General features: G+C 55.1%; 80 protein-coding genes, 2 rRNA genes and 1 riboswitch (1 of these 83 running past the window's edge). Of the genes, 56 read left to right on the top strand and 26 right to left on the bottom strand.

Annotation, left to right across the window (positions count from 1 at the left end; all coding sequences use genetic code 11):
- The 6 genes from ACO0U8_RS09460 to aceK all read left to right on the top strand — a co-directional run.
- Positions 1 to 77 (top strand): 23S ribosomal RNA (locus ACO0U8_RS09460); the annotation flags it as partial.
- 116 nt (positions 78 to 193) lie between these two features.
- A 5S ribosomal RNA gene (rrf, locus tag ACO0U8_RS09455) occupies positions 194 to 309 on the top strand.
- 292 nt (positions 310 to 601) lie between these two features.
- Positions 602 to 1,531, top strand: a complete 930-nt coding sequence (gene metA, locus ACO0U8_RS09450) for a homoserine O-acetyltransferase MetA (protein ID WP_056775984.1) — start codon at positions 602 to 604, stop codon at positions 1,529 to 1,531.
- Positions 1,532 to 1,903: 372 nt separating this feature from the next.
- Positions 1,904 to 3,502 (top strand): malate synthase A, encoded by a 1,599-nt coding sequence (aceB, locus tag ACO0U8_RS09445; protein WP_390973962.1) that lies wholly within the window; start codon positions 1,904 to 1,906, stop codon positions 3,500 to 3,502.
- A gap of 40 nt (positions 3,503 to 3,542) precedes the next feature.
- Entirely contained in the window at positions 3,543 to 4,865 is a 1,323-nt protein-coding gene (aceA, locus tag ACO0U8_RS09440) for an isocitrate lyase (protein ID WP_421670656.1), read from the top strand.
- A 52-nt stretch (positions 4,866 to 4,917) separates the two neighbouring features.
- Entirely contained in the window at positions 4,918 to 6,639 is a 1,722-nt protein-coding gene (gene aceK / locus ACO0U8_RS09435) for a bifunctional isocitrate dehydrogenase kinase/phosphatase (protein WP_421670655.1), read from the top strand.
- 35 nt (positions 6,640 to 6,674) lie between these two features.
- On the opposite strand, the gene ACO0U8_RS09430 is transcribed toward aceK, so the two are convergent.
- Entirely contained in the window at positions 6,675 to 7,424 is a 750-nt protein-coding gene (locus ACO0U8_RS09430; protein ID WP_156361983.1) for a hypothetical protein, read from the bottom strand.
- 117 nt (positions 7,425 to 7,541) lie between these two features.
- On the bottom strand, positions 7,542 to 8,384 hold the full coding sequence (gene iclR, locus ACO0U8_RS09425) for a glyoxylate bypass operon transcriptional repressor IclR (protein ID WP_056775992.1): 843 nt from the start codon (positions 8,382 to 8,384) through the stop codon (positions 7,542 to 7,544).
- A gap of 248 nt (positions 8,385 to 8,632) precedes the next feature.
- On the opposite strand from iclR, the gene metH reads away from it, so the two are divergent.
- On the top strand, positions 8,633 to 12,334 hold the full coding sequence (metH, locus tag ACO0U8_RS09420; protein ID WP_421670654.1) for a methionine synthase: 3,702 nt from the start codon (positions 8,633 to 8,635) through the stop codon (positions 12,332 to 12,334).
- Between the two features lie 148 nt (positions 12,335 to 12,482).
- Here the strand turns inward: metH and ACO0U8_RS09415 are convergent, their stop codons facing one another.
- Complete coding sequence (locus ACO0U8_RS09415) at positions 12,483 to 13,193, bottom strand: UTRA domain-containing protein (protein ID WP_421670653.1); 711 nt, start codon at positions 13,191 to 13,193, stop codon at positions 12,483 to 12,485.
- A 202-nt stretch (positions 13,194 to 13,395) separates the two neighbouring features.
- On the opposite strand from ACO0U8_RS09415, the gene ACO0U8_RS09410 reads away from it, so the two are divergent.
- The 7 genes from ACO0U8_RS09410 (at position 13,396) to ACO0U8_RS09380 (ending at position 20,322) form a co-directional block, all read left to right on the top strand.
- Positions 13,396 to 14,454: an ABC transporter substrate-binding protein gene (locus ACO0U8_RS09410; protein ID WP_421670652.1), complete on the top strand. Its 1,059-nt coding sequence runs from the start codon at positions 13,396 to 13,398 to the stop codon at positions 14,452 to 14,454.
- 78 nt (positions 14,455 to 14,532) lie between these two features.
- Positions 14,533 to 15,330, top strand: a complete 798-nt coding sequence (locus ACO0U8_RS09405) for an alkaline phosphatase family protein (protein WP_136375663.1) — start codon at positions 14,533 to 14,535, stop codon at positions 15,328 to 15,330.
- Between the two features lie 26 nt (positions 15,331 to 15,356).
- Entirely contained in the window at positions 15,357 to 16,199 is an 843-nt protein-coding gene (locus tag ACO0U8_RS09400; RefSeq protein WP_421670651.1) for an ABC transporter permease, read from the top strand.
- A 22-nt stretch (positions 16,200 to 16,221) separates the two neighbouring features.
- Positions 16,222 to 17,007: an ABC transporter permease gene (locus tag ACO0U8_RS09395; protein ID WP_421670650.1), complete on the top strand. Its 786-nt coding sequence runs from the start codon at positions 16,222 to 16,224 to the stop codon at positions 17,005 to 17,007.
- A 1-nt stretch (position 17,008) separates the two neighbouring features.
- Positions 17,009 to 18,001: an ABC transporter ATP-binding protein gene (locus ACO0U8_RS09390; protein ID WP_056776008.1), complete on the top strand. Its 993-nt coding sequence runs from the start codon at positions 17,009 to 17,011 to the stop codon at positions 17,999 to 18,001.
- A complete protein-coding gene (locus tag ACO0U8_RS09385) occupies positions 17,998 to 18,654 on the top strand; it encodes an HAD family hydrolase (protein WP_183848300.1) in 657 nt (218 codons plus the stop codon). The genes ACO0U8_RS09390 and ACO0U8_RS09385 overlap by 4 nt, the downstream gene beginning before the upstream one ends.
- 15 nt (positions 18,655 to 18,669) lie before the next feature.
- Positions 18,670 to 20,322, top strand: coding sequence for a Na/Pi cotransporter family protein (locus tag ACO0U8_RS09380; protein WP_414071780.1), 1,653 nt, complete (start codon positions 18,670 to 18,672; stop codon positions 20,320 to 20,322).
- 76 nt (positions 20,323 to 20,398) lie between these two features.
- Here ACO0U8_RS09380 and panS read toward each other — a convergent pair whose 3' ends face one another.
- Positions 20,399 to 21,316, bottom strand: a complete 918-nt coding sequence (gene panS / locus ACO0U8_RS09375) for a ketopantoate/pantoate/pantothenate transporter PanS (protein ID WP_056776016.1) — start codon at positions 21,314 to 21,316, stop codon at positions 20,399 to 20,401.
- A 90-nt stretch (positions 21,317 to 21,406) separates the two neighbouring features.
- Complete coding sequence (lysC, locus tag ACO0U8_RS09370; protein ID WP_056776018.1) at positions 21,407 to 22,798, bottom strand: lysine-sensitive aspartokinase 3; 1,392 nt, start codon at positions 22,796 to 22,798, stop codon at positions 21,407 to 21,409.
- 106 nt (positions 22,799 to 22,904) lie between these two features.
- A riboswitch (Lysine riboswitch) is annotated at positions 22,905 to 23,096 on the bottom strand.
- Between the two features lie 260 nt (positions 23,097 to 23,356).
- Between lysC and pgi the strand changes: the two genes are divergently transcribed.
- The 4 genes from pgi (at position 23,357) to ubiA (ending at position 27,097) form a co-directional block, all read left to right on the top strand.
- Entirely contained in the window at positions 23,357 to 25,006 is a 1,650-nt protein-coding gene (pgi, locus tag ACO0U8_RS09365; protein WP_056776020.1) for a glucose-6-phosphate isomerase, read from the top strand.
- Positions 25,007 to 25,151: 145 nt separating this feature from the next.
- Positions 25,152 to 25,559: a phosphate-starvation-inducible protein PsiE gene (psiE, locus tag ACO0U8_RS09360; protein WP_056776022.1), complete on the top strand. Its 408-nt coding sequence runs from the start codon at positions 25,152 to 25,154 to the stop codon at positions 25,557 to 25,559.
- Positions 25,560 to 25,649: 90 nt separating this feature from the next.
- Positions 25,650 to 26,189, top strand: coding sequence for a chorismate lyase (gene ubiC / locus ACO0U8_RS09355; protein ID WP_056776024.1), 540 nt, complete (start codon positions 25,650 to 25,652; stop codon positions 26,187 to 26,189).
- Between the two features lie 41 nt (positions 26,190 to 26,230).
- Positions 26,231 to 27,097 (top strand): 4-hydroxybenzoate octaprenyltransferase, encoded by an 867-nt coding sequence (gene ubiA, locus ACO0U8_RS09350; protein ID WP_421670696.1) that lies wholly within the window; start codon positions 26,231 to 26,233, stop codon positions 27,095 to 27,097.
- Between the two features lie 94 nt (positions 27,098 to 27,191).
- On the opposite strand, the gene plsB is transcribed toward ubiA, so the two are convergent.
- Entirely contained in the window at positions 27,192 to 29,672 is a 2,481-nt protein-coding gene (gene plsB / locus ACO0U8_RS09345; RefSeq protein WP_056776028.1) for a glycerol-3-phosphate 1-O-acyltransferase PlsB, read from the bottom strand.
- Positions 29,673 to 29,812: 140 nt separating this feature from the next.
- Here plsB and ACO0U8_RS09340 point away from each other — a divergent pair, with 140 nt between their 5' ends.
- The 4 genes from ACO0U8_RS09340 (at position 29,813) to ACO0U8_RS09325 (ending at position 32,940) form a co-directional block, all read left to right on the top strand.
- Positions 29,813 to 30,181, top strand: coding sequence for a diacylglycerol kinase (locus ACO0U8_RS09340; RefSeq protein ID WP_056776031.1), 369 nt, complete (start codon positions 29,813 to 29,815; stop codon positions 30,179 to 30,181).
- A gap of 119 nt (positions 30,182 to 30,300) precedes the next feature.
- Positions 30,301 to 30,909, top strand: a complete 609-nt coding sequence (gene lexA, locus ACO0U8_RS09335; RefSeq protein WP_056776034.1) for a transcriptional repressor LexA — start codon at positions 30,301 to 30,303, stop codon at positions 30,907 to 30,909.
- A 265-nt stretch (positions 30,910 to 31,174) separates the two neighbouring features.
- Positions 31,175 to 32,539 (top strand): MATE family efflux transporter DinF, encoded by a 1,365-nt coding sequence (gene dinF / locus ACO0U8_RS09330; protein WP_414071778.1) that lies wholly within the window; start codon positions 31,175 to 31,177, stop codon positions 32,537 to 32,539.
- A gap of 191 nt (positions 32,540 to 32,730) precedes the next feature.
- Positions 32,731 to 32,940, top strand: coding sequence for a CsbD family protein (locus ACO0U8_RS09325; RefSeq protein WP_056776037.1), 210 nt, complete (start codon positions 32,731 to 32,733; stop codon positions 32,938 to 32,940).
- Between the two features lie 190 nt (positions 32,941 to 33,130).
- On the opposite strand, the gene zur is transcribed toward ACO0U8_RS09325, so the two are convergent.
- Together zur and ACO0U8_RS09315 are read right to left on the bottom strand one after the other, a co-directional pair.
- The gene (zur, locus tag ACO0U8_RS09320; RefSeq protein ID WP_056776039.1) at positions 33,131 to 33,640 is read right to left on the bottom strand and encodes a zinc uptake transcriptional repressor Zur; all 510 of its coding nucleotides are present in this window, start codon (positions 33,638 to 33,640) and stop codon (positions 33,131 to 33,133) included.
- A gap of 99 nt (positions 33,641 to 33,739) precedes the next feature.
- Positions 33,740 to 34,927 (bottom strand): ROK family transcriptional regulator, encoded by a 1,188-nt coding sequence (locus ACO0U8_RS09315; protein WP_421670649.1) that lies wholly within the window; start codon positions 34,925 to 34,927, stop codon positions 33,740 to 33,742.
- A 109-nt stretch (positions 34,928 to 35,036) separates the two neighbouring features.
- On the opposite strand from ACO0U8_RS09315, the gene ACO0U8_RS09310 reads away from it, so the two are divergent.
- The 5 genes from ACO0U8_RS09310 to pspG all read left to right on the top strand — a co-directional run bounded on the left by ACO0U8_RS09310 (position 35,037) and on the right by pspG (position 41,816).
- Positions 35,037 to 38,291 (top strand): DUF5107 domain-containing protein, encoded by a 3,255-nt coding sequence (locus ACO0U8_RS09310; protein WP_421670648.1) that lies wholly within the window; start codon positions 35,037 to 35,039, stop codon positions 38,289 to 38,291.
- An 18-nt stretch (positions 38,292 to 38,309) separates the two neighbouring features.
- On the top strand, positions 38,310 to 39,209 hold the full coding sequence (locus ACO0U8_RS09305) for an aldose 1-epimerase (RefSeq protein ID WP_390973986.1): 900 nt from the start codon (positions 38,310 to 38,312) through the stop codon (positions 39,207 to 39,209).
- Positions 39,210 to 39,218: 9 nt separating this feature from the next.
- Entirely contained in the window at positions 39,219 to 40,247 is a 1,029-nt protein-coding gene (locus ACO0U8_RS09300; RefSeq protein ID WP_421670647.1) for an MFS transporter, read from the top strand.
- 130 nt (positions 40,248 to 40,377) lie between these two features.
- Positions 40,378 to 41,388 carry a tRNA dihydrouridine(20/20a) synthase DusA gene (dusA, locus tag ACO0U8_RS09295; RefSeq protein WP_056776049.1) on the top strand — a complete coding sequence of 337 codons (1,011 nt, stop codon included), beginning with the start codon at positions 40,378 to 40,380 and terminating at the stop codon, positions 41,386 to 41,388.
- 191 nt (positions 41,389 to 41,579) lie between these two features.
- The gene (gene pspG, locus ACO0U8_RS09290; RefSeq protein WP_056776051.1) at positions 41,580 to 41,816 is read left to right on the top strand and encodes an envelope stress response protein PspG; all 237 of its coding nucleotides are present in this window, start codon (positions 41,580 to 41,582) and stop codon (positions 41,814 to 41,816) included.
- Between the two features lie 379 nt (positions 41,817 to 42,195).
- Here pspG and ACO0U8_RS09285 read toward each other — a convergent pair whose 3' ends face one another.
- Positions 42,196 to 43,179, bottom strand: coding sequence for a quinone oxidoreductase (locus tag ACO0U8_RS09285; RefSeq protein ID WP_056776054.1), 984 nt, complete (start codon positions 43,177 to 43,179; stop codon positions 42,196 to 42,198).
- A 193-nt stretch (positions 43,180 to 43,372) separates the two neighbouring features.
- Between ACO0U8_RS09285 and dnaB the strand changes: the two genes are divergently transcribed.
- The gene (dnaB, locus tag ACO0U8_RS09280; RefSeq protein ID WP_056776056.1) at positions 43,373 to 44,779 is read left to right on the top strand and encodes a replicative DNA helicase; all 1,407 of its coding nucleotides are present in this window, start codon (positions 43,373 to 43,375) and stop codon (positions 44,777 to 44,779) included.
- Between the two features lie 107 nt (positions 44,780 to 44,886).
- Positions 44,887 to 45,966, top strand: coding sequence for an alanine racemase (alr, locus tag ACO0U8_RS09275; RefSeq protein ID WP_421670646.1), 1,080 nt, complete (start codon positions 44,887 to 44,889; stop codon positions 45,964 to 45,966).
- A gap of 3 nt (positions 45,967 to 45,969) precedes the next feature.
- Here the strand turns inward: alr and ACO0U8_RS09270 are convergent, their stop codons facing one another.
- Entirely contained in the window at positions 45,970 to 46,749 is a 780-nt protein-coding gene (locus tag ACO0U8_RS09270) for a transporter substrate-binding domain-containing protein (protein WP_056776060.1), read from the bottom strand.
- A gap of 144 nt (positions 46,750 to 46,893) precedes the next feature.
- Between ACO0U8_RS09270 and ACO0U8_RS09265 the strand changes: the two genes are divergently transcribed.
- From ACO0U8_RS09265 to ACO0U8_RS09255, 3 genes are all read left to right on the top strand, one after another.
- Positions 46,894 to 47,358 carry an Lrp/AsnC family transcriptional regulator gene (locus ACO0U8_RS09265; RefSeq protein WP_421670645.1) on the top strand — a complete coding sequence of 155 codons (465 nt, stop codon included), beginning with the start codon at positions 46,894 to 46,896 and terminating at the stop codon, positions 47,356 to 47,358.
- Between the two features lie 245 nt (positions 47,359 to 47,603).
- The gene (locus ACO0U8_RS09260; RefSeq protein WP_056776065.1) at positions 47,604 to 48,236 is read left to right on the top strand and encodes a YitT family protein; all 633 of its coding nucleotides are present in this window, start codon (positions 47,604 to 47,606) and stop codon (positions 48,234 to 48,236) included.
- A gap of 268 nt (positions 48,237 to 48,504) precedes the next feature.
- On the top strand, positions 48,505 to 49,698 hold the full coding sequence (locus ACO0U8_RS09255) for an aromatic amino acid transaminase (RefSeq protein WP_056776067.1): 1,194 nt from the start codon (positions 48,505 to 48,507) through the stop codon (positions 49,696 to 49,698).
- A 45-nt stretch (positions 49,699 to 49,743) separates the two neighbouring features.
- Here ACO0U8_RS09255 and ACO0U8_RS09250 read toward each other — a convergent pair whose 3' ends face one another.
- Positions 49,744 to 50,529 (bottom strand): DeoR/GlpR family DNA-binding transcription regulator, encoded by a 786-nt coding sequence (locus ACO0U8_RS09250; RefSeq protein WP_056776069.1) that lies wholly within the window; start codon positions 50,527 to 50,529, stop codon positions 49,744 to 49,746.
- A 35-nt stretch (positions 50,530 to 50,564) separates the two neighbouring features.
- Positions 50,565 to 51,461, bottom strand: coding sequence for a sugar kinase (locus ACO0U8_RS09245; RefSeq protein WP_421670644.1), 897 nt, complete (start codon positions 51,459 to 51,461; stop codon positions 50,565 to 50,567).
- Positions 51,462 to 51,632: 171 nt separating this feature from the next.
- Here ACO0U8_RS09245 and yihU point away from each other — a divergent pair, with 171 nt between their 5' ends.
- The 7 genes from yihU to ACO0U8_RS09210 all read left to right on the top strand — a co-directional run bounded on the left by yihU (position 51,633) and on the right by ACO0U8_RS09210 (position 60,120).
- Entirely contained in the window at positions 51,633 to 52,529 is an 897-nt protein-coding gene (gene yihU / locus ACO0U8_RS09240; RefSeq protein ID WP_414071771.1) for a sulfolactaldehyde 3-reductase, read from the top strand.
- A 22-nt stretch (positions 52,530 to 52,551) separates the two neighbouring features.
- Positions 52,552 to 53,427, top strand: a complete 876-nt coding sequence (gene yihT, locus ACO0U8_RS09235; RefSeq protein WP_421670643.1) for a sulfofructosephosphate aldolase — start codon at positions 52,552 to 52,554, stop codon at positions 53,425 to 53,427.
- Positions 53,428 to 53,442: 15 nt separating this feature from the next.
- Complete coding sequence (yihS, locus tag ACO0U8_RS09230) at positions 53,443 to 54,684, top strand: sulfoquinovose isomerase (protein WP_421670695.1); 1,242 nt, start codon at positions 53,443 to 53,445, stop codon at positions 54,682 to 54,684.
- Between the two features lie 63 nt (positions 54,685 to 54,747).
- Entirely contained in the window at positions 54,748 to 56,784 is a 2,037-nt protein-coding gene (locus ACO0U8_RS09225) for an alpha-glucosidase (protein WP_421670642.1), read from the top strand.
- 57 nt (positions 56,785 to 56,841) lie between these two features.
- Complete coding sequence (locus tag ACO0U8_RS09220) at positions 56,842 to 58,227, top strand: MFS transporter (RefSeq protein ID WP_390974006.1); 1,386 nt, start codon at positions 56,842 to 56,844, stop codon at positions 58,225 to 58,227.
- Positions 58,228 to 58,273: 46 nt separating this feature from the next.
- A complete protein-coding gene (locus ACO0U8_RS09215) occupies positions 58,274 to 59,689 on the top strand; it encodes an MFS transporter (protein ID WP_056776083.1) in 1,416 nt (471 codons plus the stop codon).
- Positions 59,690 to 59,766: 77 nt separating this feature from the next.
- Positions 59,767 to 60,120 (top strand): MmcQ/YjbR family DNA-binding protein, encoded by a 354-nt coding sequence (locus tag ACO0U8_RS09210; protein WP_056776086.1) that lies wholly within the window; start codon positions 59,767 to 59,769, stop codon positions 60,118 to 60,120.
- 2 nt (positions 60,121 to 60,122) lie between these two features.
- On the opposite strand, the gene ACO0U8_RS09205 is transcribed toward ACO0U8_RS09210, so the two are convergent.
- On the bottom strand, positions 60,123 to 61,034 hold the full coding sequence (locus ACO0U8_RS09205; RefSeq protein WP_421670641.1) for a pyridoxamine 5'-phosphate oxidase family protein: 912 nt from the start codon (positions 61,032 to 61,034) through the stop codon (positions 60,123 to 60,125).
- A gap of 5 nt (positions 61,035 to 61,039) precedes the next feature.
- Positions 61,040 to 61,660 (bottom strand): glutathione S-transferase, encoded by a 621-nt coding sequence (locus tag ACO0U8_RS09200; protein WP_421670640.1) that lies wholly within the window; start codon positions 61,658 to 61,660, stop codon positions 61,040 to 61,042.
- Between the two features lie 99 nt (positions 61,661 to 61,759).
- Here ACO0U8_RS09200 and ACO0U8_RS09195 point away from each other — a divergent pair, with 99 nt between their 5' ends.
- Both ACO0U8_RS09195 and ACO0U8_RS09190 read left to right on the top strand, forming a co-directional pair.
- Positions 61,760 to 62,677 carry a LysR family transcriptional regulator gene (locus ACO0U8_RS09195; RefSeq protein ID WP_056776092.1) on the top strand — a complete coding sequence of 306 codons (918 nt, stop codon included), beginning with the start codon at positions 61,760 to 61,762 and terminating at the stop codon, positions 62,675 to 62,677.
- Between the two features lie 115 nt (positions 62,678 to 62,792).
- On the top strand, positions 62,793 to 63,974 hold the full coding sequence (locus tag ACO0U8_RS09190; protein WP_421670694.1) for an alpha/beta hydrolase-fold protein: 1,182 nt from the start codon (positions 62,793 to 62,795) through the stop codon (positions 63,972 to 63,974).
- A 47-nt stretch (positions 63,975 to 64,021) separates the two neighbouring features.
- Here ACO0U8_RS09190 and uvrA read toward each other — a convergent pair whose 3' ends face one another.
- Entirely contained in the window at positions 64,022 to 66,877 is a 2,856-nt protein-coding gene (gene uvrA / locus ACO0U8_RS09185; RefSeq protein ID WP_183848333.1) for an excinuclease ABC subunit UvrA, read from the bottom strand.
- 326 nt (positions 66,878 to 67,203) lie between these two features.
- Here uvrA and ACO0U8_RS09180 point away from each other — a divergent pair, with 326 nt between their 5' ends.
- Positions 67,204 to 67,755, top strand: a complete 552-nt coding sequence (locus ACO0U8_RS09180) for a single-stranded DNA-binding protein (protein ID WP_056776099.1) — start codon at positions 67,204 to 67,206, stop codon at positions 67,753 to 67,755.
- 86 nt (positions 67,756 to 67,841) lie between these two features.
- On the opposite strand, the gene ACO0U8_RS09175 is transcribed toward ACO0U8_RS09180, so the two are convergent.
- Both ACO0U8_RS09175 and ACO0U8_RS09170 read right to left on the bottom strand, forming a co-directional pair.
- Entirely contained in the window at positions 67,842 to 69,272 is a 1,431-nt protein-coding gene (locus ACO0U8_RS09175; RefSeq protein WP_421670639.1) for an amidohydrolase family protein, read from the bottom strand.
- A gap of 94 nt (positions 69,273 to 69,366) precedes the next feature.
- Positions 69,367 to 70,221 (bottom strand): LysR family transcriptional regulator, encoded by an 855-nt coding sequence (locus ACO0U8_RS09170; RefSeq protein ID WP_056776103.1) that lies wholly within the window; start codon positions 70,219 to 70,221, stop codon positions 69,367 to 69,369.
- A 257-nt stretch (positions 70,222 to 70,478) separates the two neighbouring features.
- Between ACO0U8_RS09170 and hpxO the strand changes: the two genes are divergently transcribed.
- Both hpxO and ACO0U8_RS09160 read left to right on the top strand, forming a co-directional pair.
- Entirely contained in the window at positions 70,479 to 71,636 is a 1,158-nt protein-coding gene (gene hpxO, locus ACO0U8_RS09165; protein ID WP_421670638.1) for an FAD-dependent urate hydroxylase HpxO, read from the top strand.
- A 126-nt stretch (positions 71,637 to 71,762) separates the two neighbouring features.
- Positions 71,763 to 73,337, top strand: coding sequence for a hypothetical protein (locus ACO0U8_RS09160; RefSeq protein ID WP_421670637.1), 1,575 nt, complete (start codon positions 71,763 to 71,765; stop codon positions 73,335 to 73,337).
- 51 nt (positions 73,338 to 73,388) lie between these two features.
- Here the strand turns inward: ACO0U8_RS09160 and ACO0U8_RS09155 are convergent, their stop codons facing one another.
- Both ACO0U8_RS09155 and ACO0U8_RS09150 read right to left on the bottom strand, forming a co-directional pair.
- Positions 73,389 to 73,877, bottom strand: a complete 489-nt coding sequence (locus tag ACO0U8_RS09155) for a hypothetical protein (protein ID WP_183848340.1) — start codon at positions 73,875 to 73,877, stop codon at positions 73,389 to 73,391.
- 55 nt (positions 73,878 to 73,932) lie between these two features.
- Positions 73,933 to 74,835, bottom strand: a complete 903-nt coding sequence (locus ACO0U8_RS09150; protein WP_421670636.1) for a LysR family transcriptional regulator — start codon at positions 74,833 to 74,835, stop codon at positions 73,933 to 73,935.
- Between the two features lie 120 nt (positions 74,836 to 74,955).
- Here ACO0U8_RS09150 and ACO0U8_RS09145 point away from each other — a divergent pair, with 120 nt between their 5' ends.
- Positions 74,956 to 75,696, top strand: a complete 741-nt coding sequence (locus tag ACO0U8_RS09145) for an SDR family oxidoreductase (RefSeq protein WP_056776112.1) — start codon at positions 74,956 to 74,958, stop codon at positions 75,694 to 75,696.
- 137 nt (positions 75,697 to 75,833) lie between these two features.
- Here the strand turns inward: ACO0U8_RS09145 and ACO0U8_RS09140 are convergent, their stop codons facing one another.
- Positions 75,834 to 76,742, bottom strand: coding sequence for a DMT family transporter (locus ACO0U8_RS09140; protein ID WP_421670635.1), 909 nt, complete (start codon positions 76,740 to 76,742; stop codon positions 75,834 to 75,836).
- Between the two features lie 189 nt (positions 76,743 to 76,931).
- Between ACO0U8_RS09140 and ACO0U8_RS09135 the strand changes: the two genes are divergently transcribed.
- The 3 genes from ACO0U8_RS09135 (at position 76,932) to ACO0U8_RS09125 (ending at position 79,084) form a co-directional block, all read left to right on the top strand.
- Positions 76,932 to 77,804, top strand: coding sequence for a helix-turn-helix domain-containing protein (locus ACO0U8_RS09135; RefSeq protein WP_136374989.1), 873 nt, complete (start codon positions 76,932 to 76,934; stop codon positions 77,802 to 77,804).
- Positions 77,805 to 77,883: 79 nt separating this feature from the next.
- Positions 77,884 to 78,423 carry a GNAT family N-acetyltransferase gene (locus ACO0U8_RS09130; protein ID WP_122094516.1) on the top strand — a complete coding sequence of 180 codons (540 nt, stop codon included), beginning with the start codon at positions 77,884 to 77,886 and terminating at the stop codon, positions 78,421 to 78,423.
- A gap of 37 nt (positions 78,424 to 78,460) precedes the next feature.
- A complete protein-coding gene (locus tag ACO0U8_RS09125) occupies positions 78,461 to 79,084 on the top strand; it encodes a glutathione S-transferase family protein (RefSeq protein ID WP_056776120.1) in 624 nt (207 codons plus the stop codon).
- Positions 79,085 to 79,181: 97 nt separating this feature from the next.
- Here the strand turns inward: ACO0U8_RS09125 and ACO0U8_RS09120 are convergent, their stop codons facing one another.
- Positions 79,182 to 80,297: an SDR family oxidoreductase gene (locus ACO0U8_RS09120; protein WP_122094514.1), complete on the bottom strand. Its 1,116-nt coding sequence runs from the start codon at positions 80,295 to 80,297 to the stop codon at positions 79,182 to 79,184.
- A gap of 472 nt (positions 80,298 to 80,769) precedes the next feature.
- Between ACO0U8_RS09120 and ACO0U8_RS09115 the strand changes: the two genes are divergently transcribed.
- Positions 80,770 to 81,627 (top strand): PA4780 family RIO1-like protein kinase, encoded by an 858-nt coding sequence (locus ACO0U8_RS09115; RefSeq protein WP_122094513.1) that lies wholly within the window; start codon positions 80,770 to 80,772, stop codon positions 81,625 to 81,627.
- A gap of 7 nt (positions 81,628 to 81,634) precedes the next feature.
- Here the strand turns inward: ACO0U8_RS09115 and ACO0U8_RS09110 are convergent, their stop codons facing one another.
- Entirely contained in the window at positions 81,635 to 82,375 is a 741-nt protein-coding gene (locus ACO0U8_RS09110) for a molybdate ABC transporter substrate-binding protein (RefSeq protein WP_183848351.1), read from the bottom strand.
- A gap of 80 nt (positions 82,376 to 82,455) precedes the next feature.
- Complete coding sequence (locus tag ACO0U8_RS09105; protein ID WP_421670634.1) at positions 82,456 to 83,529, bottom strand: ABC transporter substrate-binding protein; 1,074 nt, start codon at positions 83,527 to 83,529, stop codon at positions 82,456 to 82,458.
- A 211-nt stretch (positions 83,530 to 83,740) separates the two neighbouring features.
- Here ACO0U8_RS09105 and ugpB point away from each other — a divergent pair, with 211 nt between their 5' ends.
- The 4 genes from ugpB (at position 83,741) to ACO0U8_RS09085 (ending at position 88,523) form a co-directional block, all read left to right on the top strand.
- On the top strand, positions 83,741 to 85,066 hold the full coding sequence (ugpB, locus tag ACO0U8_RS09100; protein ID WP_421670633.1) for a sn-glycerol-3-phosphate ABC transporter substrate-binding protein UgpB: 1,326 nt from the start codon (positions 83,741 to 83,743) through the stop codon (positions 85,064 to 85,066).
- 32 nt (positions 85,067 to 85,098) lie between these two features.
- Complete coding sequence (locus ACO0U8_RS09095) at positions 85,099 to 85,932, top strand: glycerophosphodiester phosphodiesterase family protein (RefSeq protein WP_217204489.1); 834 nt, start codon at positions 85,099 to 85,101, stop codon at positions 85,930 to 85,932.
- Positions 85,929 to 86,726 (top strand): inositol monophosphatase family protein, encoded by a 798-nt coding sequence (locus tag ACO0U8_RS09090; protein WP_056776133.1) that lies wholly within the window; start codon positions 85,929 to 85,931, stop codon positions 86,724 to 86,726. The genes ACO0U8_RS09095 and ACO0U8_RS09090 overlap by 4 nt, the downstream gene beginning before the upstream one ends.
- A gap of 234 nt (positions 86,727 to 86,960) precedes the next feature.
- A complete protein-coding gene (locus tag ACO0U8_RS09085; protein WP_136374998.1) occupies positions 86,961 to 88,523 on the top strand; it encodes a methyl-accepting chemotaxis protein in 1,563 nt (520 codons plus the stop codon).
- A gap of 12 nt (positions 88,524 to 88,535) precedes the next feature.
- Here ACO0U8_RS09085 and ACO0U8_RS09080 read toward each other — a convergent pair whose 3' ends face one another.
- Positions 88,536 to 90,629, bottom strand: a complete 2,094-nt coding sequence (locus ACO0U8_RS09080; RefSeq protein WP_056776135.1) for a putative bifunctional diguanylate cyclase/phosphodiesterase — start codon at positions 90,627 to 90,629, stop codon at positions 88,536 to 88,538.
- 269 nt (positions 90,630 to 90,898) lie between these two features.
- Here ACO0U8_RS09080 and ACO0U8_RS09075 point away from each other — a divergent pair, with 269 nt between their 5' ends.
- Complete coding sequence (locus tag ACO0U8_RS09075; protein WP_421670632.1) at positions 90,899 to 91,567, top strand: glutathione S-transferase; 669 nt, start codon at positions 90,899 to 90,901, stop codon at positions 91,565 to 91,567.
- A gap of 381 nt (positions 91,568 to 91,948) precedes the next feature.
- On the opposite strand, the gene ACO0U8_RS09070 is transcribed toward ACO0U8_RS09075, so the two are convergent.
- The gene (locus ACO0U8_RS09070) at positions 91,949 to 92,098 is read right to left on the bottom strand and encodes a hypothetical protein (RefSeq protein WP_162997802.1); all 150 of its coding nucleotides are present in this window, start codon (positions 92,096 to 92,098) and stop codon (positions 91,949 to 91,951) included.
- 14 nt (positions 92,099 to 92,112) lie between these two features.
- Between ACO0U8_RS09070 and ACO0U8_RS09065 the strand changes: the two genes are divergently transcribed.
- Both ACO0U8_RS09065 and ACO0U8_RS09060 read left to right on the top strand, forming a co-directional pair.
- Positions 92,113 to 93,480 carry an NCS2 family permease gene (locus ACO0U8_RS09065; RefSeq protein ID WP_056776138.1) on the top strand — a complete coding sequence of 456 codons (1,368 nt, stop codon included), beginning with the start codon at positions 92,113 to 92,115 and terminating at the stop codon, positions 93,478 to 93,480.
- 314 nt (positions 93,481 to 93,794) lie between these two features.
- Positions 93,795 to 95,444: a Na+/H+ antiporter gene (locus ACO0U8_RS09060; RefSeq protein ID WP_056776139.1), complete on the top strand. Its 1,650-nt coding sequence runs from the start codon at positions 93,795 to 93,797 to the stop codon at positions 95,442 to 95,444.
- A 71-nt stretch (positions 95,445 to 95,515) separates the two neighbouring features.
- Here the strand turns inward: ACO0U8_RS09060 and ACO0U8_RS09055 are convergent, their stop codons facing one another.
- A protein-coding gene (locus tag ACO0U8_RS09055) for a LysR substrate-binding domain-containing protein (protein ID WP_421670693.1) crosses the window boundary here: on the bottom strand, positions 95,516 to 95,823 show its 3' portion. Its footprint extends 571 nt past the window's final position; 308 of the gene's 879 nt are visible here — the last part of the coding sequence; its start codon lies beyond the right edge, outside the window; the stop codon is at positions 95,516 to 95,518.

Genomic DNA, 95,823 nt, shown 5'->3' with positions numbered 1-95,823 from the left:
GACGTTGATAGGCTGGGTGTGTAAGTGCAGCGATGCATTGAGCTAACCAGTACTAATGACCCGAGAGGCTTAACCTTACAACACCAAAGGTGTTTTAGAGTGGCTCTGAAGTAGATTTTCAGCTGAATGTTCCGAGATTGGTTCGTAGTGCAAGCCTGACTTAAGGTGCGCGTTATGGATGAAACAGAATTTGCCTGGCGGCACTAGCGCGGTGGTCCCACCTGACCCCATGCCGAACTCAGAAGTGAAACGCCGTAGCGCCGATGGTAGTGTGGGGTCTCCCCATGCGAGAGTAGGGAACTGCCAGGCATCAAACAAGTGGAAAGCCCTGTACTGACGTACAGGGCTTTTTGCTGTGTGGAATTTGAGTAATCGTGTTCATTAATTGTTCAATTACCCGCATAAATTGACATCCTGAAGCATTCTTTTTATCTCTCTCCGCCCCTTATTTTCCTTTCTTTATAACCAGATCCTCTAAATTAATAACCTAAGCTGAAACATTTTCACTTACCGGATGCAGGCTCGACATTGATTCAAAAAACCGTTATCTTCGGCTGTCTAGAAGTCTAAACGTATAAATGGATGCAGTGAGGAAGTTGTTATGCCGATCCGGGTTCCAGATGATTTACCAGCCGTTAATTTCCTGCGCAATGAGAATGTCTTTGTCATGACCTCTTCACGTGCGAAAACCCAGGAAATCCGTCCTCTTAAGGTGCTGGTTCTCAACCTGATGCCGAAAAAAATTGAGACTGAAAATCAGTTTTTGCGGCTGCTTTCCAACTCTCCATTGCAGATAGATGTGCAGCTGCTGCGTATCGACAGCCGCGAGTCAAAAAATACACCCGCCGAGCATTTGAATAATTTCTACTGTGATTTCGAAGATATCCAGCATGACAATTATGATGGTCTGATCGTCACGGGCGCACCTCTTGGTCTGGTCGATTTTTGTGATGTAGCTTACTGGCCTGAGATTGAACGGGTTATTCATTGGGCAAAAGAACATGTCACGTCAACGCTGTTTGTCTGCTGGGCCGTTCAGGCTGCTTTAAATGTGTTGTACGACATACCCAAGATGACCCGTGAAACCAAGCTCTCGGGCGTATATCCGCACCAGACGTTGCAATCTGTCGCACTGCTCACCCGCGGGTTTGATGAAACCTTCCTGGCTCCACATTCACGCTATGCTGATTTTCCGGCAGATGTGCTGCGTCAGTACACAGATCTCGACATACTGGCGGAGTCAGAGGAAGCGGGTGCTTACCTTTTCGCGACGAAAGATAAGCGTATGGCGTTCGTTACAGGCCATCCTGAATATGATGCAGGCACGCTGGCCGGTGAATATCTGCGAGATGTCGCGGCCGGTCTTTCTCCCGATATGCCCTATAACTATTTCCCGCAGGATAATGTAGAGCTCTCTCCTAAAGCGACCTGGCGTAGCCACGGGCATTTGCTCTTCACTAACTGGTTGAATTACTACGTTTATCAAATCACACCGTTTGATCTTCGCCAGATGAACCCTACCCTCGAGTAATACTTTGCACGTTCTGACAGACGATCCCCGCGATCGTCTGTTCCATTTCAACGTCTGCCAGATTTATCCCTTCTAAGAAATCCCCCTTCGTCATATTCCATATGCAATTACGAAATTCATTATCATTTTTTGAAAATTAATTTTCTTCATATCTTATTGATCATAAATACAAATTATTTTTATTTAAAATAAAATGGAAATCGTTTTTGATTTTGTGGAAATCCTGATTACGCTTAAATCTATCGGGCAATAAATAACCAGAGCCAAATCGTCAAACGTTGCATCTGACGACGCTGGATTGTTTTCTACCCTAAAAGTATCTGCTAAGTGAGGCGGTCTGGCAGATTAAGCAGATAAATCAGGAGAATAGCGATGTCAGAGCAAATTATCCGCAGTCAGCTTGGCTTCACACGCCGTTTTGGTGAGCACGAAACACATATTCTGACAGAGGAAGCCGTCGATTTTCTTGCGGAACTGGTCATGCGTTTCACGCCACAGCGTAATCGCCTGCTGGCCGAACGCATCGCTGTACAGCAGAGAATTGATCAGGGAGAGCTGCCTGATTTTATTTCGGAAACTGATTCCATTAAAAAATCCGAATGGAAAATCCGTAGTATCCCTGCTGATTTACAGGACCGGCGTGTTGAAATCACTGGCCCTGTTGAACGCAAAATGGTCATTAACGCGCTCAATGCCAATGTAAAAGTATTCATGGCGGATTTCGAAGATTCACTGGCTCCGGACTGGCAGAAAGTCATCGAGGGGCAGATTAACTTGCGTGACGCCGTTAATGGCACGATCAGCTACACCAATGAGTCGGGCAAGATTTATCAGCTCAGGCCAGACCCTGCCGTGCTGATTTGCCGCGTTCGGGGTCTGCATCTGCCGGAAAAGCATGTCACCTGGCAGGGCGAAGCCATTCCCGGTTCGCTGTTTGATTTTGCTTTGTACTTTTTCCACAACCATCGCGCCTTGTTATCAAAAGGCAGCGGTCCTTATTTTTATCTGCCGAAAATGCAGTCTTATCAGGAAGCTGACTGGTGGAGCAAGGTCTTCAGCTTTGCCGAAGATTATGCGGGATTGTCACGCGGCACGATCAAAGCGACGGTGCTGATTGAAACCCTGCCCGCCGTTTTTCAGATGGACGAAATTCTTTACCACCTGCGTGATCACATCGTTGGCCTGAATTGTGGCCGCTGGGATTACATCTTCAGCTATATCAAGACGCTGAAAAATCACGGCGATCGCGTTCTTCCCGATCGCCAGTCAGTCACCATGACGCAGCCCTTCCTCAACGCTTACTCACGATTACTGATCAAAACCTGCCATCGACGCGGCGCCTTCGCGATGGGGGGAATGGCGGCATTTATTCCCAGCAAAGATGCCGGGCGTAACGAATGGGTATTGAACAAAGTCAGAACGGACAAAGAGCTGGAGGCAAAAAACGGGCATGACGGTACCTGGATAGCGCATCCGGGGCTGGCTGACACCGTGCTTGAAGTGTTCGATAAAGTGCTGGGTAATCGCTCAAACCAGCTTGAGGTATTACGTGAAGAAGATGCTGGTATCACCGCAGAGCAGTTGCTGGAGCCTTGTTCCGGCGAGCGGACTGAAGAGGGAATGCGCGCCAATATCCGCGTGGCCGTGCAGTACATCGAAGCCTGGATTTCCGGCAACGGCTGCGTGCCGATTTACGGGCTGATGGAAGATGCGGCGACCGCAGAAATTTCCCGCACCTCCATCTGGCAGTGGATCCACCACGGTAAAACGCTCAGCGATGGCCAGCTTGTTACCAAGCCGATGTTCCGGCGCATGCTGAATGAGGAAATGCTGGTGATCCAACAGGAGCTGGGGGAACAGCGTTTCAGCGCCGGTCGCTTCACACAGGCCGCTGCATTGATGGAAAAAATCACCACACAGGACGAACTCATCGATTTCCTGACTCTGCCGGGCTATCAGCTGCTGGCCTGATCTTTCTTACCCTACTTATAAAAAGACCGGAGCACTCGCCATGAAAACAACACGTAATCAGCAAATTCAGCAGCTTGAAGAAACATGGAAACAACCCCGCTGGGCAGGGATCACCCGCCCCTACACTGCAGCACAAGTGATCAGTCTGCGCGGTTCTGTCAATCCGGAATGTACACTGGCTCAGCATGGAGCCTCCCGTCTGTGGAATTTATTGCACGGCTCGTCACGCAAAGGTTATGTGAACTGCCTCGGCGCGTTGACTGGCGGTCAGGCTTTACAGCAGGCAAAAGCCGGTATTGAAGCCATCTATCTCTCCGGCTGGCAGGTTGCCGCCGACGCCAATACGGCTTCGAGCATGTATCCGGATCAGTCGTTATATCCGGTGAATTCAGTGCCTGAAGTGGTGGCGCGGATCAATAACACCTTCCGCCGTGCAGATCAGATCCAATGGTCGAATAACATTGAACCGGGTCAGCCGGGATATACCGACTATTTCCTGCCGATTGTGGCCGATGCTGAAGCCGGTTTTGGCGGCGTACTCAATGCCTTTGAGCTGATGAAATCCATGATTGAAGCGGGTGCGGCGGCGGTCCATTTTGAAGACCAGCTTGCTGCGGTGAAAAAGTGCGGTCATATGGGCGGCAAGGTGTTAGTGCCGACTCAGGAAGCGGTGCAGAAGCTGGTGTCTGCGCGTCTGGCTGCGGATGTGCTCGGCGTGCCGACGCTACTGGTTGCCCGAACCGACGCCGACGCTGCGGATCTGCTGACGTCTGACTGCGACCCGTATGACAGTCAGTTTATTACCGGTGAGAGAACACACGAAGGCTTTTACCGCACGAATGCCGGTATCGGGCAGGCGATTAGCCGCGGACTGGCGTATGCGCCTTATGCGGACATCGTCTGGTGCGAAACCTCTACGCCAGATCTGGCGCTGGCCCGGCGTTTTGCGGACGCCATTCACGCCAAATTCCCCGGAAAATTACTGGCTTATAACTGTTCGCCATCCTTTAACTGGAAGAAAAATCTCGACGACAAGACCATTGCCAGCTTCCAGGATCAGCTTGCTGCGATGGGCTATCAGTACCAGTTCATCACGCTGGCGGGCATCCATAGCATGTGGTTCAACATGTTTGATCTGGCACATGCCTACGCGCAGGGTGAGGGCATGAAGCATTATGTCGAAAAAGTTCAGGAACCGGAGTTTGCGGCGATAGGGCGCGGCTATACCTTTGCCTCGCATCAGCAGGAAGTGGGGACCGGTTACTTTGATAAAGTCACCAACATCATTCAGGGGGGACATTCTTCAGTCACTGCGTTAACCGGTTCGACGGAGGAACAGCAGTTTTCCCCGACGCCTCACTGATTTCTCTTCAGCCCGGTGTCAGCCGGGCATTTCGCCTTCAGGAACCCAGACTATGCGCATAGAGTTGTTGATTGCTCAGACGATTTTGCAGGGATTCGATGCACAGTATGGCCGTTTTCTGGAAGTGACAGCGGGGGCTCAGCAGCGTTTCGAGCAGGCAGACTGGTCAGCCGTGCAGGCGGCGATGAAACAGCGGATCCATCTTTATGATCATCATGTCGGGCTGGTGGTCGCGCAGCTGAAATGCATTACCGGTCCGCATTTTTATGATGCGGCATTCCTTATCCGCGTTAAGCGCTGTTATTCCGGGTTACTGCCAGACTATCCGCGGGCAGAAATTGCCGAAAGTTTCTTTAATTCCGTCTACTGCCGGATCTTTAAACATCGGGATCTGACCGCAGACAAACTCTTTATTTTCAGTGAACAGCCGGTTCACCGTCCGCAACATTGCGCGCGTCCGTTAGCCAGACAGTATCCGGTACAGGGTCAACTCGCCGATTGCCTCGGGAAAGTGCTTGATGATTTGCCGATACGTTTACCCTGGGAAGACGCCCGGCGTGACGTCGGATTAATCATCACCGTGCTGAAGCAGCGTTTTGACGTGGCAGACCTGTCAGATGCGGTTCTTGAAATGGCGACTGAAATTTTCTACCGCAACAAAGCGGCGTGGGTCATTGGAAAAATCCGCGTTAATCAGCAGACTTTTCCGCTGTTGCTGCCGGTACATCTGAGCCATAAAAACGAATTATTTGTCGATGCCTGCCTGACGGGCAGTGATGACGCCAGCATCGTGTTTGGTTTTGCCCGTTCCTATTTTATGGTGTATGCCCCGCAGCCGGGCACGCTGGTGGAATGGTTGCGCGAGATTTTACCCGCTAAAACCACCGCTGAACTTTACAGCGCGATCGGCTGCCAGAAGCACGCCAAAACCGAATGCTACCGTGAGCATTTACGCTTTATGGCGCAGACAAATGAATCGTTCATTATTGCACCGGGCGTAAAAGGAATGGTGATGCTGGTGTTTACCCTGCCAGGCAGTGACCGGGTGTTTAAAGTGATAAAAGACCGTTTTTCACCTCAAAAAGAGGTCACCGAAGCGCAGGTTATGGCGTGCTACCAGCTGGTGAAAGAACACGACCGCGTGGGGCGAATGGCGGATACCCAGGAGTTCGAGCATTTTATTCTGGAGAAGAAAAATATCAGCCCTGAACTCATGGCAGAATTACTACGCGAAGTGCCGGCCAAAATAGAAGATCTGGGAAACAGCATTGCGCTTCGACATCTCTACATTGAAAGACGCATGACACCGCTGAATATCTATCTGGAACAGGCGAGGGATCAGCAACTGTATGATGTGATTGAAGAATATGGCAACGCGATAAAACAACTGGCAGCGGCTAATGTTTTTCCGGGTGACATGTTGTTTAAAAATTTCGGTGTCACCCGCCACGGACGGGTAGTGTTCTATGATTACGACGAAATTTGTTATATGACAGAAGTGAATTTCCGCAATATCCCTGCACCGCGTTATCCCGAAGATGAACTCGCCAGCGAACCCTGGTACAGCATCGCGCCACAAGATGTTTTCCCGGAAGAGTTTCGGTATTTCCTGTGTACTGATCCGCGCATTCGGCATGTGCTGGAAAATCTACACGGCGATATCTTTAAAACAGATTACTGGCAAAGACTCCAGCAAAGGATCCTGAGCGGTCATGTGGAAGATGTTTATGCCTACAGACAAAAGCAGCGTCTGAAAAATATATCAGGGCATTGAATACCCTGATATATAATTAAAAATTCTGAGATTATTTAGCTGTTATATCCGTCACTCACATTGGATGCCCTGCTGCAATGAGAGCCAAAGGAGGAAAAACTTGAAATATCGGACATGCCCCGCGAACTTGCAGAACCTGCCGAGCTAAATTGTCTGTCAGCGCCCGTACTCAGGCATTCGAAGTCATACGCACTAAAAAGGCTTTCCGGAAGGATTTTCTTAATATTAGGATAGAGATTCGTATGACGGCGGTCCGGTGCAGGTTGATAATGCCCGCTCGCGTTACTCCATGATACTAAAGTACGATGATTGAAAAGCATGTCTCCGGCAAAAAGCACGTCCTGGCATTGTGTCAGTGAAGTATGCCCTTCAACTTCGCACCGGGTGGTCGAATTAAATACGTTACCCATTGCATCAGCGCCTCTGTCAGATTTATTACTGCCAGAACTTTCGAAGGCTAAAAACTGATTAATGGAGTCGTAAGCTAATCCGCAATAAATTTGTGCAGGGTTGCTGGAAAGAATAACAAACAAGAAACGACCATTTAAAGGCGGATTAAATATAGAGGATCCTTCAATAGGCGTAATGGAATAACCCTCGGCCAGGCTATGTTGCAAAGTAAAAATCTTATCTCTTCTTGCCGGAGTTTGCGGGGTGTTCAACACAACCTCCATTGGCATTAAAGGATACTTTAGCGAATTGGCTTTTTTTATCCTTTCTAAATGTTTTTCCTTAAGTCCGAAAGAAAAATAGGTTTCCAGCAACTTTAATTCTCTGTGATTCAATGTGAAATATCCTTATAAAACACGGGTGCTATTTTTCAAAAACAGAGGTTATCCTGACTGTCCTTGAAAATCCGTAGCCTGCCTTTCGGCCCATTTGCTACCGCGCTATTTTCTCTTTTAATGCTTACCACCGCCATAGGCTTGCGTAATTTCTTTCGCTGCATGGATAACTAATGCACCTAACTCGGTCACACGATCGTCGGTGATGCGCGAGATCGGGCCTGAAATCGAAATAGCGGCATACGCATCATTATGCTCATCGTAAATGCAGGTCGCCACGCAGCGCAGGCCAAGTGCATGTTCCTCATCATCAAAGGCATACCCACGTTTACGGGTGTCGGCCAGCTCCTGTTTCAGGTTTACCGGTGACGTTTTGGTCAGCGGCGTGTAGCTGTGCAATCCGATTTTATGCAGCAACTTCACCAGCCGCTCTTCCGGCAGCGTGGAAAGAAAAGCTTTCCCCGCGCCCGAAGCATGCATCGGTAATTTTCCGCCGATGGGGGCGGACATGCGCATCAGCGCATTGCATTGCACCTGATCGATGATGATCGCCTGATAATCACTGTGATCCAGTACCGCCAGATTCACCGTTTCTCCAGATTCCTCCATCAGACGGCGCAGCATCGGGTGCACCATCGCCAGTAAATTACGACTTTGCAGGAAGCTGCTACCCACCACAAAGGCATGTGAACCGATGGTCCACAAACCCAAATCGCCGACCTGACGAACAAACCCCTGCTGTTGCATGGTGGTCAGCAAACGGTGGGTGGTGGAATTCGGTAAACCGGCCTGCTGTGCCAGATCGGTCAGCGCCACGCTGCCCTGAGCTTCGGCAATGTATTCCAGCAATTTCAGTCCACGTGTCAGGGATTGCACCTGCCCGGTGGCGGCGCTGCCTGTCGCGGCAGCGGCTTTAGGTTTTTTAACACGTTTGGCCGGAGTGGATGCGGAAGTTGCCATGAGTCTGTTCCTTATAAGATGCGCCAAAGACTGGCAAAGAAAAAATCGTTTTTGGAATTGGTTTTCGTTTTTACAGTATGGATCGCAACCTGCCTTTGCGCTCATCCGATGTGTTGCACGCTATTTGCGGGATGTCTTCCCGAATTGAAAAAGTCTCACGTCGGCGCGGCCTTTTGGCCGGGGAAGGTATGCTAGGATGTTGACCATAATTTCCGGCGCAGAAATGAACAATTTGCCGGGTGTGCGTGATGGGTGATGAGGTGAAAGTGACTAATCGAGTAGAGGCGCTACATAAGCAGCTGGCACAGCGCATTTTGGTTCTGGACGGTGGTATGGGCACCATGATCCAAAGCTATCGTCTGGAAGAAGAGGACTACCGTGGCGAACGTTTTGCTGACTGGGAAAGCGATCTTAAAGGCAATAATGATCTTCTGGTGCTCTCCAAACCTGAAGTGATCGTCGAGATCCACAATGGCTACCTGGCTGCTGGTGCCGATATCCTCGAAACCAACACCTTTAACTCGACCACCATCGCGATGGCTGACTACCATATGGAATCGCTGTCAGCTGAAATTAACTACGAAGCGGCCCGGCTGGCGCGCCAGTGCGCCGATGAGTGGACCGCCCGCACGCCGGACAAACCGCGTTATGTGGCCGGTGTGTTAGGGCCGACTAACCGTACCGCCTCGATTTCCCCGGATGTGAACGATCCGGCGTATCGCAACGTTTCTTTTGATCAACTGGTCGAAGCCTACCGGGAATCTACCCGCGCGCTGGTTAAAGGTGGCGCGGATTTGATCATGATCGAAACCGTTTTCGACACGCTTAACGCCAAAGCCGCCACCTTTGCGGTAGAAACTGAATTTGAAGCACTGGGCATCGTGCTGCCGGTGATGGTTTCCGGTACCATCACCGACGCCTCCGGACGAACCTTATCAGGCCAGACCACCGAGGCCTTTTACAACTCACTGCGTCACATTAAGCCGCTGACCTTTGGTCTTAACTGCGCACTCGGGCCGGATGAATTGCGCGAATATGTCGCCGAACTATCACGTATCGCGGAATGCTACGTCACCGCCCACCCGAATGCCGGTCTGCCGAACGCCTTTGGTGAGTACGATCTGGAAGCCAAAGAAATGGCGGAGCACATCGGTGAGTGGGCCCGTTCTGGCTTTCTGAACATCGTCGGTGGCTGTTGTGGCACCACGCCCGCGCATATCGCGGCGATGGTGAAAGCCGTAGAAGGCGTGCCGCCGCGCGTTCTGCCTGACATTCCGGTTGCCTGTCGTCTGGCGGGGCTTGAACCGCTGACCATCGATGCGAAAACGCTGTTTGTGAACGTCGGCGAACGAACTAACGTGACCGGTTCCGCCCGTTTTAAGCGGCTGATCAAAGAAGAAAAATACGCAGAAGCGCTCGCCGTCGCCCGCCAGCAGGTGGAAAGCGGCGCGCAAATCATTGATATTAATATGGATGAGGGAATGCTCGACGCGGAAGCGGCGATGGTGCGCTTCCTCAATCTGATTGCCGGTGAACCGGATATTGCCCGTGTGCCGATCATGATCGATTCCTCCAAATGGAACGTCATAGAACAGGGCCTGAAATGCATTCAGGGAAAAGGCATTGTTAACTCGATCTCCATGAAAGAGGGCGAGGAAGCTTTCCTGCATCATGCACGCATGGTTCGCCGCTACGGTGCCGCCGTGGTGGTAATGGCCTTCGATGAAACCGGGCAGGCTGATACCCGCAAACGCAAAATAGAAATCTGCCGTCGTGCCTATAAATTGCTGACAGAGAAAGTCGGCTTTCCGCCGGAAGACATCATTTTCGACCCGAACATTTTTGCGGTCGCCACCGGCATCGAAGAGCACAACAACTATGCTGTCGATTTCATTGAGGCCTGCGCAGATATCAAAGCACAGCTGCCGCACGCGCTGATTTCCGGCGGTGTTTCCAACGTCTCATTCTCGTTTCGCGGTAATGACCACGTTCGCGAAGCCATTCACGCCGTTTTCCTCTATCACGCCATCCAGAACGGTATGGATATGGGGATTGTTAACGCCGGTCAGTTAGCCATTTATGATGATCTCCCGGCTGAACTGCGCGATGCCGTTGAAGACGTGATCCTTAACCGGCGCGACGACGGTACTGAGCGCCTGCTCGATCTGGCGGAGAAATATCGCGGCAATAAAGATGATGGGGAAGCTAATAAGCAGCAGGCCGAATGGCGCGGATGGGATGTAAAAAAACGTCTCGAATACTCGCTGATTAAAGGCATTACCGAGTTTATCGAACTGGATACGGAAGAGTGCCGCCAGCAGGCTGCGCGCCCGATTGAAGTGATCGAAGGGCCGCTGATGGACGGCATGAACGTGGTGGGCGATTTATTCGGCGCCGGTAAAATGTTTCTGCCGCAGGTGGTGAAATCTGCCCGCGTGATGAAGCAGGCCGTGGCTTACCTCGAGCCGTACATTGAAGCCAGCAAAGAGAAAGGCAAAACCAACGGCAAAATCCTGCTGGCTACGGTGAAAGGCGATGTGCATGACATCGGCAAAAATATCGTCGGTGTGGTGTTGCAGTGTAATAACTACGAGATTATTGATCTTGGCGTGATGGTCGCGACTGACAAAATTCTGAAAACGGCCATCGAAGAAAAGGTCGATATCATCGGGCTTTCCGGCCTGATCACACCTTCGCTGGATGAAATGGTGAACGTGGCCAAAGAGATGGAGCGACGTGGCTTCACAATGCCGCTGCTGATTGGCGGCGCAACGACCTCCAAAGCGCACACCGCCGTTAAAATCGAACAAAACTACAGCGGCCCGACGGTCTATGTACAAAACGCCTCGCGTTCAGTGGGCGTGGTGTCTGCGCTGCTGTCCGATGAACAGCGCGACCCTTTCATCGAGCGCACGCGCAAAGAGTACGACACCGTGCGTATTCAGCATGGACGTAAAAAGCCACGCACGCCGCCGGTCAGTCTGGAGGTCGCGCGTGATAACGCCACCACCATTGACTGGGAAAGCTACACGCCGCCGGTGGCGCACCGTCTGGGCGTACAGAAAGTGGAAGCCAGCATTGAAACGCTGCGCAATTACATCGACTGGACGCCGTTCTTTATGACCTGGTCGCTGGCCGGAAAATATCCGCGCATTCTTGAAGACGAAGTGGTCGGCGAAGAGGCGAAGCGCCTGTTTAAAGATGCCAACGACCTGCTCGATAAACTCTCCGCAGAGAAATTACTCAACCCGCGTGGCGTTGTCGGCCTGTTCCCGGCAAACCGCAAGGGCGATGATATTGAGATCTACAGCGATGAGCGTCGTCAGGATGTGCTGGTTGTCAGCCATCATCTGCGCCAGCAAACGGAAAAAACCGATTTTGCCAACTACTGCCTGGCTGACTTTGTCGCCCCGAAATCCAGCGGTAAGAAAGATTACATGGGCGCATTCGCCGTGACCGGCGGGCTGGAGGAAGACGCGCTGGCCGAGGCCTATGACAGGCAGCACGACGACTACAATAAAATCATGATCAAAGCGCTGGCTGACCGCCTGGCGGAGGCCTTTGCGGAATATTTGCATGAGAAAGTGCGTAAGGTGTACTGGGGCTTTGCGGCCAACGAGAACCTGAGCAATGAAGAGCTGATCCGCGAGAATTACCAGGGGATACGCCCGGCGCCGGGTTATCCGGCCTGTCCGGAACATACGGAAAAAGGTCAGATCTGGACGTTGCTGGATGTGGAAGCCAACACCGGCATGCAACTGACCGAATCTTTTGCGATGTGGCCGGGAGCGGCTGTTTCTGGCTGGTACTTCAGCCACCCGGACAGCAAATATTTCGCCGTGGCGCAGATTCAGCGCGATCAGGTCGAAGACTACGCCGCGCGTAAGAATATGCCGGTCGCCGAAGTTGAACGCTGGCTGGCGCCAAACCTGGGTTACGACGCCGACTAACACCCGTCATCCTTCAGGCTGACTTTGCGTTGGCTGCCATCACGAACCCCAGTCACTTTCTAAAGTAAGTGACTGGGTTCCTTCAGTTGCCGCCTTGATTCATCCCGAATGATTCAGGGTATCCCGGCAGTGTTTTTGCCCACTGAAATCAATTCACTTCTACATCAATGTGCAGCGCGTCATAGCGCCAGTATTCCAGATCGCAGTCGATGACCCGATCGTGCTGGTCGCGGTTGGTGCGCGTAATAAACAGCGCCGGACTGCCGGAGGCGACTCTCAGCGCACGTGAAGCTTGCTCGGACAGCAGCGTGGGCACCATATCAAAACGAACCCGTCCGTAATGAATATCATAGCGGGCAGCGTATAAATCTGTCAGAGATGTCGTGAGATCAGCGTCGAGAATACCCTGAAAATACAGCGGATTAAGGTAGTGCTCGACATACAAAACGGGGCGCTTGTCGATATAACGTAACCGGCGGATACAAATCACCTCACTCCCTGATGGCAACAGGAGCTTCTGGCAGACCGTCTCACTGGCAACGCAATATTTCGCATCAATGACTTCGGTTTGCGCATCGCGCCCCTGATCTTTCGCCATCGCGTGAAAATGACTTCTTTGCAACGGGTTATAAACAATGCGCGGCGGTGACACAAACCAGCCGCGCCGGACTTCGCGATAAATCAGCCCCTGCGCTTCGAGCTGGCCCAATGCTTCCCGCAGCGTGATGCGGGTTGTGGAAAAGTGGTCACTCAGCGCACGCTCAGAAGGCAGCCTTCCCTCGGCTGAAAATGCCCCCGTTGCGATACTTTCACTTAACGCCTTACTAATCACGGCAACGGTCGTCTGCGATTCACTCATCGGTCAGCAAGCCTCATTTCAGTGCGTTTTTGCACCAATCCGACCCTTTACTGTGTAAATAATGTGCGCCCGTTAACAGCTGCAAGCTTAAAACTGCTGCTTTTTCACGCTGACATATAATTATCACAATTGATCGTTAGATTGGCTTGGTTCTTGCTGGACTAGACCAGCACTTCACACACTACCATCTGGAGCATCCGTTATGAAACAGTTGTTCGCTTCTGTGTTAACCAGCGCGCTCGTATTGTCCACCTCTGCCGCTTTTGCCGCTGAGCCTCCTGCTGAACTCGTGAAAGCGGCGCAAGCTGAAGGAACTGTAAACAGCGTCGGTATGCCTGATGACTGGGCGAACTGGAAGGGAACCTGGAGTGATTTGAGCACCAAATATGGCCTCAAACACAGCGATACTGACATGAGCTCGGCGCAGGAAATCGCCAAATTCCTCGCGGAAAAAGACAACGCCAGCGCAGATATTGGCGACGTAGGAGCCGCGTTCGGGCCGGTAGCCGTGCAGAAGGGCGTCACCCAGCCTTACAAACCGACCACCTGGGATCAGGTGCCGGACTGGGCGAAAGATAAAGAAGGTATGTGGGCACTCGCTTACACCGGCACCATTGCTTTCATCATTGATAAATCTCAGGTGAAAGATGAGCCGCACAGCTGGGCCGATCTGCTGAACAGTAAATACAAAGTCACTATCGGCGATGTGAGCACCGCAGCGCAGGCCGCCAACGGCGTGCTGGCGGCCACTTACGCCATGGGCGGTAACGAAACTAACCTGAAACCGGGACTGGAATACTTTGGCAAGCTGGCGAAAGCAGGGCGTCTGAGCCTGACTAACCCGGTGATCGCCTCTCTGGAAAAAGGTGAAGTGCAGGTCGGTGTGGTCTGGGACTTCAACGGTCTGAGCTATCGCGACAAAATCGAAAAAACCCGCTTCGACGTGGTGATCCCATCCGATGGTTCCATCACTTCCGGCTATACCACCATCATCAACAAATTCGCCAAACACCCGAACGCCGCCAAACTGGCGCGCGAATACATCTTCTCTGATGCAGGCCAGATCAACTTAGCGCAGGGTTATGCCCGTCCGATCCGTGCCGACCACATCACCCTGCCTGATGATGTGAAAGCCAAACTGCTGCCATCGAGCGAGTACAAAAATGCGCATCCGATTGCGGATACGGCTGCCTGGGATAAGAGCGCTAAAACCTTGCCTCGCCTGTGGCAGGAAAACGTCATGATCAATATGCAGCAGTAAGCGTGGGATCAATAAAATAAAAGCGAACAGCGAAAGCATTGTTTTCATTACAACACCTGCACCAAAGGCAAACGTGTCATGAAGAGCATTCTGGTAGTACTGGACGGCCTGAATTATCAGGTCGGCCACGACGCAATGGGGTATTTACAGGCGCAGTGTGCCGCAGGACGCGGCCGCTTGTATCCGCTGGAATGTGCACTGCCTTCGCTGTCCCGGCCACTGTATGAGTGCATCCTCACCGGCATCACGCCGGTGATGAGCGGTATTGTGAATAATCAGGTTGACCGGTTATCCACACAGCGCAGTATTTTTCATTATGCCCGCGACGCCGGTCTGACGACGGCGGCTGCGGCCTATCACTGGGTCAGTGAGTTGTATAACCGCACGCCGTTCGACCCGCCGAGGGACCGTCATACCAGCGATGACACGCTGGCTATTCAGCACGGTCATTTTTATTACGACGACGTCTACCCGGATTCGCATTTGTTCGACGATGCCGAGAGTCTGCGCCGCCGCCACGATCCTGATTTCCTGCTGATCCACCCGATGAACATTGACGACGCCGGGCATAAATTTGGTCTGTCGACGCCTCAGTACCGCAACAAAGCGCGGACGGCAGACGGCATCCTGTCACGCTATCTGGGCGACTGGCTCGATGCGGGTTATCAGGTCATTGTCACCGCCGACCACGGCATGAACGACGATCGCAGCCACGGCGGGATTTTGCCGGAAGAGCGCCAGGTGCCGTTATTTGTTTTCGGCAGTGCGTTCAGCTTAAAAGACGCCGCGCCTCTGCAAACCGAGCTGTGCGGAACCCTCTGTCAGATCCTCAATATTGCCCACGATAAGCCACACTGCGCGGCATTACTGGCCTGAATCCCGTCACTTTTAAAGGATACCCGATGAAAGCTAAGTGGATTGCAGCGCTGTTTATGCTGCCATTTCTGGTGTTCTTCATTGCCTTTCAGCTGGCGCCGCTGACCTGGATTGCGGTCAGCAGCTTTTACAGTGAAACCTATGAAGCCTGGGGGCTGGGAAATTACACCGACATCCTGACCTCGCCGTTCTATCTGCAGGCCATGCGTTTTTCACTGGATATTTCGATCTGGTCAAGCGTCTACGGTTTGCTGATTGCGTTAGTGGGCAGTTACTCACTTCGCCAGCTCGGCCCGACAAAGCTGCATGACTTCGTGATGTCGTTTACCAACATGACCAGTAACTTTGCGGGCGTCCCGCTGGCCTTTGCCTTTGTGATACTGCTCGGTCTTAACGGCTGCCTGACCCTGCTGCTGCAAAAATACGGGCTGATGGAAAACTTCAATCTGTATTCAAAAAGCGGACTGATCGTTCTCTATACCTATTTTCAGATCCCGCTCGGTGTATTGCTGATGTACCCGGCATTTGATGCGCTGCGCGAAGACTGGCGGGAGTCTGCCGCTTTGCTGGGGGCAGGCCGCTGGAGTTACTGGCGCTACATCGGCATGCCGGTACTGTTTCCGGCGCTGATGGGGACGTTCGTGATTTTGCTCGCCAACGCACTCGGCGCCTACGCCACGGTGTATGCCCTGACCACCGGCAATTTCAACGTTGTGCCGGTGCGAATTGCTGCGCTGGTGTCCGGTGATATTTCCCTCGACCCCAATATGGGCAGTGCGCTGGCGATGTTACTGGTGGTGCTGATGGCCTTTATCACGCTGATCCATCAGTGGTTATTGCGTAAAAGTTATCTCAGTCAGCGCAGCTGATTGCCGGAAAAAGGAACGTAACATGTCGCGGTCTGAAGCAATTTACCACCGTGTGGTGATCTGGATTTTACTGATTTTACTGATGTTGCCGCTGCTGGCGACGCTGGTGTATGCGCTGGTGCAGGAGTGGGGCGCGACGATTTTGCCAAGCGGTTTTACGCTGAAATGGCTGGTGGCGTTATGGAGTGATCCGCGATTTCTTATCGCGCTCTGGCACTCGTTGCTGGTGTGTTTCGGCACGCTTTTCCTCTCGCTGGTGCTGATCCTGCCACTGATGTTTGTGATCGCTTACTATTTCCCTAAGCTCGATGCGCTGATGAATATCCTGATCCTGCTGCCGTTTGCGGTGCCGCCGGTGGTGTCTTCCGTCGGTCTGATGCAGCTCTACTCCGGCGACCCTTTTCCCCTCACCGGGACGCCGTGGATCCTGATTGGCTGTTACTTTACTATCGCGCTGCCGTTTATCTATCGCGCCATCTCCAACAACATGCAGGCCATCAACCTGCGTGACCTGATGGACGCCGCGCATTTGCTGGGAGCCAGCACCTGGAGAGCGGCGCTGCTGGTGGTTTTACCGAACTTACGCAAAGGCGGGATGATCGCAGTCCTGCTTTCTTTCTCCTTCCTGATTGGTGAATTCGTGTTCGCCAACCTGCTGGCAGGCAGCCGTTATGAAACGGTGCAGGTCTATCTTTACAACATGCGTAATGGCAGCGGCCATTTCACCAGCGCGCTGGTCATCTCCTATTTTATGGTCGTCCTGATGTTTACCTGGGTGGCGAACATACTGAACAAAGGAAAGAGCTGATATGTCATATTTGCAGGTCACTCAACTCAACAAATCGTATGGCCCGACGCAGATTTTTCACAACATTGATTTCTCTGCCGAAGAGGGTGAATTTGTGACCCTCCTCGGGCCGAGCGGTTGCGGAAAATCAACGCTGCTGCGCTGTCTGGCCGGCCTGACCTCCGTCGACAGCGGAAAAATTCTGATCCAGGGGCAGGATATTGTGCCATTGCCGCCACAACAGCGCGGCATCGGCATGGTCTTCCAGAGCTATGCGTTGTTTCCCAATATGAGTGTCGAGGCTAACGTGTCTTTTGGCCTGAAAATGCAGAAACTGCCCGCTGCTGAAGTGCATCGCCGCGTCGGCGAGGTGCTGGAACTGGTGGAAATGAGCGATTATGCCAAACGTTATCCGCATCAGCTTTCCGGCGGGCAGTGTCAGCGTGTGGCGCTGGCGCGATCGCTGGTGACGCAGCCGCGTCTGTTGCTGCTCGATGAGCCGCTGTCGGCGCTCGATGCCCGTATCCGTAAGCATTTGCGTGAACAAATCCGCCGTATACAGCGTGAAATGAACCTTACCGCGATCTTTGTCACCCACGATCAGGAAGAAGCGCTGACCATGTCAGACCGGATTGTGCTCATGAACAAAGGACAAATCGTCCAAAATGCCGATGCCGAAACCTTGTATACTGAACCTGTCGATGCGTTCGCCGCAGGCTTTATCGGCAGCTACAATCTGCTGAGCCCTGAACAGGCGATGGCGCTGACCGGCATGACCTACACTGGCCGCGTCGCCATTCGTCCTGAATCGGTCACAATGTGCGAACTGATTGAAGGGATACCGGCAAAAATCCTCAGCCACAGCCTGCTCGGTAACGTTGTGCGCTATCGCGTTTTAGCGCACGGCGTGGAGCTTTCTGTGGATGTTTTAAACCGTTCTGTGGCCTCACTTCGCGCCGACGGCAGCGATATTGGTCTACAGTTAGATCTTGTTACGTTACGGGAAGTTGCATGAAACTGGCGCTGTTTGATCTCGATGAAACCCTGATTAGCGGCGACTGTTCCAGCCTGTGGTCAGCGTATATGGTGGCACAGGGCTGGGTGGCCGATAAACAGGCTTTCCTGCAACAGGACGCCGCCCTGATGCAACAATATGCGGTGGGAAAGATGGATATGCAGGAGTACATGCGATGTACCCTGATGCCACTGACCGGTCGCAGTGAACATGACGTGGCGGCGATGGTTGGCCGGTACGTAGAAGAAATTATCGCACCGCGCATTTATGCGCAGGCGCGTGAGTGTCTGGCCACTCACCGCGCACAGGGGGACCGGACGGTGATTATCTCCGCGTCCGGTGAGCATCTGGTGCGACCGATCGCCCGTTTCCTCGGTGTTGAGGAAACGCTGGCGATCGGCGTAGACATTCAGCATGGCCGCTTTACCGGGGCCACGCAGGGAACGATGACCTATCGCGAGGGCAAGGTTTCGCGATTGTTGGAACTCATCAATCAGGACGCATCCCTGCTGCAACAAGCCAGTTTTTATTCGGATTCTCATAACGATCTGCCGTTACTGACCAAAGTGGGTCAGCCGCATGCAGTGAATCCGGACGCCATCCTGCTCCAGCACGCCCGGCAGGCAGGATGGCCGGTCTATGCCTGGCGTTAATGGAGCTGTTTTTTCGTGTTAACCCTTCTTCATCTGTTATCTGCTGTCTCCCTGCTGGTGTGGGGGACGCACATCGTCCGTACCGGCATCATGCGTGTTTTCGGCGCCAATTTGCGCCGTGTGCTGAGCAGTAGCGTAGAAAAAAAACCGCTGGCCTTTGTGGCCGGTATTGGTGTGACCGCGCTGGTGCAAAGCAGTAATGCCACCGCGCTGCTGGTGACGTCCTTCGTTTCTCAGGGGCTGGTTGCGCTGGCACCAGCGCTGGTGATCATTCTCGGTGCGGATGTCGGTACCGCCGTGATGGCGCGTATCCTGACGTTCGATCTCTCCTGGCTTTCTCCGCTGTTTATCTTCGTCGGCGTGGCGTTTTTCCTCAGCCGTAAACAAACCCGTGCCGGCCAGATGGGGCGCGTCGGTATTGGTCTTGGGCTGATTTTACTGGCGCTTGAACTGATTGTTTCCGCGGCGACGCCGATCATGCAGGCGTCGGGCGTCAAAGTGCTGTTCTCCTCGCTGACCGGTGATGTGCTGCTCGATGCCCTGACCGGCGCGGTTTTTGCCATCATCAGTTACTCCAGTCTGGCAGCCGTTCTTCTGACCGCCACGCTGACGGCGACCGGGGTGATTTCCCTGAAAGTGTCATTGTGCCTGGTGATCGGTGCCAACCTTGGCAGCGGTTTACTGGCGATGATCAACGCCAGCAAAATGAATGCGGCGGGCCGCCGCGTGGCGCTCGGCAGCACCCTGTTTAAACTGATTGGTCTGGTGATTGTGCTGCCGTTTGTCGGGCCGCTCTCGACGCAACTGGCGCGGCTGGGCATTCCGGACGAAGAGCTGGTGATCTATTTCCACATGTTCTACAACCTGATCCGCTGCCTGGCGATGGTGCCACTGACCGCGCCGATGGCCAGAGTGTGCGAGATGATGATTGCTGATGTGCCGGAAGACGATCCGCGCCTGCGCCCGCGCCATCTTGACGTCAGTGCGATTGATACCCCCACGCTGGCGCTGGCCAATGCCGCCCGCGAAACCCTGCGCATGGGCGACGTGGTGGAACACATGCTGATCCTCAACCGGGAAGTTATGCACGGCAAACTGGCACAGGATCGCGAAGTGCGCCGTCTCGATGACGATGTGGACGTGCTGTACACCGCCATCAAACTTTATCTGGCGCAAATCAACAAAGAAGGGCTGGGCGAAGAGGATTCACGCCGCTGGGCTGAAATCATCGAAATGGCGCTCAACCTGGAGCAGGCGGGCGATATTATCGAACGCATGACCGGCGATATTACGGCGAAATCTCATGCCACACGCCGCGCATTTTCCCCTGAAGGGCTGGTGGAACTGGACGCGCTGCACGAAAAACTGCTGGATAACCTGCGCCTGAGCCTCGGGGTGTTCCTGTCGAATGACCTGACCAGCGCCCGTCGTCTGCGCCGTTCTAAACATCGTTTCCGTATTCTCGACCGCCGTTATGCGCACGCGCACGTTGACCGCCTGCATCAGCATAACGTGCAGAGTATCGAAACCAGTTCGCTGCACCTTGGCCTGCTGGGCGACATGAAGCGTCTGAATTCGTTGTTCTGTGCGGTCGCGTATAACGTGCTGGATCAGGACGAGCAGGAAGATGAACAGCGTGAACCGAATGATGAGATGAAACGGGTTTAATATCCGCTTTCATGAGTAAAAAAAACGGGCGCTGAGGAAGGCGCCCGTTTTTTATTGCTCTTTTAAGCGTCTGAAATCAGTCTTTTTTGACCGGTTTACCCGACCAGTAACCGGCCAGCAACGAACCTGACAGGTTATGCCAGACCGAGAACAGGGCGCCTGGCAACGCGGCCAGCGGGGAGAAGTACATTTTCCCGAGCGTCGCGGCCAAACCCGAGTTCTGCATACCGACTTCCATCGCCAGCGTGCGGCAGGTGGTTTCGTCAAAGCCAAACAGCTTCCCGCCCCAGTACCCGCTCAGCAGACCGATACCGTTGTGCAGAATCACCGCCACAATCACCACTAAACCTACGGAACCGATAAAGCCCTGACTTCCGGCCACTACGGCGCTGATGATGGCGATGATGCACACCATGGAAAACAGCGGCAGCAGCGGTTCGATGCGTTTCACGATTTTCGTGAACAGATGATGAATGATAAGGCCGGCCAAAATCGGGATAACCACGATCTGCAAAATGCTCAGCAACATGCCTTCCACATCCACTTTGATGTGCGTATCCACATATAAGCGCGTCAGCAGTGGCGTGGCGAAAACGCCGACCAGCGTGGAAACCGCAGAAATGGTCACGGAAAGCGCGACGTCACCTTTCGCCAGATAAATCATCACGTTGGATGCCGTACCGCTGGCAACGCTGCCTACCAGAATCATGCCGGCAGATAAATCCGCGGGCATGTGGAACAGTTTTGCCAGTACCCAGGCCGCCAGCGGCATGATCAGATAATGCAGGAAGGTGGCGGCGGCTACCGGGCCGGGGCGGGAAAGGACGCGTTTGAAATCCCCGAATTCAAGGGTGACGCCCATCGCGAACATAATCAGCATCAGCAGGGTAGACACATGGGGGCCGATAGGCGTGAAGGTGGTCGGCGAAAAATAGGCCGCGACGGATAACAGCACGGCCCACAGCGGAAACAGGCGGGTGATTATGGCTAACATTGAGGATGATCCTTGTCTTTGTTGTTTTGCAAAAGTACCGACAAAAAAAAGACCGGGCACAAGGCCCGGTCTTCTCAGATACCGCGCCCGTTATTGTTCGAATAGGTTGCGGTGCAGAGTTTTAACGACCTGATCGGCATCGCTGCCCGGCACCAGGAAGCACAGGTTATAGCTGCTCGCGCCGTAACAAATCATGCGGATATTGAACGGATCCAATACACCGAACACTTCTTTGCCCACGCCGCAGGCCTGCGACAGTTTGTTGCCGATAATGGCGATCAGCGCCAGATTCTCTTCCACTTCAACACGACACAGTGACGACAGTTCAGTCAGCAACGACGTGGTCAGCAGGCTGGCATCAGAAGACGTCGAGCCGGTGGTGTCGAGGGTCAGCGCCACGCTGACCTCAGAGGTGGTGATCAAATCAACGGAAATATTGTGGCGCGCCAGAATACCAAACACGTCGGCGAGGAAACCGCGTGAATGCAACATGCTCAGGCTGTGCAGTGTCACCAGCGTCTGCCGGCGACGCAGGGCAATGGCACGGAACAGCGGCGGGTTATCGGAGGTATCACACACCAGAGTGCCGCCGCCCGAAGGATCTTTGCTGGAGCCGACAAACACCGGAATGCCGCGACGTACCGCAGGCAGCAAGGTGGCCGGGTGCAGAACTTTGGCGCCGAAGGTCGCCATTTCCGCCGCTTCTTCAAACGCAATACGATCTATACGTTTTGCCGCCGGAACCAGACGCGGGTCAGTGGTGTAAATACCCGGTACGTCAGTCCAGATATCGACGCGCACAGCCCCCAGCGCTTCGCCCAGCAATGCGGCGGTGTAATCGCTGCCGCCACGGCCCAGCGTGGTGGTGCGGCCTTTGCCTTCCGAGCCGATAAAGCCCTGGGTGATCACCAGCGCATTCTGTAAACGTGGCTGCAATTGCTGAAGGGTCAGGTCGGTGAGCGCCTGCGTGTCCGGCTCTGCGCGGCCGAAATGGTCGCTGGTGCGCATGACTTTACGCACATCAAACCATTCCACGGGCACGTTGCGCTGGCGTACGATTTCAACAAACAGCAGGGTGGACATCAGTTCGCCGTGGCTGACCAGTTCGTCGGTCAGCGCGGTGGACGTCGCGAGGCTCGCCGCTTCTGACAGCATCGCAATATTTTCCAGCATGCGGCCAATTTCTTCACGAATAACCGTGGGGTTATCGAGACGATCAATAATGGCATTCTGGATACGGCGGATTTCATCAAGCAGGAACACGCGGCGCTCGGTTTCTTTACCGACGGCCAGCTCGACTAATAAATTGGTGACGCCCGCAGAGGCGGAGAGAACGACCAGACGAACTTCAGGGCGCGCAAGAACGATGTCTGCGCTGCGGTTCATCGCGTCGAAATCCGCCACGCTGGTACCGCCGAATTTGGCGACGATGACGCTGCCAAAAGGCTGTGGGTTGGCGTTGCGGGATGCTGCGTAATTCATGTAAAACCTCATGTCCGGGCCATCAACATCGTGACAGCCAGCTAATCCATAAGAATTGGCACAAGGGGAGAGCGGGAAACGGGGGCAGACGTAGAGATACTACGATACACCCAGAAGCGCCCCACCATGCCAATACCCTTTTTCGGGTATGTCGGTGACAACCCAGAGGATTCAGCCCCTGTGGTCGATCGTCTGCCTGCCGTCAGCATCTGACCTCGGCGCCGCTCCCCCTGATGCACCTTCGCAGGATTTCGGCTCCTCCGGTACACTGCCTGGGCGACGCGCCTCTTCTGGCTCACGCATACCCCGGCGACGTGAATGATTTCGGGGATAAGCTATGCGTAAGTTAGGTGCTTAGGAATAACGGGTTATGGCGCGTCTGTCAACGGTCTGACGGCTTAGCGCGCCACATTTTGAGCGATTGTCATCTAATATTGTTCTCAGTCATTGTGAATCCACAGATCTGGCCTATCGCAAGAAAAGGCATCTCATCTCGGGAAGTTCAGGATACAATCGGGACAGTTACCTCATATTTATTCTCAGCCTAAGAGCATTGCTATGAAAAATATCAATCCAACTCAGACCGCTGCCTGGCAAGCCCTGCAGCAGCATTTCGACACGATGAAAGATGTGCAGATTAGCCATCTGTTTGCTGAAGATGGTGATCGTTTCTCGAAGTTCTCTGCCACTTTTGAAGACCAGATGTTGGTCGATTTCTCTAAAAACCGCATCACTTCAGAAACTCTGGATAAGCTGCAAGCCCTGGCCAAAGAGACTGATCTTCAGGGTGCAATCAAATCGATGTTCTCTGGCGAGAAGATCAACCGCACCGAAGACCGCGCTGTTCTGCACGTTGCCCTGCGTAACCGCAGCAACACGCCGATTGTGGTCGATGGCAAAGATGTCATGCCGGAAGTGAACGCCGTGCTGGCGAAGATCAAAGGCTTCACCGAGCGCGTAATCGGTGGCGACTGGAAAGGCTATACCGGTAAAGCGATCACTGACATCGTGAACATCGGTATCGGCGGTTCTGACCTCGGCCCGTTCATGGTGACCGAAGCGCTGCGCCCTTACAAAAACCATCTGAATATGCATTTCGTCTCCAACGTTGACGGCACGCACATCGCCGAAACGCTGAAAGACCTGTCGCCGGAAACCACGCTGTTCCTGGTGGCGTCAAAAACCTTCACCACGCAAGAAACCATGACCAACGCCCACAGCGCGCGTGACTGGTTCCTGAAAACGGCGGGCGATGATAAACACGTGGCGAAACACTTCGCGGCGCTGTCTACCAACGGCAAAGCTGTGGGTGAGTTTGGTATCGACACCGACAACATGTTCGAATTCTGGGACTGGGTCGGCGGCCGTTACTCTCTGTGGTCTGCAATCGGCCTGTCTATCGCATTGTCCGTAGGTTTCGAAAACTTCGAACAACTGCTGAGCGGTGCTCACGCGATGGATAACCACTTCGCCAATACCCCTGCAGAGAAAAACCTGCCGGTTCTGCTGGCGCTGATCGGTATCTGGTACAACGATTTCTACGGCACTGAAACCGAAGCCATCCTGCCATACGATCAGTACATGCACCGTTTTGCGGCGTACTTCCAGCAAGGCAACATGGAATCTAACGGTAAATTCGTTGACCGTAACGGCAACCCGGTGGATTACCAGACAGGCCCGATCATCTGGGGTGAGCCGGGTACCAATGGTCAGCACGCGTTCTATCAGCTGATCCACCAGGGTACCAAAATCATTCCTTGTGACTTCATCGCGCCGGCTGTCAGCCACAACGCGCTGAGCGATCATCACGCGAAACTGCTGTCTAACTTCTTTGCTCAGACAGAAGCGCTGGCATTTGGTAAATCTCTGGACGTGGTTGAGAAAGAATTCGCCGACCAGGGTAAAAAACCGGAAGACGTTAAACACGTCGCGCCGTTTAAAGTGTTCGAAGGTAACCGTCCGACCAACTCCATCCTGCTGCGTGAAATCACGCCATACAGCCTGGGTGCGTTGATCGCGATGTACGAGCACAAAATCTTTACTCAGGGCGCTATCCTGAACATCTACACCTTCGACCAATGGGGCGTAGAACTGGGCAAACAGCTGGCAAACCGTATTCTGCCAGAGCTGGAAGGCGACAAAGACGTGACCGGCCATGACAGTTCAACCAATGGTCTGATCAACCGCTTCAAAAACTGGCGTGCATAAGTCTTTAGCAAAGTCGTAAATCGCTAAAGTCCGCCAAAATAAAAGGGTTAGCCGTAACAGGCTGACCCTTTTTTAATGCCGCTTTTACTGTGCGGACTCTGTGGTATTCTGCGGGTATTAATAACAAAAGTGGGATGTAGATCACATGGCAGGATCAAAACGTGCAACGATGATATCGGTCATCATGCAGCGAATTTTGAACGTTTTTTTATTAGGGCTGGCGGCGATCCTGATGATTTTTATCGGGCGCGAAACCTATCATCTGGCAATGGTACTGTTCGTGAATAACGATCAGTCATCGTCATATCTTCTGATAGAGGGGATTGTCATTTACTTCCTCTATTTCGAGTTTATCGCGCTGATTATCAAGTATTTTTCATCGGGCTATCACTTCCCGTTGCGCTATTTTATTTATATCGGCATCACGGCAATTATCCGCCTGATTATTGTTGACCACAAAAGTCCTTATGACACGCTGGTTTACGCCTGCGCGATTTTGGTTCTGGTTGTGACGCTGTTCCTGGCCAACAGTGAGCGTCTGCGCCGCGAGTAAAATGATGCGATTACTGCCTCGCATTCATGCGTTAGAATACGAGGCAGATAATTCATTGGAGGTATGAATACCTCCATTACGGAGCCGTTGATGTCTGATTCCCATTCCCCTGCACAACCCCCGATTCACTGGTTTAACGACCCGACAGATGTCCCTGCGGATGTTGCTGACTGGCTGATGGAAATGGGATCCATGACCCGTCGCTTTGAAAAACAGGGTGTTACTGTCACCGTTAAACCTCAAAATGAGTGTTTTGTGACCCGCGCAGAGCTTGGCGAAAGTGAAGCGCAGCAACTCCCGGAAAGCGCCCGTTACTGGGTTCGGGAAATTGTGCTGTTCGGTGATGCCGAGCCGTGGTTGCTCGGACGCACCGTGATCCCCGAAGAGACACTGACCGGGCCGGATTTGGCGCTGGTTGATCTCGGCACCGTGCCGCTTGGACGCTACCTGTTTAGCGGCAATAATCTGACCCGCGATTACATTCATCTCGGGCAGTTACAGAGTGAGCGGGGCGATCTGTGGGCGCGCCGCTCGCGTCTGCGCCTTTCTGATAAACCGCTGCTGCTGACGGAAATCTTCCTGCCAGATTCACCGGTTCACCGCCCAGAGGGCAAAGTGAGCGGGACATGACCCAAACTAATCAACAAGGAGAACAGAGAGTGTCCGCAAGTATGCCGCAGGGTACCTGGCGTGATTATTGCCGTCTGATGCGTATTGATAAGCCCATCGGTTCGCTGTTGCTGCTGTGGCCGACGTTGTGGGCGCTGTGGCTGGCCGGTGGCGGCATGCCTTCGGCTAAAATTCTCGTGGTGTTTGTGCTTGGGGTCTTCTTCATGCGCGCCGCCGGCTGTGTGGTGAATGATTACGCCGATCGCAAAATCGACGGCCACGTCAAACGCACTGCCAACCGCCCGCTGCCGAGCGGGACTATCAGCAGTATGCAGGCCAAAATGTTGTTTGTCGGGCTGGTGCTGGTGTCTTTCCTGCTGGTTCTGCTGCTCAACCGCATGACGATATTGTTATCTCTGGCCGGGCTGGCGCTGGCGTGGGTGTATCCGTTCATGAAGCGTGTCAGCCATTTACCGCAGTTTGTATTGGGTGCGGCTTTTGGCTGGGCGATCCCGATGGGGTACGCCGCCGTCAGTGAGACGCTACCGCTGAGCTGCTGGTTATTATTCCTTGCGAATATCTGCTGGACGGTGGCCTACGACACGCAATATGCGATGGTTGATCGCGATGATGATGTGAAAATCGGTGTGAAATCCACGGCAATTCTGTTTGGTCGTTTTGACACGCTGATTATCGGATTGCTGCAACTGGCGACGCTGGTTCTGATGGCCGTTGTCGGGCATCTTTCACAGCTTGGCGCGCCATTCTACTGGTCGCTGCTGCTGGCCGCTGCGCTGTTTGTCCATCAGCAAAAGTTGATTGCCAAACGTGAGCGTGACGCCTGTTTTCTGGCCTTCCGCCAGAATAACTACGTGGGCCTGGTGCTGTTCCTCGGTATTCTGATGAGCCTGCAGGCGTTCACTTTCTAAGTTTTCAGCCAGAAGAGCGCGCATAAAAAACGCCCGGACTTTTACAGAGTCCGGGCGTTTTGTTTTCTGCCATTCATCGCGTTACTGCGGGCGATCAGTGGTCAGTGTCGCGCACATCCATCTTAGGCTCAGCCGGAGGTTCCGTTGGCTGTGGCAGCTCTGAAGGCATACCGGCGCTCTCGATAGTGAGTTTGATATCCGGCGTCATCAGGTCACTCAGCATGATGTAAATCTCACGCGTTTGTTCCTGAATCGCATCCCCGCTGTCGCTGATATAGCCTTCTGCGCGCAGAGTGCCGACCAGCGTCGAGAAGACGGCTTTATCGAAGAACTCAGGGGCATTGATGCCGTGCAGCACCGACAGGCGCTGAGCCATAATCCGGCTCTCTTTTTCCAGCGCACCACGGTTGATGCTTGGATTCGTGGTGAGCAGGGAGAAGGTGATCGCATAACGTTGCAGCGTTTCACGCACACCCGCAGCCAGCAGTTGCAGCGTGCGGATACGCGCCGGGTTCAGCGATAACTCATCATCTTCCAGATGAATAATCTGCTGACGTGCCAGCTCAAGCGTCAGCACATCCAGCACCTGCGGCAGCTCGGCTTTGTCGAAATGCATAAACAGTTCAGCTTTCAGCATCGGATAAATCAGCTCAACCTGACGCAGTAATTCCGCGCGGCTAACCTGACGATGGTGCATCACAATGCTCGAAATCAGCGACGGCAACACCAGCATATGATGGATGTTGTTGCGGTAATACGTCATCAGCACGGCCTGTTCACGCGGCAGAACGATGATGTCGCCAATGTTATCTTTTTCGACCTGGAACTTGTTCATGTTCAGCGCGTGATCGAGCAACTGATTAGCGGTCAGATCAGGCACGGTCGAATCCGCGTTATACGGCACATTGCGCAGCAATTGCAGATAACAGTCGATCTGTTCGGTCAGCTGTTCGCGGGTCAGTGAGCGCTGACGCGATGCCAGCAGCGCGGTGCAACACAGGTTCATGGCGTTAGCCGCCGCTGAGTTGTTGATACGCACCATAATCTGCTCAGCCAGATCCTGCACCGTTGGCGTCAGCCAGCTCGGACGTTGCGCTTCAATAGGGTCGATCGCTTCACGCCAGGTTGGTACGTTCTGGTTCAGATAAGTGGTCAGATGCAGCGGCTCGCCGAAGTTCACATAACCCTGGCCGAGGTTGCGCAGTTTACGCAGGCCATTGAGCATCTGGGTCAGGCTCTCTTTTTCTTTGGTCGCGCCGCGCAACTCTTTGGCGTAAGTGCCCACTTCCATCACGTGCTCGTAACCGATGTAAATCGGCACCAGCGTAATCGGACGTGAACCGCCGCGCAGCATGGCCTGAATGGTCATTGCCAGCGTACCTGTTTTTGGCTCCAGCAGGCGTCCGGTGCGTGAACGGCCCCCTTCCACAAAATATTCGACTGAATAACCGCGGCTGAACAGTTCGCCCAGATATTCGCGGAAAACGGTCGAATACAGTTTGTTGCCTTTAAAGGTACGGCGAATGAAGAACGCGCCCAGACGGCGGAAAATCGGGCCGGCTGGCCAGAAATTCAGGTTGATACCGGCAGCAATGTGCGGTGGCACCAGCCCCTGGTGATAAAGCACGTAAGACAACAGCAGGTAATCCATGTGGCTGCGGTGGCAGGGCACATACACGATTTCCTGTCCGTCTTGCGCTAACTGGCGTACGCGCTCGGCATTGTTGACGTTGATGCCCTTATACAGGCGGTTCCACGTCCAGCTCAGCACGCGGTCAGAAAGGCGCACGGCTTCATAAGAGAAGTTTGCGGCAATTTCCTCCATCAGTGCGATAGCGTTTTGCTGGGCTTTTTCATGAGAAATTTTCTTGCTGCGCGCTTCGTCTTCAATCGCTTTTTCGATGGCTTTAGAGGCCAGCAGCTTATTGAACAAATCCTGACGGGCAGGAAGACGAGGACCGACGGCCGCCAGACGCAGACGGGAGAAGTGCATACGCGCTACGCGGGCCAGTTTCTGCGCGATGGTTTTATCCGTCCCGTGCTCGGTCGCCATGTAGCGCAACGAAACGGTATTGGAGAAACGGACAAAACTGTCGCGGCCCAGCCACAATACGGCGAAGAATTTCTGGATCCCGTTCAGCACGCGCAGATGCGGCGTGTCCTGACCTTCACGGCCTGGTGCCCGACCGAACATCACCGACACCGGCAACATCTGAATGTCTAATTCCGGGTTATTGCGGTGCAGGTCCAGATAGTCATGGAACAGCTTTACGGATTCCTGCTTCGGCGTGTAATACGAGAACACGCGCGGGCCTTCCGCGATAAACACGTGGCTTGGCAGCAGCGTTCCGTCGATATCCAGCGGGATCAGGGGATCGGGCAAATTCTGGGCGAGACACTGCGCACGCAGGGTCAGCAAATCTGCTTTGGAGTTATAAGGTAATACGTACAGGATCGGGCGCGTCGGGTCTAAGTGCAACTCGGTAACCGGATCTGTAGGTATGACTTTGCTCTTTACCAGCATCGAAAGCGGTAAATTCAATAATGTGTAATAAAGTCTACGCCAACCTGACATAAAAACGTGAAGCCTCTTGTTAGCCATTTCGCCGCAAGGATACCAGAAAGCTCAAATGAGATCTGTGGTGATGAGATACCATTAAACCGCTAAAATGCATCAAACACCCGAAGGACAACCCCTCAAGGATCAGTAACAGAATGGCGAACCAAGTCACTGGATTTACCCGAATTTATAAAGCAGCCGGTTACTCATGGAAAGGGCTGAAAGCGGCATGGCAGAATGAAGCTGCCTTTCGTCAGGAAGCCAGCGCTGCTATCCCGTTAATTTTTCTCTCTTTCTGGTTCGATGTCAGCAGCATTGAACGCATCTTACTCATAGGCTCAGTGGTGCTGGTTTGCGTGGTCGAACTGCTCAACAGCGCCGTGGAATGTGCGATTGACCGCATCGGACCTGAGTTCCACGTTCTTTCTGGCCGTGCAAAAGATATTGGCTCGGCTGCCGTACTGCTCACCATCATATTGGCGATTTTTGTCTGGGTCAGCATCTTTTGGCCGCGATGGTTCTGATTTGGAATCTGTCTTCCAGTAATCGTGCTTATGCACTGTTTTTATTCAATCTTAGGTTTTCATTGCCCGTTTAGCTGTATATACTCACAGCTAGACTGTATAAACAACCAGGGGGCGGAATGAAAGCTTTAACGACCAGACAACAAGAGGTCTATGACCTGATTCGCGATCATATCTCCACCACGGGTATGCCACCAACCCGCGCGGAGATTGCCGCTCGTCTTGGGTTCCGTTCCCCGAATGCTGCGGAAGAACATCTGAAAGCGCTGGCACGTAAAGGCGTGATCGAGATTGTTTCCGGCGCGTCACGCGGTATTCGTCTGCTGATGGAAGAAGAAGAAGGTTTACCGCTGATCGGCCGCGTTGCCGCCGGTGAACCTCTGCTCGCTCAGCAACATATCGAAGGGCATTATCAGGTTGATCCGGCGATGTTTAAGCCGAGCGCCGATTTCCTGCTGCGTGTCAGCGGTATGTCGATGCGTGATATCGGTATCCTCGACGGCGATTTACTGGCTGTTCATAAAACGCAGGACGTGCGTAATGGTCAGGTTGTCGTAGCCCGTATTGATGATGAAGTCACCGTGAAACGCCTGAAAAAACAGGGCAGCGTGGTGCAGTTATTGCCGGAAAACAGCGAGTTCCAGCCTATCGTGGTGGATTTACGTGAGCAGAATTTCAGTATTGAAGGGTTGGCCGTAGGCGTTATTCGCAACGGCGACTGGATTTAACCTTCGTACTTCGGGCTATCTCTGTGTTGGCTGCCTTCGCGAACCCTGGTCACATACTTGTGTATGCCCCCGACGTTCGTTCAGTTGCCGCCTTGATGTAACTCGAATGACTGGGTCAAATTGTTGATCCAAAGGGTCATGTTTTTGATTTGCGGGTCGTGAGCCGCCTCTGACATACCGCTAAGCTTTAACGTTTCATCTCGTCGCCCCTCTCGGGGCGATGTCATTTACAGGCATATCCCGAACCTCCGGCATGAGATTCTCTATGCAACAACATTCCCTTCTTCAAAAGCTAAAACACACCTTTTTGAGCCCGACCGATAAAGCCCTCTGGATGCTCGCGCTACCGATGATTTTTTCCAATATCACCGTGCCGTTGCTGGGGTTAGTGGATACGGCAGTGATCGGTCATCTCGACAGCCCCGACTATCTTGGCGGCGTTGCGGTCGGTTCGATGATCACCACCTTCCTGTTTATGATGCTGCTCTTTCTGCGCATGAGTACCACCGGTATGACCGCTCAGGCGCTCGGAGCGCAAGACAACCTGTTGCTGGCCCGCGCGTTCGTACAACCCTTTCTTCTGGCCGTGCTCGCCGGTGTGGTGATCTTGCTTTTCCGCCACCCTCTGATGGAAGGCGCTTTTCACATCGTCGGCGGGAGCCAGTCTGTGCTTGAACAGGCGCGGCTTTTTCTGGAGATCCGCTGGTACAGCGCCCCTGCGTCTCTGGCAAATCTGGTGATTTTGGGCTGGCTGCTTGGTATCCAGTACGTGCGCGGGCCGGTAATGCTGCTGATTGCCGGTAATCTGCTGAACATCGTGTTGGATCTTTGGCTGGTGATAGGGCTTGGCTGGAATGTCCGTGGTGCCGCCACGGCCACGGCCTGCTCAGAATATTTTACGCTGTTTATCGGATTGTTTTTGGTCTGGCGCGTGATGCAGCGCCGGGGCATCAGCCCTGCGCTGTTAACCTCTGCCTGGCGCGGTGATCTGCGGCGGCTGTTAAGTCTTAACCGCGACATTATGCTGCGCTCACTGCTTCTTCAACTTTGCTTTGCCTCACTGACCATTCTGGGGGCGCGTCTGGGCAGCCATATTGTGGCGGTCAATGCCGTGTTGATGAATCTTCTGACCTTCACCGCTTTTGCGCTCGACGGTTTTGCTTACGCCATTGAAGCCCATTCAGGTGAGGCGTTTGGCGCCCGCAATCGCGAAAAATTGCTCAATGTCTGGCGTGCCGCATGCCGTCAGGCCGGGCTGGTCGCTCTGGCATTTGCACTGATATACGCGCTGACCGGTGAACAGATTATCAATGCGCTGACGTCGTTACCGGAGCTGCGCCAGCTGGCCGATCGTTATCTTGGCTGGCAGATTGTTCTGCCGCTGGTGGCGGTGTGGTGTTATCTGCTCGACGGGATGTTTATCGGCGCCACGCGCGGAAGGGATATGCGTAACAGTATGGCGGTTGCCGCGCTGGGGTACGGGCTGACGCTGTTCACTTTGCCAATATTGGGTAACCACGCGCTTTGGCTGGCGCTGACGGTGTTCCTCGGATTACGTGGTATTGCACTGGGCTGGATATGGCACCGCTACTGGCAGCGCGACAGCTGGTTTTCATCGTCAGTTCACTGAATTAGCGGGCTTTTCAAACGGTGGGTAATCGCGGGTTGCCGTTATATCGTGCTTTGGAATAATCCTAATAATGGTTTTTATCCCTCCGATGGCAGGATAAATCGAAATTCTCTACTAACCTTTAAAGTGTTAAGCCCGAGCTGCAGCGGTAATCCGCAGCTCCACAACCCTAAGGTAACAGGAGATATTTTATGAATAAGGACCAAGCCGACGGTAACTGGAAGCAGTTTAAAGGCAAAGTAAAAGAAAAATGGGGCAAGCTGACCGATGATGACCTGACTGTCGTTGAAGGTAAACGCGATCAGCTGGTAGGGAAGATTCAGGAGCGTTACGGCTATCAGAAAGATCAGGCCGAAAAAGAGCTCAAAGATTGGGAATCAAGCAACAAATATCACTGGTAAAGCGCGACTCCCCCTCGCGTGTCAGTGACGTATCCTGAGATTTAGCTGCTCCTACCCGGAACGCTTCAGGATACGGGTACACGGATGTACCCAACTGCTTCACTGTATAAACTTGTGCAAAACGTCCATTACCCGAACATTTCACCCGCTAATGACCTTCCGCTATAAACTCCGCTTTAAACCCGACCCATCAGCGTTTCTTCACCACAATTGAATGATCGTGATCGCAGTGATCGTGGCTCTCGCAGGTTTCAACGACCTTGCAGTCGCCGCACAAGCCATGCGCTTCGACCACGGAATGACGCAGTTCAAAACCCGAATCCAGTGCCAGTTTCGCTAAGCGTTCTTCGATGCCGTCAGTGGTTTTTTCTGTTACCAGCCCGCAGCGATCGCAGATAAACAGCGCAGAGGTGTGGCTCGGCTCTTCGAAATGGTGGCACAGCACATAACTGTTGGCTGACTCGACCCGATGAATAAAGCCCTGTTCCAGCAGGAAATCCAGCGCCCGGTAAACGGTGGGCGGTTTAGCCTGTGGCTCGCTGACACGCAACAGATCCAGTAAATCATAGGCGCTGATCGCACCGGGTTGTTGCGCCATCAGACGCAGTACTTCCAGCCGCTGCGGGGTAAGGCGAACATTGCGCTGCTGGCAAAGTTCTTCAGCTTGTGAAAGTAATTTTTCCGGATTATTCAGGGTCATAGCAACGTTCTCTGAGCGCAGATGGGGGTCGATAAGCCACATCATGCGGCCATCTTTGATTTTATCATGCTTCGGCCAAATCGACGAATTATGCGCCGTTCAGCCCGCCATCGCGTCCAGTGCCTTTTCCACATACAGATAGCCAATGCCCATAATTTGCTGCTCCCGGCTCAGCGTGCCCGGTGCAATATGCGTCGCCTGAGTTTTGACATGATCGGTACGGTCAAAAGGATTGAGGCCGCTTTGTGCGCAGACGGTTTTCAGCCAGGCATCGCCAAAACCGCAACTGCGACCATAAAGATAAATGTGATTGATATTCAGAATGTTGAGGAAGTTATACAGGCTCAATCCCAGTGCGCGGGCGCCTTCCATCACCTGTTCGCAAATGGCGCTTTCGCCCTGATGATAGCGGTCGATCAGTTCCTGCGTTGAGGGCGTGCGGGTGAAAGAGTCCGCAGGCTCGAGCAGACGTGCTTTTTTCTTTAATGCCGACAATGACGCCAGTGTTTCGAGGCAACCATACCGCCCGCAGGCGCAACGGTCGCCGTGAGGATCAACGATGGTATGCCCAATCTGTCCGCTGCCAAACAGATTGCCGCGATAGATTTTGTCGTTGATTACGAAAGAGGAACCAATGCCGTAATCGACATTGATCACGCAAAAATCCTGATGATTATTAGTATTTTGCCATTTCTCCGCCAGCGCCAGCATGATGCAATCGTTATCCATCAGGATGTCGGTTTGCAGCTTTTCTTCCAGCAGATATTTAATCTCAATTTCACCGGTCCAGGGCGCCTGCGGCATCCGCTGTGACACGCCGGTGGTCGGATTGACCTGACCGTGGATCGCCAGCGCCAGCCGGATTTTCAGGCCGGGATAGTTTTTCCGGTACTGATGAAAGCAGGCTTCGATTTGCGCCAGCAGCGCATCCGGCGTTTTGACTGAAATTTCCGTCATCTGATATCCACTCAGCGGCAAAACCAGCCTGCTGACCAGAATACTTTCGATGCGGTAAGGCGTGATATTCAGGCACAGCACGGCGCTGCCGTCAGTGGCTATCTGATAACTGCCGCCACCCAGCCCGCGCGTGTGTAAATTCACCGGACTGTGGATGATCAATCCGTCACGTTGCAGATCGTCGAGGATCTTGCTGACCGCCGGGATCGACAGACGGGAAAGCCTGGCCAGCGTGGATTTACTGGCATTTTTCTCACGGTAAAGCAGCGTCATCAGCACCTGTTTATTGAACTGGCGCAGCCGCAGATTATTCAACCCGACCTCGGACATTTACTTAACCCCGTTTACTGAATTGCGTGACCGTAGCAAATTCCCCGCCCCGGTACGCTGCGTAGAATCCCGGAATTGATATTTCAGACTGGCGTACTGAGGGGAAATCATGAGCACAGCAGTAAAAGTCTGGCAGGAAGCGGTCGAACTCCCGACCTGGCTGACAGGAAAGCAGGACACGCACCCGATGTTTCTGGCGCACCGGGTTTATCAGGGCTCTTCCGGTGCGGTCTATCCGTACGGCGTGACGGATACGTTGACCGGCGAAAAGGTCATGAAAACCTATCAGGTGCTGTATCTGGAAAATGATTATCTAAAAATCATGCTGTTACCGGAGCTGGGTGGCCGTGTTCACCGCGCCTGGGACAAAATCAAACAGCGTGATTTTGTCTACTACAACGACGTCGTGAAACCCGCGCTGGTCGGCTTACTCGGGCCGTGGATTTCAGGTGGTATCGAATTTAACTGGCCGCAGCATCACCGTCCGACCACTTTTATGCCGGTGGATTTCACCGTACAGGCGCACAATAACGGCGCTCAAACCGTTTGGATGGGCGAAGTGGAACCGATGCGCGGCCTGCAGGTGATGACCGGTTTTACCCTCTTTCCCGATAAAGCGCTGCTGGAAATCAGTGCCAAAATTTACAACGGCAACCCGACGCCACGCCATTTCCTGTGGTGGGCAAATCCGGCAGTCACCGGCGGAGACGGTCATCAGAGCGTATTTCCGCCCGATGTCACCGCCGTTTTCGACCACGGTAAACGCGATGTTTCTTCCTTCCCGATCGCCACCGGCACCTACTACAAAGTGGATTATTCGGCGGGCGTGGATATCTCGCGCTACAAAAACATTCCTGTCCCGACGTCCTACATGGCCGACAAATCTGACTATGACTTCGTCGGCGCGTATGACCACGAGCAGCAGGGCGGATTGCTGCATATCGCTGACCATCACGTATCGCCGGGCAAAAAGCAGTGGACCTGGGGTAACTGCGATTTCGGCCGCGCGTGGGATCGCAACCTGACCGATAACAACGGGCCTTACATCGAGCTGATGACCGGCGTATTCACCGACAATCAGCCGGATTTCACCTGGCTGGATGCTTACGAGGAGAAGTGTTTCGTTCAGAACTTCCTGCCTTACAGCGATCTTGGCACGGTGCAGAATGCCTCTGAGCAGGCGGTCATCAAACTTGAACGTCACGGGCAAACACTGGCGTGGGGCGTTTACGCCGTCAGCCCGTTAATCGCCGCGCGAATTGAGATTGCTTCTGAGGATGGCACGCAAATTCTGCTGGAAAAGGACATCACTTTGCAGCCGGGCGACGTGCTTCAGGGCGAACCGAGCGGGGAATTTCCGTCGCGCCTGCGGCTGCGTTTGCGCGATGATCAGGGGCATGAACTGTTGTCTTATCTGGAGCATCAGGCCAGTGAAACGCCGTTACCGTCGCCTGCCAGCGCACCATTCCCCGCGCAGGACATCACTTCTGCCGACGAAGCCTGGTTTATCGGTCAGCATCTTGAGCAATACAACCATGCCAGCCAGGGAGCGGTGAATTATTACCGGCGCGGAGTGGAACTGGATCCACTGGATTACCGCTGCAATCTGGCGCTGGCCACACTCAGCTACAATCAGGCGAATTTCAGTCAGGCGCTGGTGTTTGCTGATGCGGCGCTGAGCCGGGCGCACCGGCTGAATAAGAATCCGCAATGCGGTCTGGCGAGCCTCGTCCGTGCGAATGCCCTTGAGCAAACCGGCGATGTTGATGCGGCTTTTGACAGTTATTACCGCGCGGTCTGGAGCGGGAACGCCAAATCCGGGGGCTTCTTCGGCCTGGCGCGGATTGCCACCCGCCGCGGGCAGTACCCGCAGGCACTGAATTTCTGCGAGCAGGGGCTGGCGACGCAGGCCAACCATTACGGTCTGATTGGCCTGAAAGCCACCTTGCTGTGCCTGATGAATCAGGATGCCCGGACCTATATCGAAGAACATTTACAACGCTATCCGCTGCATTACCTGCTGCACTTCCTGCGTTATCACCTTTCTCGTGATGCGCAATCAGCCGCGCAGTTGCGGGATGTCACCGGGCAGCGTGGTGAAAATGCCATGAATATTGCTGATCAGCTGACCGCTTGCGGGCTGGATGCGATGGCACTCGACGCGCTGAACGTCCTCAACAGTCAGGAAACACTGCCACTGTATTTGCAGGCTTCCCTGCAAAAAGAAGAGCGCGAGGCATTGTGTCTGGCGGCGCGAAAGGCTTTTCCGCAGCATGTCCGTTTCCCGCAATGGCTGGCGGAAGTGCGTATGCTTGCGGCTTTCCCTGATGACGCTTTTGCCCTGCACTTGCTGGCCTCTTTCCATTACAGCAAAGGCAATACACAAACGGCAGTGGCCTGCTGGCAGCGTTGTCTGGAACTGGAACCTGACTTTGCGGATGCCTGGCGCGGGCTGGGGATTGATGCGTGGAATCAGAAGCAGGACGCCGCCCAAGCACGCCGCTGTCTGGAAGAGGCGTGCCGGCTACAGCCGCAGGATGCGCGGCTGTTATTTGAATCTGATCTGCTTAATCGTCTGACCGGCGTAGCGCCGCAAATCCGTCTGGCGCGGCTCGAGAAAGTGCTGCCCGTCGCCACGCAGCGCGACGACCTGACCGCTGAACTGCTCAGTTTATATCACCAGTGCGGTCAGCTACAGGCGGCAAGGGCGCTGCTGGCCGACCGGAAATTTCATCCGTGGGAAGGCGGTGAAGGGCGCATCACCGGCCAGTATCTGCTGAACAAACAGTTGCTGGCGTTTGATTATCTCAACAGCGTAGATGTGGTTGCCGCACAGGCGCTTTTACTGTCCGCGCTGGAATACCCGCAAAACCTCAGCGAAGGGCGGCTGGTCGGGCAAACGGATAACGATATCTGCTTCTGGCTGGGCATTTGCGCGCAAAAGCTTCAGCAGCATAAACAGGCGCAGGCATGGTTTGAGCGTGCCGCCGCGGGCGATAAAGGGATTGGCGAGCGGCGTTATTACAACGATCAGCCGGTGGATTATGTGTTCTATCAGGGCATGGCGCTGCGCAAACTTAACGATGTGGTGCAAAGCCGTCAGGTCTTCCGGCAAATGCTGGAATGGGCGGAAAGCGCGGCGGATCAGCCTGTCCACGCCGATTTCTTCGCGGTGTCATTGCCGGATTTAGTGGTGCTGACCGGCGATCGCCAGAAAGAACATCGCATTCACTGTCTTCTGGTGAAAGCGCTGGCGCTGCGCGGTCTGGAAGACGAAGCCTTTGCTGATGTGTTGCAGCAAATCTTCGCGCTGGATCCTGCCTGTGGCAAAGCGCATCTCTTCTCGCAGTTGCCGGATTGCTGAGTGAAGGAGAAGAGAAAAATGCCGCTGTATTCTCTGGAGAATCATCACCTTGCAATGACCGTGTCGCCCTCGGGCGGCACCCTCTTGCAACTGCTGGCAAAGCGGACGGACGGCAATGTCCATCTGCTGCGCCCGTCAGTGTTGAGTGAGGAAACACCCGCCGCAGAGTCGGCGTGTTTTCCGCTTCTGCCTTTTGGTAACCGCCTGAAAGGCAATGCTTTTGATTTTGAAGGCCGTCATTACACGCTGCCGCCCAACACCGGGGACGCGCACTATCTGCATGGCGATGGCTGGCTGGGAAACTGGCAATGCATTTTCCAGAGTGAGGACGCGCTGACGCTGGCCTTTACGCATCACAGCGACAGTTACTGCTACCGTGCGGAGCAGCATTTTTCTTTGCAGGACAGCAGGCTGGATATGCGTCTGCGCATCACGAATCAGGGGGCAGATCCGTTGCCTTTCGGGCTGGGATGGCATCCGTTTTTCCCGCTCAGCGAAACCACACTTTTACAGGCTAACGCGTCCGGTTACTGGCAGGAGGACGCGCAGTGGTTGGCGGGCAAGCATCATCATGAACTGCCCGCCGGTCTGGATTTCTGCACGCCAAAGCCGCTTCCCCGCCGCTGGGTGAATAATGGTTTTTCCGGCTGGGATGGCAAGGCAGAGATTGTCTGGCCTGAATCCGGCCATCAGCTTCGGCTGACGACATCTCCGGAATGCCCGGTATTTTTCCTGTTTATCTCCGACAGCCGTTTCGACCCCGGCTATCAGCACGACTTCTTCTGCTTTGAACCCATGACCCATGCGGCAAATGATCATCATCTGCCACAGGGTGGCTCGCTGCGGGTGTTATCGCCCGGCGAATCTCTGACACAGCACATGTCGCTGCACAGCGCGACAATTAACATCCCGGAATGAGGAATGCTTATGTCTGATTCAAAAGCTTTAAATATGCCCTACGTGTGGATGATTTGTCTGGTGGCTGCCTGCGGCGGCTTACTGTTTGGCTATGACTGGGTGGTGATCGGCGGAGCCAAACCTTTCTACGAGGCGTATTTTGGCATCACCGACGCGGCAATGTCCGGCTGGGCGATGAGCTCCGCGCTGCTGGGCTGCGTGCTGGGCGCGGCGGGTTCTGGCACGCTTTCCGACCGCTACGGACGCCGTCTGCCTCTGATAATCGCCGCCGTGCTTTTCACCGCTTCGGGTGTCGGTACGGCGCTGGCTGACAGCTTTAACAGCTTTGTTTTCTGGCGGATCGTCGGCGGCGTCGGCATTGGTCTGGCGTCCGCACTGGCACCGGTTTACATCGCTGAAATCAGTCCGGCAGAAAAACGCGGGCGCTTTGTGGCGGTGAATCAGCTGACGATTGTGCTCGGTGTGCTGGCCGCCCAGCTTATCAATCTGATGATTGCCGAACCGGTCGCCTCAGCCGCCGTGCAGGCGGATATTTTACAAAGCTGGAACGGTCAGACCGGCTGGCGCTACATGTTTGGTGCCGAAGCTATCCCGGCCGCCATCTTCCTGGCCCTGATGTTCGTGGTGCCGGAATCCCCACGCTGGCTGGCGAAAGCTAACCGCTATCCTCAGGCGGAAAAAGTGCTGCAACGTATCGGTTCAGTGGAATACGCCCGCGAGACGCTGGCGCCGGTGACCTGGGTACTGCTGTCTGAAATTTTCCCTAACCGGGTGCGCGGTAACGCGATGGCGGTGGGCACGCTGGCATTGTGGATCGCCTGTTTCCTGCTGACCTACACCTTCCCGCTGATGAACGCGGCGCTGGGGGCGGCGGGCAGTTTCTTCATCTACGCCGTGATCTGTCTGGCTGGCTGGATTTTCATTCAGTGCAAAGTGCCGGAAACCCGCGGGGTGACGCTCGAAGTGCTGGAACAGCGCCTCAGCCGTACCGATGCCGAGCGGAAAGCCGAAAAAGCGGTAGCCTCAGAAAGCCACTAAACCCCGCAAGATGCCGAATCTTTGTTCTGTGGTATAATCAGCGATTACCTTCCCTCTGGCCGCCGCGCCGGAGGGAGTGCCGCAAACTCCTTCAGCGAATGTCAGGTCGATGTCAGAAACTCAACACGCAATGCCCCAAACTACTCCGTTTTCCGCCCAGCGTTTTTCCGTTGCGCCGATGCTCGACTGGACCGATCGTCACTGCCGCCATTTTCACCGGCTGATGACCGGCCAGACGCTGCTGTACACCGAAATGGTCACCACCGGCGCGATTATTCACGGTAAAGGGGATTATCTCGGGTTTGGCGACGCTGAACATCCGGTGTCGTTGCAGCTTGGCGGCAGCAATCCGGCTGATCTGGCGCATTGTGCGAAACTGGCGGAAGAGCGCGGTTACGACGAGATTAACCTGAACGTCGGTTGCCCGTCGGATCGCGTACAAAACGGTATGTTTGGTGCCTGTCTGATGGGGCAGGCGTCGCTGGTCGCCGACTGCATCAAAGCCATGCGTGACGTGGTTTCTATTCCGGTCACGGTCAAAACCCGCATTGGCATTGACGATCAGGACAGCTACGAATTCCTGTGTGATTTCATCCGCCAGGTATCAGAAAATGGCGGCTGCGATACGTTCATTATCCATGCGCGCAAAGCCTGGCTTTCCGGCCTCAGCCCGAAAGAAAACCGTGAAATTCCGCCGCTGGATTACCCGCGTGTGTATCAGCTCAAGCGTGATTTCCCGCATCTGACGATGGCGGTAAACGGCGGCATCAAAACCCTAGAAGAAGCCAAAACGCACCTGCAATTTATGGATGGCGTGATGGTCGGTCGCGAGGCTTACCAGAATCCGGGCATGTTGCTGAACGTCGATCGCGAGCTGTTCGGCTCTGATGCACCGCTGAAAACCGGGCCGGACATCATCCGTGCGCTGTATCCGTATATCGACGCGGAGCTGAGTAAAGGCACCTATCTCGGCCACATTACCCGCCACATTCTTGGCTTGTTCCAGGGCGTGCCGGGTGCGCGTCAGTTCCGTCGCCATCTCAGCGAGAATGCGCACAAAGCAGGCGCGGGTATTGATGTGGTGGAACAGGCGTTGCAGATGGTGGCGCATCAGCAGCAGGAAGTCGCGGCGCAGGCCTGAAAGCGGGTGAGTAAAATCACTATCTGTTAGTCAAAATCACTATCTTTCCGCAGGCCGTCCGCGCCTGCGGGTTATTCTCTTCCTTATATTTCAATGCATTATCTGTCAGTGTCAGTTGGCACGTTTCTTGTAACAGTGATCAGGGTTTTGACAACAGGTCTTAACACCCTTCGCTTATTAAGGAGCACCCGATGCTGGAAATTCTCTTTGTGCTTGGCTTTTTCTTTGTGCTGATGGTGACCGGCGTGTCTTTGCTGGGGATGGCTGCCGCACTGATTGTCGCGTTTGCGCTGATGATGCTCGGCGGGTTCCTGGCGATTGTTATTAAAATGTTGCCATGGTTGGTTTTGGCCGTGGTCGCGGTCTGGATTTACCGGGCATTTTTCCGTGCGGATGAGCCAAAATACCGTCGCCGTCGCTTACCCTGATAACAATTTCAAATTAGTCGTTATTGTAACCGCATGAAATCATGATGATTGCTGGCTGTGTTTTGAGCGCAAAAAAATGTAACTGTTGCATCAATAACTTTTGCTTATGTGCTAGCGATCACAAGCTGGATCAGAAAGTGCGGTCAAAAGTTATAAATCATATTTTTTAACATGGGTGACTGTTAGGATGGCATTCATACGTGGTCAGCAGGCCATAAACTGAATTCATCAAGTCCGATGAGGTACACAATAGTCGCTTAAGTGACACCACCCTTCGGATTTACCTGGCAGTACCCTACGGCAGTACCCGTCTGACATCAGAGGTCGTCTGGATCAGACAGTAAGAAAGGCTTCCATATTCTGGAAGCCTTTTTTGCATTTAAGGGATAAGTAAGCTCGATCCTTGTGTCACCCGGCTCTCCAGCGTTTCATGCGCGCGTTGGGCTTCTGAAAGCGGGAATTTTTGCGCGTCGCTGACGTCCACTTTTATCGCGCCGCTGGCGATCAGTGAAAACAGCTCGCTGCTGGCTTCGGCCAGTTCTTCACGGTTAGTCACGTAGCCATTCAGGGAAGGGCGCGTGACGAACAGTGAACCTTTCTGATTGAGGATCGCCAGATCCACGCCTTTTACCGGGCCGGAGGCGTTGCCGAAACTCACCAGCAAACCGCGGCGTTTCAGGCTGTTCAGTGATTTCTCAAAGGTGTCTTTGCCGACGGAATCGTAAACCACCCCGACTTTTTCGCCGTCAGTCAGTTCTGCCACGCGGGTGGCGATATCTTCTTTCTGATAATTAATCGTTGCCCAGGCACCGGCCTGTTTCGCGCGTTCCGCTTTCTCGTCAGACCCCACGGTACCGATCAACTTCACGCCTAACGCTTTTGCCCACTGGCAGGCAATCAGCCCAACGCCACCGGCTGCGGCGTGGAACAGAATGGTTTCCCCGGCCTGCACTTCGTGGGTTTTGCGCAGTAAATAATACACCGTCAGCCCTTTCAAAAAGGACGCTGCCGCCTGCTCGAAACTGATGGCTTCCGGCAGCAGGGCGATTTTTTCCTGCGGCACGTTATGGAATTCGCTGTATGCGCCCAGCGCAGACTGCGCGTACACCACGCGATCGCCCGGCTGGATGCCGGTCACGCCGCTGCCCACTTTACTGACCACGCCAGCGGCTTCGGTGCCTAATCCGGCCGGGAAACTGGCCGGCGGATACAGGCCGCTGCGCACATAGGTATCAATATAATTAATGCCGATGGCTTTGTTTTCGACCTGCACTTCACCTGCCTGCGGGTCTTGTGGCTGATAATCAACATATTGCAGAACGTCGGGTGTACCTGTTTCAGAAAACTGGATGCGCTTTGCCATGCTTTTTCCTCGTGATGGAGTCTGATTTCAACCCTAGGCTAAATGCCGGGGACAATCCAGATTTTAGGCACAGCGGGTTAATACCCTTTTGAAATGAGACATGACAACCTATACTAACGCGCTAGTCTGGCTTTGGTTTTCCACAGGCCCGACGCTCACAAAACAGGCGCTTAGAGCAGGAAGTAACCCACAGATGGCAGCAAAAAAACCGACCTATCAACAGAACGAAACCCGCGATCGCCAGATGGAAGGCCTCAAGCTTCCGCCGCATTCGCTGGAAGCAGAGCAATCCGTTCTGGGCGGGCTGATGCTGGACAACGAACGCTGGGATAACGTCGCCGAGCGCGTGGTCAGCAATGATTTCTTCAGCAGGCCGCACCGTCTGATTTTTACCGAAATGCAGCGTTTGCTGGAAATGAGCAAACCGATCGACCTGATTACGCTGTCTGAATCTCTTGAGCAAAAAGGGGATCTGGACTCGGTCGGCGGTTTTGCCTATCTGGCAGAACTCTCAAAAAATACCCCAAGTGCGGCCAACATCGGCGCTTATGCGGATATCGTGCGCGAACGTGCCGTTGTGCGCGAAATGATTTCCGTCGCCAATGAAATTGCCGATGCCGGTTACGATCCGCAGGGCCGCAGCAGCGAAGACCTGCTGGATTTAGCCGAATCCCGCGTATTCCAGATTGCCGAAAGCCGCGCCAGTAAAGACGAAGGCCCGAAAAGCATCGACCGCATTCTGGAAAGCACCGTTTCCCGTATCGAAGAACTCTTCCAGCGGCCGCACGACGGCGTGACCGGTGTGTCTACCGGCTATGCGGACCTCGATAAGAAAACCGCCGGTCTGCAAAAATCGGATCTGATTATCGTGGCGGCGCGTCCGTCGATGGGTAAAACCACGTTTGCGATGAACCTCGCCGAAAACGCCGCGATGATGCAGGATAAACCGGTGTTAATCTTCAGTCTTGAGATGCCCGGCGACCAGATCATGATGCGTATGCTGGCGTCGCTTTCCCGTGTTGACCAGACCAAAATCCGTACCGGTCAGCTTGATGACGAAGACTGGGCGCGTATTTCCAGCACCATGGGCATTCTGCTCGAAAAACGTAACATGTATATCGATGACTCCTCCGGCCTGACGCCTACCGAAGTCCGTTCGCGTGCGCGACGTATTTTCCGTGAGCACGGCGGCCTGAGCCTGATCATGATCGACTACCTCCAGCTGATGCGCGTTCCGGCACTGTCCGATAACCGTACGCTGGAAATCGCCGAAATCTCCCGCTCGCTCAAAGCGCTGGCGAAAGAGTTGCAGGTGCCGGTGGTGGCGCTGTCGCAGCTGAACCGAAGCCTGGAGCAGCGCGCTGATAAACGCCCGGTCAACTCCGACTTGCGTGAATCCGGCTCCATCGAGCAGGACGCCGACTTGATCATGTTCATCTACCGTGACGAGGTTTATCACGATAACAGTGAAGAAAAAGGCATCGCGCAAATCATCCTCGGTAAACAACGTAACGGCCCGATCGGTACCGTCCGCCTGACCTTTAACGGTCAGTGGTCGCGCTTCGACAATTACGGTGGACCGCAATACGACGAGGATTAACCTCCCGGTTTTGAATTTATCCCTCCCCGTTCATAAGGGGAGGTCAGGTGGGGTTTGGTTCTCCACCCGGCTATCAAAAAATCTCAATTTCATGCAAAGGACTCAAAATGAAAGCGGCTACGGCTGTCATTGATCGCCGCGCTATGCGACACAATCTGCAACGGGTACGTCATCTGGCACCACAAAGTCGTCTGGTTGCGGTAGTGAAAGCAAACGCTTATGGGCACGGTCTGCTGGAGACGGTGCACAGCTTGCAGGACGCCGATTTTTACGGCGTCTCCCGGCTCAGTGAAGCGTTATCGCTGCGTAAGGCCGGGATTGTGAAACCCATTCTGCTGCTCGAAGGTTTCTTTTCCGCCAGCGAATTGCCGCTTCTGGTGGAGCATCAGTTGCATACCGCCGTACACAGTCACGAACAGATCGAGGCGCTGGAAAACGCGCAACTGACCGCGCCCCTCAACGTCTGGCTGAAAATTGACACCGGTATGCACCGTCTGGGCGTTCAGCCGGCGCAGGCCGATGCGTGTTATCAGCGTCTGAGTGCCTGTCAGAACGTGGTGCAGCCGGTGAATATGATGAGCCATTTTTGCCGCGCCGATGAGCAGCAAAGCGATGCCACACCGAAACAGATGCGCTGTTTCACGGACGTTACCGCAGGTAAACCGGGGCTGAAATCCATCGCGGCCTCCGGCGGGATCTTGCTGTGGCCGCAGTCGCATCTGGATTTGGTGCGTCCGGGTATTATCCTTTACGGCGTGTCACCGATGGAAACCGGTGATGCCAGTGATTTTGGTTTACAGCCGGTGATGACGCTCACGTCCAGCCTGATCGCCGTGCGTGAACATGCCGCCGGTGAGCCGGTGGGTTACGGCAGCACCTGGGTCAGCGAGCGTGACACCCGCCTTGGCGTGGTGGCGATGGGGTATGGCGACGGTTATCCGCGCAGCGCACCCAACGGCACGCCGGTGCTGGTGAATGGCCGCATTGTGCCGATTGCCGGACGCGTCTCGATGGATATGATCACCGTCGATTTAGGGCCGCAAGCCACGGACAACGTCGGTGATGAAGTGATTTTCTGGGGCAAAGCGTTACCGGCGGAGCGCGTTGCTGCGGCCACCGGCATCAGTGCTTACGAACTTATCACTCAGCTGAGCGAACGCGTTACCCGCCAGTACATCGGTGATTAAGACTTACTTCTTCACCGCCAGCCACTGGCTGACAACTTTCTGATAGTCGCCGGTGGCTTTACTCAGGTGCAGCCACTGGTCGACATACATCTTCCAGCTCACATCATCACGCGGCAACATGTAGGCTTTCTCGCCATATTGCAGCGGCTTCTTCGGATTGACCGCACACAGTTTCGGATAGCGTTTTTGCTGGTACAACGCTTCGGATGCATCGGTGATCATCACGTCTGCTTTCTTATCCACCAGCTTCTGGAAGATGGTCACGTTGTCGCTGAGTGTCAGCGAGCCTTTTGGCAGATGGCTGTGAACAAAGGCTTCATTGGTGCCGCCCGCCGGTTCGATCAGGCGAACCGAAGGCGTATTCAGCTGGGCGACCGTCTGATATTTACGCACGTCTTCACAACGCACCAGCGGAATTTTGCCATCCTGATCCAGCACGTTGGCGAACCAGGCTTTCTGCTGGCGCTTGAGCGTGACCGAAATCCCGCCCATGGCGATATCACAATGCCCGGCGGTCATCTCATCCATCAGTGATTTCCAGGTGACCGGCACCCAGTTCACTTTCACGTCCAGACTGGCCGCCAGCGATTCCGCCATGGCGATATCAATGCCTTCGTACTGGCCGTTTTCCTTCAAAAAGGTATAGGGTTTATAGTCGCCGGTGGTGCAGACATTCAGGGAGCCTTTCTGAATAACGCGCTCAAGATGTGAGGATGTGGCGTCTGCCATTGCCAGCGTGGGGAAAAGGGCGAGCAGGGCGAGAGGGGTGAAGATCTTTTTCATTATTCTGTCCTTGCGATGAAATCATTCTGTTTGCAATTAATCTGCGCAAGTATAAGAAAAAACAGCCGATAAGTATTTACGTGGGTATAGTCTTTGCAACTGAAATTCATCACAGACAAAAAATATAATGACAGGAAAGGTGCCATGTACAGCGTTGATGATTACGACCTGAAAATTTTGACATTATTACAAGCCAACGGAAGACTGACCAATCAGGAACTCAGCGAGCTGGTGGGATTATCTGCCTCGCAATGCTCACGCCGCCGTATCGGCCTGGAACAGGCGCAGATGATCCTCGGGTATCATGCCCGGCTTGCACCGGAAGCGGTGGGGCTTGGGATGATCGGCCTTATCGAAGTGCGTTTAATCAATCACTTGCCCGCGCAGGTCGAGGCATTTCACAGCATGCTGGGTGACGTGGACGCCATTATCGATGCCTACAAAACCACCGGAGATGCCGACTATTTGCTGAAAGTCGCGGTGAAAGATTTAGCCGGTTTAAGCACGTTGATAAGCCAGATCCTTTCTGTGCATAAAAGTGTCGCCCATGTAAAAACGTCAGTCGTGCTTAACCGCCTAAAAGAAAACGGCTTATTAACCGTAGGGTGAAATTCGCAAAGGGTTATTTTCCCCGCACTGTTATGGTGATTTATATTGGTGCATCTTCACTTTCGTGGTGCATAATTATTAATTAAAATGCGCAATTTGTGCATGTAAAGAATAATTAACGCCACTAAAAATCTTATTTTCGTTTTTTAATGCAAATTCCGTGCGTGAATATTGCCTTGTTCGCGTATCTCCTTAATTATCGCTAAAACGACGTTAGTGATTATTCTTTGGGGAAATGGGTATTTATGGCAAGTCTCGACAGTTTAGAAAAGCCGGTGGAACAACCAGGCTCCACGCACACCGTGACAGAAGACGTGCTGGCGATAGTGATCGGCACGCTGATGGTGTCATTTGGCGTGGTGATGCTGCGTCAGGTTGGCGCGCTGACCGGCGGCACGGCAGGCATGGCGTTTCTGGCGCACTACCTGACGCAGGTGTCATTCGGCACGGCCTTCTTTATCATCAACCTTCCTTTCTACTATCTGTCTTTTCGCCGCATGGGCTTGCAGTTCACCCTGAAAACTTTCGCCGCCGTGGCGATGGTTTCGGTCTTCTCCGATCTGCATCCGCTGTTTGTTCATTTCGATCATCTGCAACCTTTCTACGCCACGCTGTTTGGTAACGTGATCATGGGCATCGGCTTCATTGTGCTGTTTCGCCACAAAGCCAGCCTCGGCGGCATGAACATTCTGGCGCTGTTTCTGCAGGACAAATACGGCATCCGCGCCGGTAAACTGCAAATGGGCGTGGACTGCTGCATCGTGCTCGCTTCGCTGTTTGTCGTCAGCTATGAAATGCTGATTGCCTCGGTGCTGGGCGCGGTGATCGTCAATCTGATCATTGCGATGAACCACCGTCCGGGGCGTTACAGCGTCTGACCACATTGAGACAAACAGGGCGCAGGGTTCTGAGGGCTGCGCCATATTGAGATGCTCCGGTCGCTGAGGTGTCTGTATGATCCTGGTCTATGTGAGCCCAACAGCATCTCAGACGAACGGGCGGTTTTATATGCGGGGCGTGCCTGAAAAATGCCAACATAGTTGTCATTTTCTTTAACGAACTTTGATAGTCTGTGAAACAGTGTTGATCCGCCGCTCCGGCCGTGAGATCGCCGCGCTACTTAACCAAACCAAGGAGATCTATACCGTGTTCCAACATGTCGATGCCTATGCCGGTGACCCGATTTTGTCGCTGATGGAAAGCTTCAAGACCGATCCAAGACAAGACAAGGTGAACCTGAGCATCGGTCTTTATTACGACGAGCAGGGTATTATTCCGCAACTGGCGGCGGTGGAAAATGCAGAGAATCAGCTGAACGCCGGGCCGCAGGCCGCGTCAGTGTATCTGCCAATGGAAGGTCTGACCGCGTACCGCGCAGGCATTCAGGAACTGTTGTTTGGTGCCGGACATCCGGCGTTGAAACAACAGCGTATCGCGACGATTCAGACCGTCGGCGGTTCCGGTGCACTGAAAGTCGGCGCTGATTTCCTGAAGTTTTACTTCCCGAATTCTGAAGTGTTTGTGAGCGACCCGACCTGGGAAAACCACGTGGCCATTTTTGCCGGCGCGGGTTTTAAAGTTCACACCTACCCGTACTATGATCCGCAGACGCTGGGCGTGAATTTCACCGCGATGATCGAACGTCTGAACACCTTGCCTGCGCAAAGCATCGTGCTGCTGCATCCGTGCTGCCACAACCCGACCGGTTCTGACCTGACGCCGGCGCAGTGGGATCAGGTGATTGAAGTCACCAAACAGCGCGAGCTGATCCCGTTCCTCGACATCGCCTATCAGGGCTTTGGCGCGGGCATCGACGACGACGCTTACGCCATCCGCGCGATGGCCTCTGCGGGCGTAAACTGCTTCGTCAGTAACTCCTTCTCGAAAATTTTCTCCCTGTACGGCGAGCGCGTGGGCGGGTTATCCGTGGTGTGTGAAGACAGCGACGCCGCAGGCCGTGTACTGGGCCAGCTGAAAGCGACCGTGCGCCGTAACTACTCCAGCCCGCCGAATTTCGGTGCAAAAGTGGTGGCGAAAGTGCTGAGCGACAGCGCGCTGAACGCCCAGTGGAAAGCCGAAGTGGAGAAGATGCGGACCCGTATTCTGGAAATGCGCCACACGCTGGTCGATACCCTGAAAACGGCGCTGCCGGGCCGTAACTTTGATTACCTGCTGCAACAGCGCGGGATGTTCAGTTATACCGGTTTCAGCGAAGCGCAGGTGGTGCGTCTGCGCGAAGAGTTTGGTGTGTACCTGATCGCCAGTGGCCGCGTCTGCATGGCTGGCCTGAATCACCATAACGTGAAACAGGTCGCTGAAGCCTTCGCTGCCGTACAATAATTCCCGTCATACTTCGAAAAGGCCGACAGACATGTCGGCCTTTTTTTATTCCGCCGAACTGACGTTAATCACTTCCACCTGATGATTTTTCAACACTTTTAGCAGCCCGGCAGCCGGAAGTTCATCGGTAAACAGCGCCGTGGCCTGCGAGACATTGCCTATTTCTACCGCAGCCGAGGCGTGATATTTGGTGTGATCCGCCGCCAGCAAGATATGCCGGGAATGCGCCATCATGGTTTTCACCACGCTGGCCTCGTTGACATCAAACTCCAGCAATGCGCCGTCACTCTCAATCGCGCCGACGCTGGTGACCAGATAATCCGCCCGGAAACCGGCGACAAACGCCGTAGCGGACGGGCCAATAATCCCGCCATTGTGCGGACGCAGCGTGCCGCCCGGAACCATCACCTCAAAGCGCGGATTTTTATACAGAATATGCGCCACCCGCAAACAGTTGGTGATAATGCGCAAATGGCTGTGGTTGAGCAGGGCGTGCGCCACCTGCTCGACGGTCGTGCCGATGGTAATAAACACCGTGGAACCGTCGGGAATGTAATCGGCAATCGCTTCGGCGATGGCTTTCTTTTCTTCCGTCCAGGAAATCTCCCGCTGCTCAAAGGCGGTATTGACCACGCTCGACGCCCGGCCCGCGCCCCCATGATGGCGGCTCACTAATCCCTGCTCGCTGAGTTTGCGGATATCGCGACGAACGGTTTGCGTCGAGACGTCCAGCAGCGCCGCCAGCTCTTCAATATTCATGTAACCGCGTTCAGCAATCAGTGCTAACAGCTGATCGTGGCGCGGGTTACCTGTCAGTTCAGTAAGACTCATAGCCATACCCCTAAAATGAGCGTCTGAGTCGTATTCTATACAGAAAGTGACATAAAAGACCGGGTTTGATCACAGTCGGGAATACCGGCCCGCCCGCCTGGCTGCGTACATTTCAGCGCCGCGACGCCGCTGGCAAACCGCACTGCCTCCGCCACAGGCAGGTGTTGCGCGAGGCTTATCGCCAGCGCGCCATGAAACACATCCCCCGCACCGGTGGTATCCACGACGTCTACGCGAAACCCTGGCTGATGATGCAGCCTGTTGTTTTCCCACCAGAAGCATCCGTCTGCGCCATGGGTGACATACACCTGTCCGTTTGTGAGCGTTTTTGCATGCCTGAGCCCGCTTTCTGCCTCACTGCTGCCCGTCAGCCGCTGTAAACCCGGTGCGGAGAAAGCCGCATGGTCGCTCAATGCCACCAGCGCCGAAATATCCTGCGGCGTGACGTCGGCATCCAGCACTGTCATCACACCGGCGTTGCGCGCCAGCGTAAACGCCTGCCTGGTGCCTTCATGCCAGCGCACATCCGCCAGCACCACATCCCATTGTGAAAAATCGATATCGTTCAGCCATTCACCGCCTTGCGGCAGATCCGGGCTGGGATAGTTGATGATGATGCGTTCACCGCGCGCATCCACCAGAACGGCAGATTGCGATGACCTGGCCTGTTTGACGCGCAGGGCATAACGGGTATTTACCCCCAGAGATTCAAGCTCTTCGAGCAGCCGGTCGCCGGTGTCGTCATCCCCCACGCGGCCAATAAAATCCACCTGTGCCCCCAGCTTTGCCGCCGCTACCGCCGCCGTGGCAGCCGGACCGCCTCCCACTTCGGCATAGGTTTGAGCGACATATTTCCCCCCTTCCGACGGTAAATTCTCCACGCAGTAAATGCGATCCATCACGGCAATTCCGACACAAGCAATACGAATCATGGCTATTCCTTAAGCATTTTTGGTGGATTTATTTTAATTAAGCCAATTGTTAAAAAAGTGATGGCTGTCAATTTTTTGACTTGAAATTACAAATACGATCAAAAAAAGACAAATAACAACATCGCAGATAATCAAAAAATGACACCCGCTGTCATTGAAAAGGAGACGTGCATGGCAACTATCGCATTTATTGGTCTGGGGCAGATGGGGTCACCGATGGCCAGCAATCTGATCAAGAAAGGGCACAGCTTGCGGGTTTTTGATCTGAACCCGCAGGCGACGCAAGTGCTGGTTAAGCAGGGGGCTACCGGCTGTGGCAGTGCCGCGCAGGCGGCAGAGGACGCCGAATTCGTGATCACCATGCTGCCCAATGGCGATCTGGTGCGTGAGGCTTTATTTGCGAAAGGCGGGGTTTGCGAAACCTTATCGCCGTCTGCGCTGGTGATCGACATGTCCACCATTCATCCGTTGCACACCGACAGCCTGATCGGCGAGATGCGTCTGAAAGGCTTCAGCATGATGGATGTGCCGGTGGGCAGAACGTCCGATCACGCCATTGCCGGCACCTTGCTGCTGCTGGCGGGCGGCACGCCGGAACAGGTTGAACGCGCCACGCCGGTGCTGATGGCGATGGGGTCGGAGCTTATCAATGCGGGCGGTCCGGGCAAAGGCATCCGCGTCAAACTGATCAACAACTACATGAGTATTGCGCTGAATGCGCTCTCCGCCGAAGCCGCCGTGCTGTGCGAAGCGCTGGATCTCTCCTTCGATGTTGCCCTGAAAGTGATGAGCGGCACACCCGCCGGCAAAGGCCATTTCACCACCACATGGCCGAATAAAGTCCTGAAAGGTGACCTGTCACCGGCCTTCATGATTGACCTCGCCCACAAAGATTTGGGGATCGCGCTCGACGTGGCGAACCAGCTTCATGTGCCGATGCCGCTCGGTGCCGCTTCCCGCGAAGTGTACAACCAGGCGCGTGCCGCAGGGCGCGGTCGTCAGGACTGGACCGCCATTCTCGAGCAGGTACGCACCAGCGCCGGACTCACTCAAAAATCCACACAGTAATGATTTAACAAAGGAAAGATGAATGAATAACTACACCCTCAGAGACATCGCCCGGCCTTCCGGCGGTTTTGCCATGCTGGCTGTCGACCAGCGGGAAGCGATGCGCTCAATGTTCGTGACGGCAGGCGCGAAGCCGCCGGTATCCGATCAGACCCTGACTGATTTCAAAGTGAATGCCGCCAAAATCTTATCGCCTTTCGCGTCGGCCATTCTGGTCGATCAGCAGTTCTGCTACCGGCAGGTGGTCGAACAACGGGCCGTCGCGCAGAGCTGCGCCACCATCGTCGCCGCCGACGCATTTATTCCCGGCAACGGCATTCCGGTGGACAGCGTGGAGATCGACCGGCAGGTGGATGCGCAGGCTGTGCGCGATAACGGCGGCAAAGCCCTGAAGTTACTGGTGCTGTGGCGCAGCGATGAAGATCCGCAACAGCGTCTGGACATGGTGAAAGACTTCAATCATCTGTGCCACGCCCATGGCCTGCTGAGCATTATCGAACCGGTGGTCAGGCCGCCGCGTCGTGGCGATAACTTTGACCGCGAACTGGCAATTATCGATGCGGCAAAAGAACTCGGCGACAGCGGAGCCGATCTCTACAAAGTGGAAATGCCACTGTACGGCAACGGCCCCCAGGCGGCACTGCTCGCCGCCTCCCGCAAGCTGAATGAACAGATCAGCATGCCGTGGGTGATCCTCTCATCGGGCGTTGATGAAAAGCTGTTCCCGCGCGCGGTCAGCGTGGCGATGACGGCTGGCGCATCCGGTTTTCTCGCCGGGCGCGCGGTGTGGTCATCGGTTGTGGGGTTGCCGGATACCGGGCTCATGCTGCGTGACATCTCCGCGCCTAAGCTGCAACGCCTTGGCGAGATTGTTGACGAAATGATGGCCCGCCGCTAACCAGAGGACTGAATGATGAAATGGTTTAATACGTTGAGCCACAACCACTGGCTGGAGCAGGAAACCGACCGGATCTTTGATTTCGGCAAACAGGCGGCCGTGCCCACCGGCTTTGGCTGGCTGGGAAATAACGGGCAAGTCCGGGCAGATATGGGCACGCATTTGTGGATCACCGCCCGCATGTTGCACGTCTATTCGGTTGCCGCGGGCATGGGGCGTCCCGGCGCGTATTCGCTGGTGGATCACGGTATCCGCACCCTCAACGGCGCGCTGGCAGATAAAAAATATGGCGGCTGGTACGCCTGCGTTAATGATGAAGGCGTGGCAGACGCATCGAAGCAGGGATATCAGCATTTCTTCGTGTTACTGGGCGCGGCCAGCGCGGTCACTACCGGCCACCCCGACGCCAGAAAATTACTCGATCAGGCCATCGGTGTGATTGAAAAATACTTCTGGAGCGAAGACGAACAGATGTGTCTCGAGTCGTGGGATGAAGCTTTCACTCAGACGGAAGATTACCGTGGCGGCAATGCCAACATGCACGCCGTCGAGGCCTTCCTGATTGTTTACGACGTCACTCACGATCGCAAATGGCTGGATCGCGCGCTGAGAATTGCTTCGGTGATCATTCATGACGTCGCCAGAAAGGGCGAGTACCGCGTCAACGAGCACTTCGATGCGCAGTGGAACCCGATCCGGGATTACAACCAGGATAATCCCGCGCACCGTTTCCGCGCCTATGGCGGCACGCCGGGCCATTGGATCGAATGGGGGCGTCTGATGCTGCATCTCCATGCCGCGCTGGAAGCCCGCTTTGAAACGCCTCCGGGCTGGTTGCTGGAAGATGCCAAAGGGTTGTTCCACGCGACCCTTCGCGATGCCTGGGCGCCGGACGGCGCTGACGGCTTTGTCTATTCCGTCGGCTGGGACGGCAAACCGATTGTACGTGAACGGGTTCGCTGGCCAATCGTCGAAGCGATGGGCACCGCCTATGCGTTGTATTGCGTCACCGGCGATACGCAATATGAATCCTGGTATCAGACATGGTGGGAATACTGCATCACTTATTTAATCGACTATGAGAACGGTTCGTGGTGGCAGGAGCTGGATACCGATAATCGCGTCACCACCAAAGTCTGGGACGGCAAGCAGGATATATATCATCTGCTCCACTGTCTGGTTATTCCACGGCTGCCACTTGCGCCGGGGCTGGCTCCCGCCGTGGCCGCAGGTTTGCTGGACATTAATGCAAAATAAAAACAGCGAAAAATATAAATTCCTGAACGCATTGATGACATAAAAAAATAGACGGAGTTCACCATGAGTACCCTACAAAATACCCTTTCTCATCTTGAATTAACGGCGGGTAATAATGAATTTTCGCTGGTATACCAACACCGGCTTATTCTGCGTCATACGCCAGATGCACCCTGTTTATGGATTGGCGGCGGAGAAGCCGATATTGAAATGTTTCGCGGCAATTTCAGTATTAAAGATCGTCTGAACGAGAAAATCGCCCTGCGCGATGTGACGGTGACTCCTCAGTCAGACGGCTGGCTGTTCCATTTCAGCCGCACAAACCTGCTCACTGCGACGCTTCAGGTCACCTGCGATGAGCGTGGCCGTTTGCGGATATCGCTGCAAAACCAGGACCGGGCGCACAACCGCATCTGGCTGCGGCTGGCGGCGCAGGCGGAAGATCATATCTACGGCTGTGGCGAACAGTTCTCCTACTTCGACTTGCGCGGAAAGCCTTTCCCGCTGTGGACCAGCGAGCAGGGCGTCGGGCGCAACAAGCAAACTTACGTCACCTGGCAGGCGGACTGCAAAGAGAATGCCGGGGGCGATTATTACTGGACCTTCTTCCCGCAACCGACGTTCGTCAGCACGCAAAAATACTATTGCCACGTCGAAAACAGTTGCTACATGAATTTCGATTTCAGCGCGCCCGAATATCACGAGCTGGCGATGTGGGAAGACAACGCGACGCTGATTTTTGAGTGTGCGGACACTTACATCAGCCTGCTGGAAAAACTCACGGCTCTGCTGGGGCGACAGCCTGAATTACCGGACTGGGTGTTTGATGGAGTGACGCTGGGCATTCAGGGCGGCACCGACGTCTGCCAGCAAAAACTCGATGTCATGCGCGACGGCGGCGTGAAGGTCAACGGCATCTGGGCGCAGGACTGGTCCGGGATCCGCATGACGTCCTTTGGTAAGCGCGTGATGTGGAACTGGAAATGGAGCCGCGAATTGTACCCGCAACTCGACGAGCGTATTAGCCGGTGGAAAGAGGAGGGCGTGCAATTCCTGTCGTACATCAATCCGTATGTCGCCAGCGATCGTGACCTGTGCGCAGAAGCCTCGGCAAAGGGCTATCTGACCAAAGATGCCAGCGGTGCGGATTACCACGTCGAGTTCGGTGAGTTTTACGCCGGTGTGGTCGATCTGACCCATCCGGCGGCCTATGACTGGTTTAAGAACATCATCAAAAAGAACCTGATTGAACTGGGCTGCGGTGGCTGGATGGCCGATTTTGGCGAATATCTGCCGACCGATACCTTCCTGCACAACGGCGTCAGCGCAGAAATCATGCACAACGCCTGGCCCGCACTGTGGGCGAAGTGTAACTACGAAGCGCTACAGGAAACCGGCAAGCTCGGCGAAATCCTGTTCTTCATGCGCGCCGGCTACACCCACAGCCAGAAATACTCGGTGATGATGTGGGCGGGCGATCAAAACGTGGACTGGAGTCTGGACGATGGGCTGGCGTCCGTCGTGCCTGCCGCACTCTCTCTGGGGATGAGCGGTCACGGCTTACATCACAGCGACATCGGCGGTTATACCACCCTGTTCGGGATGAAACGCAGCAAAGAGTTGTTGCTGCGCTGGTGCGATTTCAGCGCCTTCACGCCGATGATGCGCACCCACGAAGGCAACCGTCCGGGAGATAACTGGCAGTTTGACGGCGATGCCGACACCATTGCGCATTTTGCGCGCATGACGGACGTCTTCACCCGCATGAAGCCTTACATCAAACAGGCCGTGGCGCAGAACGCCCAACGCGGCCTGCCGGTGATGCGTCCGCTGTTCCTGCATTACGAAGACGATGCGCACACCTATTCGCTGAAATACCAGTATCTGTTTGGCCGCGATCTGCTGGTGGCACCGGTGTATGAGGAAGGGCGTCGCGAGTGGTCGCTGTATCTGCCGCAGGACACCTGGATCAACCTGTGGACCGGGGAAACCTGCCACGGCGGCGAGAAAACCGTCGATGCTCCGCTGGGAAAACCGCCGGTATTTTACCGTGCCGACAGCGAGTGGGCAGCGCTGTTCAGTGGTTTCCGGCATATCTGATAAGGCTCACCCGCCGGTGCGCTGTCATCAGGTACCGGCGGCACAAGGAGAAGAATAATGAGTCAGACCCGCACTGCTGATCCCGCCACCCTGCGCTTACCGTTCAAAGAAAAACTGGCGTACGGAATGGGGGATTTAGGTTCCAATATCCTGCTGGATATCGGCACGCTGTACTTGCTGAAATTCTATACCGATGTGCTGGAATTACCGGGCACCTACGGCGGCATCATCTTCCTGATTGCCAAATTCTTCACGGCTTTCACCGATATGGGCACCGGCATCATGCTGGATTCCCGGCGTAATATCGGCCCGAAAGGCAAGTTCCGCCCGTTTGTGTTGTACGCCGCGTTCCCGGTCACCTTACTGGCGGTGGCCAATTTCGTCGGCACGCCGTTTGAGATCACCGGTAAAACGGTGGTGGCGACGGTGCTCTTCATGCTGTACGGGCTGTTCTTCAGCATGATGAATTGCTCATACGGCGCGATGGTGCCTGCCATCACAAAAAATCCGGACGAGCGCGCCTCACTGGCGGCGTGGCGGCAGGGCGGTGCAACGCTGGGCCTGCTGTTGTGTACGGTGGGGTTTGTACCGGTGATGAATCTGCTGGAAGGCAATTCGCAGCGCAGTTATATCTTCGCCGCCACGCTGTTTTCACTGGTGGGGTTACTGTTTATGTGGCTGTGCTATGCCGGGGTAAAAGAGCGGTATGTCGAGGCGCAGCCCGCCAGTTCAGCGCAAAAGCCGGGGCTGCTGGCGTCTTTTCGCGCCATCGCCGGTAACCGTCCGCTGTTCATTCTTTGCATCGCCAATCTCTGCACGCTGGGGGCGTTCAACGTCAAACTGGCGATTCAGGTGTATTACACGCAGTACGTGCTCAATGATCCTATCCTGCTCTCCTATATGGGTTTTTTCAGTATGGGATGCATTTTCATCGGCGTGTTTATGATGCCCGGCGCGGTGCGGCGGTTCGGCAAGAAAAAAGTCTATATCGGCGGGCTGGCGCTGTGGATTATTGGCGACGTTCTCAACTACTTCTTTGGCGGCGGGTCGGTCAGTTTTGTGGCGTTCTCCTGCCTGGCATTCTTTGGCTCGGCGTTTGTGAACAGCCTCAACTGGGCGCTGGTATCGGACACCGTGGAATACGGCGAATGGCGCACCGGCGTGCGCTCGGAAGGCACGGTTTACACCGGTTTCACCTTCTTTCGCAAAGTGTCGCAGGCGCTGGCCGGGTTCTTCCCTGGCTGGATGCTGACGCAGATCGGTTATGTGCCTAACGTGGTGCAGTCGGCGGGGACCCGCGAAGGGCTGCGCCAGCTGATCTTCATCTATCCCTGTGCGCTGGCGGCGATCACCATTGTGGCGATGGGCTGCTTCTATAACCTCAACGAAAAAATGTACGTGCGCATCGTTGCTGAAATAGAAAACCGAAAACGTCAGGCGTAATTCACTCAACAGAATGGCGCGCCTGCGGGCGCAATGAGGATCGATTATGACGCATTTACACTCCGATGATCCGCTGACGCTGCGTGAGAAGTGCGCCTACGGAATGGGCGATTTTGGCTCAAACCTGATGTTGTGCATCGGCACCTTGTATCTGTTGAAGTTTTACACCGATGAACTGGGGATGCCGGCGTTCTATGGCGGGGTGATCTTTTTAGTCGCGAAGTTCTTCACCGCCTTTACCGACATGCTGACCGGCGTGTTGCTCGACTCACGCCGTCGCCCCGGCGCCAGAGGAAAGTTCAGGCCATTCATTCTCTATGCGTCGGTGCCGGTCGGGCTGGTGGCGACGGCGCAGTTCATGGCGAATGATTTCAGTCTGCCGGTGAAAACGGCGCTCGCCACCGTGCTGTTTATGTTGTTCGGCCTGTTCTACAGCCTGATGAATTGTTCCTACGGCGCGATGGTTCCGGCCATGACCAAAAAATCCCATGAACGCGCGCAACTTGCCGCGTGGCGTCAGGGCGGGGCAACGCTGGGTTTACTGTTGTGTACGGTCGGATTTATGCCTGTGCAGGCGTTGTTCAGCCAGTCGCCTTCGCTGGGATACCTTATCGCCGCGCTGATCTTCGCCACCTGCGGCGTGTTTTGCATGTGGTGGTGTTACAGCGGCGTAAAAGAGCGCTACGTGACGATCACGCCGGAAGGGCATCAGCCCAGCATTCTGCGATCCTTTCGCGCCATCTTCCACAACCCGCCGTTGCTGGTGTTGTGCATCGCCAATTTGTGCACGCTGGCCGCCTTCAACATCAAACTGGCGATCCAGGTCTATTACACCCAGTACGTTCTCAACGATATCGGTTTGCTGTCGTGGATGGGTTTTTTCAGCATGGGCTGCATTCTGTTCGGGGTGCTTCTGGTCCCCGGCGCGGTGAAGCGGTTTGGCAAAAAACAGGTTTATATGGGCGGGTTAGGGCTGTGGGCGGCGGGAGATGTGATGAATTTCCTGTGGGGCACCAGCTCACTCTCTTTCGTGTTGTTTTCCTGCATGGCCTTTTTTGGCACCGCCTTCGTCAACAGCCTCAACTGGGCGCTGGTGCCGGATACGGTGGATTACGGCGAATGGAAAACCGGCATCCGCGCCGAAGGGTCGGTGTACACCGGCTATACCTTCTCACGCAAAATTTCTGCTGCGCTCGCCGGTTTCCTGCCGGGGATCATGCTGACGCACATCGGTTACATCCCTCATGCGGTGCAAAGCAGCCAGACGTTGCTGGGGTTGCGCACGCTGATATTTCTCTGGCCCTGTGCACTGGCTATCAGTGCGGCGATCATTATGGGCGTATTTTACACACTCAATGAAGCGCGCTTTGCCAAAATCATTCAGGAAATCAGTGCGCGCAAAAAGGGGGAGATGCCCGAACCTGCTATTGAGACAGAAAAGACGTCAGTGCTGAGCCTGTAACGCGTTCAGGTTTGCTATGGTTAACCGAGGGCATTTTTATCCCCCCCAGCCATCACGTTACAAGGAGACACCTAAACATGACCAGTTCGGAACTGCTGACATACTGCATGGCAAAGCCCGGTGCAGAACAAAGCGTCGAAAATCAGCGCGGTGCAAATCAGGTAAAAGTGGGCGAGGCGATGTTTGCCATGGTGTGTGAAGTTGACGGGCGCGAAGCGATTTCGCTGAAAACCAGCCCGGAACTGGCCGAACAACTGCGCACCCGGCACCCGGAAATCGTGCCGGGCGATCATCTCAATAAATCCCACTGGAACACGGTCTATCTCGACGGTTCGCTGCCGGATTCGCAATTCTATTATCTGATTGACGGCTCCTACCAGCTGGTCGTCTCCGGTTTGCCGGAAGCCGTTCGCCACGAATTAGGCATCTGACTTCAGGGTGCATCGGCGGGCCATAACCCGCTTTTCAGCGTGGTGGGCGCGTACTCCACCGCGTGAGCGCGCCAGGGCAACGCGGCGCGAAAACGCCACAAACGGGTAATATCCAGCGTCCAGTAGCGTTCTGCGCCCGCCGGGCCGGGGATCTCCTGCGGCTGCCAGTGGATCTGCGTGGTGCCCTGAACATGCAAAATATCGCCGTTATCGAAATCCATAAACAGCAGCGCGGCGCGGGGTTCGGCCAGTAAATTTCCCAGCGTGTTCATGTACTTGTTACCCCGAAAATCCGGCACCCACAGCCGGTTACCCACCAGATGCGCAAATCCCGGCTGACCGCCGCGGTGCGAGACATCCGCGCCGTCGTGCCCGTGGCTGGCGATGAAAAAGGTATCAGAACGCGCTATCAGCGCGCGGGCGTCGGCATCCGCTTGCGTCATCTCTTCCCGTGCGGGCAGCGGCAGAGTGACCGGCACATCGGTCAGCGTGCGGATCTGAATATACTGCGGGCAGTTACCAAAACTCTGATCGACCAGGATCTCGATCCGATTTTTATCCATGCGCCCGATCCTGCCGTTCACCCGATTGCGCCGCCGGTTGGAAAAGTCGATCCCCAGCGCGCCGATCTGTTTTCCAGGCTGTAATGCCGCCAGCGCCGGATCGTCCGTGCGTCGCGGCGCATTCACCCGCAAATGTCCGTTATCCGGCGTGCGGATAAAACCGGCCGGTCCGCTCAGCAGCGTCGCCACCGGCCAGCCGTTGTCATCCAGCGTCGAGATAAACAGATAAGGCAGCGCCGCGAAAAACAGCTGGTGCTGCTCCGGCATTGCCTCGCGGATCCCATGCGCGACGACGTCAAAACCGGCCAGCTGCTGCGCCTGAAGTTCGCCGGTATGGAACGGGCTTTTCATGGCGTTTACTCCGCCTGGACAGGCAGCGGCAGGGCGGGCAGCGGCGTAAAGCCGGGCAGGCTTTCCACCCGTTGCAGCCAGCGCTGGATCGCCGGGTAACCGGCCAATGAAACGCCGCCTTCCGGTGCCGTCGCCACATAGCTGTAACAGGCCAGATCGGCGATGGTGGCGCGATCTGTCGCCAGAAACTCACGATGTTGCAGATGATCTTCCAGCTGCGGCAGGAATTTCGCCGTCACTTTCAGCGCGCTTTCATACACTTCCGGCGCGGAAAACTGCTTCACCATCCGGGCCGACGCCGGGCCGTAACGCACTTCACCGGCGGCATGGGATAACCATTTCTGCACTTCTGCGGCTTTCAGCGGATCTTCCGGCAGCCAGTGACTGTCCGGCGCGTAACGTTTCACCAGATACACCAGAATCGCATTGCTGTCGGTGAGCACCACTTCGCCGTCGGTCAGAACGGGGATTTGTCGAAGCGGATTCAGCCGGGCAAATTCTTCGGTCTGGCGCACGTCGGCACCGGCTTCAGTGGCCGCAAACGGCAGATTGAGCATAGTCAGCAACAACCTCACGCGGTGGCAGTGGCCGGAAAGCGCGGTGCTGTAAAGTTGAATGGCGGGCATAGGTGTCTCCTCTGTGGCAGTGAGTCCAGATTACTCTTGCATTAAATGAATGAGATCCACGAAGATTGAAATTGAGTGTTTCACTTTGTGGAAGAATCTATGGATCGTTTAGACGAAATGGCGATTTTTGTCGCCGTTCTTCAGTATGGCAGCCTGGCGGAAGCCGCCCGTAAACTTCACCGTTCACCTCCGGCGATCACCCGCGCCATTGCCTCGCTGGAACACCGCTTCGGCGCGAGGCTGGTGGAGCGCACCACGCGCAGCCTGGCACCGACCGAGGCGGGCGCACGGCTGGCAGAAAAGGCGAGGCTGCTGCTCAGCCAGTATCAGGACGCCGTGCAGGACACCGCTGAAACTCAGCTCAGCGGCCTGCTGCGCATCACCGCGCCGGTGCAGTTTGGCCGCAAACACGTCGCGCCGCTGGTGATGGAATTTCTGGCGCAGAACCCGGACATGCAGATCGAAATGATGCTCAACGACCGTAATCTCGATCTGATCGACGAAGGATTAGACCTGGCGGTACGCATCGGCCATCAGGACGATTCCGGCAAAGTGGCGCGCAAAGTCGCTGAAGTCACCCGCGTGCTGGTCGCCAGCCCGGCGTATCTGGCGCAGCATGGCGAACCGCAGCATCCGTCGGAACTGGCCGGGCATCAGACCGTCATGGGCACCCTGCGGACGCCACTGCGCGAATGGCGTTTCGGGCCGCACGAGGATGAACTGCGCGTCCGGCTTTCGCCGCGTTTGCTGCTCAACGACGTCGAGTCGCAGCTGCTGGCGGTGCGCAGCGGTCAGGGGATTGCCCGGCTATTGTCGTATCAGGTGAGGGATGATGTGCTGGCGGGCAACATGGTGCGGCTGTTAACCGATTTCGAACCGCTGCCGTTGCCGGTACAACTGGTGGCGCAGCAGGTACAGCAGATGCCGCGCAAAGTGCGGACATTCTGGGATTTCGCCTGTCAGCGGCTGAGTGTGCTGCCGCAACTTCATGCGCTGAACGCATCTTCGGAACAGTGACCCAGGTCACGCTCGTGTGCGGTAAAAATAACCTACTCTGAGAGTTGTGCAAAAACAGTGAGTTACTTCAGGACAGGTTGTCCGCTTGCTCACACCAACCCAGAAGGAAAGGATGATGACCCGTAACCGGCTGAATCTTGCCACGCTTTTGATACTGGCGCTCAGTGCGCCGCTTCCCCTGACTGCGTTCGCGCAGAGTTTGCCACAGGATCCTGACCCGGCCGCGCCGGCGAAAACCTACATCAGCGCCGTGAACCCCGATCGCACTATCACTTACCGCCTGTATGCCCCGACGGCGCAGCATGTGGACGTGGTAACCGGTTCAACGCCGGTCACGTATATTCCGCATCAGATGAGCAAAGACGACAAAGGTGTGTGGAGCTGGACGTCGGAGGCGCAAAAACCTGATCTCTATGAGTATTTCTTCAACGTCGATGGCCTGCGTATTGCCGATCCCGGCAGCGCAATGCCGAAACCGCAGCGTCAGGTCAATACCAGCCTGATCCTGGTGCCGGGCAGCATTCTGGATGTGAAAAACGTGCCGCACGGCGAAGTCCGTACGCTGACCTATCATTCCGCCGCGCTCAATTCCGAACGTCAGGTCGCCGTCTGGACGCCGCCGGGCTACACCGATGCGTCACAGCCGCTGCCGGTGCTCTATTTCTACCACGGCTTTGGTGATACTGGCCGTTCGGCGCTGGATCAGGGGCGTATCCCGCAAATCATGGATAACCTGCTGGCGGAGAAAAAAATCGCGCCGATGTTAGTGGTCATTCCGGATACCGAAACCGACGCCAAAGGGGTGGTGCCGGAAGATTACGTCACCAAAGATCGCCGCAAAGAGTTTTATCCGCGTAACGCAGCGGCAGCAGATAAAGAGCTGACCGGCGACATTATCCCGCTGATTGCCAAAACCTTCCGCGTCCGCGATGACGCCGCCGGGCGCGCTCTGGCCGGTCTTTCGCAAGGCGGTTATCAGACCCTGGTCAGCGGCATGACGCACCTGGATCAGTTCGGCTGGCTGGCGACCTTCAGCGGTGTGAGCACCACCACGGTGCCGAATGAAAACGTGGCGAAACGCTTCGCCGAACCGGAAAAAATCAACGCACAGCTGAAAAACTTCACGGTTGTGGTCGGTGAAAAAGACGTGGTGACAGGCAAAGACATCGCCGGGCTGAAATCCGAACTGGAGGAGAAAAAGATTAAATTTGATTACCACGAATACCCGAATCTCGGCCACGAAATGGACGTCTGGCGTCCGGCCTATGCGGAGTTTGTACAGAAGATATTTAAGTAGGGTTTCAGGAGTAACGCCTCCCTGTGAGGGGGAGGCGTTAGTTGACGTTAAGCGCTTTTCTTCGCCTGCTGGCTGTGGCGTTCCAGCAACGGTTTCAGGAAGCGGGCGGTATGCGATTCTTTGCATTCCGCCACGGTTTCCGGCGTACCCGCCACCAGAATCTGACCGCCGCCTGCACCGCCTTCCGGCCCGAGATCGACAATCCAGTCTGCGGTTTTAATCACGTCCAGATTGTGCTCAATCACCACGATGGTATTGCCCTGATCGCGCAACTGATGCAGCACTTCCAGCAACTGCTGAATATCAGCAAAGTGCAGGCCGGTGGTCGGTTCATCGAGAATATACAACGTCTGACCTGTGCCGCGTTTTGAGAGCTCACGCGCCAGTTTGACACGCTGCGCTTCACCGCCGGACAGCGTGGTCGCTGACTGGCCGAGGCAGATATAAGTCAGACCGACGTCGATCAGCGTCTGCAATTTACGCGCAAGGGCAGGCACGGCATCAAAGAATTCACGGGCTTCTTCGATGGTCATTTCCAGCACTTCGTGGATGCTCTTGCCTTTGTATTTCACTTCCAGCGTTTCGCGGTTATAGCGTTTACCACGGCACTGATCGCAGGGTACATAGATGTCCGGCAGGAAGTGCATCTCCACTTTGATCACGCCGTCGCCCTGACAGGCTTCGCAGCGGCCGCCTTTCACGTTGAAACTGAAACGCCCCGGCGTATAGCCGCGCGAACGTGATTCCGGCACACCGGCAAACAGTTCACGAACCGGCGTAAAGATGCCGGTGTACGTCGCCGGGTTCGAGCGTGGCGTACGGCCAATCGGGCTCTGGTCGATATCGATGACTTTATCGAAATGCCCCAGGCCTTCAATTTCACGGTAAGGCGCGGCTTCAGCAAGCGTTGCGCCGTTCAGTTCGCGCTGTGCCAGCGGGAACAGCGTGTCGTTGATAAGCGTCGATTTACCCGAGCCGGAGACGCCGGTGATGCAGGTAAACAGGCCTACCGGCAGCGTCAGCGTCACATCTTTCAGGTTGTTGCCTTTGGCACCGGAAAGTTTCAGCACTTTGGCGGCGTCCGCCGGCACGCGCTGCGCCGGTACGGAGATTTCGCGTTTACCGCTGAGGAACTGACCGGTCAGGGAATCTTCCTGCGCCATGATGTCCTCGGCTGTCCCCTCGGCGACAACGCGGCCGCCGTGGACACCCGCACCCGGACCGATATCAATGATATGGTCGGCGGCGCGGATCGCGTCTTCATCATGCTCTACCACAATCACGGTATTCCCGAGATCGCGCAGGTGGATCAGGGTTTCCAGCAGACGTTCGTTGTCGCGCTGATGCAGGCCAATAGAAGGCTCATCCAGCACATACATCACGCCCACCAGACCGGCGCCGATCTGGCTCGCCAGACGAATACGCTGAGCTTCACCGCCGGACAACGTTTCCGCAGAACGGGACAGCGAAAGGTAATTCAGGCCGACGTTCACCAGGAATTTCAGGCGATCGCCAATCTCTTTCAGCACTTTCTCGGCGATCTGCGCACGCTGGCCGCTGAGTTTCATATTGCGGAAGAAATCCATCGCATGACCGATGCTGAAATCAGAGATTTGCGGCAAGGTCGTTTCTTCCACAAACACGTTACGTGCTTCTTCCCGCAGGCGGGTGCCTTTACAGGATGCGCACGAACGGTTGCTGATGTATTTCGACAGCTCTTCACGCACCGCGCTGGATTCCGTTTCTTTATAACGGCGCTCCATGTTGTGCAGCACGCCTTCAAACGGATGGCGACGAATCGACGTATCACCGCGATCGTTAATGTATTTGAATTCAATGGTCGTTTTGCCGGAACCATGCAGGATGGCGTGTTGCACATCGCTGCTCAGGTCGTTGTACGGCGCTTCCACATCAAAATCATAATGCTCGCCGAGAGAGCGCAGCATCTGGAAGTAATAGAAGTTACGGCGATCCCAGCCACGGATGGCGCCGCCTGCCAGTGAAAGCTCAGGGTTTTGCACCACGCGGTCCGGATCGAAGAACTGCTGAACGCCCAGGCCGTCACAGGTCTGGCAGGCACCGGCCGGGTTGTTGAACGAGAACATGCGCGGTTCGAGCTCGCTCATGCTGTAGCCACAGATCGGGCAGGCAAAGTTCGCCGAGAACAGCATTTCTTCCGCTTTCGGGTCATCCATGTCGGCGACCACGGCGGTACCGCCGGAAAGCTCAAGCGCGGTTTCAAACGATTCCGCCAGACGCTGCTGTAAATCCTCACGGACTTTGAAACGGTCAACCACGACTTCAATGGTGTGCTTTTTCTGCAATTCCAGCTTCGGCGGATCGGACAGATCGCAGACCTCGCCATCGATACGCGCACGGATGTAACCCTGCGACGCCAGGTTTTCCAGCGTTTTAGTGTGCTCGCCTTTGCGATCTTTAATGATCGTGGCGAGCAACATCAGGCGCTGACCTTCCGGCTGTGCGAGGACGTTATCCACCATCTGGCTGACGGTCTGTGCTGACAGCGTCACATTATGATCCGGGCAGCGCGGCTCACCCACGCGGGCAAACAGCAGACGCAGATAATCGTGAATTTCCGTGATGGTCCCGACGGTAGAACGCGGGTTATGCGATGTGGATTTTTGCTCAATCGAAATCGCCGGAGACAGACCTTCAATGTGGTCGACGTCCGGTTTTTCCATTAAGGATAAAAATTGACGAGCATAGGCTGACAGCGACTCAACGTAACGACGCTGGCCTTCGGCGTAAAGCGTATCAAACGCCAGAGAGGACTTGCCTGAACCCGATAAGCCGGTGACAACAATCAGTTTGTCGCGCGGGATAATCAGGTTGATATTCTTGAGATTATGGGTACGTGCGCCCCGAACTTCGATCTTATCCATTCATCATTCCCGGATTAACGTGATAGCTCACCGTGCCGGTGACCTGCGGAAAATGGAGCATCGCGCCGGTCAGCGAGTCAGGCACAGAGAAGAACGTAACGCGCAATTATGACACAAATCACAGTCTATGCCACCCCGAAACCTGAATGTATATCCAGTACTCGATGTAACAGCGGAACGTTTGCTGAACAATCTGGAAAGAATGCCGCATCCTCAGACATCCATGGTACGAAGGTATCGTTTTATGGTTATAATGCTGCAAAGTGTGACCTTCCACACCTCGGATTGTGGTTTCAACCACGACATACATCATCAGGAGAATCCACATGGCCAGCAGAGGCGTAAACAAAGTAATACTCGTCGGTAATCTCGGACAAGATCCGGAAATCCGCTACATGCCAAACGGCGGCGCAGTGGCCAACATGACACTGGCGACCTCCGAAAGCTGGCGTGACAAAGCCACCGGCGAACAGAAAGAAAAAACCGAATGGCACCGCGTGGTGTTGTTCGGCAAACTGGCGGAAGTTGCCGGTGAATACCTGAAGAAAGGTTCTCAGGTTTACATCGAAGGTGCACTGCAAACCCGTAAATGGACCGATCAGGCTGGCGTTGAAAAATACACCACCGAAGTTGTCGTTAACGTGGGCGGCACCATGCAGATGCTCGGCGGCCGTACCGGCGGCGGCGCACCAGCAGGCGGCGGCCAGGCAGCAGGCGGCCAGTCAGGCGGTCAGCAAGGCGGTTGGGGTCAGCCTCAGCAGCCACAAGGCGGCAACCAGTTCAGCGGCGGCCAGCAGGCTCGTCCGGCTGCGCAAAACAACGCGCCAGCACAGAACAACGAACCGCCAATGGATTTCGACGACGATATCCCGTTCTGATACCTGCCTTCGGGCATCCATGTCAGAAATGAAAAAAGCCCCGAAAGGGGCTTTTTGTTGTCCGGCATTCAGGAATCTTTCATCCTTCAAACTTTCCCCACCGCACCAAACACTAATCTGCCCTGATGGAACGTCGCTTTCACCTCGGACACTCTGGCTACCGCTTCGGCGGAGCAGCTGGCGTCGACCAGGATCATTTCGGCGTTATCGTTCACCGCGGGCCACTGGCGGTTGCCGCTGTCGTCGAGCGGCAGGACGTTGCCGGTGGCGATGGCGAGGGAGCGCGTCAGGCCGAATTCGTCGGAGTTGCCGTAGAGCTGGGCGTACAGGCTGGCTTTTTCCAGCATGCTGCCGGTGCCGAACGGCGACCAGTGGTCGATCACGCTGTCGGTGCCGGTCATCACGAATACGCCGTTCTGGCTGAGCTGCGGCAGCGGCATGTTCAGTTTGCCGAGCGGAATGGTGGAAGCGACGGTGAACTGCTGCCCGGAAAGCCCGGCGATCACGCCCTCCAGTTCCGCACCCTGCATCATCGCCAGCGCGAAACCGTGGCTGAGCGTCACTTTGCCTTTCAGTTGCGGGTTTTTCTCCACGGTCTGAATCATGTATTTCACCGCCGCAATCCCGGCTGGCGTGGTTTCATGCAGATGAATATCCACGCCTTTGTTTGTATCCAGTGCAATCTGGAACATCGCATCGAGGGATTTTTCCATCGCGCCGTCTACATTCGTCGGGTCCAGCCCGCCGACGTACTGCACGCCCATTTGCATCGCTTCGCGCATCAGCCCGTCGACTTTTGAGTGCAGTAAACCGTGCTGCGGAAATGCCACAATTTCACAACTGAAATCCTGCTGATGTTTTTCCAGTGCGATTTTCAGATGCTCGAGGCTTTTCAGGCCGCTCACCGGGTCGATATTACAGTGGCTGCGCGCCACGGTGGTGCCTTTGGAATGCAGCAGGCCGATGATCGCCTCTGCGTGTTCCACCGAGGTCGGCAACAGTTGCGGGATAAGCACCTGTTCGCGGGCAATCATGTCCATGATGGTCTTGCCTTTACGCGGGCGCGGCGCTTCCCACTTGCCGCCGTAGAAGGTCTTGTCGAGGTGAATATGCATGTCGCGCGTGGCGGGCAGCAGAAGTAATCCCCGCGCATCAAAGGCAGGTAAGGTGCTGGCCGGTGCCTCTTTTGCAGGCTGGATCGCCACGATTTTGCCGTTGTTGATGTCCAGATTGTACAGGCCGGTTTTGGTGGCAATGACTGTCTCGCCTTCGCGCTCAAAACCCTCTTCCAGCCGCACATTGCGCAGCTGATAGTGCGGCGCAGTAATCGCGTTGATCTGGCTGGCATCGTCACATTTTTCATCCATCGCGCCTGCTTTAAACGGCGCTGCTGATGCGATTCCGGAGGCCATGCCTGCGGTCAGCAGTGCGCCGGTCGCGGTGATTTTGGCGCTATGAGAGAGAAAGTGTCTGCGGCTTTGTTGCTGAGGATTTTGCACGTCGAATTCCTTAATCATGATGCGGGAGGATTCTGCTTTCCTTTCACCCTAAAAGATATCGCCGGTTCCGGCTGCGATTTTTCCCACTGCCAGCCAGTGGGAAACCTAATGGCTAACTGAGCTGACAAAAATCCTTTAATTTTCCGGCCAGTGCGATTTGCGCAGGCGTGGCATCGGGGCGGTAAAACAGCGCCAGTTCGACGTTATCCACTTGCGGTAATCCGCTTTCGGTGCCCAAAACCCGGTGCGCCGGCAGGCGGCAACTGGCGGGCAATAAGGTGACGCCCAGTCCGGCGGCGCTGGCGGCCACCAGCGCGGCGAGGCTGGCGCTGCTGTAACTGATGCGCCAGCTGCGCCCGAGGGCATCCAGCGCCTGACACAGTTCTTCACGATACAGCGCATTGAGCGGAAACAGCACCAGCGGCACCGGATTGCGCTCAAATGCCGGATACTCGGCGCTGTCGAGCCACAGCATCGGCTCGGGGCGTGAGGCATTGGCTTTTTCGCCGGTCAGCTGTTTCACCAGAATGATGTCCAGCATGTCCTGCTGCCAGGCGCGGCGCAGTTCGTGGCTCAGGCCGCTGGTGACGTCGAGGCGGATATGCGGATGGGCGCGGCAAAACTGCGCCAGCAGGGAGGTGGTCGCTGCCGCAAAATCTTCCGGTACGCCGAGTCGCACCACGCCGTCCGGCCACTGGTCGCTCAGCGCATCGTGTGCTTCACCGTTGAGCGCGATGATCCGCCGGGCATAGCCGAGCAGACGTTCGCCCTCTTCGGTGAGCTGAACCTGATGGGAAGTGCGTTCCAGCAGCGGTTTCGCTAACGCTTCTTCCAGGCGGCGGATTTGCTGGCTGACCGTCGATTGCGACAAATGAACGCGGTCGGCGGCGCGGGTAAAACTGCCGGTTTCACACACGGCGACAAAACTGAGTAACTGCTGCGGGCTGAACATTGGATAGCGATTCATTTCATCACTACTTATGGTTGTGGTATTTGAAATTTGAATACCGGGGAGAGTATCAACCTTCACGTCGCCGCACCAGACTGGCTCATTGCGCGGCGGTTTCGTGCCTCCTGCTCCAAAAGGACGCCTTGTTTTAGGGCATCACTCCCGCACTCCGGCAGTTTCTGATTTCACTTAAGATTGTATACAAGGCTTCAGCGGCAAATTGTCTTTCTGGTACAGAAATTGCTTTTTCCTTGTGAGACTTCAAGGAGAAAAATATGAAAGCGATCGTGATTGGTGGCGGTATTGGCGGTGCATGTGCGGCGATTGCGCTGAAGCGTTTTGGGATCGAGACGGCGGTCTTTGAGGCGGTGAAAGAGATCAAACCGGTCGGCGCGGCGATTTCCATCTGGCCCAACGGCGTAAAGTGCCTGAACTATCTCGGCATGAAAGACGCGCTGCGCGAGCTTGGCGGTAACATGCGTTTTATGGCCTACAAAGAATATCAGCAAGGCCAGACCATGACGCGATTCAGTATGGATCCGCTGATTCAGAGCGTTGGCGAGCAGCCTTATCCGGTGGCACGCGCGGAACTTCAGGCGATGTTGCTCGACACGTATGGCCGCGATCGGGTGCAGTTTGGCAAGCGCGTGACGCACGTTGAGGAATCCGCCGACAGCGTCACCGCCTGGTTTGATGACGGCACATCTGCCACCGGCGATTTACTGATCGCCGCCGACGGCACCCATTCCATTATCCGCCAGCATGTTTTGGGCTACACCACAGAGCGCCGCTACGCCGGTTACGTCAACTGGAACGGTCTGGTGGAAATCGACGAAAGCATCGCGCCTGCCGATCAGTGGACGACGTTTGTCGGCGAAGGCAAACGCGTTTCCCTGATGCCGGTGAGCGGCAACCGTTTCTACTTCTTCTTTGACGTGCCACTGCCGAAAGGTTTACCGCAGGATCGCACCACCGTACGCGACGATTTGCAGGGCTATTTTACAGGCTGGGCGGAGCCGGTGCAGAAGCTGATCCGCCAGATTGACCCGCAGACGACTAACCGCGTCGAAATCCACGACATCGACCCGTTTATGCAACTGGTGAAAGGGCGAATTGCGCTGCTCGGCGATTCCGGCCACAGCACCACGCCGGATATCGGGCAGGGCGGTTGCGCAGCGATGGAAGACGCCGTGGTACTGGCGAATATGTTGCAAACCAATTCGTTAGGCATTGAAGATGCGCTGCTGCGTTATCAGGAAAAACGCGCGTACCGCGTGAAAGATCTGGTGCTCAAAGCCCGCAAACGCTGCGACGTGACCCACGGCAAAGAGATGGCCGTCACCGAACAATGGTACGAAGATCTGAAAACCGAAACCGGCGAGCGCATTCTCTCCGGCATGTGCGAAACCATTCTGGGCGGCCCGCTGGAATAACCTGTAATGCGCAGGAAATAAGTTTTTACAACTCCTTAAAGTTTCCTGTGTTTTTGCCGAAAATAACATCAGAAGGATCAAGGTATCCACTGGCGCTATGACGCAAAAACATAGGGACTCATCAGGATGACAGTTATCTCTGCGACAGGTAATCAGGCGCTTAATACGCTGCTTACCGCCACCAAAACGACGGCCACGGTGTCTCCGGCGGCCAGTCAGCAGCAAGCGACAACGGCGCAATCCGCCGCGGTAATCATCGGCCAGACCGATGCCACGTCGCCGGTCTACAACATCACCAAACCGGCACTGGTCTGGGAACGTTCTTCCAGCGACCTGATGTCTTCAAAGCTCGCCTCGAATTTCAGCAACGCCGGTAATGCGGCGCGTTTTTCCGGGCTCGGTGCCGCCCTGCTTGAACGCTTTACCACCGACAGCGGCAGTTATTCGCAATCGGTGATGAAGCAGACTTCCGCTCAGTCCGCCAGTTCTGCGGGTAACGTCGCCCCCCAAACCCAACTCCACACTAAAGCCGACAACCAGATCAGCCTGAGTATCAAAACCGCCAGCGGCGCGCTGGTGGAGATCACGCTCGGCAGTGATGATGACGGGCTGGGTGTGCAGGTGAATGTCAGTAAAGGCACGCTGAGCGATGCCGACCGCAAGGCGCTGGCGAACATGGCGGAAGGTTTTCAGAAAGCGATTGATGGCCTGACGGCGCAGCCGCCGAAGCTCGATCTGAGCGGGCTGACAAAGTTTGATACCTCGGTGCTGACGTCGGTGGATTTGCACGCCAGTCTGGGCACTGAAAATACCCGGACGCTGGATTTTCACGCTGACGCCAGTACCCGCTCGGTGAAATCCACCGGGATCGACGGCACCGTGAATATCAGCGTGGACATGAGCAAGCGCGCCCTGTTGGGTACGGAAAATCAGCAGACGCAGGCGCTGAACCAGTATCTGAAACAGTTCGACAATGCGGGAAGCCGGGGTAACGCGGACGATGCGCTGATGACCATGTTCAGGGATGCGTTTACGGCGCTGAATTCGAATTATGGCGAGAGCGCGACCACGCATAAAAGCAGCGCCAGAGAACCGGTGTATTTCTCGCTGACCCGGACCGATAAAAACATGGTATCCGGTCTGGCAGATTTCACGGCCTCTGTCTCGCAGACGCCGGTGGATAAAACCAACCCGATGCGCCCGGACGAGGTGGACACCTTCTCTTATCAGGTGTCGCAGTCGAGCAGCATTACCGGTACCGGCACGCAGGATCGGCATATCTCGCAGAAGCAGCAGTCACATCTGGTCGCCAGCTACCACAAAGCGCTGACGTCAGGTTTACAGCTCAACCTGACGACCGACAGAAACTCGCAGAATTATCTGTATTATCAGATTGATGACAAGGCCGAGAGCACCACCAATATTCAGTATCAGAAGGGTGCTCTGGTGAGTGCGTCGGTGGATCAGCGCGCCAGTACTTCCACACATATCCAAAAATATGTGAAGGGATGGCTGGAGTCAGACACCACCACGCCGGTGCACACCTCGAAAACCACTGATCTGCTCGGCAAGCTGCAATCAGACTGGGAGAGCAACCATCCGCGCATCTCCTTTGAAGATTATCTGCGTCAGCAAAACCAGCCGGATCTCAGCAGTCTGGTGCTGCTGGAGTCTGATCCGGGCGCGCTGAAAAACCGATGAACACTGGCCTGACGGCCTTTTTAACAGCCCCGTGAGGGGCTGTTACTGTTATCACAACATCTCAAACTTCGCCCCTTTCAGCACGATATCCGCAAATTGCAGATGATGCATAAACTCACGCAAAATCAGCAGAGTGGCAGCGAAATCATTGCCATCGGGTATGCCCTCGAACTGCGCAGGACGTCCGTTGATCACCAATGCCAGCCGGTCGAACGTGCGCTCCACGGCCTCGAGAGACAGCGTCATCACTTCATTTTCAGCCACGCCTGCAATGCGTGCCAGTGCGCGAATATCGTTATCGGTACTGAACAATTGCGCGCCCGGCGGGATATCGTGGCGGATGCGGATGATTTCATCCTCGACCACCATAATGGCGTTTTCCATTTCATCCGGCGTTGGCGGCGTATGACGAAAATAGCCGACGGAAGTCAGCTGTGAGCCCAATGTCAGCGACACTATTTTATCGTCGATATCGTCATGCCGGACGGTAACCCGCGTTTCTTCGCGGCCAATATGCAGCAATACAGCAGGTTGGGTCATCGGCGTCTCCTGATATTTAGCCTTTCACGTAGCGGGTTCAGACCTGAGAAATCTACTATGTCAGATGCGGATCGCGCCGCGCAAACTCTTTGACCATCCAGTCAATGAATACCCGCACGCGTGGCGAAAGCTGGCGGTTGCGGGGATAAAGTAAAGCCACCGGCAGCGCACCCACCGGAAAACCGTCCAGGATCTGCACCAGTTTGCCCTGCGCGAGATCGTCAGTCAGCGCGTATTTTGGCACCTGAATAATGCCCATTCCGCGCCGTGCGGCTTCTTTCATGCTCTCCGCGCCGTTGACCGAAAATGGCGTCGGCAGCAGAATTTCACGGGTTTTGCCCTGAACCTGAAAAACCAGCGGCAACAGCCCGCCGGTCGCGCTGGAGCGGTAGCCAATCATCCGGTGTCCGGTGAGATCGTCCGGTGTGTCTGGCGTGCCGAACCGTTGCAGATAGTCCGGGCTGGCGCAGGTGATTTCCGGCAGCGTGCCGAGCGGGCGCGCCACCATATCGCTGTCTTTCAGCTCACCGGCGCGGATCACGCAGTCGATGCCTTCGCGCACCAGATCCACCAGCCGGTCGCCCTCGCTCAGGTAAAACTCAATATCAGGATATTGCGCCAGAAAATCCGGCAGGCCGGGCAACACGAAATGCCGCGCCAGCGTGCCGTGCACATCCACCCGCAGCAGCCCTTTCGGCTGCGCCCCTGCGAAGGCCATTTCGGCATCTTCCACCTCTGCCAGAATGCGCAGACAGCGCTGGTAATAAGCTTCGCCATCCAGCGTCGGGCTGACGTGGCGGGTGGTGCGCTGTAAAAGCCGGATGTTGAGCCGCGTTTCCAGCTGTTTAATGGCGTCAGTCACCGTCGAGCGTTTCAGGTTCAGCGCCTGCGCGGCCTGCGTGAAACTCCGCAGTTCCACCACGCGGGTGAACAACGCCATGCTGTCGAGTTTATCCATGATGATTGTTCGCCTTTTCCGGATAGTGATAACGAATATCAGGGAATTATCCGGCGGCGTCAATCGGCTACTCTTTCTTCAGCGACAACGAATCCGAATCACTCAAAAAGGAAACACATCATGACGTCATCCAATCAAAAAGTGGCGCTGGTTACCGGCGCATCCCGTGGCATCGGCGCGGCTATCGCAGAGCGTCTGGCGCGGGACGGTTTCACCGTGATCGTGAACTATGCGCGCGGTGCGGCAGAGGCTGACGCGGTCGTCAGTAAAATCGAAAAGGCAGGTGGCCGGGCTATCAGCGCGCAGGCCGATGTCAGCGACGCGGCGGCGGTCAGCCGGATGTTTGCCAGTGCGCAACAGGCATTTGGCGGCGTGGATGTGCTGGTGAACAACGCCGGGATCATGACGCTTTCGGCCATCGCCGACACCGACGATGCCGCATTCGATCGCCTCATCGACATTAACCTGAAAGGCACCTTCAACACCCTGCGCGAAGCGGCGAAACACCTGCACAACGGCGGGCGCATCATCAACTTCTCATCGACCGTTGTCGGGTTATACCAGCCGACATACGGCGTGTATGCCGCAACCAAAGCGGCCGTCGAGGCGCTGAGCCGCGTGCTGACCAAAGAAATGCGCGGACGCCAGATCACCGTGAATACCGTGGCACCCGGCCCGACGGCAACGGATTTGTTCCTCAATGGCAAATCTGATCAACTGGTGGAAACCCTCGCCAAAACCTCGCCGCTCGAACGCCTCGGCCAGCCGGAAGATATCGCCTCCGTGGTGGCGTTCCTCGCCGGGCCCGATGGCGCCTGGGTGAACGGCCAGACGCTGAGGGCGAATGGCGGGATTATCTAACCGCCCCGTTTTAAGGGAGAGATGAATCGCCGGAATACAGATCGCAAAACCCGGATCAGGAATACTGCTACGGGTTTTAGCGACGTGCCCGCGCGCATCATTCCGCTGATTGGCGGGGGAGAGTTTATTGGGCTGATTTAAAGCGACACCACCGCCTTGCGTCTGAACATCTCCAGCCATGCCGGGCGGCAGAACATCACCAGATTACCGAGCAGGATCAGCGCCAGCCCGATGACGGCGTTGATGTGCCATTGATACCCTTCGTAGAAAGTGGAAACGGTCAGGGCGACCAGCGGGAACAGCAGCGTGCTGTAGGCTGCCTGGCTGGCACCAATGCGTCCGACCAGCGTGAAGTAAATGCCGAAGGCCAGCACGGAGCCGAATACTGACAGGTAGACCAGCGAACCGAGGTATTGCGGCGTCAGGTCGATGGCGAAAGAGGCACCCTGAAACACGCTCAGTGCGCCCATCACCGCTGTGCCGTAGAACATCGCGTAGGTGTTAGTGGACAGAACGTCCAGCCCCCGGCGCTGATGACGGGCGCTGATCATATTGCCGAGCGAGAAACCGTAGGTACCGAGCAGGCTCAGGCCAATGCCTTTGAGCAGTTCCGGCGCAATGTGGGCGGCGCTGAAATCGTGCCAGAACAGGGTGATGATTCCCGCCAGCCCGAGGACGGCCGCCGGAATAACCGCCGGTGCCAGTTTCTGGCGGAAAAACACCATGCCGTTGAACGCGTTGAACAGCACGGCCATCGAGAAAATCACCGATTCCAGCCCGCTGGTGATGTAAGCCGCTGCGTGATAGAAGCAGTAAAAATTGAAGCAAAAGACGCAGCAGCCCTGCACGATGCAAAAAAGATGATCTTTCAGGGCGAGCCTGCGCAGGCGACGGGCCGCCAGCAGCGCCACCAGCATAATCACTGCCGCCAGCAGGAAACGGTAAAAGATCGACACCGTCACCGGCACATCGCCCTGTTGCAGGTAAATCGCAAACCAGGTGGTGCCCCAGATAATAATCACCGAAATATAAAGCAGAGCGTTCATCGACTTCTCTCATTGAAAAATAATGGTCTGAGGGAAGTGTGCGGTAATCCGGTGACGTTGGCTTTCAACGGCTTGCGGTTGAGTTGCATATTCTTGCGCATTTCTTTGTGCGCCCGCGTGGCAATATCTGGCTCTCTTGCCGTCAAAACCCGTAAACTGGGCCTCTTCTTTTTCCTCCGGGTGCAGGTCATGACCAAGGTTTATCAGGCTTTCGACACGCTGCGTAAGCACAAAGCGGTTCTGCACGACAGTGTGGAGCTGAGTTCAGGTATTCAGCTGGCGGCCTGGTCGAATAAAAATGACACCGTGACCCAGGAAAGCCCGGATCACCATACGCTGAGTCTGTACGTCGCTGACGGCTACGAGTGTTATCACAAAACCCGTGGTGGCTGGCGCAACGGCGGCGGCCCGGACCGCTTTTGTCTGATGCCAAAAAACAGCATGTCGAGCTGGGATGTGCGCGATGATTTGTCATTCGTGCATGTGTATTGCTCGGATGAGCATCTGCGTCATCTGGTGGAGCAAACCTGGGATCGCAGCCCGGCAGCGATACAGATGGAAGAGCGCACGTTCGAAGAAGATCCGCAGATCACGCTGCTCTATCGCCACTTTTTGCTCAGCAGCCAGTGGCAGGAAAACAGTAATCAGCTGATGCTGAGCAGTGCGGCAAATCTGCTGATGGCGCATCTGGTGAAGAACTACACTCATCTGCAATGGGCGTTGCCGACGGTGCGCGGCGGACTGGCACCGCATATTCTGAACCGGGTAAAAGACTACATTCACGCTCACCTTGCGCAACCCCTGATGCTGCCGGAACTGGCGCTTCTGGCTGAACTGAGCGAGTTTCATTTCGCCCGCATGTTCAAACAAAGTATGGGCATGGCGCCGCATCAGTACGTGATGAACGCCCGTCTGATCCGCGCCGAACACCTCCTGAAAACCACTGGCATGGAGATCACCGCCATCGCGCTGGAATGTGGTTTCAGCTCCGCCAGCCACTTCAGCCACCGCTTCAAATCCGTGCGCGGTATCACGCCGAGCGCACTGCGCAGCGGATCTTAATTTCTTTCTCCGCCCGCACTTCCCGTCTTTTCAACTTCAATGCTAACGTGATGGTCATTCTGAGAAATGAGGAGCAACCATGCACGCCCAAGCGCCTGTTATTGAAACCGAACGTCTGATTTTACGTGGTCATCGCATTGATGATTTTGATGCTATTGCCGCGCAGTGGGCGGATCCTGCCGTGGTGAAATACATTGGCGGCACGCCGTCCAGCCGCGAAGCCAGCTGGAGCCGGTTACTGCGCTATCCCGGCCACTGGCAGATGCTGGGCTTTGGTTACTGGATTGTGTTTGAAAAACACAACGGTAAAGAAGGGGCGTTCGCCGGTGAAATTGGTCTGGCGGATTATCAGCGGGAGATGACGCCTTCGCTCAACGGTATGGCGGAAATGGGCTGGGTGGTGGCACCGCAGTTTCACGGTAAAGGCTATGCTGTCGAAGCGGCCAGGGCGGTACTGTCATGGGCCGATGAAAACCTCGATCGTCAGCTATGCTGCATTATTGCGCCGGAGCATCAGGCGTCTGTCCGGCTGGCGGAAAAGTGCGGATTTGTGGCGCACACCGACACCACCTATCACGGCTCGGCAACGCGGATTTTTCTCCGTCAGCCCAAAGCCTGATAGTTATTCCGGTTGTTCCATTTTGTCAGGGGAAGTCATGCTGAAGATTCTGGGTAAATCGACGTCGATCAATGTGCGGAAGGTGTTATGGACCTGCCACGAGCTGGGGCTGGAATTTGAGCAGGAACAGTTTGGTTCAGGTTTTCAGTCTGTGCAGACGCCACAATTCAGGGCGCTGAATCCGAATGCCATGGTGCCGGTGGTGCTCGATGGCGAATTCGTATTGTGGGAATCCAACGTCATTTGCCGATATCTGGCGGCGAAGGAAGGGCGGGAAGACCTGCTGTCATCGGATCCGAAACGGCGTGCGCTGACCGAACAGTGGATGGACTGGCAGGCGGGTGAGCTGAATAATTCATGGCGATATGCGTTTCCGGCACTGGCGCGCAACAGCCCTCAGCACACCGATCCGGCGCTGATTGATGCCGGTGTCAGCGAATGGAACCGTCATATGCAGATGCTGGAAGAGCAGCTTCAGCGCAGCGGCGACTATGTGCTGGGCGATAATTTTACGCTGGCCGATATTGTGCTGGGGCTTGCCGTTAACCGCTGGTCGATGACGCCGATGTCGCGCCCGGCCCTGCCTGCCGTCTCGGCGTATTACGATCGGCTGAATCAGCGCGAAGGTTACCGGCTGTTTGGTCGCAACGGCATGGTCTGATGCGGATGCCGGGCTGAAAATAAAAAAAGACGCGGCAATGTCCTGTGCCGCGTCCTGTTATTCTAAACCTTCTCTATTTTTCAACAGACGCATCGGTTTATTTAAAATCGACTCTCATGAGTTCAGGAATTGTCTGACCATGCGTCGAGAAAACACACTTATCAATATAACTCTTAAAGGCCGCCGGTTTAGGAATGCCCATATCCATCAGCCGGGAATTATCAAACTTCACGTTTAACTGCGCGAATCCGCCGTACAATTTAATGGCACGTAAAATAATTTTGTCATTACACGGCCCTAAAACATCTTTAAATTGTTTGCGAATGCCGGTGAATTCCTGATAACTGATCTGCTCGTATTCGTTAATAATACGCGAAGTATTATTGGCTTTTGCCACCGAGGTGTCTATTTCATGGAACGGCGTACACATTTCCGCGCCGGACGAAATATGATAGAAGCTGTGGCTCAGTTCGGCTGCCAGGCATAATTTCACCAGCACCATGGCGCAATAATCGACAGGAATAACATCGACTTCATCGTCGAGGTTACAGGTGAATTTCTTCAGCTTGATGGCCATCATAAAGACCCAGAAAATGCTGCTCGACGGCTGGCAACCGTACTGGGTGTGACCGACGATAATCGACGGACGTGCCACCACGAACGGCAGTGTCGGGCACTCTGAACGCACCAGATTTTCGATAGCGCGCTTGGAAATGGTGTACTGCACCAGGTCTTCGTTGTGCTCGTTGTCCGGCATTCCTTCATAGAACACGCTGTCTTTGTCCGGCATGGAGGCCATCGCCGTGCCGACGTGAACGAAACGCTGCAAGCCTTTCACCTGCGCCATGCGTTTGGCGAACACCAGAGAGCCTTCGACATTGACGCGCCACATGGCCGGATTATTGCCGAACGAGGCAATCGCCGCACAGTTGATCACGTGAGTGACCTGATCTAAACGCGGGTCGTGAATAAAGCTTTCGGGTTCGGCCAGATCGCCGGTTAAAATAGACTGTTCAGTTAACGCAGAAAGCAGTTCGTCGCTTAATTCAAATTTCTTTAAATTATCGATGATTCTGGCGAGTCCCGTCGCATTATCGTCGGCTCTGACTAATAACAATAACTGGCTCTTCGCCGTTAATTTCTGACGTAAAAGATATTCAACAACTGCACCGCCGACAAAACCAGTGGCACCGGTAATTAAAATACTGTTCATTATTAAGACCTGCAACGGGAAAGTATTGAGACAGTATCACCCGGACTGTAAACAGAACGTATACCGTTTTTTGCGCTAATTAAACGGCAGTTAAACAGCACGAAAAGCTTAAAAAATCAGGAAAGTTCATTTTAATGAAAAACTAAATATATGGCATTCGTTGGTTACACCGGGAAACATCTCAATAATACATTCGTTCTCTTTTCTCGTTATTTAAGCCAAATTAACAGCGAATAAACCGGAGGGGCAACAGGGCGCGCAGGGGGCCATTTTTACGCATAGTAGCGAGAAGATACGTGCAGAAAGTATCCACCATGCTGTCACTACGTTAAACTACTCATGTTTAGGGGGGTCTGTCTTTGGACTGCTCCGGAGCGATAACGAGGATGACGCGAACGGCGTGTCTGGTGTGTAATGCAGGGAATATTGCGCAGGTCATTCCCTCACGCGCTGAAATAAGGTACAAGGCTGCATGAAAATCCCAAATAGAATCCAACCTCTGGTGGATGACGGCCTGATAGATGATGTGGTCCGTCGACTGAAAAGTGGCAAAGAAGCCGACGTTTACACTGTTTTATGCGGTGAAGAGATCCGTTGCGCCAAGGTGTACAAAGAAGCTACGCAGCGTAGTTTCAAGCAGGCCGTTCAGTATCAGGAAGGCCGAAAAGTCCGTAACAGCCGCAACGCCCGTGCGATGCAAAAAGGCTCGAAGTTTGGCCGCAAGCAGCAGGAAGAATCCTGGCAGACGGCGGAAGTCGATGCGTTGTTCCGTCTGGCGAATGCCGGTGTGCGCGTACCGCAGCCCTATATTTGTCTGGATGGCGTGCTGCTGATGGAGCTCATCACCGACGGCGATGGCGTGGTAGCGCCACGTCTGAGTGATGTGATCCTGACGGAAGAAGAAGCCGTGGCGGATTTCGAGACGATGATCCGCAATATCGTGCGGATGTTGTGTGCGGGTATCGTTCACGGAGATTTGTCAGAGTTTAACGTGCTGATGGATGCCGAGGGGCCGGTGATTATCGACCTGCCGCAGGCCGTGGATGCCGCGGCGAATAACCACGCCGAATCCATGTTCGAACGCGATGTGAATAACATGACCGAATACTACAGCCGCTTTGCGCCGCAGTTGCAGACTACCCGCTACGCGAAAGAAATCTGGGCGTTGTATGAAGATGGCAAACTGACGCCGGAAACCCTTCTTACCGGGCACTTCGCCGAAGATACGCATAAAGCCGATGTGGATTCACTGCTCGATGAGATCATTGCCGCCGAAGATGAATACTACGATCGTCAGCGGGCAATGAAAGAACGCGATCTCGATCACTAAGCCGTTATCAGTCCGGCATCACCGAATGCTTCCCGCAAAAACCGGCGTTCTGCAAAATATGCTGGCCGGTTTCTGACAGGATAAACTCCGCCAGCGGTTTCGCTTTCTCCGTACAGGTGGCGAGCGCATAGCTGGCGCGCACGTTGTAATCCGCAGGAATATTAAACACCTCCAGCTCATCATTTTCCCGCAGCAGGGTGGCGTAACTGGTGTAGCCGATAAAGACGTCGGCCTGCCCGGTGCAAATCAACCATTCTGCCGCCAGTTTCCCCTCCGGCACTTTCGCCGACTTCTCGCCGCCCACCAGACGCAACGCTTTATTGCGCAGCACCGCGCCGGAATCGGGATGACGTCGTTCAATCAGTTCGAACATTTGCCAGGTGTAATCACCGGAAGGGTCGCTTTGCGGCGTCGATGTTGCCAGGCGAAAACGCGGATCGAGCAGTACGCTCAGCCAGTTAAGCTTCTCCAGTTCCGGCACCTTACGCGCGGTGACGCACAGGCTGTTGCCGCAAAAGGTCTGCACGTCCAGCGCTTTGCCGTGCTGTTGCAGCGCCAGCGGGTGCGCGGTGTTGGCAGAGGCGAACAGATCGGGTTTTTCACCTTTTTCGATCCGTTCACGCAGCAGCCCGGCAGGGCCGAATTCGGTGACCACACGGATGCCCGTTTCTGCCTGAAACGCCTCACACAGTGGCGCCCACGCCCGCCGCAGACTGCCCGCGGCGAGCACTTTGATCGATTTTGTCATCAGATCTCCTTGTCACATTGCTTCAAAACAGTCGTTGAAACGCAGTGATTTCAACAGCATGTACGACGTGGAGAAGAGCATTATTTCCCCGCGTGCGGGGCTTCTGCTGCGGGGTTGAAATCCGTCCGGTAGAAGCGCTGATAGTAAGCATCTGCCTGTTTCTGCATGTCGATGTCAGCAAATTTTTGCGGATACAGTTTTTTCGCCATCCACAATTCACCGATCGCCATCGCTTCAGGCATCGGGTAGCCCCAGGCTTTGGCGTATTCCGGCATCAGGTATACGCGGTGGTTTTTCACTGCATCGATGCTCTGCCAGTTCGGATCGTGGTTGATCTGCCCGACCACTTCCGGGTAACGATCCTGCACGAAGATCACCTGCGGATCCCAGGCGATGACCTGTTCCAGCGATACCTGTTTGTAACCTTTCACCGTCGCGGCCGCCACGTTCATGGCCCCGGCACGCGCCATCATCAGCCCGGTATATTTACCGGATCCGTAGGTGGTCAGGTCAGGATTGGCCATATACGTGCGGATACGCTGCGCCGGCGCAATGTTTTTCAGCCGTTCGCCGGTGAGCTGACGCTGAGAAAAAGTATAGTCGATCAATGCCTGCGCCTGTTTCTGGCGGTTCATCACGTCGCCGATAAGCGTAATGCCTTTTTTCAGCCCTTCGGTATACGCCCGGTCTTCATCCGGCAGCGCCGGGTTCATTTTGTGTTCTTCGCCTTTCGGATCGTCACGCAGTGAGACCGCCACCACGGCGATACCGGTCTGACTTATCTGGTCGATCATTTCCTGCGGCGCATAGTTAGTGACGAACACCACCTGCGGATGCAGCGCGACCACGCTTTCCAGATTGACGCTGGTCAGATCGCCGACCACCGGCGTGTTCACCAGTGAAGGCGCGAGCCGTACATAACCGCTGCCGAGCTGCTGTTGCCAGTTATTGAGCACACCGACGATGTTGCGGGTGGCGTCGAGCTGTACCAGCAGATTCAGGGTCTGATGTTGCAGCACCACCACCCGATCAACCTTGTCAGGCAGGGTCACCTGCCGGCCCAGCTGGTCGGTTATCAGGCGGGAAGCAAAAGCGGAAGGGACGGAAAAGCTCAGAACAAGTCCGAGAAGGACGGTGAATGAAAATGAACGCACGGCGGGATCCTCTGATTTCGTTATGCATAGGATTATATAGCGTTAAGAGAGAGATGAATATGACCGCCGACAATCCCGCTTTGCGCAACGGTTTTGGGATGAGGTTATGCGGGGCATGTCACCGTTTGTTCATGATTTCCTCCCTGAATTGTCATACACGCGTGCCAAGGTTACCGCCGGATAATTGTTAAGCTTTTCAACCGGAGCGATCATGAAAAACCCTGTAATGCGCGCCACGCTGATGAGTGCGCTGGCGGTAATGGCCTTTGGCGCACAGGCGCAAACGACGCTGACTTTCTGGCATTCCATGGACGGTGATTTAGGTAAAGAGGTCAGCGCGCTGGCTGACCGTTTTAACCAAACTCATCCGCAATACCGCGTGGTGCCGGTCTACAAAGGCAATTATGAGCTGGGGCTGGCCGCAGGCGTCTCGGCGTACCGCAACGGTAACGCGCCGGATATTTTGCAGGTGTATGAAGTGGGCACGCCGAACATGATGGCCAGCAACGCCGTGGTGCCTGTGGCAAAGATGTTTAAGGATGCGGGTATCCCTAACGATGAAAGCGCCTTTGTGCCTTCCGTGGCGGCCTATTACAGCGACAGCAAAACCGGGCATCTGATCTCGCAGCCGTTCAACAGCTCGACGCCGGTGCTGTATTACAACAAAGACGCGTTTAAAAAAGCCGGGCTGAATCCCGACGAGCCGCCTAAAACCTGGAATGCGCTGGCGACGGATGCCGCGGCACTGCGCGCGGCGGGCATGACCTGTGGTTACACCAATGCCGGTCAGCAGGGTTGGATCCAGATCGAAGGCTTCAGCGCATGGAACGGTTTACCGGTGGCGACGCGCAACAACGGCTTCGACGGTACCGATGCCGTGCTCAACTTTAACGGCCCGTTGCAGACGGCACACATTACGCAGCTCAATGAGATGCACAAGAAAGGGGATTTCTCGTTCTATGGCCGTAACGACGATGCCACCACCAAATTCTACAGCGGCGATTGCGGCATCCTGACCACCTCGTCGGGCTCGCTGAACAGGATCCGTCAGTACGCAAAATTCGATGTGGGCGTCGGCATGATGCCTTATCAGGATGGCGCGCCGGGCGCACCGCAAAATGCCTTTATCGGCGGCGCGAGTCTGTGGGTATTCAAAGGCAAAACGCCTGAAACCTACAAGGGCGTGGCTGAGTTCCTGCACTTCCTGGTTGAGCCGGACATCGCCGCCGAATGGCATCAGAAAACCGGTTATCTGCCGATCACCAACGCAGCCTACACGCTGACCCGCGAACAAGGTTTTTATCAAACCCATCCGGGGGCCGATATCGCGATGAAACAGATGATCAACAAGCCGCCGCTGCCGTTCACCAAAGGGCTGCGTCTGGGCAATATGTCTCAGGTGCGCACCATCATGGACGAGGAGCTGGAGAAAGTCTGGAACGGTCAGGAAACCCCTAAAGCCTCGCTCGATAACATGGTGACCCGCGGAAATCTGCTGCTGCGCCGGTTCGAAACGTCGATTGCAGCCAAACAATAGCCGGTGATTTTTTCCCGATGTCAGGAGTGATGATGAAAGCGTTAACCCGATCTTTGATTTCTCCGGAGAACCCGGATGTACTGGTTATTGCCCACCGTGGCGTATGGCAAACTACCCCCGAAAATTCACTTGCTGCGCTGCATGAGGCGATTCATCAGGGCGCAGATATTATTGAGATTGATGCGCAAACCACCGCCGATTCGCAGGTGGTGGTGATCCACGATGCGCATCTTGACCGTACCTGTGATTATCAGGGCGAGGTGGCGACTATGTCGCTGGCAGCCGTTCGCCGCGCGAGGCTGAAGGCCGCTGACGGACGCGAAGGCATGGTGCTCACCAGCGAACGCGTTCCTTTGCTGGAAGAGTTACTCGAAGAAGCTCGCGGGCGCATCGTGGTGAATGTGGACATCAAGTATGCGCGGGATTTCGATCGCATCGTGGCGCTGATCCTCAGCATGAACATGGCCGACGGCGTGCTGCTTAAAAGCAAAATCGATCTGAAAACTCAGCGTTTTCCGCTGCAAGTGACCGATGCGCGCATCCCTTATATGCCCATCCTGCACGCCCGTCCGGGCAAGTTTTCGGACGATTTGCGCAAAATAGCGCAGTTCGGTGCGCAGATGATTGAACTGAACTTTACCGATCTGGCCGACGTGATCGCCGCCCGTGAGCAACTTAAACGCCTCGGCGTCCGGTTGTGGGTCAATACGCTGGATGTCTCCCATTCGCTGGATTACTGTGACAGCCGCGCTGCGGTGGATCCCGACGGTGTATGGGGTGTGCTGGTGGATGCCGGCGTCCGGGCGTTTCAGACCGACCATGTCGGGCAACTGGTGCGCTGGCTTAAAAACAGAGGTAACCAATGACGATCACGCTTTCCGCCAAACTGGCGATTGCCAGCTCTATTGCCGCTCAGGCTGCCGAACTGGCGCTGGGTTTTTTCAACCGTCGCGACAGCATTGAAGTCAGCAGCAAGCGCCCGCAGGATTTCGTTTCAGAAGCCGATGTGGCAGTAGAGCAGTTTATCCGTGCGCAGCTGGCACAGCATTTTCCGCAGGATGCGATCATCGGTGAAGAGATGGGGGGCGTGCTGACGGATGCCGCCTGCTGGGTGATTGACCCTATCGACGGCACGTCGAATTTTCTGCGCGGTTCGCCGCTGTGGGGCGTCTCGCTCGGGCTGGTGGAAAACAAAAAACCGACCCTCGGCGTGATTGCGCTGCCGGTGCTCAACGATCTGTTTGCCGCAGAATCGGGTAAAGGCCTGTTCCTCAACGGCAAGCGGTTTCACCGTGACGATCGCTTTGGGGATGTGCAGATTGTGTCGCTCGGCGACAGTTCCGATGACAAGCTGGATGAAGCCTCGGCGTTTTATCGCGGCCTGCGGGCCGCTGAGTGGTCGGTACATTGTTACCGCTGTACCACGATCGGCATGGTGTTCGCCGCCAAAGGCATTATCGACGGGCACCTGCAACGTCGCACCACGCTGTGGGATATCGCGGGAGGCGTTGTGCTGTGTCAGGAAGCCGGGCTGGATACCGTTGTCCATTTCGCCGGTACGGCCGGAAATGAAAACTACCGGCACATGTCGGTCGCCACCGGCACGCCGTCACTGATGGCCGCCGTTGGGCCGCTGTGGCCGGATTTTGCGCCGCGTTAACGCCTCCTTGCCCACCAACTCGCTGCTCCCGGCCATTTCGGGAGCCTGGCGGGAAATGCGGGCGGCATCCTGTTTTTCCTGCCTGAAGTAACATCCTGAATTCTTCAGGTAACCCTCTGATTACACGATAAAGAACAGCATTTAACAAAATGAAATATTGTTTCATTTCACCATAAAGTTCCTCAGGCTTATGCCGTTATCTCTGACTCCTGTCACTCACTTTGCTGTGTCCTGATGAATAAATTAACCCAACTTTCCGTGCTCGCCCGCCTGATGGGGGCGTTTGCCCTTGTTCTTTCCCTGATGCTGATTTTGGCAGCGACCTCTGCCTGGCAGCTGAAAAATATTAATCAGCAGATTGAAGATTACCGCGCGTACCGGCTGCCGGGCGTTCAGTACCCGCTGGTGATGCGCGGCACGCTGGCCGAGCTGCGTCTGCAACAGGTGCAATACATCGCTTCACCGCAGGGCGCGCCGCGCGACGGTCACCGGGTGGAAATCATGCAGGCGGTGGCTAACTTTAAAGCCGCGGAACATGCCTATCAGAATCTCAACAGCGGCGGCAGCCAGTCGGCGCTGTTTAAGCAAATCGTCGATAACTTTCAGCGCTTTTCGCTGGCGAACGATCAGGTCATTGAAGCGATGGATCGCAATGATGTGGCGCAGGCCACGCAAATCAGCGGCGATAACTCACGAAAATACCGCACACAGCTGATGGCCGATCTCGCCACGCTGGTTAAAGACGAAGTCAGCAACAGTGAGCACGCGGCGGCACAGGCGCGCAGCCATTACCACTCTGCCAGCGTGCTGTTCCTGGTGCTGGTGGTGTTTGCGCTGCTGCTGTCTGTGGCGATGGCGCTCTTGCTGGCGCGAAATCTCAACCGGCAGCTGGGCGGCGAACCGGCGTACGCGGCGGCGATCATGCAGGAGATTGCGGCGGGAAATCTGGCGACGGAGATCGTCCTGCGGCCCGGCGACAGCGGCAGTTTACTGGCGTCGCTGAGCCGCATGAATCAGCAACTGAACCAGACAATCCATCAGATCATGAACGGCAGCGAGTCCATCAATCATGCCGCCAGCGAGATTGCGCAGGGCAACATTGATTTATCGCAGCGAACCGAAGAGCAGGCGGCATCGCTGGTGCAGACCAGCGCCAACATGCAAAACCTGACCACCACCGTCAGCCAGAATGCGGAGAACGCCCGCGAGGCCAGCCAGCTGGCACACGCGACGTCAGAAACCGCTTCGCAGGGCGGGTCGATCGTCAGCGGGATGCAACTGCATATGCGGGATGTTTCCGGCAGTTCAAAAGAAATCATCAATATTATCAGCGTGATCGAAGGTATTGCCTTCCAGACCAATCTCCTCGCGCTGAATGCGGCGGTAGAAGCGGCACGCGCCGGCACGCAGGGCAAAGGCTTTGCGGTGGTGGCCAGCGAAGTGCGCGTTCTGGCGCAGAAAAGCGGGCAGGCGGCGAAAGAAATTAAAAATCTGATCCACGGCACCGTTTCTAAAATTGCCGAAGGTTCGCAGCAGGCTGACCGCGCGAGTCAGGCGATGAACGACATCGTGAATTCAGTGAATAAAGTGGCGGGAATTGTCAGTGAAATTTCGACTGCCAGCACCGAGCAGCATACCGGCATTCATGAGGTGGGCATTGCGGTGGATCAGATGGACCGGGTGACGCAGCAAAACGCTGCGCTGGTGGAGCAGGCCGCCGCGGCGGCGCAATCGCTGACGGAGCAGAGTGTCGAGTTGCGCAATGCCGTGCGGTTTTTCCGCACGGCTGCGGTCTGATATCAGCCGCTGTCAGGGCTGTTGCGTGATGGTGAGCTGAGGTTCCCAGGCCGAATCCGGGTGCCGGGCGATTTGCTCCGGGGTCATTGGCCGCCCGAGCAGATAGCCCTGCAAGGTGTCACACCCCAGCTGGGTGAGGAAATCCTGTTGCTGGGTGGTTTCCACGCCTTCGGCCACCACTTTCAGATTCAGCGTCTGGCCGAGGGCAATAATGGCAGACACGATGCTGGCATCTTCGCTTCCGGCGATCAGATCGTTGATAAATGCGCCGTCGATTTTCAGCTCGCTGGCGGGTAAACGCTTGAGATAGAGCAGGCTGGAGTAGCCGGTGCCGAAATCATCAATCGAGGCTTTGACACCGTATTTTGTCAGACGCTCGAGTATCGCCACGCTGACGTCCGGGTTGCGCATCGCGGTGGTTTCGGTGACTTCCAGCGTCAGCATTTCCGGCGGAATGTGGTGGCGTTCAACGGTATCGATGACCATTTCCACCAGATTCGCCTGCTCGAATTGCAGCGCGGAAAGGTTTACCGCCACCGTCCAGGTGGTGTGCCCGGCGAGGTGCCATTCACGTAACTGGCGGCAGGCTTCATTCAACACCCATTCGCCGATAGGAATGATCAGACCGGTTTTCTCCGCCAGTGGCAGGAACACGTCTGGGCTGAGGGTTTTACCTTCGCGCTCCCAGCGCAGCAGGGCTTCAAAGCCGCTGACCGGTCCGTAAGGCGCGATAAATTTCGGCTGATAATGCAGACGTAATTCGTGATGCTCGATCGCCAGACGCAAGTCGTTAAGCATCTGCAACTGATTTTGCGCATTGGCGTTCATTGAAGGCTGGAAGAAACTGTGGCCGTTGCGGCCTGAGTTTTTGGTGTGATACATCGCCGCATCGGCGTTAAGCATCAGTTCGCGTTCGTTCTCGCCGTCGCCCGGATACACGGCAATACCAATACTGGCGGATACCAGCAGTTCGTAACGCGAAACGTGGAACGGGCGGGCAATCAGGTGCACCAGTTTATCCGCCAGCTGTGAGGCATCGGTCGGCTCGGTGATTTCTGTCAGCAGGACAAACTCATCGCCGCCCAGCCGTGCCAGCGTATCCGACGCGCGTAAATGCGACAGCAGCCGCTCGGTCACCGACACCAGCAACTGATCGCCAATGTGATGGCCAAAAGCGTCATTGACCGCCTTGAACCCGTCGAGATCGATAAACAACACCGCAAATTCAGATTCTCCCCGCGTGGCTTTCTGCACGGCCTGGCCGAGACGATCTTCCAGCAGCAGACGGTTGGGCAACTTGGTCAGGTTGTCATGCAGGGCTAACTGGGTCAGCTCGCGATTGGCCTGCGCCAGCGAAGACGCGAGCACCGACGTGCGCGCCTGCATACGGCCATCGAGCACCGAGATAATCAGCGTGATCGCCAGGATCGCCAGCGTTACCACAATGACCAGCAGCGCCAGCCAGTTGTTATCCACGCCGCTGTTGGCGGCCATGCTGTGGCTCATCGGCGGGAACGTGGCGGCGGCCATGCCGGTGTAATGCATGCCGACAATGGCGGTGCCCATGATCACGGCGGCGCTGATGCGCAACAGACGCACGTTAGGCGACTGCTGACGTAAATGGAAGGCCATCCACAGCGCCGCACCCGACGCCACCACGGCCACCAGTACGGACACCATCACCCACGGCACGCTGTAGATAACAGGCGGCATCATGCGCATCGCAGCCATGCCGGTGTAATGCATCGCGGCAATCCCGCCGCCCATCAGCAGTGAACCGGCCAATAAACGCATCATCGGTAACTGCGGCAGGCACACCAGCCACAGCGCAAAGGCGGAGGAAATAATGGCGATAAGCATGGAGAGTAAGGTGATCAGCGGGTCATAACCCATTGATACCGTTGAGTTGAATGCCAGCATTCCGATGAAATGCATCGACCAGACGCCGATCCCCATGGCGATTGCGCCACCGGTTAACCAGAGACGGGAGGCCTTTCCCTGAGTGGTCGCGACCCGCCCGGCCATATCCAGCGCGGTATAAGAGGCAAGCATTGCAACAATGAATGAAAACATCACCAGCACATTGTTGTAATTACTGGAAAACATGTAAGGCTCCACACAAGCAGGGGTCAATGAGACGGGCTGTTTTTATATTCGGCGTTAATCGCATCACGAGTTATTAAAGGCGAATGAAGTCACGAAAATCTGTTTTCGCGTAATTAAGATTAATCTGTAAGTGGTTTTAATCAAATAAAAAAAACGCATGCAAAATTACACCTGATGAATGCAAGGTTTTTTTAAAGCGTGATAAACAGAGAAGCAAAGTCTTGTCTATAGTTAACAAATAATTAAACGTCACGGGATGGAACAGATTCATGATTAAAGTACATCATTTAGATAATTCACGTTCACAGCGAATTTTGTGGATGCTTGAAGAAGTGAGCGTCCCTTATGAAATTCAGCGTTATCAGCGGGATAAATCGACCATGCTGGCGCCCGCGTCTTTGAAGAAAGTGCATCCTTTGGGAAAAGCGCCGGTGCTGGAAGATAACGGGCTGATCCTTGCCGAGTCTGGCGCCATCATTGAATACTTACAGGAAACCTATGACGCCGAAGGGGTGCTAAGGCCATCGGCTCTGGCCGAGCGTCAGCAATACCGCTACTGGATGCATTACGCCGAAGGGTCATTGATGCCGCTGCTGGTCATGAAACTGATTTTCGGGCGCTTAGGCAAACCGCCGATGCCGTGGCTGATCCGTCCGATTGCCGGTGCCATCGGGCAGGGCGTGCAGAAAAATTACATCGATAAACAGCTGACCACCCACATGGATTTCCTCGAGCAGCATCTTGCCGTCCACCCTTATTTCGCCGGTTATCAGTTCAGCGCGGCTGACATCCAGATGAGTTTCCCGGTAGAAGCCATTAATGCGCGCGCAGGGTTGGGAAAATATCCCCGTCTTAATGCCTGGTTATCCAATGTCACGGCGCGACCGGCTTATCAGAAAGCCCTGGAAAATGGAGGGCCATTCACCATCATGCGTTAAGTTTATTTCAGGCTGAGGTGTCTTTGTGCCGCGTTGTTTTTATTTTCCGGCGTTCGTGCGTGACATATTTACGTGATGAACGCCTTTAAATAAATAACCCTTAATAACTGTCATGATATTTTATTTTCAACGTTTTCCTGCCCGTTCCTGATTTATCTCCGGTGTTTCAGTGCTGATTTTTATTTCTGACGCCGCCACGTTTTTCACCCGCCGTCCCCGCCTTTTTTGCGTTGCTGTCATCGCGTGCGCAACCGATATCGTTCAGCAAACCGCCATCGGGACAAATTTGCAGCAAATTCGCGTTTTTCTTGACCGGACAACGGTAAATTGTCGGCAAACAGAGTTGAAAAGAGGGTATAAGAGGCCGGATAATCGTTTGCGCTAAATTTTAGTCCCGCCATACGCGATGTGAGTTAAACGTTTGCCCTGCACACGTGACGCCGGTTTTGCCGGTATTTCGTGCATCAGGTAAGGAAGCGAACGTGAAGAAACGGTTTCATAATGACCACGCAGGCTAATCAGTAAAGACATCCAGAGGATTTTCCATGTCGAGTCAACAACCTCAAACGGGCCGCGCTGTTGCGCCAAAGGGCCCGCTTGATGCTTATTTCAAAATCAGTGCGCGTGGCAGCCATGTGCGTCAGGAAGTGATCGCCGGGTTAACGACGTTCCTGGCGATGGTGTATTCGGTGATTGTGGTGCCATCAATGCTCGGCAAAGCGGGCTTCTCTCCGAGCGCGGTGTTTGTCGCGACCTGTCTGGTGGCCGGTTTCGGTTCCCTGCTGATGGGGTTGTGGGCAAATCTGCCGCTGGCGATTGGTTGCGCCATTTCTCTGACGGCGTTTACCGCGTTCAGTCTGGTACTTGGTCAGCACATCAGCGTACCGGTTGCGCTGGGTGCGGTGTTCCTGATGGGCGTGTTGTTCACGATTATCTCGGTCACCGGGATCCGTTCGTGGATTTTGCGCAACCTGCCCATGGGCGTTGCGCACGGGACCGGCATCGGCATTGGTTTATTCCTGCTTCTGATTGCGGCTAACGGTGTCGGTCTGGTGGTCAAAAACCCGCTGGACGGTTTGCCTGTTGCGCTCGGCGCGTTCACGTCATTCCCGGTGGTGATGACGTTGCTCGGTCTGGCGGTGATTTTTGGTCTGGAGAAGCTGCGCGTTCCGGGCGGTATTCTGCTGGTGATTATCCTGATTTCCGTTATCGGTCTGATTTTCGATCCGGCGGTGAAATATCAGGGGCTGTTCGCGATGCCTTCTCTGGCGGGCGCGGATGGCAAATCTGTCATTTTCGATCTCGACATTATGGGCGCACTGAAAGCGGCGGTATTGCCAAGCGTTCTGGCGCTGGTGATGACGGCGGTGTTTGACGCCACCGGTACCATCCGTGCGGTGGCCGGTCAGGCGAATCTGCTGGATGAAAAAGGCCAGATCATCAGCGGCGGTAAAGCCCTGACGGCTGACTCCGTGAGCAGTATTTTTGCCTCGCTGGTCGGGGCATCGCCTGCGGCGGTGTATATCGAATCAGCAGCGGGTACGGCGGCAGGCGGTAAAACCGGCCTGACGGCCACGGTCGTCGGCGTGCTCTTCCTGCTGATGTTGTTCCTGTCTCCGCTTTCTTATCTGGTGCCTGCTTACGCCACCGCCCCTGCGCTGATGTATGTCGGTCTGCTGATGCTGAGCAACGTAAACAAACTGGATTTCAACGACTTCGTTGATGCCATGGCGGGGCTGCTGTGTGCGGTGTTTATCGTGCTGACCTGCAACATCGTCACCGGCATCATGCTCGGTTTCAGCTCGCTGGTGATTGGCCGTATTTTCTCCGGCGAATGGCGCAAACTGAACGCGGGCACGGTGATTATCGCCGTGGCGCTGGTGGTGTTTTATGCGGGCGGATGGGCGATTTGATGCCAGCCCGACCGGAAAGTTTCGGTTTCTCACGTGCGGTAATCGCTTAACGCGCTGCGCCGAAACCGTCCAAAGGAGGAATGTGCTTTTCCTCCTTTGGATCCCTCCTCGCTTTTTCAACAAGCGCTCCGCTCGCTGGCTCTTAAATTCAAGAGCAGATTGTCTTTTATCTTTCCCGCGACCACGACCTGGGGTTTAAAAACGGGTTTAAGCACGCTCTGATTTAAAAATACGTTTTTTTTGATCTACTATTCCCCCTGTATGTGTCAGACCCCGTCTGATTGAAATCATAAAAACAAGAGTCTAAGGAAAGCATGGAAATATTCTTTACCATTCTGATTTTGATTCTGGTGGTGTCGCTCTCCGGTGTCGTTACCAGAATGTTGCCGTTTCAGGTTCCTCTTCCATTAATGCAGATTGCGGTCGGTGCCTTGCTGGCCTGGCCGAATTTTGGTTTGCACGTGGATTTCGACCCCGAGCTGTTTCTCGTCCTCTTTATTCCACCCCTGCTGTTTGCCGATGGCTGGAAAACCCCGACCCGTGAATTCCTCCACCACGGGCGCGAAATACTTGGGCTGGCGCTGGTGCTGGTGTTACTCACCGTCGTCGGCATTGGTTACCTGATTTATATGATGGTGCCGGATATCCCGCTGGTCGCGGCGTTTGCGCTGGCTGCGGTGCTTTCCCCGACCGATGCCGTGGCGTTGGGCGGTATCGTCGGCAAGGGCCGTATTCCGAAGTCGATCATGAGCGTGCTGGAAGGTGAGGCGCTGATGAATGATGCGTCCGGTCTGGTGTCGTTGAAATTCGCTATCGCCGTGGCGATGGGCACGATGATCTTTACCGTCGGCGGTGCCAGCGTTGAGTTCCTGAAAGTCGCCATTGGCGGCCTGATGGCCGGTGTCGCGGTGACCTGGCTGTACAGTAAATCACTGCGCATCATGAGCCGCTGGAGTGGTGATGATCCGGCGACGCAAATCGTCTTCCTGCTGTTGCTGCCTTTCGCCTCGTATCTGATCGCAGAACACATTGGTGTGTCAGGCATTCTGGCCGCCGTTGCCGCCGGTATGACCATCAGCCAGTCCGGGATTATCCGTAATGCGCCGCTGGCGATGCGTCTGCGCGCCAACAGCGTCTGGGCGATGCTTGAGTTTGTGTTTAACGGCATGGTGTTCATCATGCTGGGCCTGCAATTACCGGGCATTCTGGAAAATTCTATCGATCAGGCGACGCACGATCCGTCCATCGTGACCTGGCATCTGTTTGCTGACGTTGGGATTATCTATTTTGCGCTGCTGATCCTGCGTTTCGTCTGGCTGTGGGTGATGAAGAATTTCAGCAATCGTTTCCTGAAAAAGAAACCGCTGCTGTTTGGCAGCTACAGTACGCGTGAGCTTTGGGTGGCGTCGTTTGCCGGTGTGCGCGGGGCGATTACGCTGGCCGGTGTGCTGTCAATTCCGCTGTTTCTGGCTGATGGTTCGGCGTTCCCGTCGCGTTATCAGCTGGTGTTCCTGGCGACCGGCGTCATTCTGTTCTCGCTGATTGCGGGCGTGATTGCCTTGCCGTTCCTGCTAAAAGGCGTCGTGGTGGCCGATGGCTCGACCTACCGTGAAGAAGAGCGCATGGCGAAATCCATCGCAGCGGAAGTGGCGATCGAAAGTCTGCACAAGATGGAAGAACGTCTGGCGGCGGATACCGAAGAGAACATTGATGAACAGACGCTGAAGGAAATCAGTTCGCGGGTGATCGGGACATTGCGGCGAAGAACGGCCAACCGTGATGATATGGAAACCGCGCTGAAGCTGGAAAACCTTGAGCGTCGCTTCCGTCTGACCGCGCTGCGTGCTGAACGCGGTGAGCTTTATCATCTGCGCGCCACGCAGAAAATCAGTAATGAGACGCTGCAAAAACTGCTGCATGATCTCGATTTGCTTGAGGCGCTTCTGGTCGAAAAAGAAGTGTAGTTTCGGTCTGAAATGAAAAAACCGCGTGCGCTGAAAGGGGCACGCGGTTTTTTATTGCCTGCTATTTCCCGCTATTTCCAGTGATCGCGGCACAGCGTGATCCACGCCTGCGCGCTGTGAGAAAGATAGCTGCCGTCATGCCAGATGAGGCCCAGTTGCCACGGCATCAGGGGCGCCAGCGGCAGCCATATCAGCGCGTTTTTATCCAGCCGCTGGCAGATGGGTTCCGGCAGGATCGCCACGCCCATGCCGGTTTGTACCATTGCGGCCAGGAAATCCCATTGTCCGCTGCGGGCAGCAATTTTCGGGGTGAAACCCTGCGCGGTGAAGGCGTCCATCAGCTGGCGGTACAGGGCAAAATCTTCGTTGTAAATCAGGA

The sequence above is a fragment of the Rahnella sp. EDr1-12 genome, from assembly GCF_049206505.1.
Classification (GTDB): Bacteria; Pseudomonadota; Gammaproteobacteria; order Enterobacterales; family Enterobacteriaceae; genus Rahnella; species Rahnella rivi.
The sequence above is the reverse complement of the archived record's forward strand: the minus strand, read 5'-3'. Positions and strand labels throughout refer to the sequence as shown.

Coding starts and splice junctions, on each gene's coding strand:
- metA (WP_056775984.1), top strand. CDS start 602: ATGCCGATCCGGGTTCCAGATGATTTACCAGCCGTTAATTTCCTGCGC.
- aceB (WP_390973962.1), top strand. CDS start 1,904: ATGTCAGAGCAAATTATCCGCAGTCAGCTTGGCTTCACACGCCGTTTT.
- aceA (WP_421670656.1), top strand. CDS start 3,543: ATGAAAACAACACGTAATCAGCAAATTCAGCAGCTTGAAGAAACATGG.
- aceK (WP_421670655.1), top strand. CDS start 4,918: ATGCGCATAGAGTTGTTGATTGCTCAGACGATTTTGCAGGGATTCGAT.
- iclR (WP_056775992.1), bottom strand. CDS start 8,384: ATGGCAACTTCCGCATCCACTCCGGCCAAACGTGTTAAAAAACCTAAA.
- metH (WP_421670654.1), top strand. CDS start 8,633: ATGGGTGATGAGGTGAAAGTGACTAATCGAGTAGAGGCGCTACATAAG.
- ACO0U8_RS09415 (WP_421670653.1), bottom strand. CDS start 13,193: ATGAGTGAATCGCAGACGACCGTTGCCGTGATTAGTAAGGCGTTAAGT.
- ACO0U8_RS09410 (WP_421670652.1), top strand. CDS start 13,396: ATGAAACAGTTGTTCGCTTCTGTGTTAACCAGCGCGCTCGTATTGTCC.
- ACO0U8_RS09405 (WP_136375663.1), top strand. CDS start 14,533: ATGAAGAGCATTCTGGTAGTACTGGACGGCCTGAATTATCAGGTCGGC.
- ACO0U8_RS09400 (WP_421670651.1), top strand. CDS start 15,357: ATGAAAGCTAAGTGGATTGCAGCGCTGTTTATGCTGCCATTTCTGGTG.
- ACO0U8_RS09395 (WP_421670650.1), top strand. CDS start 16,222: ATGTCGCGGTCTGAAGCAATTTACCACCGTGTGGTGATCTGGATTTTA.
- ACO0U8_RS09390 (WP_056776008.1), top strand. CDS start 17,009: ATGTCATATTTGCAGGTCACTCAACTCAACAAATCGTATGGCCCGACG.
- ACO0U8_RS09385 (WP_183848300.1), top strand. CDS start 17,998: ATGAAACTGGCGCTGTTTGATCTCGATGAAACCCTGATTAGCGGCGAC.
- panS (WP_056776016.1), bottom strand. CDS start 21,316: ATGTTAGCCATAATCACCCGCCTGTTTCCGCTGTGGGCCGTGCTGTTA.
- lysC (WP_056776018.1), bottom strand. CDS start 22,798: ATGAATTACGCAGCATCCCGCAACGCCAACCCACAGCCTTTTGGCAGC.
- pgi (WP_056776020.1), top strand. CDS start 23,357: ATGAAAAATATCAATCCAACTCAGACCGCTGCCTGGCAAGCCCTGCAG.
- psiE (WP_056776022.1), top strand. CDS start 25,152: ATGGCAGGATCAAAACGTGCAACGATGATATCGGTCATCATGCAGCGA.
- ubiC (WP_056776024.1), top strand. CDS start 25,650: ATGTCTGATTCCCATTCCCCTGCACAACCCCCGATTCACTGGTTTAAC.
- ubiA (WP_421670696.1), top strand. CDS start 26,231: ATGCCGCAGGGTACCTGGCGTGATTATTGCCGTCTGATGCGTATTGAT.
- plsB (WP_056776028.1), bottom strand. CDS start 29,672: ATGTCAGGTTGGCGTAGACTTTATTACACATTATTGAATTTACCGCTT.
- ACO0U8_RS09340 (WP_056776031.1), top strand. CDS start 29,813: ATGGCGAACCAAGTCACTGGATTTACCCGAATTTATAAAGCAGCCGGT.
- lexA (WP_056776034.1), top strand. CDS start 30,301: ATGAAAGCTTTAACGACCAGACAACAAGAGGTCTATGACCTGATTCGC.
- dinF (WP_414071778.1), top strand. CDS start 31,175: ATGCAACAACATTCCCTTCTTCAAAAGCTAAAACACACCTTTTTGAGC.
- ACO0U8_RS09325 (WP_056776037.1), top strand. CDS start 32,731: ATGAATAAGGACCAAGCCGACGGTAACTGGAAGCAGTTTAAAGGCAAA.
- zur (WP_056776039.1), bottom strand. CDS start 33,640: ATGACCCTGAATAATCCGGAAAAATTACTTTCACAAGCTGAAGAACTT.
- ACO0U8_RS09315 (WP_421670649.1), bottom strand. CDS start 34,927: ATGTCCGAGGTCGGGTTGAATAATCTGCGGCTGCGCCAGTTCAATAAA.
- ACO0U8_RS09310 (WP_421670648.1), top strand. CDS start 35,037: ATGAGCACAGCAGTAAAAGTCTGGCAGGAAGCGGTCGAACTCCCGACC.
- ACO0U8_RS09305 (WP_390973986.1), top strand. CDS start 38,310: ATGCCGCTGTATTCTCTGGAGAATCATCACCTTGCAATGACCGTGTCG.
- ACO0U8_RS09300 (WP_421670647.1), top strand. CDS start 39,219: ATGTCTGATTCAAAAGCTTTAAATATGCCCTACGTGTGGATGATTTGT.
- dusA (WP_056776049.1), top strand. CDS start 40,378: ATGCCCCAAACTACTCCGTTTTCCGCCCAGCGTTTTTCCGTTGCGCCG.
- pspG (WP_056776051.1), top strand. CDS start 41,580: ATGCTGGAAATTCTCTTTGTGCTTGGCTTTTTCTTTGTGCTGATGGTG.
- ACO0U8_RS09285 (WP_056776054.1), bottom strand. CDS start 43,179: ATGGCAAAGCGCATCCAGTTTTCTGAAACAGGTACACCCGACGTTCTG.
- dnaB (WP_056776056.1), top strand. CDS start 43,373: ATGGCAGCAAAAAAACCGACCTATCAACAGAACGAAACCCGCGATCGC.
- alr (WP_421670646.1), top strand. CDS start 44,887: ATGAAAGCGGCTACGGCTGTCATTGATCGCCGCGCTATGCGACACAAT.
- ACO0U8_RS09270 (WP_056776060.1), bottom strand. CDS start 46,749: ATGAAAAAGATCTTCACCCCTCTCGCCCTGCTCGCCCTTTTCCCCACG.
- ACO0U8_RS09265 (WP_421670645.1), top strand. CDS start 46,894: ATGTACAGCGTTGATGATTACGACCTGAAAATTTTGACATTATTACAA.
- ACO0U8_RS09260 (WP_056776065.1), top strand. CDS start 47,604: ATGGCAAGTCTCGACAGTTTAGAAAAGCCGGTGGAACAACCAGGCTCC.
- ACO0U8_RS09250 (WP_056776069.1), bottom strand. CDS start 50,529: ATGAGTCTTACTGAACTGACAGGTAACCCGCGCCACGATCAGCTGTTA.
- ACO0U8_RS09245 (WP_421670644.1), bottom strand. CDS start 51,461: ATGATTCGTATTGCTTGTGTCGGAATTGCCGTGATGGATCGCATTTAC.
- yihU (WP_414071771.1), top strand. CDS start 51,633: ATGGCAACTATCGCATTTATTGGTCTGGGGCAGATGGGGTCACCGATG.
- yihT (WP_421670643.1), top strand. CDS start 52,552: ATGAATAACTACACCCTCAGAGACATCGCCCGGCCTTCCGGCGGTTTT.
- yihS (WP_421670695.1), top strand. CDS start 53,443: ATGAAATGGTTTAATACGTTGAGCCACAACCACTGGCTGGAGCAGGAA.
- ACO0U8_RS09225 (WP_421670642.1), top strand. CDS start 54,748: ATGAGTACCCTACAAAATACCCTTTCTCATCTTGAATTAACGGCGGGT.
- ACO0U8_RS09220 (WP_390974006.1), top strand. CDS start 56,842: ATGAGTCAGACCCGCACTGCTGATCCCGCCACCCTGCGCTTACCGTTC.
- ACO0U8_RS09215 (WP_056776083.1), top strand. CDS start 58,274: ATGACGCATTTACACTCCGATGATCCGCTGACGCTGCGTGAGAAGTGC.
- ACO0U8_RS09210 (WP_056776086.1), top strand. CDS start 59,767: ATGACCAGTTCGGAACTGCTGACATACTGCATGGCAAAGCCCGGTGCA.
- ACO0U8_RS09205 (WP_421670641.1), bottom strand. CDS start 61,034: ATGAAAAGCCCGTTCCATACCGGCGAACTTCAGGCGCAGCAGCTGGCC.
- ACO0U8_RS09200 (WP_421670640.1), bottom strand. CDS start 61,660: ATGCCCGCCATTCAACTTTACAGCACCGCGCTTTCCGGCCACTGCCAC.
- ACO0U8_RS09195 (WP_056776092.1), top strand. CDS start 61,760: ATGGATCGTTTAGACGAAATGGCGATTTTTGTCGCCGTTCTTCAGTAT.
- ACO0U8_RS09190 (WP_421670694.1), top strand. CDS start 62,793: ATGACCCGTAACCGGCTGAATCTTGCCACGCTTTTGATACTGGCGCTC.
- uvrA (WP_183848333.1), bottom strand. CDS start 66,877: ATGGATAAGATCGAAGTTCGGGGCGCACGTACCCATAATCTCAAGAAT.
- ACO0U8_RS09180 (WP_056776099.1), top strand. CDS start 67,204: ATGGCCAGCAGAGGCGTAAACAAAGTAATACTCGTCGGTAATCTCGGA.
- ACO0U8_RS09175 (WP_421670639.1), bottom strand. CDS start 69,272: ATGATTAAGGAATTCGACGTGCAAAATCCTCAGCAACAAAGCCGCAGA.
- ACO0U8_RS09170 (WP_056776103.1), bottom strand. CDS start 70,221: ATGAATCGCTATCCAATGTTCAGCCCGCAGCAGTTACTCAGTTTTGTC.
- hpxO (WP_421670638.1), top strand. CDS start 70,479: ATGAAAGCGATCGTGATTGGTGGCGGTATTGGCGGTGCATGTGCGGCG.
- ACO0U8_RS09160 (WP_421670637.1), top strand. CDS start 71,763: ATGACAGTTATCTCTGCGACAGGTAATCAGGCGCTTAATACGCTGCTT.
- ACO0U8_RS09155 (WP_183848340.1), bottom strand. CDS start 73,877: ATGACCCAACCTGCTGTATTGCTGCATATTGGCCGCGAAGAAACGCGG.
- ACO0U8_RS09150 (WP_421670636.1), bottom strand. CDS start 74,835: ATGGATAAACTCGACAGCATGGCGTTGTTCACCCGCGTGGTGGAACTG.
- ACO0U8_RS09145 (WP_056776112.1), top strand. CDS start 74,956: ATGACGTCATCCAATCAAAAAGTGGCGCTGGTTACCGGCGCATCCCGT.
- ACO0U8_RS09140 (WP_421670635.1), bottom strand. CDS start 76,742: ATGAACGCTCTGCTTTATATTTCGGTGATTATTATCTGGGGCACCACC.
- ACO0U8_RS09135 (WP_136374989.1), top strand. CDS start 76,932: ATGACCAAGGTTTATCAGGCTTTCGACACGCTGCGTAAGCACAAAGCG.
- ACO0U8_RS09130 (WP_122094516.1), top strand. CDS start 77,884: ATGCACGCCCAAGCGCCTGTTATTGAAACCGAACGTCTGATTTTACGT.
- ACO0U8_RS09125 (WP_056776120.1), top strand. CDS start 78,461: ATGCTGAAGATTCTGGGTAAATCGACGTCGATCAATGTGCGGAAGGTG.
- ACO0U8_RS09120 (WP_122094514.1), bottom strand. CDS start 80,297: ATGAACAGTATTTTAATTACCGGTGCCACTGGTTTTGTCGGCGGTGCA.
- ACO0U8_RS09115 (WP_122094513.1), top strand. CDS start 80,770: ATGAAAATCCCAAATAGAATCCAACCTCTGGTGGATGACGGCCTGATA.
- ACO0U8_RS09110 (WP_183848351.1), bottom strand. CDS start 82,375: ATGACAAAATCGATCAAAGTGCTCGCCGCGGGCAGTCTGCGGCGGGCG.
- ugpB (WP_421670633.1), top strand. CDS start 83,741: ATGAAAAACCCTGTAATGCGCGCCACGCTGATGAGTGCGCTGGCGGTA.
- ACO0U8_RS09095 (WP_217204489.1), top strand. CDS start 85,099: ATGAAAGCGTTAACCCGATCTTTGATTTCTCCGGAGAACCCGGATGTA.
- ACO0U8_RS09090 (WP_056776133.1), top strand. CDS start 85,929: ATGACGATCACGCTTTCCGCCAAACTGGCGATTGCCAGCTCTATTGCC.
- ACO0U8_RS09085 (WP_136374998.1), top strand. CDS start 86,961: ATGAATAAATTAACCCAACTTTCCGTGCTCGCCCGCCTGATGGGGGCG.
- ACO0U8_RS09080 (WP_056776135.1), bottom strand. CDS start 90,629: ATGTTTTCCAGTAATTACAACAATGTGCTGGTGATGTTTTCATTCATT.
- ACO0U8_RS09075 (WP_421670632.1), top strand. CDS start 90,899: ATGATTAAAGTACATCATTTAGATAATTCACGTTCACAGCGAATTTTG.
- ACO0U8_RS09070 (WP_162997802.1), bottom strand. CDS start 92,098: ATGTCTTTACTGATTAGCCTGCGTGGTCATTATGAAACCGTTTCTTCA.
- ACO0U8_RS09065 (WP_056776138.1), top strand. CDS start 92,113: ATGTCGAGTCAACAACCTCAAACGGGCCGCGCTGTTGCGCCAAAGGGC.
- ACO0U8_RS09060 (WP_056776139.1), top strand. CDS start 93,795: ATGGAAATATTCTTTACCATTCTGATTTTGATTCTGGTGGTGTCGCTC.